Annotated in this window: 96 protein-coding genes, 4 tRNA genes, 1 pseudogene and 1 other annotated feature; of the genes and pseudogenes, 95 read left to right on the top strand and 6 right to left on the bottom strand. The window is 32.7% G+C overall.

The window, feature by feature from the left end; all coding sequences use genetic code 11:
* From PEPCATONIAE_RS04200 to PEPCATONIAE_RS04275, 17 genes are all read left to right on the top strand, one after another.
* On the top strand, positions 1-240 hold a 240-nt coding region (locus PEPCATONIAE_RS04200; RefSeq protein WP_138159711.1), incomplete at its 5' end, for a phosphoenolpyruvate hydrolase family protein.
* Between the two features lie 41 nt (positions 241-281).
* A complete protein-coding gene (locus PEPCATONIAE_RS08695) occupies positions 282-353 on the top strand; it encodes a hypothetical protein (RefSeq protein ID WP_282957733.1) in 72 nt (23 codons plus the stop codon).
* Between the two features lie 14 nt (positions 354-367).
* Positions 368-766, top strand: coding sequence for a recombinase family protein (locus PEPCATONIAE_RS04205; RefSeq protein ID WP_282957730.1), 399 nt, complete (start codon positions 368-370; stop codon positions 764-766).
* A gap of 521 nt (positions 767-1,287) precedes the next feature.
* Positions 1,288-7,344, top strand: a complete 6,057-nt coding sequence (locus PEPCATONIAE_RS04210; protein WP_138159712.1) for a Rib/alpha-like domain-containing protein — start codon at positions 1,288-1,290, stop codon at positions 7,342-7,344.
* A 443-nt stretch (positions 7,345-7,787) separates the two neighbouring features.
* Positions 7,788-9,803, top strand: a complete 2,016-nt coding sequence (locus PEPCATONIAE_RS04215; protein ID WP_138159713.1) for a hypothetical protein — start codon at positions 7,788-7,790, stop codon at positions 9,801-9,803.
* A 100-nt stretch (positions 9,804-9,903) separates the two neighbouring features.
* The gene (locus PEPCATONIAE_RS04220; protein WP_138159714.1) at positions 9,904-12,528 is read left to right on the top strand and encodes an S-layer homology domain-containing protein; all 2,625 of its coding nucleotides are present in this window, start codon (positions 9,904-9,906) and stop codon (positions 12,526-12,528) included.
* 173 nt (positions 12,529-12,701) lie between these two features.
* A complete protein-coding gene (locus tag PEPCATONIAE_RS04225) occupies positions 12,702-13,250 on the top strand; it encodes an LOG family protein (protein WP_138159715.1) in 549 nt (182 codons plus the stop codon).
* A gap of 256 nt (positions 13,251-13,506) precedes the next feature.
* On the top strand, positions 13,507-14,226 hold the full coding sequence (locus PEPCATONIAE_RS04230) for a DUF5058 family protein (protein WP_138159716.1): 720 nt from the start codon (positions 13,507-13,509) through the stop codon (positions 14,224-14,226).
* Between the two features lie 10 nt (positions 14,227-14,236).
* The gene (locus PEPCATONIAE_RS04235; RefSeq protein ID WP_138159717.1) at positions 14,237-14,947 is read left to right on the top strand and encodes a hypothetical protein; all 711 of its coding nucleotides are present in this window, start codon (positions 14,237-14,239) and stop codon (positions 14,945-14,947) included.
* 4 nt (positions 14,948-14,951) lie between these two features.
* Positions 14,952-15,875, top strand: coding sequence for a glutaminase A (glsA, locus tag PEPCATONIAE_RS04240; protein WP_138159718.1), 924 nt, complete (start codon positions 14,952-14,954; stop codon positions 15,873-15,875).
* Positions 15,876-15,889: 14 nt separating this feature from the next.
* Positions 15,890-17,326 carry an amidohydrolase gene (locus PEPCATONIAE_RS04245; RefSeq protein WP_138159719.1) on the top strand — a complete coding sequence of 479 codons (1,437 nt, stop codon included), beginning with the start codon at positions 15,890-15,892 and terminating at the stop codon, positions 17,324-17,326.
* 204 nt (positions 17,327-17,530) lie between these two features.
* Positions 17,531-18,262: a helix-turn-helix domain-containing protein gene (locus PEPCATONIAE_RS04250; RefSeq protein WP_138159720.1), complete on the top strand. Its 732-nt coding sequence runs from the start codon at positions 17,531-17,533 to the stop codon at positions 18,260-18,262.
* Between the two features lie 206 nt (positions 18,263-18,468).
* Entirely contained in the window at positions 18,469-18,702 is a 234-nt protein-coding gene (locus PEPCATONIAE_RS04255) for a DUF445 domain-containing protein (protein WP_138159721.1), read from the top strand.
* Positions 18,703-18,798: 96 nt separating this feature from the next.
* Positions 18,799-18,957 (top strand): hypothetical protein, encoded by a 159-nt coding sequence (locus PEPCATONIAE_RS04260; protein ID WP_180339348.1) that lies wholly within the window; start codon positions 18,799-18,801, stop codon positions 18,955-18,957.
* A gap of 32 nt (positions 18,958-18,989) precedes the next feature.
* The gene (locus PEPCATONIAE_RS08770; protein ID WP_428842296.1) at positions 18,990-19,064 is read left to right on the top strand and encodes a hypothetical protein; all 75 of its coding nucleotides are present in this window, start codon (positions 18,990-18,992) and stop codon (positions 19,062-19,064) included.
* Between the two features lie 209 nt (positions 19,065-19,273).
* Positions 19,274-20,110: an exodeoxyribonuclease III gene (locus PEPCATONIAE_RS04270; protein ID WP_138159722.1), complete on the top strand. Its 837-nt coding sequence runs from the start codon at positions 19,274-19,276 to the stop codon at positions 20,108-20,110.
* 189 nt (positions 20,111-20,299) lie between these two features.
* Positions 20,300-20,386, top strand: a tRNA-Leu gene (locus PEPCATONIAE_RS04275).
* 174 nt (positions 20,387-20,560) lie between these two features.
* On the opposite strand, the gene coaE is transcribed toward PEPCATONIAE_RS04275, so the two are convergent.
* The 3 genes from coaE to PEPCATONIAE_RS04290 form a co-directional block, all read right to left on the bottom strand.
* On the bottom strand, positions 20,561-21,166 hold the full coding sequence (coaE, locus tag PEPCATONIAE_RS04280; RefSeq protein ID WP_138159723.1) for a dephospho-CoA kinase: 606 nt from the start codon (positions 21,164-21,166) through the stop codon (positions 20,561-20,563).
* Positions 21,153-23,813 (bottom strand): DNA polymerase I, encoded by a 2,661-nt coding sequence (polA, locus tag PEPCATONIAE_RS04285; RefSeq protein WP_428842297.1) that lies wholly within the window; start codon positions 23,811-23,813, stop codon positions 21,153-21,155. The genes coaE and polA overlap by 14 nt, the downstream gene beginning before the upstream one ends.
* 233 nt (positions 23,814-24,046) lie before the next feature.
* Positions 24,047-24,133 (bottom strand) — tRNA-Leu (locus tag PEPCATONIAE_RS04290).
* Between the two features lie 331 nt (positions 24,134-24,464).
* Here PEPCATONIAE_RS04290 and rsxC point away from each other — a divergent pair.
* The 45 genes and pseudogenes from rsxC to gatB all read left to right on the top strand — a co-directional run bounded on the left by rsxC (position 24,465) and on the right by gatB (position 63,341).
* Positions 24,465-25,802, top strand: coding sequence for an electron transport complex subunit RsxC (gene rsxC / locus PEPCATONIAE_RS04295; protein ID WP_138159725.1), 1,338 nt, complete (start codon positions 24,465-24,467; stop codon positions 25,800-25,802).
* Positions 25,803-25,814: 12 nt separating this feature from the next.
* Entirely contained in the window at positions 25,815-26,801 is a 987-nt protein-coding gene (locus tag PEPCATONIAE_RS04300) for an RnfABCDGE type electron transport complex subunit D (protein ID WP_138159726.1), read from the top strand.
* Positions 26,798-27,385: an RnfABCDGE type electron transport complex subunit G gene (locus PEPCATONIAE_RS04305; RefSeq protein ID WP_138159727.1), complete on the top strand. Its 588-nt coding sequence runs from the start codon at positions 26,798-26,800 to the stop codon at positions 27,383-27,385. The genes PEPCATONIAE_RS04300 and PEPCATONIAE_RS04305 overlap by 4 nt, the downstream gene beginning before the upstream one ends.
* Positions 27,386-27,394: 9 nt before the next feature.
* Complete coding sequence (rsxE, locus tag PEPCATONIAE_RS04310) at positions 27,395-27,991, top strand: electron transport complex subunit RsxE (RefSeq protein ID WP_138159728.1); 597 nt, start codon at positions 27,395-27,397, stop codon at positions 27,989-27,991.
* Between the two features lie 5 nt (positions 27,992-27,996).
* Positions 27,997-28,572: an electron transport complex subunit RsxA gene (gene rsxA / locus PEPCATONIAE_RS04315; protein ID WP_138159729.1), complete on the top strand. Its 576-nt coding sequence runs from the start codon at positions 27,997-27,999 to the stop codon at positions 28,570-28,572.
* Positions 28,573-28,581: 9 nt separating this feature from the next.
* Positions 28,582-29,499, top strand: a complete 918-nt coding sequence (locus PEPCATONIAE_RS04320) for an RnfABCDGE type electron transport complex subunit B (protein WP_138159730.1) — start codon at positions 28,582-28,584, stop codon at positions 29,497-29,499.
* A gap of 112 nt (positions 29,500-29,611) precedes the next feature.
* On the top strand, positions 29,612-29,983 hold the full coding sequence (locus PEPCATONIAE_RS04325) for a NusG domain II-containing protein (RefSeq protein ID WP_138159731.1): 372 nt from the start codon (positions 29,612-29,614) through the stop codon (positions 29,981-29,983).
* Positions 29,980-30,489, top strand: coding sequence for a Gx transporter family protein (locus PEPCATONIAE_RS04330; RefSeq protein WP_138159732.1), 510 nt, complete (start codon positions 29,980-29,982; stop codon positions 30,487-30,489). Before PEPCATONIAE_RS04325 ends, PEPCATONIAE_RS04330 begins: the two co-directional genes overlap by 4 nt.
* Entirely contained in the window at positions 30,486-31,073 is a 588-nt protein-coding gene (locus PEPCATONIAE_RS04335; RefSeq protein ID WP_138159733.1) for a Maf family protein, read from the top strand. The genes PEPCATONIAE_RS04330 and PEPCATONIAE_RS04335 overlap by 4 nt, the downstream gene beginning before the upstream one ends.
* Complete coding sequence (gene radC / locus PEPCATONIAE_RS04340; protein ID WP_138159734.1) at positions 31,060-31,782, top strand: RadC family protein; 723 nt, start codon at positions 31,060-31,062, stop codon at positions 31,780-31,782. Before PEPCATONIAE_RS04335 ends, radC begins: the two co-directional genes overlap by 14 nt.
* Positions 31,779-32,852: a ribonuclease E/G gene (locus PEPCATONIAE_RS04345; RefSeq protein ID WP_138159735.1), complete on the top strand. Its 1,074-nt coding sequence runs from the start codon at positions 31,779-31,781 to the stop codon at positions 32,850-32,852. The genes radC and PEPCATONIAE_RS04345 overlap by 4 nt, the downstream gene beginning before the upstream one ends.
* 8 nt (positions 32,853-32,860) lie before the next feature.
* Positions 32,861-34,000 (top strand): hypothetical protein, encoded by a 1,140-nt coding sequence (locus PEPCATONIAE_RS04350; RefSeq protein ID WP_138159736.1) that lies wholly within the window; start codon positions 32,861-32,863, stop codon positions 33,998-34,000.
* Entirely contained in the window at positions 33,997-34,416 is a 420-nt protein-coding gene (locus tag PEPCATONIAE_RS04355; RefSeq protein ID WP_138159737.1) for a pilus assembly FimT family protein, read from the top strand. The genes PEPCATONIAE_RS04350 and PEPCATONIAE_RS04355 overlap by 4 nt, the downstream gene beginning before the upstream one ends.
* Positions 34,409-34,771 carry a type II secretion system protein gene (locus PEPCATONIAE_RS04360; RefSeq protein WP_138159738.1) on the top strand — a complete coding sequence of 121 codons (363 nt, stop codon included), beginning with the start codon at positions 34,409-34,411 and terminating at the stop codon, positions 34,769-34,771. Before PEPCATONIAE_RS04355 ends, PEPCATONIAE_RS04360 begins: the two co-directional genes overlap by 8 nt.
* Positions 34,731-35,282, top strand: coding sequence for a PilW family protein (locus PEPCATONIAE_RS04365; RefSeq protein ID WP_138159739.1), 552 nt, complete (start codon positions 34,731-34,733; stop codon positions 35,280-35,282). Before PEPCATONIAE_RS04360 ends, PEPCATONIAE_RS04365 begins: the two co-directional genes overlap by 41 nt.
* Positions 35,279-36,244, top strand: a complete 966-nt coding sequence (locus PEPCATONIAE_RS04370; RefSeq protein ID WP_138159740.1) for a hypothetical protein — start codon at positions 35,279-35,281, stop codon at positions 36,242-36,244. Before PEPCATONIAE_RS04365 ends, PEPCATONIAE_RS04370 begins: the two co-directional genes overlap by 4 nt.
* A gap of 61 nt (positions 36,245-36,305) precedes the next feature.
* A complete protein-coding gene (efp, locus tag PEPCATONIAE_RS04375) occupies positions 36,306-36,863 on the top strand; it encodes an elongation factor P (RefSeq protein WP_138159741.1) in 558 nt (185 codons plus the stop codon).
* A gap of 12 nt (positions 36,864-36,875) precedes the next feature.
* Positions 36,876-37,220: a CD1247 N-terminal domain-containing protein gene (locus tag PEPCATONIAE_RS04380; RefSeq protein ID WP_138159742.1), complete on the top strand. Its 345-nt coding sequence runs from the start codon at positions 36,876-36,878 to the stop codon at positions 37,218-37,220.
* A gap of 119 nt (positions 37,221-37,339) precedes the next feature.
* Positions 37,340-37,720, top strand: a complete 381-nt coding sequence (locus tag PEPCATONIAE_RS04385) for an Asp23/Gls24 family envelope stress response protein (RefSeq protein ID WP_138159743.1) — start codon at positions 37,340-37,342, stop codon at positions 37,718-37,720.
* A gap of 1 nt (position 37,721) precedes the next feature.
* Positions 37,722-38,120 carry a transcription antitermination factor NusB gene (gene nusB, locus PEPCATONIAE_RS04390; RefSeq protein ID WP_138159744.1) on the top strand — a complete coding sequence of 133 codons (399 nt, stop codon included), beginning with the start codon at positions 37,722-37,724 and terminating at the stop codon, positions 38,118-38,120.
* A gap of 41 nt (positions 38,121-38,161) precedes the next feature.
* Entirely contained in the window at positions 38,162-39,613 is a 1,452-nt protein-coding gene (gene xseA / locus PEPCATONIAE_RS04395) for an exodeoxyribonuclease VII large subunit (protein WP_138159745.1), read from the top strand.
* Positions 39,606-39,839 (top strand): exodeoxyribonuclease VII small subunit, encoded by a 234-nt coding sequence (gene xseB / locus PEPCATONIAE_RS04400; protein WP_138159746.1) that lies wholly within the window; start codon positions 39,606-39,608, stop codon positions 39,837-39,839. The genes xseA and xseB overlap by 8 nt, the downstream gene beginning before the upstream one ends.
* Positions 39,829-40,698, top strand: a complete 870-nt coding sequence (locus tag PEPCATONIAE_RS04405; RefSeq protein ID WP_138159747.1) for a polyprenyl synthetase family protein — start codon at positions 39,829-39,831, stop codon at positions 40,696-40,698. The genes xseB and PEPCATONIAE_RS04405 overlap by 11 nt, the downstream gene beginning before the upstream one ends.
* On the top strand, positions 40,698-41,480 hold the full coding sequence (locus PEPCATONIAE_RS04410; protein ID WP_138159748.1) for a TlyA family RNA methyltransferase: 783 nt from the start codon (positions 40,698-40,700) through the stop codon (positions 41,478-41,480). The genes PEPCATONIAE_RS04405 and PEPCATONIAE_RS04410 overlap by 1 nt, the downstream gene beginning before the upstream one ends.
* An 11-nt stretch (positions 41,481-41,491) precedes the next feature.
* A complete protein-coding gene (gene recN / locus PEPCATONIAE_RS04415; protein ID WP_138159749.1) occupies positions 41,492-43,162 on the top strand; it encodes a DNA repair protein RecN in 1,671 nt (556 codons plus the stop codon).
* 1 nt (position 43,163) lies between these two features.
* Positions 43,164-43,691 (top strand): annotated as a pseudogene (locus tag PEPCATONIAE_RS04420) (NUDIX hydrolase); the annotation flags it as partial.
* Between the two features lie 64 nt (positions 43,692-43,755).
* The gene (locus tag PEPCATONIAE_RS04425) at positions 43,756-44,502 is read left to right on the top strand and encodes a purine-nucleoside phosphorylase (protein ID WP_428842298.1); all 747 of its coding nucleotides are present in this window, start codon (positions 43,756-43,758) and stop codon (positions 44,500-44,502) included.
* Positions 44,502-45,815, top strand: a complete 1,314-nt coding sequence (locus tag PEPCATONIAE_RS04430; RefSeq protein WP_138159752.1) for a thymidine phosphorylase — start codon at positions 44,502-44,504, stop codon at positions 45,813-45,815. The genes PEPCATONIAE_RS04425 and PEPCATONIAE_RS04430 overlap by 1 nt, the downstream gene beginning before the upstream one ends.
* A gap of 4 nt (positions 45,816-45,819) precedes the next feature.
* Positions 45,820-46,434 (top strand): site-2 protease family protein, encoded by a 615-nt coding sequence (locus tag PEPCATONIAE_RS04435; protein ID WP_138159800.1) that lies wholly within the window; start codon positions 45,820-45,822, stop codon positions 46,432-46,434.
* Positions 46,419-47,135: a segregation and condensation protein A gene (locus tag PEPCATONIAE_RS04440; RefSeq protein WP_138159753.1), complete on the top strand. Its 717-nt coding sequence runs from the start codon at positions 46,419-46,421 to the stop codon at positions 47,133-47,135. The genes PEPCATONIAE_RS04435 and PEPCATONIAE_RS04440 overlap by 16 nt, the downstream gene beginning before the upstream one ends.
* Positions 47,135-47,683, top strand: coding sequence for an SMC-Scp complex subunit ScpB (scpB, locus tag PEPCATONIAE_RS04445; protein ID WP_138159754.1), 549 nt, complete (start codon positions 47,135-47,137; stop codon positions 47,681-47,683). The genes PEPCATONIAE_RS04440 and scpB overlap by 1 nt, the downstream gene beginning before the upstream one ends.
* Positions 47,680-48,387: a pseudouridine synthase gene (locus PEPCATONIAE_RS04450; RefSeq protein WP_138159755.1), complete on the top strand. Its 708-nt coding sequence runs from the start codon at positions 47,680-47,682 to the stop codon at positions 48,385-48,387. The genes scpB and PEPCATONIAE_RS04450 overlap by 4 nt, the downstream gene beginning before the upstream one ends.
* Entirely contained in the window at positions 48,384-48,944 is a 561-nt protein-coding gene (gene mnmM / locus PEPCATONIAE_RS04455; protein WP_138159756.1) for a tRNA 5-(aminomethyl)-2-thiouridylate-methyltransferase MnmM, read from the top strand. Before PEPCATONIAE_RS04450 ends, mnmM begins: the two co-directional genes overlap by 4 nt.
* Positions 48,944-50,143: a BaiN/RdsA family NAD(P)/FAD-dependent oxidoreductase gene (locus tag PEPCATONIAE_RS04460; protein ID WP_138159757.1), complete on the top strand. Its 1,200-nt coding sequence runs from the start codon at positions 48,944-48,946 to the stop codon at positions 50,141-50,143. The genes mnmM and PEPCATONIAE_RS04460 overlap by 1 nt, the downstream gene beginning before the upstream one ends.
* A 119-nt stretch (positions 50,144-50,262) precedes the next feature.
* On the top strand, positions 50,263-50,919 hold the full coding sequence (cmk, locus tag PEPCATONIAE_RS04465) for a (d)CMP kinase (protein WP_138159758.1): 657 nt from the start codon (positions 50,263-50,265) through the stop codon (positions 50,917-50,919).
* A complete protein-coding gene (locus PEPCATONIAE_RS04470; protein ID WP_138159759.1) occupies positions 50,909-51,499 on the top strand; it encodes a lysophospholipid acyltransferase family protein in 591 nt (196 codons plus the stop codon). Before cmk ends, PEPCATONIAE_RS04470 begins: the two co-directional genes overlap by 11 nt.
* Complete coding sequence (locus PEPCATONIAE_RS04475; protein ID WP_138159760.1) at positions 51,465-53,543, top strand: bifunctional 4-hydroxy-3-methylbut-2-enyl diphosphate reductase/30S ribosomal protein S1; 2,079 nt, start codon at positions 51,465-51,467, stop codon at positions 53,541-53,543. The genes PEPCATONIAE_RS04470 and PEPCATONIAE_RS04475 overlap by 35 nt, the downstream gene beginning before the upstream one ends.
* Before the next feature lie 62 nt (positions 53,544-53,605).
* The gene (gene ybaK / locus PEPCATONIAE_RS04480; RefSeq protein WP_138159761.1) at positions 53,606-54,076 is read left to right on the top strand and encodes a Cys-tRNA(Pro) deacylase; all 471 of its coding nucleotides are present in this window, start codon (positions 53,606-53,608) and stop codon (positions 54,074-54,076) included.
* Between the two features lie 72 nt (positions 54,077-54,148).
* Positions 54,149-55,288, top strand: coding sequence for an S-layer homology domain-containing protein (locus PEPCATONIAE_RS04485; RefSeq protein ID WP_138159762.1), 1,140 nt, complete (start codon positions 54,149-54,151; stop codon positions 55,286-55,288).
* A 32-nt stretch (positions 55,289-55,320) separates the two neighbouring features.
* A complete protein-coding gene (locus PEPCATONIAE_RS04490; protein WP_138159763.1) occupies positions 55,321-56,031 on the top strand; it encodes a tRNA threonylcarbamoyladenosine dehydratase in 711 nt (236 codons plus the stop codon).
* Positions 56,021-58,213, top strand: coding sequence for an ATP-dependent helicase (locus tag PEPCATONIAE_RS04495; protein ID WP_138159764.1), 2,193 nt, complete (start codon positions 56,021-56,023; stop codon positions 58,211-58,213). Before PEPCATONIAE_RS04490 ends, PEPCATONIAE_RS04495 begins: the two co-directional genes overlap by 11 nt.
* 1 nt (position 58,214) lies before the next feature.
* Positions 58,215-60,194 carry an NAD-dependent DNA ligase LigA gene (ligA, locus tag PEPCATONIAE_RS04500; protein ID WP_138159765.1) on the top strand — a complete coding sequence of 660 codons (1,980 nt, stop codon included), beginning with the start codon at positions 58,215-58,217 and terminating at the stop codon, positions 60,192-60,194.
* A gap of 1 nt (position 60,195) precedes the next feature.
* Entirely contained in the window at positions 60,196-60,474 is a 279-nt protein-coding gene (gene gatC / locus PEPCATONIAE_RS04505; RefSeq protein ID WP_138159766.1) for an Asp-tRNA(Asn)/Glu-tRNA(Gln) amidotransferase subunit GatC, read from the top strand.
* Positions 60,475-60,484: 10 nt separating this feature from the next.
* Positions 60,485-61,933: an Asp-tRNA(Asn)/Glu-tRNA(Gln) amidotransferase subunit GatA gene (gatA, locus tag PEPCATONIAE_RS04510; protein WP_138159767.1), complete on the top strand. Its 1,449-nt coding sequence runs from the start codon at positions 60,485-60,487 to the stop codon at positions 61,931-61,933.
* Positions 61,923-63,341 carry an Asp-tRNA(Asn)/Glu-tRNA(Gln) amidotransferase subunit GatB gene (gatB, locus tag PEPCATONIAE_RS04515; RefSeq protein ID WP_138159768.1) on the top strand — a complete coding sequence of 473 codons (1,419 nt, stop codon included), beginning with the start codon at positions 61,923-61,925 and terminating at the stop codon, positions 63,339-63,341. The genes gatA and gatB overlap by 11 nt, the downstream gene beginning before the upstream one ends.
* A 97-nt stretch (positions 63,342-63,438) precedes the next feature.
* Here the strand turns inward: gatB and PEPCATONIAE_RS04520 are convergent, their stop codons facing one another.
* Positions 63,439-64,071 (bottom strand): DUF1847 domain-containing protein, encoded by a 633-nt coding sequence (locus tag PEPCATONIAE_RS04520; RefSeq protein ID WP_138159769.1) that lies wholly within the window; start codon positions 64,069-64,071, stop codon positions 63,439-63,441.
* A 133-nt stretch (positions 64,072-64,204) separates the two neighbouring features.
* Positions 64,205-64,272, top strand: a sequence feature (ribosomal protein L21 leader region).
* A gap of 12 nt (positions 64,273-64,284) precedes the next feature.
* On the opposite strand from PEPCATONIAE_RS04520, the gene rplU reads away from it, so the two are divergent.
* The 15 genes from rplU to PEPCATONIAE_RS04595 all read left to right on the top strand — a co-directional run bounded on the left by rplU (position 64,285) and on the right by PEPCATONIAE_RS04595 (position 72,711).
* Positions 64,285-64,590, top strand: coding sequence for a 50S ribosomal protein L21 (rplU, locus tag PEPCATONIAE_RS04525; RefSeq protein ID WP_138159770.1), 306 nt, complete (start codon positions 64,285-64,287; stop codon positions 64,588-64,590).
* A complete protein-coding gene (locus PEPCATONIAE_RS04530; protein WP_138159771.1) occupies positions 64,590-64,928 on the top strand; it encodes a ribosomal-processing cysteine protease Prp in 339 nt (112 codons plus the stop codon). The genes rplU and PEPCATONIAE_RS04530 overlap by 1 nt, the downstream gene beginning before the upstream one ends.
* Complete coding sequence (gene rpmA, locus PEPCATONIAE_RS04535) at positions 64,915-65,205, top strand: 50S ribosomal protein L27 (RefSeq protein ID WP_138159772.1); 291 nt, start codon at positions 64,915-64,917, stop codon at positions 65,203-65,205. Before PEPCATONIAE_RS04530 ends, rpmA begins: the two co-directional genes overlap by 14 nt.
* Positions 65,206-65,255: 50 nt before the next feature.
* A complete protein-coding gene (gene obgE, locus PEPCATONIAE_RS04540; protein WP_138159773.1) occupies positions 65,256-66,521 on the top strand; it encodes a GTPase ObgE in 1,266 nt (421 codons plus the stop codon).
* A gap of 7 nt (positions 66,522-66,528) precedes the next feature.
* Complete coding sequence (gene yhbY, locus PEPCATONIAE_RS04545) at positions 66,529-66,813, top strand: ribosome assembly RNA-binding protein YhbY (RefSeq protein ID WP_138159774.1); 285 nt, start codon at positions 66,529-66,531, stop codon at positions 66,811-66,813.
* A complete protein-coding gene (gene nadD / locus PEPCATONIAE_RS04550) occupies positions 66,810-67,424 on the top strand; it encodes a nicotinate-nucleotide adenylyltransferase (RefSeq protein ID WP_138159775.1) in 615 nt (204 codons plus the stop codon). The genes yhbY and nadD overlap by 4 nt, the downstream gene beginning before the upstream one ends.
* Positions 67,411-67,995 carry a bis(5'-nucleosyl)-tetraphosphatase (symmetrical) YqeK gene (yqeK, locus tag PEPCATONIAE_RS04555; protein ID WP_246060435.1) on the top strand — a complete coding sequence of 195 codons (585 nt, stop codon included), beginning with the start codon at positions 67,411-67,413 and terminating at the stop codon, positions 67,993-67,995. Before nadD ends, yqeK begins: the two co-directional genes overlap by 14 nt.
* Positions 67,968-68,855, top strand: a complete 888-nt coding sequence (locus PEPCATONIAE_RS04560) for an LCP family protein (protein ID WP_138159776.1) — start codon at positions 67,968-67,970, stop codon at positions 68,853-68,855. Before yqeK ends, PEPCATONIAE_RS04560 begins: the two co-directional genes overlap by 28 nt.
* A gap of 9 nt (positions 68,856-68,864) precedes the next feature.
* Positions 68,865-69,209, top strand: coding sequence for a ribosome silencing factor (rsfS, locus tag PEPCATONIAE_RS04565; RefSeq protein ID WP_138159777.1), 345 nt, complete (start codon positions 68,865-68,867; stop codon positions 69,207-69,209).
* A 3-nt stretch (positions 69,210-69,212) separates the two neighbouring features.
* Positions 69,213-69,593 carry a Rid family detoxifying hydrolase gene (locus PEPCATONIAE_RS04570; RefSeq protein WP_180339349.1) on the top strand — a complete coding sequence of 127 codons (381 nt, stop codon included), beginning with the start codon at positions 69,213-69,215 and terminating at the stop codon, positions 69,591-69,593.
* A gap of 677 nt (positions 69,594-70,270) precedes the next feature.
* Positions 70,271-70,357 (top strand) — tRNA-Leu (locus PEPCATONIAE_RS04575).
* Positions 70,358-70,571: 214 nt separating this feature from the next.
* A complete protein-coding gene (locus PEPCATONIAE_RS04580; protein ID WP_246060436.1) occupies positions 70,572-71,948 on the top strand; it encodes a minor capsid protein in 1,377 nt (458 codons plus the stop codon).
* Positions 71,932-72,117 carry a hypothetical protein gene (locus tag PEPCATONIAE_RS04585; RefSeq protein ID WP_218975511.1) on the top strand — a complete coding sequence of 62 codons (186 nt, stop codon included), beginning with the start codon at positions 71,932-71,934 and terminating at the stop codon, positions 72,115-72,117. The genes PEPCATONIAE_RS04580 and PEPCATONIAE_RS04585 overlap by 17 nt, the downstream gene beginning before the upstream one ends.
* Positions 72,118-72,167: 50 nt before the next feature.
* Positions 72,168-72,542: a hypothetical protein gene (locus PEPCATONIAE_RS04590; protein ID WP_138159779.1), complete on the top strand. Its 375-nt coding sequence runs from the start codon at positions 72,168-72,170 to the stop codon at positions 72,540-72,542.
* A 13-nt stretch (positions 72,543-72,555) separates the two neighbouring features.
* Positions 72,556-72,711, top strand: coding sequence for a hypothetical protein (locus PEPCATONIAE_RS04595; protein ID WP_180339350.1), 156 nt, complete (start codon positions 72,556-72,558; stop codon positions 72,709-72,711).
* Between the two features lie 483 nt (positions 72,712-73,194).
* Here the strand turns inward: PEPCATONIAE_RS04595 and PEPCATONIAE_RS04600 are convergent.
* Positions 73,195-73,268 (bottom strand) — tRNA-Cys (locus PEPCATONIAE_RS04600).
* Between the two features lie 125 nt (positions 73,269-73,393).
* On the opposite strand from PEPCATONIAE_RS04600, the gene PEPCATONIAE_RS04605 reads away from it, so the two are divergent.
* The 16 genes from PEPCATONIAE_RS04605 to PEPCATONIAE_RS04680 all read left to right on the top strand — a co-directional run bounded on the left by PEPCATONIAE_RS04605 (position 73,394) and on the right by PEPCATONIAE_RS04680 (position 94,672).
* Complete coding sequence (locus PEPCATONIAE_RS04605; RefSeq protein WP_138159780.1) at positions 73,394-74,635, top strand: AraC family transcriptional regulator; 1,242 nt, start codon at positions 73,394-73,396, stop codon at positions 74,633-74,635.
* A gap of 114 nt (positions 74,636-74,749) precedes the next feature.
* Complete coding sequence (gene arcA / locus PEPCATONIAE_RS04610; protein WP_138159781.1) at positions 74,750-75,970, top strand: arginine deiminase; 1,221 nt, start codon at positions 74,750-74,752, stop codon at positions 75,968-75,970.
* A 22-nt stretch (positions 75,971-75,992) separates the two neighbouring features.
* Positions 75,993-76,985, top strand: a complete 993-nt coding sequence (gene argF, locus PEPCATONIAE_RS04615; RefSeq protein ID WP_138159782.1) for an ornithine carbamoyltransferase — start codon at positions 75,993-75,995, stop codon at positions 76,983-76,985.
* Between the two features lie 13 nt (positions 76,986-76,998).
* On the top strand, positions 76,999-77,937 hold the full coding sequence (arcC, locus tag PEPCATONIAE_RS04620) for a carbamate kinase (protein WP_138159783.1): 939 nt from the start codon (positions 76,999-77,001) through the stop codon (positions 77,935-77,937).
* Positions 77,938-77,951: 14 nt separating this feature from the next.
* Entirely contained in the window at positions 77,952-79,394 is a 1,443-nt protein-coding gene (locus PEPCATONIAE_RS04625) for a YfcC family protein (RefSeq protein WP_138159784.1), read from the top strand.
* Positions 79,395-79,527: 133 nt separating this feature from the next.
* A complete protein-coding gene (gene pheS, locus PEPCATONIAE_RS04630; protein WP_138159785.1) occupies positions 79,528-80,550 on the top strand; it encodes a phenylalanine--tRNA ligase subunit alpha in 1,023 nt (340 codons plus the stop codon).
* A gap of 13 nt (positions 80,551-80,563) precedes the next feature.
* A complete protein-coding gene (pheT, locus tag PEPCATONIAE_RS04635) occupies positions 80,564-82,945 on the top strand; it encodes a phenylalanine--tRNA ligase subunit beta (RefSeq protein WP_138159786.1) in 2,382 nt (793 codons plus the stop codon).
* An 11-nt stretch (positions 82,946-82,956) separates the two neighbouring features.
* On the top strand, positions 82,957-83,502 hold the full coding sequence (zapA, locus tag PEPCATONIAE_RS04640; RefSeq protein WP_138159787.1) for a cell division protein ZapA: 546 nt from the start codon (positions 82,957-82,959) through the stop codon (positions 83,500-83,502).
* Positions 83,492-85,849 carry a U32 family peptidase gene (locus PEPCATONIAE_RS04645; RefSeq protein WP_138159788.1) on the top strand — a complete coding sequence of 786 codons (2,358 nt, stop codon included), beginning with the start codon at positions 83,492-83,494 and terminating at the stop codon, positions 85,847-85,849. The genes zapA and PEPCATONIAE_RS04645 overlap by 11 nt, the downstream gene beginning before the upstream one ends.
* Positions 85,846-88,221, top strand: coding sequence for an endonuclease MutS2 (locus PEPCATONIAE_RS04650; protein ID WP_138159789.1), 2,376 nt, complete (start codon positions 85,846-85,848; stop codon positions 88,219-88,221). The genes PEPCATONIAE_RS04645 and PEPCATONIAE_RS04650 overlap by 4 nt, the downstream gene beginning before the upstream one ends.
* A 41-nt stretch (positions 88,222-88,262) precedes the next feature.
* Positions 88,263-89,984, top strand: a complete 1,722-nt coding sequence (gene argS, locus PEPCATONIAE_RS04655) for an arginine--tRNA ligase (protein WP_138159790.1) — start codon at positions 88,263-88,265, stop codon at positions 89,982-89,984.
* A gap of 96 nt (positions 89,985-90,080) precedes the next feature.
* Positions 90,081-91,247 carry an ABC transporter substrate-binding protein gene (locus PEPCATONIAE_RS04660; RefSeq protein ID WP_138159791.1) on the top strand — a complete coding sequence of 389 codons (1,167 nt, stop codon included), beginning with the start codon at positions 90,081-90,083 and terminating at the stop codon, positions 91,245-91,247.
* Between the two features lie 62 nt (positions 91,248-91,309).
* Positions 91,310-92,197, top strand: coding sequence for a branched-chain amino acid ABC transporter permease (locus PEPCATONIAE_RS04665; RefSeq protein ID WP_138159792.1), 888 nt, complete (start codon positions 91,310-91,312; stop codon positions 92,195-92,197).
* 8 nt (positions 92,198-92,205) lie between these two features.
* Positions 92,206-93,198 carry a branched-chain amino acid ABC transporter permease gene (locus tag PEPCATONIAE_RS04670; RefSeq protein WP_138159793.1) on the top strand — a complete coding sequence of 331 codons (993 nt, stop codon included), beginning with the start codon at positions 92,206-92,208 and terminating at the stop codon, positions 93,196-93,198.
* Positions 93,195-93,968 carry an ABC transporter ATP-binding protein gene (locus tag PEPCATONIAE_RS04675; protein ID WP_138159794.1) on the top strand — a complete coding sequence of 258 codons (774 nt, stop codon included), beginning with the start codon at positions 93,195-93,197 and terminating at the stop codon, positions 93,966-93,968. The genes PEPCATONIAE_RS04670 and PEPCATONIAE_RS04675 overlap by 4 nt, the downstream gene beginning before the upstream one ends.
* Positions 93,968-94,672 carry an ABC transporter ATP-binding protein gene (locus PEPCATONIAE_RS04680; RefSeq protein ID WP_138159795.1) on the top strand — a complete coding sequence of 235 codons (705 nt, stop codon included), beginning with the start codon at positions 93,968-93,970 and terminating at the stop codon, positions 94,670-94,672. Before PEPCATONIAE_RS04675 ends, PEPCATONIAE_RS04680 begins: the two co-directional genes overlap by 1 nt.
* Before the next feature lie 144 nt (positions 94,673-94,816).
* On the opposite strand, the gene PEPCATONIAE_RS04685 is transcribed toward PEPCATONIAE_RS04680, so the two are convergent.
* Positions 94,817-96,976, bottom strand: a complete 2,160-nt coding sequence (locus PEPCATONIAE_RS04685; protein WP_138159796.1) for a stalk domain-containing protein — start codon at positions 96,974-96,976, stop codon at positions 94,817-94,819.
* Between the two features lie 87 nt (positions 96,977-97,063).
* On the opposite strand from PEPCATONIAE_RS04685, the gene PEPCATONIAE_RS04690 reads away from it, so the two are divergent.
* Entirely contained in the window at positions 97,064-97,807 is a 744-nt protein-coding gene (locus PEPCATONIAE_RS04690; protein WP_138159797.1) for a hypothetical protein, read from the top strand.
* Positions 97,804-98,898, top strand: a complete 1,095-nt coding sequence (locus PEPCATONIAE_RS04695) for a tetratricopeptide repeat protein (RefSeq protein WP_138159798.1) — start codon at positions 97,804-97,806, stop codon at positions 98,896-98,898. The genes PEPCATONIAE_RS04690 and PEPCATONIAE_RS04695 overlap by 4 nt, the downstream gene beginning before the upstream one ends.
* Positions 98,899-99,192: the final 294 nt, after the last annotated feature.

Below are 99,192 nucleotides of genomic sequence, written 5' to 3' on the forward strand. Positions count from 1 at the left end.
GTTACATTAGATGATTGTTGCGTAAAAATCCGTGAAATTATTGCAGCAGGTAGAGAAGTAAATCCAGACATATTAGTAATTTGTCATGGTGGTCCAATTGCAGATCCAGAAGATGCAGAATATGTAATTAAAAATGTTCCAGAAATTGATGGATTCTTTGGAGCATCATCAATTGAAAGACTTGCGTCAGAAAGAGGAATGACAGCTCAAGCTTCAGCATTTAAAGCAATTGAAAAATAAAAAAAGCATATGTATATACTAGGGTGTCAACTTCAACGCAAGTGGATGGTTACTCTTTAGAAGCACAAGAAAAGCGTATCAAGCAGTATGCAAAAGCTTATGATATAGAATAAATATCTATAAAGACGTGGGAAAATCAGGAACATCGATTATAGGTAGAAATGAATTCATAGCTATTCTTAATGATATAGCAACTGAAAAAGATAAGGTTGATTATGTAATGGTTTTTAAGTTATATCGACTTGGAAGAAATGCAGCGGATGTGTTGCAGTCATTACAAGTCATGGAAAATCATAATGCTAATCCAGTTTGCGTTGATGACAGCCTAGATAGCTATAAGGATTCAGGAAAACTTGTTATAACAGTTCTTTCAGCAGTAGCAAAAATGAAGAGAGAAAATATACTTTCTCAAACAATGGAGGGAAGAAAACAAAAGGCAAGACAAGGAAAAACAATTCTTCCAAACAAGTCTATCCACCTGGACAAGGCTCCCGACCAAGGAATTGTAGTGCCGCATCAAGAATAACCTAACCTCAGAGTAAAATCTGAGGTTTCTTTTTGTCAAAATGTCTTTGTGTAAAAGATAATAGCAGATCATAATCTTACACCTATTCCATGAGAAAGGATTTTTTAAATGTTCTTTGGATTTGTAATTATAGTATGCTAAAAAGAAACATACTTCTGTTTCCGTAGCTATAAAAAATTAGATTTGAAATAAATTAGAATTTGAACTTGAGAATGACGAAATTGCAGAGATAAGAGAAGAAGATGAGGATATTGTTAAGTATTGTGAAGACAACTTAGGCTATTTTATATCCCCTTCTGATTGTCTGGAAACTTGATTGTAAAAGAAAAGTGGAAAAAACATAGACAATGTAAAGCTTAGGTAATAAAAAATAAAGTTTTCCTAAAAAAATGAAAAAAGTTTATGAAAAGCCAAAACCGTATATACTTTGCAGGGGTATCGCAGTAGAATATAGTTAGAGTGACAGACTTGTAAGCAAGACTGCTACAAAACAAATTTAGACAAGAAAGAGAGGAGAGAATATGAAAAGGTTTACTAAAAGGTCTTGGCATAGGTTTCTTAGCCTAGTGTTAGCAATGGCGATGATGTTAACCATTCTACCGGCTAGAATCTTTGCAAAGGAAGAACTAGAGATAGCACCTCCTAAAGTGCCTATAGCCGTAGGAGATCCAGCAACACCAAAAGACACACCAACAAACCCGGGCGCGAACAACGCTGTCCACGGCTTTGTTGGAGTATTAGTTGGAGGGGACGTTAATGCTGATCTGGCAGCAGAAGCAGGTCAACGATTTAAACCCATTGAAGGGGTTAGAGTCTACTTCCAATGGTATGAAGAAACAGGAAATAGGACTTCACCAGTCTATTCCGCACTTTCAGGAGCAGATGGCCAGTTCCATATAGGAATAGCACCCTATGTCGGTGAAGACGGAAAATTAGTAGTGTTCGATGCCGATACAACAGCATCGGCAGGATATGAATCATATAAGATGTGGGTCGATGAATCTACGATTCCGGCTGGATACCAACTCCAATACTCCACCGGTGAAAATGTTGAATTTACAGATAGAAGAGTTGCAGGTGGGGGCTATAACCTTATACCGAACACCCTCGTGAACTATAGAGTTCTTCTATTGGAAAAACAAGACGAAGCCAAGATGCACAAAACCGCGACACCGACAGGTCCACAAATTTATAATATTGGCGATGTCGGACAAGGTGCCGTAAGAGGTAAGGTATCTTGGGACTATGAATCCGCAGGCGGTGTTCAATGGGGTATTGTATCCACACCGACATCCCCGGCAGAAGGTGTAACAGTTACTGCATCCTACCTATCTGACTATGCTTTGAAAAAAATTTACAGTCCCGAAACTGCAACTATGCTTGGGCTTAGAAGCTATAAGGATATCCGTGGTTCAGGATGGACCTTCAAACTTGAAACTCAACTCCAAGACTGGATTGCAACACAAGTAAAAGCTGAAAAGGATAAATGGATTGCAGAAACAGTAAGTGCTGTAACAAATAATGAAGGCGACTACAAGATCCAATTCAAAGGAACTTGGGGGCCAGAAAGAAATGACTACTCTGTAGTTGAAGGCGAAAGAGTAGCCGGAAGATTTTATGCGAAAGACGCTCATAGATGGACTGCAGAAGAAGTAAATCGTCTTGGTACCGTTGCAGATAAGGCTACAGACGGCTCATTCTTAACAGGTGCTGCTAATCATAACGAAAAGCACATCAACACTGACTGGCTCTTTATCTCAACCAAGGACACGGACGGTCTGGTATTAAGAACACCTTGGAACTATAACTGGTACACAGGATCTAACAATGCCTGGGGTATCCACGGTGGCTGGGCTCAATCAGCCTTTGGTGTATCTACCGTTCAACCGGCCAACTCTACAAGAGCGGACTTCAACTTGGCACCGGCAGAAATCAAGTTTAACATTACAAACTTTGACACTCAAGAAAACACTGCCACACCAGGAGATGTAGCGAAGACAGACACAGCCGGACTTCCTCATAAGTTTGCCTCCGATTCCTACAAAATCATCTGGTACGACAAGGATGGAAACAAAATCCAAGAAAGTAAGGCAGCAAAACCTGACGGAACAGGCAAATTGCCGGAATCAACTTTTGATACAAGTAAAGTAAAAGAAACTTCAACTTTTGTAGCGAAACTTTATAGAGTTGACTCAAAGGGAAATCCGGTCCAAGCATTAGCTCAAGATGCTTTTACCGTTAAGATAAACGACAAGATTGGTTCACTTTATGAAAAAGTTGAATTTGATAACGAAGCAACAAAAGATGCAAAATATAAAGCAACAGGTCTTCCAAATGGACTTGTTATTGATCCGGATACAGGAAAAGTATCAGGAATACCGACTGAAGCTGGCAAATTCCCGATAACAGTAACAACTTCCTTAGACGATGAAGCGGGAGCCATCGCCCTAGATAAGGCGGATGAATACATCATTACCGATTCACCATTAAAAGATGGCGCTGTTGATGCTAATTATGATGCAACAATTACACCGATGCCTATTGATGGCTATGCCTTTGAAAACGTAAAGGCGAAGTTCATTGATACAAAAGCTATCGACGGCTTAACCATAAACGGTGATAAGATTACCGGTAAACCAACTGTTAAGGTTGATGCAACACAAGAAGATCCAAACGTAGAAGTAACTTATGATGTCTATAAACTAAGACAAGATGGAACAAAATTCTTGGTTAAAGAAGGACATGTCGACAGGGTGCCTCTTTCAATTAAAGACGGAGAAGCAACAAAATACGAACCTGAATACAAAGAAGCAGAAGGAACAGTAGGAACTCCGGCAACAGTTGCAGCTCCGACCTTTAAAGATAAAAATGGACAAGCAGCAACACCAACAGGAGTAACCTATGAATTAGGTAAAGACGCTCCTAAAGGTGCAGTAGTTAATGCAGACGGTAGTGTAACTTACACACCAACAAAAGAAGATGCAGGAGCAACTGTTACCATTCCGGTAGTAGTAAAATACTCCGACGGAACAAGTGATGATGTAGATGCTACAGTCAAGGTAGCCGATGAACAAAATAAATCCTATGAACCGGAATACACACAAGTAGAAGGAAAAGTTGGCGAAGATGTAACAATTGCAGCTCCAAAATTTAAAGATGGAAATGGAGCAGAAACTACAAAACCTGACGGTGTTAAATTCAAACTAGGTACTAATGCACCTGAAGGCGCAAGCGTAGATGAAAATACTGGTGTAGTAACTTATAAACCAACCGCAGACAAGGCCGGATCAACAGTACAAATCCCTGTTGTTGTAACCTACAAAGATGGATCAACTGACCAAGTAAACGCTCCTATCAAGGTAGGATATGGACAAAATTCAGATTACACACCTGATTATAAGCCAGTTACAGCCCAAGTTGGTCACGAAGTAACAGTAGAAACGCCAAAATATCTGGATAAAGATGGTAAAGACGCTAATCCACAACCAACAGGAATGGCTTATGCATTAGGAGAAGGAGTTAAAGACGGTGTTACTATTGATAAGAATACAGGTGAAATCAAATACACTGCAGTAGACGCTGATAAGAATACTGTAATTGATGTACCGGTAGTAGTAACCTATAAAGATGGTACAGTAGATAATACAACTGCAAAAATCGACGTTCCATCAGATGCTAACTTCTATAACCCACAAGCTGAACCATTAACAACTGAACAAGGAAAAGTTCCAAAGGCAGAAGATGGTGTTAAGTTTACTTACACCCCTCCAACTGATACAAAATACGAATGGGAAGCACAACCAAAGGTAAATGAAGCCGGAGAAACAAGTGGAACAGTTAAGATCACTTATCCAGATGGAACTACAGATACAGTAGAAGTACCGGTAAAAGTAACAGCAAACGCAGAAACAAAAACAATGGTTGACGACTCCGGTAAAAAACCAGTTGATCCCAATGGTGAAAAACAAGGTACCGGTATCGTCGTTACAAACAAAGACGAAGGTACAACCGTTACGGCAAAAGATAAGAATGGTAAGACTGTACCGGCAGAAATCAATCCTGAAACCGGTGAAATAGAAGTAACACCGGGACCAGATGTTGCCAGCCCAATCATTGTTACCGTAACAGATAGTGACCTTGATGGCGGAAAGAAAGATATCGAAGTACCCGTAAGATTAAAGAGCGCAACACCGGTTATCACAGCACCAAAAGCCGGAGATGACACAATCTCAGGTACAGGTGTAGCCGGAGCAAAAATCACCCTAGTAGTAAAAGGTGTAGACGAAGATACACCAATCGCAAAAGATGTAGTAGTAGGACAGGACGGAAAATGGACTGCAGATGTTGCATCCGGCGTAAATTTGGTAGAAAACGATAGAATCGTTGCTACACAAACTGAAGACGGAAAATCTGTATCAGACCCAGCAAGTGTAAGAGTAAAAGCAGCAGATACTACAGCACCAAGAATCAGCAGAATCAGTGATCAAACAGTAGTAGAAGGCAAAGCAATTAAAGACATCACAGTAACAACTGATGATCCAAAAGCTAAGATAACAGTAGAAAGCCTACCAAAGGGTGTAACTTATGATGAAGGATCAGGAAAGATTTCAGGAACACCAACAGTAGACAATTGGGGTAAAACTGAAGAAACTAAAGACTTCTCCGTAACTGTTAATGCAATAGATGAAGCTGGTAATAAATCAAGAGAAACATTTACAATTACAGTTCAAAGAGATACAGATAAAGACGGTATCCCTGATATCTATGACAAAGATGATGATGGTGATGGCGTACCAGACGATGTAGAAAAAGAAAATGGAACAGATCCAAAAGATCCTAATTCAAAACCAGACGAAAAAGATACTACAGCACCAAAAATCACTAGAATCGGCAACCAAACAGTAGTAGAAAAACAACCGATCAAAGAAGTTGAAGTTAAAACAGATGATCCAGAAGCTGAAATAACAGTCGATGGACTTCCAAACGGAGTAACATTTGATAAGGATTCTAAGAAGATTACTGGTAGCCCAGACATTACAGACTGGAACGATACTGACAAAGATAATCCGGAAGAAGTAAGAGACGTTACAGTAACAGTCAAAGCAAAAGACCAAGCTGGTAATGAATCCGAAGAAACATTTATAATCACAGTTCAAAGAGATACAGACGGTGATGGAACACCGGATATCTACGACAAAGATGATGATGGTGATGGCGTACCAGATGTAGATGAAAAGAAAGCCGGCACAGATCCAAAAGATAAGGATTCAAAACCAACAGACAAGCCAACCATTACAAACGGCAAAGCTGAAAACGACCCGGCAAAAACAACAACAACAGTAAGCGGTAAAACAAAACCAAATACTGAAGTAACAATTAAAACACCAGACGGAAAAGAAACTAAAGTAACATCTGATGCAAATGGAGACTTCACAGCAGAAGTACCAAAGCAAGACAACGGTGCGAAAATCACAGTAACACCAGAAGGTGGAGAACCATCAGAATTAACTGTTACAGACAAATTTGGAGAGGATGGTAAAACAACAGTTGACAACTCAAGGCCAACACCAGTAGACCCAACAGATAAAGAACAAGGCACTGGTATTATCATTAAAAACCCAGATGAAGATACAAAAGTTACTGCAAAAGATGAAGATGGAAACGACATTCCAGTTGTTATCAATCCACAAACTGGAGAAATTGAAGTTATTCCGGGAACAAATGTTAATGGACCGATTACAGTAACCGTAGAAGATCCAGATATTCCAGGTGGTAAGACCGATATTATCGTACCTGTAAATGGTCACGAAAATGGAGGAGACGACAACGATAATGAAGAACCAGTAAATCCATGGCCATATGATAGACCAGACGTTCCAGGAATTGTTTGGGGAGGATACTGGTATTTAGGAAACTCTAGTACAACAGAAGAAGTTAAACCAATTGTCACTGGACGTCATATAGCCTTTATTTATGGCTATCCAGACAAGTCTGTCAAACCAGAGGGTATGATTACCAGGTCTGAAGCAGCTGCTATGATTGCTAGGGTTGCTGGTATAGATTGCACAGATATGTCCAAGCCAAACTTTAAGGATACTCCAAGCGACTGGTACAATGGAGTCATTAATGCCATGGTAAAGAGAAACTTAATGTTTGCCGGTAAGGATGGAAACTTCCGCCCTAACGATCCAATCACTAGGGGAGAATTTGCAAGAGCTCTTCTTTATATTGACAAAAAGTCCGACAAGATTGCACCTTTTGCTGACGTTAAGGGACACATCTATGAAGATGCCATTAACCAAGCTTATGGAAATGGCAGGATTGATGGATATCCAGATGGAAGCTTTAAACCCGATGCATTTATCCAAAGATCTGAAGCAGCCAAGATTTTAAATCGCTTTGATGGACGTAAAGTCGATGCTAATGGATTAAGTGAATTTACTTATAGGTTAAACCAATTCACCGACCTACCAAAGAGTCATTGGGCATATTATGAAATTATCGAAGCGGCTAACAACCACGAATACTATCGTATCTATAAAGATAAGATTGATGAAATGTGGTCTAAGCTCTTCTAAAAAGTTTGTAAAATAAAAGAGAACCAAGTCTTAGAGCTTGGTTCTCTTTTTACATATGAAGATTGAGTTTTGAAAAGGCACTGTAGTGGCAGCTTGTCTAGCCCACGAGAAAGTAAGGTTGATTTTCAGAAATCGACGCTATTTCGTATCTAAGGTCAAAGACAAGGAGGTAAGACAATTTAAAAGTAAGATATGCTAGACAAGATTCTAAGAAAGTTTTTGCTGGAGGATACCTTTAGCTTAAGGGATTATAAGGTATATGATAAAGACGGGATTTGATAAAGTATTATAAGTAATATTAGAGCCTCAATAGGGGATCTTTTTCTTTAGACAAGGCCGGATGAATTTATAAATAGAGCTGCAATTAAAAAGAGTAGGGATGTAGCATATATTTTTATGATAATATGATACTATAAAATGATTAAAAATTTGGGAGAGGGAATATGAATGTAAAAAAGCCAATTATAAATATGAGTTTTAATGAAATGATGTATTTATTAACTCTTGAAGGTTATGGGGATAAGTATGTAAAGTTTTTTGAAAAAGCGGCAAGTGGATCACCTGATTTAATTAAAACATGCGAAAGGTTAGCTTATATTTTAGAATTTGTTAAACAAGAGGGTAATTCCTTTGATTTATTAAAGGATATGGTTTATAATAATGAATTTTTTCGGGTTACTACTTATTTAAACTATCACAATGAGTATCTTTCACAAATTGGATTAGGAGATATTGTAATTTACTTTTATATTAAAGGCTTTGAAGACCTTAAAAATAAATATAATCCAATTAGTAAAGATGAATTTAACAAGCAGTTGGGCACAGTTATTGAAGCATTAAGAACTTATCATTTTATTGAGTTAAATGAATTATTAAGAAGAATAAAATATTTTGACAATAAATCATATGAAAAAGATTGGGTTCAATTAGATAATGATGATATTCTAACGAGGGCTGAAATCTATGATGTAAGTAGAATTTATTCTAAAGATGTTATAGAGGCACTAATACTGGTGCATTCTACTGAGAGATATATACAAGATAATACAGAGTTTATTTTAGTAAAAAATTATTTTGCCACAGAAGAATATGAAAGGATCATTAATCTCATAGGAAGACGTGTAAATCCTATGATTGATCCATACTATTTAATCCACGCTCATGCAATGCTGGGTCATGTAAAAGAAGTCGAGAAGCTGTTAGAAGATATGCCTGCATTTAACGAATATAATATTTCTTATACTCTATTAATGCTTGGAAATCATTTGGAGCTTGATAAAGTAGATAATTACGTAAAGGGACTAAAAGATGTAGAAAAAATATATCATAAATTTGAAGACAAGATTCATTGTTATAAAGACCAAGTATATCCAACTAGAGAAAAGAATGAATTCTATTTATTGATGTTTGAATATTTAACATCTTGGCTTTTAGAATTTGATGATATTTCTATAATTAGTAATATATCTAACTCTTATGATGAAGAATTTTATAATTATCTTATGGATAAAAGAAATATATTTCAATTTGCACCGCCAGAAATAAAAAAGGAACTGGATGGCTTTTTTAATTCTCATATGGATAATAATGATAGAAAAAATTTATACATTAAAGCCTGTGAAGAGATGGAAGATTTTTTTATAGAGGATCAAATTAAATTTTTTAAATATTTTTGCAAGCTAAATATCAGCGAGGTAATTTATGAAAAAATCTATAACATAGTTTTTGAGAACTTTAAAAGCATGGATCCTTTAGTGCAAGAGGAGATGAAGACTCTTATTCTTATGGTTTACTTAGACGCAATAGGAAAGAATAAGGAGTTTGAAGAAAAATTCTACAATCTTTTTGATTTTCTAAATATTAAACATGAGGATATTGAAAAGGATAAGACTAGAAAAATAGTCAAGGATGGACTTAGCAATAATGGTAAAAAGGAATATGAGGCAGCTTGTATCCTATATGATATGGCGATTAAAAGTAATTATAAAAATAACGATGCCGGAATGATAGCTATGTCATACTATAGAATTTTAGAAAATGAATCAAATGAAAGGATAGTTAAACCTTTATTAAATTCTTTAGGTGAGCAAGGCTTAGATGAGCTTCTTAATTTACCTCACGAAAAAAAATGGCATGTATTAACAACAAAGTTTAAGGATATTGTCTTAAACAATGATTCCGGCCTTATGTTTGGTAATTTAAGATATCTGTTTAGGATTTTAAAAGATGATTCAAAACTATCAAATGAATTAGAAAAGAATATAAAGCTGCTGCTAACACCCTATGGAATTAGTGAATATGAGAATAAAAGATTTGATGAATGGTATTCTCGAGAAAAGGTGGAAAAGTTTAGAAATCCTCCGGCACATAATAAGTATGTTCACTTTCATATGGCAGAGGAAGCTAAACAATATGTGGAAACTGAATTAGCAAGAATGAAAAAAATGTTTTTGTATTGATAAATCCATTATGACAAATTAGTCTAATACAAAAATAATTATTACTGCGTATGATTTAATAATATCCAAGGGTATTTTTATATTTAAAAAATAGGAGGAATTGAAAATAAAAAGGAAGTTGTGTTTACTTCTTGTTTTGCTAATGTTTATCAACTTAATGCCTTTTAGTGTAGAGGCGACAGGCGAAGATAAAGATGATTTTATTATGGTACCTTTAAGAGAAAGTGGAGAGAGCCAGGTTAATTATCCCTTAACTATTAAAATTTACGATGGACTGGATGAAGATAACAATCCTAAATATAAGGTTAAAACCTTTGATAGTGAAGATGAAGTTTTAGGATACAATTTAAATGGATCAAGGTCTAACTGGGCCTACAAGACCTATAGGACGGTATTTTTCGGTTGGACTACAGCAGGTCCTGACTTAGGAGGAAATATAATTATTCCCGGGACAATAGATTTTTATAGGGATAATGAACCCATATCCTCTGTTAAAAATCTAAGTGAAAACACTATTCTATATCCTATTGACCTTGGAGAAGCCGGAATTTTGGCTCTAGCCGGTTTACTTAAAACTAATGCAGGTAGCTTTAATATAAGCAGATATGATAACCCTGAGGATGTTTTGCCTGATTCGACAATAAAACACAAAAATAATGCAACTACATGGGAAAATACGCCCAATATCGAAAGAAGGGTTACAGCTTACTATGAAGAGGGTAGGGAAAAATATGCAGTAACTTCAAGTGCGGACTTTACTTATTCAGACCTTAGAGTGCCGGCAGCCGCTATAGAAAATCCATTGGGAACAGTTAAATCTGCTAAGGGAATAACTGATTTTTCAGGAGGAGATTCAAATTCACCAAAATCCTATTCTTACGAAGATCTATTAGTGGACTTAGATGAAAATGTAGATGTTAATACTGTTCAAAATAATTGGACCTTTTCAAGCTCCACCTTTATGGTAGCTGCAATTTTAGATGAAAATTATAATGTTTTACCTGCAAGTATTACTCAGCCTAATCATACAAATTTAATAAGTACTTTTTCTTTTAATCTTCCTGAAAATGCTAAGAAATTTATAATAAGAACAGTACCTAGAAATGACATTGGCAATGGAAAATATGATAACGAAGGGTTACCTTCAAATAATATTTTAACTGCTAAAGGATCAGATTTGCAGAGTCCTATGATTTTAAAGACAAATAATTCTCAAAATATAACAGTATCAAAAGAACTTGCTTTAAAACTTGCTAAAGACTCAAATTCGGATTTAAAAGAATTGAATTTTTTCGGTAAAATCGCAGGTAATCTTGCCTTTAATAAATCTCAATATCCACATCCGTTTAATTTATTTGTTCCGAACAATTCTGAAATTAAATTAACTGAAGCATCAAACCATCTTTATATAGATTTTGCAATTCCTCTTGCAAGATTTGATAAAAATACCAAGGATCTTGGAGATTTTGAAGAGCAAAATTTAGGCTACAGTATCTTTGCCCTAAATGGGTCTTTTAAAAATGATGAGTTTAATTTAGACTCGGAACCTAATCTTGATTCTGAAAATCCTGGAGATGCTTTTTATAAGGGATTCGATCTAGGTAAAAAGTATAATATCAACGGAAAAGAATTAGTTTTTAAGGGCTGGAACACAAAAGCTGACGGTAGTGGAGAATTTGTAACAGAGGACAGTCAAGTAACAGCTTCAATGTTAAACCAAAATGGCAACAGTGAAGTCAAAGAAGACATGACCTTATATGCTATATGGGAAAACTCATCTATAAAACTTGAATTTAATGAAAACCATCCAAAGGGTCAAATTAAAAAATATGATTTAAAAGAAGGGGAAGAAGTAGAAAAATATTTTTATAATCCTTCAAGAGAAGGTTATGAATTTATAGGTTGGAATTTAAAATCAGATGGAAGTGGCGATTATTTAATTGGCAATGAAAAAATTTATAATAATACTACTGTCTACGCTATATGGAAAGAAGTTACTTTTGCAGGTTTAACAAATCACCATACACATGGCGAAAACTATTACAGTATTCCTAAGGAGTATGAAATTCACAAGGCCTATATAGAAGGCTATCCTGATTTAACTGTAAAAGCTGAAGGTAATATTACAAGGGCGGAGGCTGCTGCAATGGTTTTAAGATTAGAAAATTCGGACTTTGTAAAGGATTATGGAGTAAAGTTTGATGATGTTGAAGGCAATGCTTGGTATCTTCCTTATGTAAACGAAGCGGTAAAATCTGATATGCTTGTAGCTAATGAAAATAAGCTAAGACCAGATTCACCAATTACGAGAGCGGAATTTGCCAGAATGCTTGCTCCGGTTGATCCAAAAAATGAGGCCATTGCAAAGTTTTCAGATATTAAAGACCATATATACGAAAAAGCGATAAATCAAGCTTATGGCAATATGAGGATAGAAGGTTATAAAGATGGAAGCTTTAGACCTGATTCACCAATTACAAGAGCAGAAATAGTAACTATTTTAAATAGAAAATATAACAGACTTGTAGATGAGAGGGGACTAGTTGAAAGCTATAAGTATCAAGTAGTGAACTTTGTAGACTTGGATAAAAATGATTGGTTCTATTATGAAATACTTGAAGCTTCTAACAGCCATGAATATTTTAGAAGAGGCGATAAGGATTACTTTGGTAGAAATTTTGAAGAATGGACAAAAATTATTGAATCCAAGATAAATAAAAGATAAAAATAAAGATGTATTATAAAAACTCCTGGTTATTTGCTGCCGGGAGTTTTTATAATACAGAGGAGATAAAAGTTAATTAATAAGAGAATTTATAAATGTTATAATTATACGAGAATATTATAGGTTTAATTAAAGTATCTTATCTTTTAAATCATTGGGAAGGAAGTAAGTATATGAACATTACAGTTTATTTAGGTTCAAGAGAAGGCAACGATCCGAATTTTGTCAAGGGTGTTGAGGAGCTTGGCAGCTGGATAGGTTTAAATGGACATACTTTAGTCTATGGAGGATCTAAAACAGGCTTAATGGGAAAGCTTGCCCAAAGTGTTTTAAGGTCAAATGGAAAAGTAATTGGAGTTGAAACACAAAATTTTGTGAATAAGGATTTTCAGTATCATGGTCTTACAAAGCTTATTGTAACAAAAGATATAAAGGAAAGAAGATCTAAAATGATAGAATCAGGACAAGCTTTTATTGCCTTTCCCGGGGGTACGGGAACTTTGGAAGAAATTAGTGAAGTAATGTCTAAGGTTTCCTTAAAAGAGCTAAGAGCTCCATGTATTATTTATAATTTAGATGGATATTATAATAGTCTTAAAGCCTTGCTTGACCATATGGTTGATAAGGGTCTGTCATCAAAGGATAATCAGGAGGGTATTTACTTTGTATCAAGTCTTTATGAAATAGAAAAAATATTAAAAAATTTAAAGAACTATGATTAAGAAAATTAAATAAATTTTAAAACATGAAAAAAGAGAGTTTATACTCTCTTTTTATAAAACATAAAATTATAAGCAGGCTAAAGTTTTTATAAAATTTTATTTTAAAATTATATTGCTTTAACAGAAAGACAATTCTTTTATAAAACTATAATAAAATGTTAAAGTAATGAATATATGGTGTATAATCTATATTGTAATTGTAAAGTAATTATTTACAAAAAGGAATTATATTCTAAAAAGATAAAGGAGTACTTATATGGGTGTAGAGGAATTTTTAAACAGCAAGTTGTTATACATACTTGTATTTATAGGCTTAGGTATTATATTTGCCATGTGTATATTTTTCTTTATGAGGGCAAGATCAAGAGCAAAGGAAATGGGAATTGGGAATGAGGAAATAAAGTCTGTTATAAGAAGCTCAATTATATTTTCAATTGTTCCATCTATTTCTATTATTATAGGACTTATAACCTTAGTTCCTATTTTAGGAGTTCCTTGGCCCTTTTTCAGATTGTCCGTTGTAGGATCTCTTCCCTACGAGCTTATGGCTGCAGACTTAGCTGTAAAGGGAGCTAATTATGCTTCTCTTTCAGATTTTTTGGAAAATGGAAGCCCGGAGGCTGCCGGTGCAATTTTATTTGTTATGAGTATAGCAATAATGGGTGGAATGGTTTTTAATATCGTTGCCTTGAAAAAAATGCATACAGGAGTTGTGAAGGCTGGAAGTAAAGATACTCCTGCAGTAGATCTTGCCTTGTCTGTTCTTGTAATAGGCATGATGAGCGTTTTCGTACCGGCTCAGTTTGTCCAATCTGATATTCATAAATTAACATTACTGGTAAGTGCTATAGTGACTCTTGTTTTATCGAAAATCGCCCTTAAATATAAAATCGGGTGGTTAAACGATTTCGTAATGAGTTTTGCTCTTGTTATAGGAATGATAAGCGCAGTAGTATTTACTAATATTTTAAAATAGGAGGTTAACTATGAAATTAAGTACTTATATGGAAAACACCTACAAATACGGAATAATAGCCACTCTAATAGCCATGGCCATAATGTTGGGGATTCCATTGGCAGTTTGTTTGTACTTCGGTTCAATGCCAAGCTTTTCTTTAGTATCATCTGTTGCAGGAACCTTACTAGCTCTTTATGTTCCTACAGTTATTGCTGAGCAACTAAGTATGATACCTGTTGCGGGAACGACCTGTTATCTTAACTCTATACTTGGTAACGTTATGAATATTAAGTTCCCTTGTTATTTAAGTGCCTTAGATACTGCACAAGCTACTCCGGGAACTGAAAAAGCTGATGTAATAGGTATGATAGCAGTTACAGTTTCAGGTATGGTTACTATGATTATACTTGCTATTGGTGTTTTACTTTTAAAACCTCTTGGACCTGTATTGGAAAACGAAGCTGTTATTACAGGTACTAAATATATTTTGCCCGCCTTATATGGAAGTATGGGTATAACTGCATTTATGGGAACTAAAGCAGGCTCTTATACTGTAAAGAGAAAGCCTCTTGTAGCAATAATTGATTTAATTTTGGTTTTCGGATTTATATTTTTTGTAATGAGTCTTGAAAAAAAAGAAGGCTATGCAATGCTTGTAATGCTTGTTGTTTCAGTCTTAGTAGCTCTTGGACTTTATAAGGCCGGAATAATTAAAATGGAAAAGACAAAAAAGGAATAAGATTATGGATATAAATAAAATTTTAAAGGAAGCTTACGAATATGCTAAACCCTACACAAAAGAGGGAAAGTTGGTGGACTATTTACCTGAGCTCGCTAAGGCGGATATAAACAATTTAGGTGCAGTAGTTATAGATGGAGATGCTAATCTTTATAAAATAGGTGCTTACAATGAAAAGTTCAGCATAATGAGTATTGTAAAGGTGGTTCTTTATTTAATAGTTCTGGAAAATTATAAGGCTGATGAAATAAAAAATTATCTTTTAATGAAAAATACCTATAATCCTTATAACTCTCTTTTAGATTTGGAAAACGGAGAGGGGAAGAAGCCTGTTAACCCCTTTGTAAATGCAGGGGCAATTGTAACAAGTTATTTAATAAATAAAAAATTTGCAGATAAATCCATAGACGTTATTCTCGAAAAAACAAGACAGATAATGAATGATGATAGTATAGATTATTCTCGTGAGATAGTTGATACATCTATGGATAAAGCTGATACTAATTTTGCTCTTGCATACACTTTAAAAAAGAATAAGATTATATCACAAGATACAGATGTATATAATTTGTTAAAGCTTTATTGTATGGCCTGTGCAATTATAATTGATGCGGAAGATCTTGCGGTTTTTTCTTCAGTTTTAGCAAGAGATGGAAAAAATTTAAAGGGCGATCAGGTTATAGAAAGAGACCATGCAAGAATTCTAAGAACCCTAATGGCAACCTGCGGGACATATGATTATTCTATGGAGTTTGCCTTGGAAATAGGTCTTGCTGCAAAAAGTGGCGTGGGAGGAGGAATCCTTGCTGCTAATAGACAAATAGGTATAGGAATTTATAGCCCGGGACTTGATATCCGCGGCAATTCTTTGGCATCTATTGAGTTTTTAAAGTACTTTTCAAAAAAATTGGATTTAAGTATTTATTAATAAGGAGGCATTAATTGAAAAAACTTAATAATAAAGATTTAATCAGCCTTGCTGAAGATATTTGGGACTATGCGGAGTTAAAATTCGAGGAAGAAAAGTCTTCCAAGGCACAAATGGCATTTTTAAAGGATTATGGTTTTGCAATAGAGGATAATTTGGCAGGTATACCTACAGCCTTTAAGGCAGAGTATGAATATGGAAGTGAGGGTCCTTGTTTAGCCATACTTGGAGAATTTGATGCCTTGTCAGGTTTATCGCAAGTTGAAGATTTAACTGAAAGAAAGGAAAAAGCAAAGGGCGCCTGCGGTCATGGCTGTGGTCATCATCTTTTAGGGAGTGGATCAATAGGTGCTGCAATTAATATAAGAAATTATATAGAGGAAAATAAAATTAAGGCTAAGGTTATTTACTTTGGTTGCCCGGCAGAAGAGGGAGGTTCAGCTAAGGCTTTTATGGCAAGAGCCGGAGCTTTTAACGAAGCGGATCTGGCTATAAGCTGGCATCCTTTTAACGGAACAGGAGTATTAACCGGATCAATGCAGGCAAACAAACAAGTTTATGTAAGATTTTACGGTCAAGGGGCCCATGCTGCTTCCAATCCTCAGCTTGGTAGAAGTGCACTTGATGCCTTGGAGCTTGTAAATGTAGGAGTAAACTTTTTAAGAGAGCATATAGAAGATACAGATAGAATACACTACGCAATAACAGATTCAGGAGGAAGCTCCCCCAATGTAGTTCAGCCCTATGCGGAAGGCTTATATTTAATGAGGTCCTTAGATGTAAAGGGCGTTGAAAAGCTTTATGAAAGATTTAAAAAAATTGTTGAAGGGGCAGGTCTAATGACTGAAACAAGGCCTGAAATAGTTTTTGATAAGGCTTGCTCCAATATAGTTCCTAACAGAACCATAGAAGAAATTTTATATCAGGCGCTTTTAGAAGAGGGTCCGGTTAAATATACAGATGAAGATTTAGACTATGCGAAAAAATTTAGAGATATTCTACCTGAAGAGAATCTAAATGCGGAAATGTCTTTAAAGTTTGGAAACCCTATGGACAAACAAAAAGAGTTAAACTATTTAAGGGAGCACCTTCTTTACGACAAGATACTTGATTACTATCATAAAGAAACAGCTATAATGGGCTCATCAGATGTTGGAGATGTGTCAAATGTTATACCAACATCTCAAATAATAGTTGCATGCTTTGCCATAGGTACTGCAGTTCACTCTTGGCAGGAGGTTGCTCAGGGCAAATCATCCTATGCTATAAAGGGAATGCTTAAGGCCGTAGATGTGTTGACTAATGCAGGTAAAAAAATCCTTGACAATCCTGAGCTTATTAAAAAAGCTAAAGAAGAACTGATTAATAGAAGAGGAAAAGAATTTATTTCACCAATTCCTGAAGGCCAACTTCCTTTACAGGTTCAAAAAATGAAAGGTAAAAATAAGTAAAATCTATTTAAATAATGAAAAACATCCCCTGATTAATTATCTTAGGGGATTTTTTATGAAATTTAATAATAGATAAACTTCACAAGGTATGATTTTATTCTACTTAATGAGGTAAACTATAGGTTGAATATAATTTAAACTGCAGGTTTCTTGTAGTTGATTTAAATATTTAATAATATTCCTTTAAAGAAAGGAGAATTTTATATGGACCAAATTGACAAGAAAGATTTTGGAGATTTTATTGCAAGGAAGAGAAAAGAAAAAAATATGACTCAAAAAGACATTTCAGATAAGCTTTTCGTTTCAGTGCAGGCTGTAAGCAAATGGGAAAGAGGCTTGTCATTTCCAGATATAAGTCTACTTATTCCCCTATCAAGGATATTAAATGTAAAGGTTTCAGATCTCTTAAGAGCGGAAGAGGATACAGAAGAAGCTAACGACAAGGTGGAGGATTTAATACAAAAAGTTTTGATAATGGAAGGAAAAGACCCGGAAGAAAAAAGAAAAGAAAGGACAAAGAAAATAACTATATTTTTAATTTCCTTAGGTCTAATTGCAATAGAGTATTATGTTTTTTATAAATATTTAGACTTGGGACCTGAGAATTTTCTTACTGAAATAATATTGGGATTGGCCTTTAGTATAAGCTCCTGGTTATTTTTAGATGAAGTTTTGCCTTCTTATTATGATGAAAATAAAATATCCTTTGTAAGTAACGGCTTTTTCAGAATAAACCTTGTAGGAGTTTACTTTAACAATAATAATTGGAAGGCAATTTTATCTTACCTTAGGTACTGGTCTTTAGCCTCAATGTTCTTTGCACCTTTTTTTAAACTTCTTATAGGATCAGATCTAAGAGGTGGAATGGTATCACTAGTTATTTTCTTAATGAGTATATTTTTGCCGGTCTATATACTAGCTAAAAAATATGAGTAGATAGAATCTTATTGACTATTAACAAAAGTTAATATATTTCTATAACTTTTATATCATCTTATTTGTCTTTAAACTTATATATTTTTTAAAACTTTAAAAAGTTTAGGTCTACTTTATCTAAAAGAAGGATGAAATTTCAAAGGCTTTTTGATAAAATAGGTACGTTGTTTAATTTTTACTACAAAGCTTATTAGAAAAGGTAGATTATGAATATATTTAGATTATTATTTATTGCCCTTATAAGTGGACTTATAGGCTATATTACAAACGTCCTTGCTATTAGGAGGCTTTTTAGGCCCTATAAGAAAGTAAAAATCGGTCCTATATATTTTCAAGGGTTAATCGCCAAAAGAAAAGAAGATATTGCAAAAAGTGTTGCCGATACAGTTACAAGAGATCTTGTAGATAGGGAGGACCTTATAGGTCAGCTTATAAAGTAAGAAGACGAGGAATATTTTACGGAGTATATTTCAAATAGAGTTTCATCTACTGTAATTTAAAAGACGACATTTTTACCGACTCCCATTCAAGAACAATTGGTAAGAAAACTAAATGAAAAGGTTCAAAAAGAGTCTCCTAAGCTATTTAAGGATTTTAAAGATACAGCGGAAAAACAAATAAGAGAAAAGGTGGATCTTGCAGCCCTTATTGAAGAAAAGATTAACAGTTTAAAGGCCCTGATCTTGAAAACTTAGTTATTCAGGTTGCATCAAGGGAGCTTAAGGCTATAGAATGGCTAGGTCTTATTTTAGGCTTTATTATAGGCCTTATTCAAGGTTTAGTGAGCCTATATATCTTGTAATATAATACCAATAATTAAGCACAGGAAATCCTAAAGCTTGTGGAACCCATGGATTTCTTGTGCTTTTTTAACTTAATCAAAAAACTGCAATTATAAATGTATATTAAGAAAAATAGGATAAAATTTACTTGCATAATTAATAAATTTCATTTTATTCAAATAACCTGTATAATTAAAATAGATTAAAGAAAACAATAGGAGTGATATAGATGAAGTTTATTTCGTGGAACATTGACTCTTTAAATGCGGCACTTACGGGAGATTCGCCTCGTGCTCTTATGTCAAGAGATGTTCTTAATACTATAAATGATTATGATGCGGATGTTATTGCCATACAGGAGACTAAGCTTCCGGCTAAGGGACCGAGTAAAAAACACTCTGAGATACTATTTGATATATTTAAAGGATACAAATATGAATGGGTATCTTCTAAAGAGCCTGCACGTAAAGGATATTCAGGTAACATGGTTTTGTATAAAGAAAAATTTGAACCGGTTGTAAGCTATCCTGAAATTAACGCACCGTCTACAATGGATTATGAAGGAAGAATTATAACCTTAGAATTTGACAAGTTCTTTCTAACTCAGGTCTATACACCTAATGCGGGTTCAAAGCTTGAGAGGCTTCCTGACAGACAGGAATGGGATATAAAGTATACTGATTATTTAAAGGATCTTGATAAAATAAAACCTATTATTGCAACAGGGGACTTTAATGTGGCCCATAAGGAAATAGATTTAGCTCACCCTGCAAATAATAGGTTTTCAGCAGGCTTTACTGATGAAGAACGTGCAGGCTTTAGCGAACTTTTAAAAAGCGGTTTTACAGACACCTTCAGATATATTCATGGAGATGTTGAAGGGGTTTATAGTTGGTGGGCGCAAAGGGCAAAAACCAGCAAGATAAATAATTCAGGCTGGAGAATTGATTATTTTCTTGTAAGTGATAGAATTGCCAAAGCAGTTTTAAAATCTGAAATGGTGGATTCAGGACCTAGACAGGATCATGCGCCTATTTATATGGAGCTTGATTTAGATTTAATTTAAAAGTTGAGAAGCTTATAATTTCTTGAATGTATTAAAAATAAAGCCGGAGACTAATGCAGCCTTCGGTTTTTATTTAAACTGAAATTAGATAATTAAAATTTAGAAAGTAAATTTACTTCAAGTGCAAAAACTTGATAAATTTATAGAAGTTTTAAATGACCTTGTGTTATAATACCAGGAGATTGATAAGCGGAAGTGCTGGAATCGGCAGACAGGCATGTTTGAGGGGCATGTGCAAGAAATTGCGTGAGAGTTCAAGTCTCTTCTTCCGCACCATTAATTTATACACGGCCTAAATAAAAATATTAGGCTGTGTTTTTTATAGGTGGTTTGGTAGAGGTCTATTTAAACTTTTCTAATAAAAAAGATTCACATAAGACTGTGAACCCTTTAATTTAAAATAATAAAGTTTTTAATTTTCGCTTATATAGGAGTCGACGTGTATAGTTTTTATTTATTTAAGTTTTTTAGAAACTCTTCAACTTGATTTTCAAGGTTTTGCAAATCTGACTCGTTGTTTATAATTTTATCTGCATATTTCTTTTTTTCATCTATTGAAAGCTGAGACTTAATTTTTATTAGAGCCTCTTCTTCTTTTATCTTATCCCTTTTCATAAGCCTTTTGATTTGAGTGTCCGGGGAGGAGTAAACTAACCAAATCTCGTCATAGCTAAACTCATACTGATCCAAGGTATCTATTAGCTCTATTAAAAGGGGCATATCTACAAAAATTATTTTTTCTTGGGATTTATTAATTAAATAATTAAGCTTTTCAAAAATCCTTTTGTGGGTTATGGAGTTAAGAATGTTAAGTCTATCCTTGCTTTTAAAGACATACTTAGATAAAAGAGATCTTTTAAATTCACCTTTTTTAGAAAAGCTGGTATTAAAGGCGGATTCTATTTCTCTTATTATTTCCTTATCATTAAGAAGATCATGACCGATTTTATCAAGATCAATAACTTCATAGCCCTTGTTTCTGATTAAATTTGCTACAGTTGATTTGCCTGTAGATATGCTTCCTGTAAGGGCGATTATTTTTTTATTTTGTTTCATATAGACTCTTTCCCACTTCCAAGTCAACCTTTAAATCCACATCCATATTAACAGTGGATTCCATAATTTTAATCATTAATTTTTTTACTTCTTCCTTTTCATCTTCCCTTGCATCTACTACAAGCTCATCGTGAATTTGGAGTATGAGTTTTGATTTCATCTTTTTATTTTTAAGCTCTTGATAAATTTTAACCATGGCTATTTTTATAATATCTGCAGCTGACCCTTGTATAGGGGTGTTAATAGCTATTCTTTCTCCAAAAGAACGAATATTATAATTTTTAGCATTAAGTTCAGGTATATATCTTCGCCTGTTTAAAATAGTTTTAGCATAGCCCTTTTCCTTTGCAAGCTCCACTGCTTCAGTCATAAAATTTTTAATCCCTTTGTAGTGGTTAAGGTAGTTATCAATATATTCTCCTGCAACTTTTTTTGGAATGTTAAGGTTTTGTGATAATCCGTAGTCTGAAATTCCATAAACTATTCCGAAGTTAACGGCCTTGGCACGAGAACGTAAAAGGGGAGTAACCTCATCAAAATCCACATGAAAAACTTGAGAGGCTGTTCTTCTGTGAATGTCTTCACCGTTTTTAAAGGCTTCAATCATATCCTTATCCTTAGAAATAGAGGCAAGCACCCTTAATTCAATTTGTGAGTAGTCTGCATCAACTAATTCACAACCTTCAGAGGACATTAAAGCCTTTCTTATAAGTCTGCCTTCTTCGGTCTTAATTGGTATATTTTGAAGGTTGGGCTCAGTTGAAGATATTCTACCTGTAGATGTAACTGTTTGATTAAAGTGAGAGTGAATTCTGCCTGTCTTAGGATTTATTAAGTCCTTAAGTCCTTCAATATAAGTAGATTTAAGTTTTGCAAGCTTTCTATATTCAAGAACGTAGCTTGCAATTTCAGATCTTCCTTGGAGCTTCTCAAGAACATCTGCACTAGTTGAGTAGCCGGTTTTAGTTTTTTTAATTACAGGGAGGTTCATTTTCTCAAATAGAATTTCTCCAAGCTTCTTTGGGGAATTAATATTAAATTCTTCTCCGGATTCCTTATAAATTTTTTCTTCAAGGTCTTTTATATTTTTATCAAGATCTGCACCGATTTCATTGAGAATTGATTCTTCAGTTCGTATTCCGGTAAGTTCCATTGAGCTTAGGACTTCTACAAGGGGTAGCTCAACCTCATAGTAAAGATTGTCCATTTCCTGTTCTTTAATCTTTTCAAGCTGTTTGTCCATAAGCTTATAGACGGTATTAAGATAAAAGGAGAAGTATTTTGCAAGTTCACTGTAGTCAATATCAGAAAACTTTTTTTTCTTTGCGCCTTTACCAAGAAGATCCTCCTCGCTTTTATAACTAAAGGAGAAATATTGATTGGAAAGATTATCTATTTGGTAATCCGACTGGGTTGAGTTTAAAATATATTCGGCAATTATACTGTCATGACTATAATTTTTAATATTTATATCGTAGTAGCTTAAAATTATAAGATCTTCTTTCAGGTCGTGTCCGATTTTTTCAATGTTGTCAGATTCAAAAACATTTTTAAATTTAAGAAGGTCCTTTATGTTTTTAAGGCTAATTAAGCAAGGATCCTTTCCCTTAACCTTTAAGGCAAGGTAAATGGGAGTAACTCCCTCATAGATTTTACCGTCTGTTATAAATTTAAAAGCGAAGGATTTAGCCTCTTCAATTTCTTTAAGAACATTATCTATAGATATATCTCTATACTTTAAATTCTCTTCTGAGGTTTCCTCGATTATTTCCCTTCTGTATTCTTCAGGCAATCTTTTAAGCAGGGTGTTAAATTCAAAATCCCTATACATTTTAGAAAGATTCACATAGTCATATTCCTTTAGCTTAAAATCCTCTAAGCTTTTATCAATAGGAACATTTCTTATTATTGTACCGAGTTTTTTACTCATAAAGGCTTGGGCTTTATTGTCTTCAAGGTTTTCCTTAAGCTTTTTCCCTGACACTTCATCTATGTTATTATAAAGATTCTCCATAGTTTTAAATTCATGTAAAAGCTTTAAGGCGGTTTTTTCACCTACACCAGGCACTCCCGGAATATTATCTGAAGAGTCACCCATAAGGCCTTTAAGGTCAATTAGTTGGTCAGGACTAAGGTCATAATCTTCTCTTATACTATCTTCAGTAATAATATCCATGTCGGTAATACCTTTTTTAGTAAAAAGGACCTGAGTGTTTTTGTCCACCAGTTGAAAATAATCTCTGTCTCCAGTTAGAAGAATTGCATCCAAGTTTTCCTCTACTGCAATTTTTGCAAGACTTCCGGCTATATCGTCAGCCTCATATATGGGAGATTCCAAAAAATTTATATTCATTACCTTAAGAATTTCGCGGACTATTGGAAACTGTTGTTCAAGTTCGGTTGGTGTCTTTTGTCTCGTGCCCTTGTAGTCCTTATATATGTCTGATCTGAAGGTTTTGCCCTTCATATCAAAGCAGGTTACTATGTAGTCAGGTTTAATTTTATCAATGGCATTCTCAAGCATGGATATAAATCCGTAAATAGCATTTGTATATAAGCCCTTTTTAGTTTTTAAAAGAGGAAGGGCATAAAAAGCTCTGAAAAATAATGAAGATCCGTCTATAATTAATATTTTTTCCTTCAAGATTATCACTCCTTGTAAAACTATTATACTATAAGTTAAAAATATTTCCCTAGAGCTATACTTCTACTTATAAAATTTTTACTTACAAAGCGTTAAGATATTGGGAGTTTAATAATCTATATGTAAGTAAAAAACTAATTTTATATTGGAGCATAAAATAAAAAAGAACTTATTAATATTAATAAGCTCTTTTTTTCATCTTTAACTAAATTTAAAAAGGTGTGTAAAAATGATCTTGGTGCCAAAGGCGGGACTTGAACCCGCACGATGTTGCCATCGCCAGATTTTGAGTCTGGTACGTCTGCCAATTCCGTCACTTTGGCAAAGTGTTCTTATATAATTTAACATTTACTTTATAATAAATCAATAATTTTTTATTAATAATTAAGAGATAAGCTTAAGTTAAGAGATTTAATCTTAATAAATAGACTTGTATTTCCAAGATTGCGTCTAATATATGACTAAAAATTTTAAAAAAGAATAATAAAATATGAGTTTTTTTGTTTATTTTGAATGGTTTTATGATAAAGTGTTAAGTGTTAGCATGATGTGAATATTGATAGCCAAATCATATACATTAAAATAATTTAGTGGTAGAATTATTTAAGTGTTATTTGTAACATCATGTAATTGATAAATTAAAGAGGTGTGTTTATGAGTACAAATAATCTTACTTTTAAGGTTGGCGGAGTTCATATGGACGAACATAAAGAACTGACTGAAAAGTTGCCCATAGAGATTATGCCTGAACCGAAAACAGCATACATACCCGTGAGTCAACACATAGGAGCTCCAGCTACTCCAATAGTTGCTAAAGGGGACAAGGTAAAGATTGGGCAAATGATTGCCAATTCAGAGGCCTTTATTTCGTGTTCGGTACATTCATCTATATCGGGTACAGTTACTTCTATAGAGAAAATGTACACTGCCGATGGAAGATATTGCGATTGCATCGTAATAGAAAATGACGGTTTATGTGAAAAGACCGAGAGTGATCCTTTACTGAATTATGAGGATCTTCCTATTGATGATGTAGTAAAATTTATTAAGAACAAAGGGATAGTGGGCATGGGAGGAGCAGGATTCCCCTTACATGCAAAGCTGAAAAGCACAAATCTAGTTCTTGATGAGTGTATTATTAACGGGGCGGAATGTGAGCCTTATTTAACCTGTGACCATAGAATTATGTTGGAGCAGACTGATAAAATTTTGGAAGGATTAAATATCTTTTCAAAGTTCTATAACAAGGATGTTTCCTATATGGCTATAGAGGAAAATAAACCGGATGCTATAAAGCTAATGGAAGAAAGAATTGGACAAACTAACGCTTGGAAGCATTTGAAAGTAGTAAGCTGTATTACTAAGTATCCTCAAGGGGATTCAAAAAGACTTTCAGAGGCTGTTGTAAACAGAATAGTACCACAAAATAAGGTTACAAATGATGTAGGAGTTTTTCTTACGAATGTAGGTACCACTCTTGCTTTTTATGAAGCAATGGTTGAAGGAAAACCTTCTTACGAAAGAGTTATTACAGTTAGTGGTAAAGGAATAAAGCATCCTAAAAATATTTTGGTAAAAATAGGAACACCGGTAAAAGATATAATTGAATTTTGCGGTGGAGTTACAGAAGATTACAAGGATATTGTTTGTGGCGGACCTATGACAGGTAAATCAGTCTTTGATTTAAAATCTCCTGTTACTAAAACCACATCAGGTTTACTTGCCTTAACTGAAAATGAAATCAATCACGGGGAAGAAAGTCCTTGTATAAGATGCTCAAGATGCGTTGATCACTGTCCGGCAAACATAAGACCTACTGAAATTAATGCCGCAATTTTAAAGAATGACGTTGATTATTGTAGTCAGCTTCATGCTGATCAATGTATGGAATGTGGTATATGCTCTTTTGTTTGCCCGGCAAAGAGAAATCTATCAGCATCAATAAAGCTTGCAAAACGTGAAATAAGATTAAAATCAATGGCTAAGAAGTAAGGAGTAATGAATATGGAAAAAAATACTAATACTGAGCAAAAAAATATGATGCCCAGAGATGAGTTCTTTGTATCATTAGCTCCCCACATCAGGACTGATGACACTGTAAGTAAGATTATGCTTGATGTAATTATAGCAATGGTTCCTGCTTTACTTGGTTCGGTATACTTTTTCGGACTTAATGCAATTAAACTGTTGGCTGTTTGCGTAATTTTTTGCCTTGGATCAGAATATGCTTTTCAAAAGCTTACTAAGAGAGAGGTTAGAATTAATGACTTGTCAGCAGTGGTAACAGGAATACTTTTAGCTTTTAACTTACCGGCTACCATGCCACTTTGGATGGCGGCTTTCGGTTCAATTTTTGCCATGGTAATAATAAAAGGTTGTTTTGGAGGAATAGGATCAAACTTTATGAATCCCGCTCTTGGAGCAAGACTTGTTTTAATGGGTTCATGGGGAAAAGAAATGACAAATTATGTAGCTCCTACTGGTTTTGGACCTGTAGATGCACTAAGTGGTCCAACACCTCTTTCTCTTATAAAGGCAGGAAATTTTGCTGATCTTCCTGAATTAAAGGATATGATTATAGGAAATATTCCGGGAGTTATTGGAGAAACTTCAGCTATACTTATTTTAATAGGAGCCATTTATTTAATTTATAGAAAGGTAATAAGACCTGATGTGCCTGTAATATATATATTAACTACAGCTGTCTTTCTAGCTATTTTGGGAATACCTGTAAATATTCTACCTTATGAATTATTTGGAGGAGGTCTTTTCCTAGGAGCTGTATTTATGGCTACAGATTATTCATCAACACCTATTAACCGCAAGGGTAAAATTATATTTGCTTTAGGATGCGGTATTATAACTGCAATTATAAGAACTAAAGGATCAATGGCAGAGGGTGTATCTTATGCAATATGCTTAATGAATGTTGTTACACCTCTTATTGATAGACTTACTAAAACTGAAGCATACGGGGAGGCGACAAAATGAAAGAACCTTTAAAATTCGGAATTATTTTATTTGCATTTTGTGCCATATCAGCGGGAATACTTGCTTTGGTAAACAGCTTCACAGCACCTGTTATTGCCGAGGCTGAATATAAAGCAACTATGGAATCTTATCAAGCAATTTTTGGAGAAGCTGCTGATAATTTTGAAGAATATGACGAAGCTAAGCTTAATAAGCTTAAGGAAGCCTATCCAACTATTAATGAAGTATTTTTGGCAAAAAAGGGAGATGACCTTGTAGGTTACGGTATTAAGTATACCGCCAAGGGATTTGGAGGCTCCATGACCAATGCAATAGGAATTAGAATTGCAGATGATAAAATTGCAGGATTTAGAAATATAGTCAACCAGGAAACTAAAAACTTCGGTAGCGTTATAGTGGAAGAGGATTATTATTCTTCTTTCCCTGAAAAGTCAGCTACAGGAGAACTTAATATTTCTAAGGAGCCTGCAGGAGAAAATGAAATTAAATGGATTAGTGGTGCTACAGTAACATCAAAAGGTGTGCTTCAGGGAACAGATGTGGTAATTGAAGCTTACAACAATATGCTAAAAGAAGGAAAGTAGGGTGATATTATGAAAACAAAATCAGTATTTTTAAATGCTTTAACTAAAAACAATCCGGTTTTCATGCAACTTATAGGACTGTGTTCTGTTCTTGCTATTACTAATGCAGTTTCAAGTTCAATAGCCATGGGTATTGCTGTAACTTTCGTTCTTATAATGAGCAACTCAGTAGTTTCACTACTTAGAAAAATTATACCTGATAAAATCAGAATACCTTGCTTTATAGTAGTAATTGCATCCTTTGTAACTTTGGTTCAAATGTTACTTCAAGCTTATTCTCAACCTATTTACAATGCTCTTGGTATATTCCTACCTCTTATAGTTGTAAACTGTTGTATTTTAGGAGAAGCGGAAGGATTTGCTTACAAGAACTCTTTATTGCCTTCAATACTTGACGGACTTGGAACAGGAATGGGATATATGATGGCAGTAATGAGCATGGGTATTATTAGAGAGTTTTTCGGATATGGAACTTTACTAGGAAAACAAATTTTACCTGAATCATTTCCTGGAATAGGAATTTTAGGAATGCCTGCAGGTGCATTTATACTTTTAGGATTTCTAATTGCAGGATTTAGAAAAATTTTAAACGGGAAGGGTGAATGATTTTTATGGGAAAAATATTTACTATATTAATATCTACAATTTTAGTTAACAATTATGTATTTGCTCAGTTTTTGGGAATCTGTCCCTTCTTAGGTGTTTCATCAAAGGTGGAAACATCTACAGGTATGGGAGTTGCCGTAACCTTTGTAGTAGTTTTATCATCAGCTATTACCTGGTGCATTCAATATGGAATACTTGACAAATTAGGACTTGGATATTTACAAACAATAGTTTTTATACTTGTAATAGCATCACTTGTTCAATTTGTTGAAATAGTTATTAAAAAAATGTCCCCTTCACTATATACAGCTATGGGAGTTTATCTTCCTCTTATAACTACAAACTGTGTTGTGCTTGGGGTAGCTGTACTTAATATTCAAGAAAATTACAATCTTATAGAAACTATTTTCAGTGGATTTGGAGCTTCAGTTGGATTTTCAATGGCACTGATTCTTATGGCGTCATTAAGAGAGAGACTTGACTATGCAGAAGTTCCTGAAGCTTTAAAGGGAGTGCCTATAGCACTAATAAGTGCAGGTCTTATGGCACTTGCCTTCTCAGGTTTCAAAGGTTTAATATAGGAGGCTGTTATGGAACTAAATCAAATTATATATCCGGCATTAATCCTTGCTGTAATAGGAGGAGCTTTTGGAGCACTTCTTTCATTTGCATCAAAGGTTTTTGAAGTTAAGGTTGATGAAAGGGTAGTAAAGGTTAGGCAAGCTCTTCCGGGAGCCAATTGCGGCGCATGTGGTTACCCTGGATGCGATGGACTTGCAGCTGCAATTGCAAGTGGCAAAGCTCCTGTTAATTCCTGCTCCATAGGGGGAAAGGTTGTTGCAGATAATATAGCAAATTTGCTTGGAGTAAATGCAGCAGACGTAGTAAGACAAACAGCCTGTGTTTTGTGTCAGGGAACTTGTGAAAAGGCAAAGAACAAGTACGTATATGAAGGTCTTCAAGATTGCAGACTTATCTCCGATTTTCAAAGAGGATCAAAAGCTTGTGGAGCGGGCTGTGTAGGAGGCGGATCCTGTGTAAGTGTTTGCGAATACGATGCAATTCATATAAAGGACGGTATAGCTGTAGTCGATAAAGAAAAATGCGTGTCATGTAAAAAGTGTATAAGTATTTGTCCGAAGTCAATAATCTCTCTAGTGCCTTATGATTCAAAAACAGTAGTAAAATGTTCATCTAAGGACTTAGGCAAAGAGGTTAGGGTAAACTGTTCAATAGGATGTATATCTTGTGGTCTTTGCGAAAAGAATTGTCCTAAGGATGCTATTCATGTAAGTGAAAATTTGGCTTCAATAGATTATGACAAGTGTATTAATTGCGGTATTTGTGTATCTAAATGTCCAACAGGTGCTATATACTGCGAATACCCTGAAAAGGTTGAAAAAATAAAAGAAAGGGCAAAAGCTCTCGCAGAAAAGAAAAAGCAGGAGAAACTTGCAGAGCTTAAAGCCAAGGAAGCTGAACTTGTAAATAATAAAAATTCAGACTGATTCTAAAGGACTTCTTCATTTAATTGAAGAGGTCCTTATTTTAATGTTAGATCTTGATACTAATCGCCTTTAATAAAGTAGACTTTCTGATATAATTTACTTGAGGGATGTTATGAAAAAGGGAGATTACATAGTTATTATAATTATACTTATAGCTTCTTTTGCCATGATTATTAAAAATGAAAGGGTCTTAACCCAAGATAATAAAGCTTTGCTAATAAACATTGACGGGAAAGAAGAAAAAAAGTATTCAATTGAAGAAAATATAGGTAGAGAAATAGAAATTAACAATGAATATGGTAAAAATATAATTAAAATTACAAAAGATGGTGCTCTTATGACTTATTCCGACTGCAAGGATCAGGTTTGTGTTCATGCAAGGGAAATAAAAAACAAGGGCGATTCCATAATATGTTTACCTCACAGACTTGAAATAACTATTGATTCAAATAAGGATAAAGAAATAGATGCGGTGGTAAAATGAATACAAAAAAAATGACTTTCTTATCTTTACTTGTGGCGGGAGGTCTCGCTTTAGGCTTACTTGAGTTATATATTCCAATGCCTTTTTCAATACCTGGAGCAAAAGCAGGACTTTCAAATGCAGTTGTGCTTATTACTATAATTTTCTTCGGATACACTGAAGGTCTTACGGTAGCTCTATTAAAAACAGTGCTTTTGATGCTTTTAACCGGATCTGTTTCTTCTTTTATGTTTTCCTTTGCCGGAGCTATTCTTAGTAGCCTTGCAATGATATTAAGCCATAAATATTTAAATAAATATTTATCAACTATAGGAATAAGTATTATAGGCTCCACATTTCACAATATAGGTCAAGTAACGGTTGCGGCAATTGTATTAAACAGTACAAATATATTTTCTTATTTACCTTTTTTGATGATATTTGGAATTATAACAGGTTATTTTGTCGGACTTGTAGCAAATATGGCATTGGAAAATTTAAAAAAAACTTTTAAGGAGCAATTATGATACTTGCATCTAAATCAGAAAGAAGATTTGAAATTTTATCTAAGTATACAGATTTTAAAGTAATAACTAAAGATGTAGAAGAAAACAATAAGGACTATTTAAATGCCAGACAACTTGCCATGGGACTATCTTTTGAAAAGGGTATAGCAGTTGCAAAGGAACATGAAAGTGAGCTTGTTTTGTCGGCGGATACTGTAGTGGAAATAGACGGAGAAATTTTTGGAAAGCCTACTAATGAAGCTGATGCCTATAGAATGATAAATAGACTTTCAGCTTCTGGTCATAGGGTAATAACAGCTTATTCAATATTTAGGCTAGATGATAATATAAAGTATACAAATTATGAAGAATCTTCAGTTTATTTCAAAGATTTATCAGAAGATGACATTAAAGCTTATATAGATACGAAGGAATACATTGGAAAAGCCGGTGCTTATGCTATACAGGGCTATGGATCTCTACTTGTAGAAAGAATAGAAGGGGATTTTTATAATATTGTAGGTCTGCCTATTTCTAAAATAGCAAGCGACTTACAAAGGCTTTTAAATATTTCCTTATTAAGGTGTAGTCATGGAAGCAGATAAAAAAGATGAAATTAAAAAATTTACTATAAGAGAAATGGCAGCAGAAGACAGGCCACAAGAGAGACTTTTAGCAAAAGGGCCGGAGTCTTTAACTAATGCGGAGCTTATAGCCTTAATAATAAGGACGGGGACTAAAACAAAAACCTCTGTAGAATTGGCACAAGAGATTTTAAACGGATTTCCTGAATATTCAAGTCTAGGTATCTCAGCTCTTAAAAAGAAATCAATTAATGATTTTATGAAAATTAAGGGAGTAGGTATAGGCAAGGCTTCCATGCTTATTGCCTCAATAACCTTAGCATCAAGGATGGCTTCTGAAAGTATGTTTAATAAAAAGAGAATTCTTTCTCCAAAAGATATTTTAGATATTGTAATGGAGGATATGAAAAATCTTTCTACTGAGGAGTTTAGAATAGTAATTTTAAATACAAAAAAAGAAATTATTACTATAAGGACTATATCTTCAGGGACTCTAGATACAACTATAGTCCACCCAAGGGAAGTTTTTAAAGCGGCAATAGACTTTAGAGCACATACTATACTTCTTTTGCACAATCATCCTTCAGGAGATTCTTCGCCGTCTAATCAAGACATATCATTAACAGATAGACTTGTGAAGGCGGGAAATATATTGGGTATAGAGGTAGTTGATCATATTATTATAGGAAATGGAAACTATTACAGCTTTAAGGAACAAGGAATTATATGAATCGTATTTATATTGATAAAACTCTAGACCTAGCCTTGCACTATAAAGATAGAATAATAGGGATTAAGGATCTTGAAGAATCTGAGCTTAAATCTATTTATAGAGCAAGAGTAGAAAAAATAATTAAGAATCAAAATATAGGATTTCTTAAAACACCAAGAGGAACAGGAATTATTAAACTGTATAAAGAAGAATTAATAAATGAGGGAGACAATCTTTTAGTTCAAGTAAAAAAATTACCTGAAGGGGATAAGTACCCTATTCTTTCAAGAGAGATTTCCTTAGAAGGCAAATATTTAATTTACTTTCCACGAGAAAGTTTCGTAAAGCTTTCTTCTAAAATTATAGGAAAAGATAAAAAATGGATTTATGATCTTGTTAAAGAAAAGGACATGAAGGGACTTCTTATAAGATCTTCTTTAACTTATGAGAGAAAAGAAGAATTCCTTAAAGAATATGAAAATTTAAAAAAATTAGGAGAAAATATTTTACTTGAGGAAAATCTACTTCCGGTACCTAAACTTATTTATGATTTTAATGAATTAGATGGCTTTTTTAATAATAGGGATTTTGAAGATATAATCACAAATAATAAAGATATATACAAAAAATACAAAAATACATATAAGATAAGCTTAGATGAAGGGTTTAGAATAATTTATGAAGATAAACTCATTAGAGACTACAAGAATCTTTTTGAAAAAAAAGTGGACCTTTTATGCGGAGGCAATATTCTAATAGAAAAGACAGAGGCTTTAACTGCCATAGATGTAAATTCTGCAAACTTCAGTCAAGGCTTAAACAAGGAAGAATTTATATACAAGGTAAATGAGTCTGCAGCCATAGAAATTGCAAGGCAGGTAATCCTTAGAAATATATCGGGAATAATTTTAATAGATTTTATAAATATGAATAATAAGCAGTATAGAGACAATATTCTAAAAATTTTAGAAAGAGAGCTTAATAAAGATTACTCAAAGAGTAAAATACATGGCTATACTAAGCTTGGATTAGTTGAGATTTCAAGAAAAAATTTCGGAAAGGAACTTATAAATAAAATCGGCGAGTAGGTGATAAGATGACCTTTTCAGATAAAATTAAAAGTTTAAACTTGTCAAAAAGAGAAAAATATTTATTGATAATTTTATTTTTTATAATATTTGAGCTTATAATTTATAGCCTTTTTATTTCTAACAAATATGTAAGTTTACAAGACTCTGCAATGTTAGTAGACGAAACAAAAAATAACGTAAAAATGAAAGAGGAAGTATATAAAAAAGCCCTTGAGCTGCAAAAAGAAAACGAAAGTTTGCTTAGAAATGGCAAATTAGAGCTTTCTAATTTAAATAATAAGGAAGATATAGAGAGCTTTAAAGGAAATACAATTAAAATTAATAAAATTGAAGATTTTGAAAATAGAAGGTCCTTGGAATTTACAATAGAAAAGAAAAATATAAAAGACATTAAAAGATTGTCTGATTATTTGGTTTTTGAAAATCTAAATATTGTCAAAGAATCTCAGAACGAATATAAGTGCTATGCTGAGATAAATAAAGGTTCAAAAAATTCAAAAGCTATTTTGCCTACAATAGTTGAAAGCGAGCCTATAGATAAGGATATAGATTTAAAAAAAGCATATTTTAGTGAAAGAATAAATGAATCCCTTAAGGAAGATGACAATAAGCTTAAGATAAATAATGAAAAAAATTCAAGTAATGAGAATTTGGTCACAGAGACACCTTCTAAAGATGAGAAAGTTAAAAATAGGATCTTTGCAAGCGGATCTCTTTTAGATAAAACCGATAAAGATGTACCTGTAGGGGAATTGATACCTGATTATAACACCAAAGAATTTGACACTGCAAATTTTAAGCTTTATTCAGATGAGAAAAATCTTATTTTTCTTAAAAATGACGACAATGAAATGACTATTAATTATGTAATTTCACCTGAAAGTCAGAATAAGGAAATTTTAATTTTGTTTGATAACAGCGTAAATGTAAAAGATTTAAAATTAAAAATTGAAAGCTTTAAGGACCAGTTAGGAGAAATGGGTTATTACAATGGTTATAAAGTACCCTTTGATGAAGGCTTGACAAGGGGAGTAAATGAAATTGATGCAGGGAATATAGAAAATCTAAAGGGAATTTATTTTAAGCCGGCTCCGGGAAATGACACAGGGGAGTTTAAGATATATGATATTGAGGGAAAACTTTGAAGAAAAAAGGATTTACTTTAATTGAGCTGGTAGTATCAATTGCCATATTGGCAAGTTTAATGACTATAGGTTTATACAATCACAAGACATCTGGAGAATATCGTGCAAAAAAAGATTTGGAAAAAATAGTAAGAGACATTAAATATACGAGAAATCTTGCCATGTCTAAAAGAAAAAGAGCAAGGTTTTTCCTTTCTCAGGACTATTATGAAATATCTTGTGGTGATTATGAAGAAAGATTTGACTATTCAAAGGATTTAATTCTTAAATCCAATGGTCTTATAAATTTGGAATTTACCAAAAACGGTATTTCATCAAAGGATACATCTCAAACTATTTATTTTAAAATTTCTAATAAGCTTTATGAAATTACTGTTGAACCTGTAACTGGAAAGGTTAATTTAAAAAATGGTTAGAAGTAAAAAGAAAGGTTTTATCCTTCTTGATGTTTTATTATCAATAAGTCTAATTTTTATAGTTGCCAGTCTTCTTATACCTGCCATTACAAATTTGCTTCTTGCAAGAAACAAATTAAAGCAAAGGTCTGAACTGTATCAGGTATCAAAAAATCAAATTGAGTTAATAACATCAGCTGCCTATATGGGTTCTGATAAATATGAAATAATTATACCTGAAAAATACAAGTATAGAATTGAAAAAGAAGACTTGGGAGATAATTTAGTAAGATATTTTCTTTACATAGAAGACGAAGATAAGGGTGAAATAAAGTTTGAAAAAATTTTACAAAAAAAGAGGCTTTACTCTAATTGAACTTGTTGTATCAACCGCTCTTATTTTAACGGTATTTACAATACTTTCGACAATTTTTCTAAATACTTTAAAAACTTCTAAACTCGTCAGCACAAGCGATGAAATGTATAATGACAGCTATTTTGCTCTAAATTATATTTATGGAGAAATAAGCTCGGCAGATTATATTATTGCAAATAAAAATTCTGAATCTTTAGGTTTTACTTTAGTAAATCTTATGGGAGTTGATAAGAGTGAAAAAAGAAAGAGTAAAAACTCAAAGTATAAATATATATACTATGTTACTAAGGGTAATACCTTAAAAAGATATGCTCTAAATACAAACAGTAAAATCACATCCGGGGAATTTTATGGAAAATTCGGAGTTAATAATATTATATCCGGAGTTGACAAAGTGAGCTGTAAATTTGAAAGAGATAAGATAATTATGGAATTTGATTTTAATAGAGATAATGTTAAAGATCAAAAGACCCTTATAATTGCAAATAGAACCTTTGAGGAATTCAAGTGAAAAGAAACGGATTTACATACATAGTTACCATAGTTGTAATAAGTATTATAGTTACACTTATTTCGTTTTTGCTGGAAAGCTTTAAAAACAACTTGATTATAAGTTCAAACGAAGAAAATAATATACAGTCTCAGCTATATGCTGAGTCTTTAATAAACATAGCCTTGTCAGAGGATTCTTTTAAGGATAAAGTAAAGACCGTTTACTTTGAAGACAGACACGAAATAGATTATAAGCCTGAAGATTTAATAGAGGATATAAGCAATGAGTATATTAAACTAAGTTTAGACAACAGTCTTACCAAAAAAGGCTTTCTAATGGAAGCATCCTTAGACTATAAGGATATAGAATCCAAATGCTTTGCATCAGGCACTATAGTAAATAAAATCTATTTAAAAGGAGCGGGGGTTTTAAACTCATCTACAACAAATGAAGAAGATTTACTTGAAAGCAAAGAAGCTTTTGAAAATATAAACTATAAAGATTTTACTTATGTTGAATACATATATCTTGATGAAGGAGATTATTTTTTAGAAAAAGATGGACTTTATTTTAATATTTATAAAGAAGAAGAAACAGTCAAAGAAAATGGGGATATAGGAATTGTAAAAACTTCTCTTAAAAAATATCCACACAATAAAAGCATTTACTTAAAACAGGATAGAGGAAGTCTTTGTATAGTTGATAATATAGACTTAAGAGGAATAGTAGATGTAAATAAAATATATTTAAATAACAACCTTGGCCTTAAGGGAATTATGATTTTAAGAAACAATATAGAATATTTAGATAACCCTGCCAGGATTTCAGTAGAAGGAATAACTATTAATTTTGAAAGAGCTTCTGAAAACAATCTTATATCTAATTATGATTTTGATAATATAGACATGTATGGTAAAATAATTGAAAATTTTATTAAACCTGAACTTTACAACATTAAGAGGGATTTAAAATCCAATTAAAACTTGATAGCTTAGACCTATATTGATATAATACTTTTAGAGAAAATTTAGGAGGTAAATTATGATTACAGCAGGTGATTTTAGAAAAGGCTTAACATTTATAATGGATAATGAAGTTTATGAAGTACTTGATTTTCAACATGTTAAACCGGGAAAGGGAGCAGCCTTTGTAAGAGCAAAAATAAGATCTGTTTTAACCGGAGCAACTAAAGACACTACATTTAATCCGTCAGAAAAATTTGAAAAAGCGGTAATTGAAACTAAAGAAATGCAGTACCTATATAATGACGGCAGTCTTTATTATTTTATGGATAATGAGACATATGAGCAAATACCTTTAGAAAAAGCAATTGTTGAAGATGCTTTAAACTTCATGCGTGAAAATGATGTAGCACAAATTAACTTCCATATGGGAAAGCCCTTTAGAGTTTCGCCTGCAAATTTTGTAGAATTGGAAGTAACTCATACAGAACCAGGAGTAAAGGGAGATACATCATCAGGTGGATCAAAGCCCGCTACTGTAGAAACAGGATTTACACTAAATGTTCCGCTTTTTATTAACACAGGAGACATTATTAGAATTGACACCAGAAGTGGTGAGTATATGTCAAGAGCATAGGAGGAAATTTTTATGGAAAACATTATTAATAGAATATCTTATCTTCAAGGATTAGCAGAAGGATATGAAATCGATTCTGAAACAAAAGAAGGTAGACTTTTACTTGAATTAATTGATGTAATATCAGAAATGGCAGAAGAAGTAAAGGCACAAGAAGAGGAACTTCAAGATTATTTGGATTTACTTGATGAAGATTTGTCAGATCTTGAAGATTATGTATATGACGATGAAGACGACTATGATGATTATGACGACTATGAAGACTTTGATTATGATGATGATTTTTATGATGACGAATTAGACGTACAAGGAGATTGTGCTTGTACAGATGAGTCTTGTTCTTGTCAAGAAGACTAATTATTAATACGTTGATCCACCGGATGACCGGTGGATTTTTTATATCTTCAAAAAATTGAATAACATTGTAGCATTTGTTATAATATGAGGCAAAGACATGATTATAGTGGAGGTGTACAATGACTGATAACTATTTAATAGAAACAAGTGGAGAAGGCGAAGTAAAAATAACTGAAGATGTAATCTCCGCAATATCAACAGTAGCTGCGGAATCTGTTGATGGCGTTGTAAATATACAGTCTGATTTAAAGTCAAGTGTAACTGAAATGTTTGGAGTAAAAAATACTTCCAAGGGAGTTAAAGTTGACATAGGCGAAAAGGAAGCTATAGTAGAAATATTTATAACTATTCTTTATGGAAAAAACATAGTTGAAGTATGTAAAAATGTTCAGGATAAAGTTAAAGAGGCAGTTGAAAACATGACGGATCTTGAGGTTGTGGAAGTAAATGTTCACGTGTCAGGTATAGCCTTGCCGGACAAAGAGAAAGCAAGGGCATAATATGAGTAGAAAAAAGTCTCGTATTGGACAAATGCAAGTTCTTTTTCAAATGGATATTAATGATGATTTTTCCATAGAGGGTCTTGAGACTTTTTTAGAGAACTTTGATTTTAGCAAGACTGAAATAGATTATATAGAAAAAACGGTACCTGTTATTTTAGAACACATTGAAGATATTGATAATAAAATAATTGAAAATCTTCACACTTGGAGTTTTAACAGGCTGGCAAAAGTAGACAGGAGTATACTGAGAATTGCAGTTTACGAATTATTATATAGAGACGATATACCATCTGAGGTATCTATAAATGAAGCGGTTGAAATATCAAAGGAATTTGGATCGGATGAGTCTCCTAAATTTATAAACGGAATCTTGGGGAGTATTTACAGAAATTTATAGCGAGAGCCTAAGGCTCTCCCTTCTTGTTTAATGGTGATACTATGGCAGCAATAAAGGTGAGCGAACTTAATAGATATATAAAAAAATATATAGCCATGGACTACCTCTTAAGTGATATTTTGGTATTGGGAGAAATTTCAAACATAAATAGGCATTCAAATGGTAACATCTACCTTTCTTTAAAGGATGACAAGGCTAAAATAAACGGTATTATTTACTCCAATGATGCAAGAAATTTAAAGATGGATCTAAAGAACGGAGATAATGTTGAAGCTAGAGGGTCAGTTTCTATCTATGAAAGAGATGGAGCTTTAAATATATACATAAGAGAAGTAAATGTTTTAGGAATTGGGAACTTATATGAGAAGTTTATTTATCTAAGAGATAGACTTAATGAAGAAGGACTTTTCTCCAAAGATCACAAGAAGAATACACCATATTTTCCGAGAAGGGTTGGAGTTATTACTTCACCTACAGGTGCAGCCATTAGAGACTTTATAAATGTATTAAAAAGAAGAAATCCTACAGTTGATATAATTTTATATCCTGCTAACGTTCAAGGGGATAAATCTGTAGATGACCTTATAAAGGCTTTAGATTATTTAGAAAATAAGGTTGATGTAATAGTCTTGACAAGAGGGGGAGGATCCTTGGAGGAACTTTTTTCATTTAACGATGAAGATCTTGCAAGGAAAGTTTATAGTATAGATACTCCTGTAATATCGGCTGTAGGTCACGAAATTGATTTTGTAATAACTGATTTTGTAAGTGATTTAAGAGCCCCAACACCATCGGCAGCCGCAGAATTAGTATCTATGAGCAGAGAAGATCTTAATAATTCACTTTTTCTGTTAAAGAATTCCATGGACAATAAGATTATAAATAAATTAAATGAATCCTCAAGTGATTTAAATGATAAAGCTAAATATTTAAAACTTGATCTTAAAAATTTTTTAAGCTCAAATAGAAAAAATATAGATTATTTAAATAGAATTTTAAGGTATAAAAAACCGGATATTAAAAGAAAAGAAGTTTTGCTTTATAATTTAAGCAAAAGCCTTAACCAAAGCTTTAAAAACAAGCTAACGAGTGAAAAAAATATTTTAAAAGCTTTGGAGCTTAGGTTAAAATCTCCCGAACTCCTAATAAGAAAAGAAAATTTGAAAATTGAAATTTTAAATGATAAATTAAAGTCTAAAAATCTTTCAATTGTAGTTGATAAAAAAAGAGAATATTTAAATTTACTCAGAAATAAGTTAGTTTTTGTGATTTTAGAAAGACTTAGAAAGTCAGGAGAAAATTTGGCTAACTTAAAAGCAAATATTGAATTTTTTAACCCGTCAAAGGAAGTTAGTATAAGAGATAAAAACGGCAGGCTTTTAATAAGTGCATCAAGGCTTAGCCTTAAAGATAAAATCAGTATAGACTTTTCAGATGGAAGTGTAGATGCTTTGGTAGAAAATATAAAGTTAAGAGGTGGAGCCCATGAGTGAGAGTTATGAAAGCGCCTATTTAAAACTTGAAAAAATAATAGAGGCTTTGGAATCTGAAGATATTACTTTAGAAGAATCAATTAAAAAATATGAGGAGGGTTTAAAACTTTATAAATACTGCTCCAACATTTTAAATGAATATGAAGGAAAGGTGAAGATTCTTACTGGGGAAGGAGATGCCCTTAAGGAGGAGGATTTTCATATAGGTGAATCAGATGAAGAATAATGAAGATTTAATAGAGTTAATCGATAACAGTATATTTAAGAATTTTTCAGTAATTGATGACTATCAAAAAGTAGTTTATGAATCTATGATTTATTCCCTTTCCTCAGGCGGTAAAAGAGTAAGGCCTATTTTATGTTTACTAACTTACGCTGCAATAAAAGATGAGGATTGGGATGGAGATTATGAAAAAGTACTTCCCTATGCAGTAGCTATGGAGTTGATTCACACCTATTCTCTTATACATGACGACCTGCCCGCTATGGATAATGATGATTTAAGAAGAGGTAAGCCTACTAATCACAAGGTATATTCAGAAGCCATAGCAATACTTGCAGGTGACGGATTGCTTAATATGTCTGCTGAGATACTTTCAAAAAATCTGGAACAGTATCTAGATGAGCCTGAAGATTTAAAAAGAGCCGTAAAGGCTATGAAATATATATTTAACGCTTCAGGAACTCACGGCATGATAGGTGGACAGGTAATAGATCTTAACTGTGGGGAAGACACAGAAATTGACATTTTTGAAAATATGTATAAGTTAAAAACCGCCGCTTTAATTAGAACATCTATAGTATCGGGAGCAATAATGGCAGGGGCTGTTGATGAAGAAATAGCCTCATTAGAAGAATTCTCCAACTGTATAGGGATAGCCTATCAAATAAAAGATGACCTTATTGATGAGGACCTGGATGATAATAAAAATAAAAGCACCATAAGTAACCACAAGACCAAGGAAGAACTTGAAGAGAGAATTAACAATCTTACACTAAGGGCAAAGGAAGAGCTTAAAAATCTGAAACACAATACTGACAGCTTAGAGAAGTATGTTGATATGTTGGTAGCAAGGAGAAGTTGATGACTAAAATAAGAGCGGACCTTTTATTATCTGAGAGCTATCCTGAAATATCAAGAGAAAAGGCAAAAAGGCTTATTATGGGAGGAGAAGTTTTTTTAGGGAGCCTAAGAATTGATAAGCCTGGACAGCTTTTAGATGATAAGGATAAACTGACAGTTAAGCCCAATTCTTTGAAATATGTAAGTAGAGGAGGGTTTAAGCTTGAAAAAGCTATAGACCTTTATAAAATAGATTTAAAAAATAAAATCTGCGTAGATATAGGGGCATCAACAGGAGGTTTTACTCATTGTATGCTTATAAATGGAGCAAAAAAAGTTTATGCAATAGATGTGGGCTATAATCAATTAAGCTATCAGCTCCAAGTGGATGATAGAGTTATATCTATGGAAAAAACAAACATAAGAAATTTTGATGTAAAAACAATTAGCGACTCTATTGATTTTGTTTCCATAGATGTAAGCTTTATATCTCTTGAGCTTGTTTTACCTAAGGCCTTTGAGCTGGTAAGAGACGGAGGTAAAATAGTAGCTCTTATTAAGCCCCAATTCGAAGCAGGAAGAGAGAAGGTTGGCAAAAAAGGTATAGTAAAGGATAAATCTGTACATAAAGAAGTAATAGAAAAGATAGTCCGTTTGTCCAAGAGTCTAGGCTTAAGAATACTTGGGATAACATATTCTCCAATTAAAGGAACAAAGGGCAATGTTGAATTTTTAATTTATTTAGAAAAATCAGAAAAAGAAGATGCCCCTTACTCAACAGATGATTTACTGGAATTTAATTAATAGGTGATTTTATGCTTTTGGAATTAACAATTAAAAACTTTGCTATAATTGAAGACTTACAGGTTGAGTTCAGTTCAGGATTAAATGTTTTAACAGGAGAAACCGGATCAGGTAAATCTATAATAATAGATGCTCTTTCGATGGTTTTAGGTGATAGAGCAAGTAAAGATATAATAAAAAAAGGAAAAGATTTTGCCTATATAGAAGCTATATTTACAAATTATAGTGAGAGGCTAAGTTCTATATTTAAAGAAAATAATATAGAAATGGGTGATCTTATAGTTATTTCAAGAGATATAAGACAAGATAGACCATCTATTACAAAGGTAAACGGCAGGACTGTTCCAGCTTCTATATTAGTAAAAATAACTGATAAGCTTATAGATATTTTTGCACAAAACGAAAATACTTCATTAATGAGCCAATCAAATCAAAGAGATCTTATAGATTCTTTCGGATCAGCTGAGCATAAAAATAACCTTAGTTTATTAGAAATAAAGGTAAAAGGGCTAAATAGATTAATTGAAGAATTTCAAGAAAAGAGTAAATCAACCTTAGATAAAGATAGAGAGATAGATCTTTTGAAATACCAAATTGAAGAAATTGAAGATGCGAACTTAACAGATAAAGATGACAGCGATTTGGAAGAAAGGTATAGATTTTTAAATAACATATCAGGAATTTCAAACAATATACAAGAGTCAGTTACACTTTTAAAAAGCAGCTACGAAAACATATCAATAGAAGATATGATGGATAAGCTGATATCATTAATAACAGAAATTTTGGATACAAGCAAGGACCTGGAGCCTTATTACAATGAGCTGGAAGATATAAGGTATAGGTTAAAAGAAGTTTCTCATAGCTTGGAATCCTACCTGAACTCAATAGACTATAGTGAAGAAGATCTTGTAAATTTAGAAAGCAGAATAAACCTTGTAAACAATTTAAAAAAGAAATACGGAAATAGCGTTAATGATATATATAAGTACCTTGATAAGACGAAGTCCAGATATGAATTTTTAAATAATTATGAAAAAGAAATGAAAAGCCTGGAAGATGAAATTTCAAAGGAAAAAAATGAGTGCTTAAAACTCGCAAAAAAAATGTCTGAGGAAAGAAAATCCATATCTAAAAAATTTGAAGAAAAAATTCAAAAGGAATTAATTGAATTAAATATAAAAAACGCGGAGTTTAAAGTTGAATTTAGAGAAAAGCCTTTGTCACAAGATGGTATAGACGATATGGAATTTATGATTGTAACAAATATAGGAGAAGACTTTAAACCCCTTTCAAAAATTGCATCAGGCGGAGAAATGAGTAGGGTAATGCTCGCTTTTAAAAGTATTTTAGCTGAAAAAGATGAAATACAAACTCTTGTATTCGATGAAATAGACAGTGGAATAAGTGGAATCACTGCACAAATTGTAGGGAACAAGATAAAAAAGATTTCAAATTGTAGACAAGTAATTGCCATTTCTCACCTTCCTCAAATTGTTTCTGTAGCTGACTCCCATTATGTTATTGAAAAATTTCAAGATGAAAACAAAGTAATATCAAACATAAGAAAATTAAGTAGAAATGATAGAATCAAAGAACTTGCAAGATTAATAGGAGGAATTAATATAACTCAAACCGCACTAAAAGCGGCGGAGGAAATGCTTACAAAAGAAGGAGAATAATATGGATAATTTAGAAAGGACCATGAAAACCGACAAAATATATGAGGGTAAAATTTTAAGCCTAAAGGTTGAAACTGTGGAGCTTCCTAATAAAAAGTATTCAAAGAGAGAGCTTATAGAGCATGATCCGGCAGTTGCTATATTGGCGGTAAATAATCAGGGAGAAATAATACTTGTAGATCAATATAGAAAAGCTGTAGATAAGGTGCTTTGCGAAGTTCCTGCAGGCTTAATTGAATATGGAGAAAGCCCTAAAGAAGCTGCTTTAAGGGAGCTTGAAGAGGAAACAGGTTTTAAAGCCGGTAAAATTGAATATGTAACTGAATTTTATACATCTCCAGGATTTTGCAATGAAAAAATTTATATATTTTTTGCAAAAGATCTTGAAAAGACCGAAAAGAATCTTGATGATGATGAATTTATAGAAAGCAAAACGGTAGCTTTCGACAAAGCTGTGGAAATGGTTATGCGTGGAGAAATAATGGATGCAAAGACGATAAGTGCTGTATTGTTATATAAAGAAATGGTGACAGGAAATGCAAACAGATGATGCAATAAAATATATTAGGGAAAGGACAAATTTTATTCCGAAAATTGGAGTAATTTTAGGATCTGGTTTAGGAGATTTTGCTGATCTTATAGAAAATCCCATAAGCTTTGATTACAAAAACATACCAGGATTCGTTTCATCAAGTGTGGTGGGTCATGACTCAAAACTTATAATGGGAAAGCTTGAAGGAAAAAGTATTGTTGTTATGAAAGGAAGAGTCCACTACTATGAAGGTCTGGGGATGGATAAGGTAATATTTCCTATAAAAGTTTTATCTGAACTTGGCGTTGAGAAACTTATAGTTACCAACGCAAGTGGAGCTGTAAACAAAAGCTTTAAACCCAAGGACATAATGATAATAAAAGATCATATAAATATTACAGGAATAAATCCTCTAATAGGACCAAATGATGAAAAGGGTCCAAGATTTCCAGATATGACCTACACATATTCAAGAAATCTTATAAAAAAGGCGAAAGAGGCTGCAAAAAATATTAACCTTGACGTTAAAGAGGGAGTTTATATGTGGTTTAGTGGACCTAGTTATGAAACACCTGCAGAAGTTAGAGCAGCAGGTATACTTGGAGCCGACAGTGTAGGAATGAGCACAGTACCTGAAGTTATTATTGCAAAACATAGAAATATGGAAGTACTGGGATTGTCATGTACCAGCAATATGGCAGCAGGAGTTTTAGATCAACCACTAAATCATGAAGATGTAATAAATAGCTCCAAGGAAACAAGTGAAATTTTTAAGAAATATGTAAGAAATATCATTAAGGTGATTTAATGAATATATATAATATTTTAAATAAGAAGAAAAATGCGGAAGAATTAACAAGAGATGAGATTTTTTATTTTGTAGATAAATTTACCGACGATACTATAAAAGATTATCAGGCATCGGCTTTATTAATGGCTATTTGTATAAATGACTTAACTTTTGAAGAAACATATAATCTTACAGATGCTATGCTTCATTCAGGAGATATTGTAGATTTAAAGGGAATAAATGGAGTCAAAGTAGATAAGCATTCAACAGGAGGAGTAGGTGATACTACTACTCTTGTTGTGGGGCCTTTATTAGCAAGTGTTGGTATTAATTTTGCTAAGCTAAGTGGCAGAGGACTTGGACATACAGGTGGGACTTTAGATAAATTAGAATCCATTAAAGGATTTAACGTAGGCCTATCAATAGATGAATTTATAAGAGATATTAACGACATAGGCATATCAATTAACGGACAAACTGCAAATATAACTCCGGCTGATAAAAAAATCTATGCTTTAAGGGATGCAAGTGCAACTGTGGATAATATAGGATTAATTGCAAGCTCTATTATGAGTAAAAAACTTGCTGTAGATAGTGATGTTTTGTTACTTGATGTAAAGGTTGGTTCGGGATCTTTTATGAAAACTGAAGAAAACGCCGAAAAGCTTGCAAACACTATGGTTAAAATTGGAGAAAAATTTGGAAGAAAGACTGCGGCACTTATTACCAATATGGATGAACCCTTAGGGTTTGCAGTAGGTAATTCCCTTGAGGTAATAGAAGCTATAAATACTCTTAAAGGCGAGGGACCTAAAGATCTGACCGAAATCAGTATAAAAATAGGAGCAAAGCTTGCTTTTTTATCTGGCAAATATAGTAGCGAAGACCTTGCAAGAAAAGAACTTATAGAAAATATTACAAATGGCAAGGCACTTTTAAAATTTAAAGAAATGGTTTCCCGTCAAGGCGGGGACGCTTCTTTTGTAGATGATAACTCAAAATTTAAAATATCCTCTATAAGAAAAGAAATACTAAGTAAATCCAATGGATATGTAGAAAGAATAGACGCTTTAGCAATAGGTGAAGCCGCAAAAGAATTAGGAGCAGGTAGAGAAACCAAGGAAGATGAAATAGATATGGGCTCCGGAGTAATTTTAAATAAAAAGGTAGAAGATATGGTAAAGGAAGGAGAACCTCTTGCTACAATTTATACTGAAAATAAAGAATCTATAGATGATGCCATGTCTTTAATTTATGAAGCGTATAAAATTGGAGAAAAAAAGCCTGATAATTATAAGCTTATTTTAAAGGAAGTTGATAGTTTTGTTTAGAAATATGGATGTTTTATCCTTGGTATATACTGCTATAGCACTTTTATCAGCTATTATTCCCCATGAGGTAGCTCATGGTTATGCAGCCTACCTTTTAGGGGATGATACTGCAAAAAACGATGGCAGGCTATCCTTTAATCCCATTAACCATATAGATCCTGTGGGTTTATTGTCAATGATACTTTTAAGGTTCGGTTGGGCCAAGGCCGTTCCAATTAATTCAAATAAATTTAAGAATAGAAGAAAGGGAACTCTTATAGTTTCCCTGGCAGGTGTTACAGTAAATTTTATTATCGGATTTATAGCTGCAATAATTATGGTACCTGTATATATGAAAAATATGTCTGTAACAAATCTTATACAGGAAATTATGTGGTATAACGTAATGCTTGGAGTATTTAATTTAATACCGATTCCTCCTCTTGACGGATCAAAAGCTCTTGCTAGCATTTTGCCTATGGACTTGGAAATGTTTTTTTATAAATATGAAAAAGCTTTCTATCTACTATTAATAGCACTTTTGTTTTCGGGATCCATAAGTAAATTTATGGGACCCATAATAATTAATATAATAAATATATTTATAGATGTAGGAATATCCCTATGGAATATAATATAAGTATAAAGCAATATGAAGGGCCTATGGATTTGTTGCTGGACTTAATAAAGAAAAATGAAATAGATATTTATGACATACCCATTCATATAATTACAAGTCAGTTTCTTGAATATATAAATATGTCTAAAGAACTTAACATGGAGTTGACCTCAGATTTTATAGTTATGGCTTCAACGCTTGTAGAGATAAAATCTAAAATGCTTCTTCCTAAATTTACATTTGATGAAGATATTGAAGAGGAAGAGGAGGACCCCAGAAAGGAACTTGTTGATAAAATACTTGAGTATGAAAAGTTTAGAGAGATTTCCAAAGAATTAAAGGAAGCTGCGGAATATGAAAACAAAACTTTTTATAAACTTCAAGAAGATTTCTCCAATATAGACAGTTTAGATTTTTTAAAAAATTTAAGCAAGGAGTCTTTGTCTCAAGCCTTTAATAATATATTAAAAAGAGCTGTCGATAAAAACGAGGTTTCTAATATATCTATAGATTCTTACTCTATTGAAAAAGCAACGAAGGATATAAAGAATAAGCTTGAAAGATATAAAGAGTTCAGTTTTTTAAGTCTTATAAGCGATTATCCAATTGTAGAAGAAATAATAGTTTATTTTTTATCCTTACTTGAACTTGTAAGATTAGGTGAAGCCTATGCTCTACAGGATAATAATTTTTCAGATATTAAGATAGTTAGGAGATTGTAATGCTATCAGATAAAAAAATAATGTCTATTATAGAAGGGATTCTTTTTGCTTGGTCTGAACCTGTAAGTCCCGAGGATTTATCTTTTGCTATGGATTTACCCATTGAAAAAATAAAGGATACTTTAGATTTTATGGTTGAAAGTTACAAGGATGAGAATAGAGGCTTAAGGCTTATAAGAGTTCAAGGCAGCTATCAGTTAAATACAAAGCCTGAAAATTATGATTATATAAGCAAATTTGTAAGTAATAAGAATAAAAAAAGTCTATCAAACGCTTCCCTTGAAACTTTAGCCATTATAGCCTACAAGCAACCTGTTACTAAAGTGGAAGTTGAAAGCATAAGAGGAGTTAAGTGTGATTCTACAATAAGAGGTTTAGTTGATATGGGCCTTATAAGAGTTGCAGGCCAGCTGGATAAAATAGGAAAACCGAATATATATGAAACTACCGATGAATTTCTAAAGAAAGTAGGCATACCTGATATAAATCAGTTACCTAAAATAGAAAAGGATATGCAAATAAGCATGGATTTTATGGAGGAAGAATGAGATTACAGAAATATATGGCTCATTCAGGAGCAGCATCAAGAAGAAAGTCTGAAGAATTTATTTCAGAAGGCAGAGTAAAAGTAAATAATAAAGTAATTACTGAGCCTGGATATAAAGTCGATCCTGATAAAGATAGAGTTTATCTTGATGGAAGAAGACTTAAAATAATAAAAAAACACACCTACATAGCTCTTAACAAGCCTATGGGTGTAGTATCTACAGCTAGTGATGAGAAGGGAAGAAAAACTGTTGTAGACATGATAGAAACAGATGAAAGGTTATATCCTATAGGAAGACTTGACATAGATACTACAGGCCTTATACTGCTTACAGACGACGGAGAAATAACTAACAAGCTGACTCATCCAAGGCATGAAATAAAGAAAACCTATATAGCAACAGTAGAAGGGACTCCTGATAAAAGGGCTTTAGACTCTTTAAGAAAGGGCATAAAGGTTGGTAATGAAAAATTTAAAGGAGCAGATGTTAAAATTCTTAAAAGTTTTGAAAATGATTCAATAATCAGGACTACAATTTCAGAAGGCAAGAACCATCAGGTGAAGTTAATGTATGAAAAAATAAATCATCCAGTTAAAAAGCTTAAAAGGATATCTATAGGAGAAATCGAATTAGGAGATTTGGAAATAGGAAATTATAGATATTTAAACGAAGATGAAATAAAGTATTTGAAATCGATAAAATGAAAACTGTAAAATTTAATTATAGGCAAGTAATAGATGAAGTCCTTAACAATATGAATCTTAAAGATTCAATCTGCATGGATGCAACCTGCGGAAATGGTAAGGACTCTTTAAATATTATAAAAAGAATAGAAGAAGGATTTTTATATTGCGTAGATATTCAAGATTCCGCACTGAAAGAAACTGACAGACTTTTAAAAAGAGAGGGCTTTCATAACTATAAGCTTATAAAAGAATCCCATGACAAGGTATTTGATAAATTCAATTGCAAGTTTAAATTAGTTATCTATAACTTGGGATATTTACCGGGATCAGATAAAACTATAGTTACAAGACCGGATACAACTATAAGATCCATTGATATAGCTAAAGATTATCTTTTAAGTGATGGAGTTATAATAATTGTTTCATATTTAGGTCATGAAGGTTCCCTTGAGGAGAGAAGAGAACTTGATAATTATTTAAAGAATCTTGATCAAAAAAGTTTTTTAGTTGAAAAAAGAGAGTTTTATAATCAGGTTAATAATCCTCCTATAGTTTATTTAGTTGGAGTGAGATAATGAAAAAGTTGGCGGTAATAGGAGCGGGGCCTGCAGGTATGATGGCAGCATATTGCGGCTCAAAAAATAATGAGGTAACACTTTTTGAACAAAATGAAAAGCTTGGGAAAAAACTTTATATAACAGGCAAAGGTAGATGTAATATTACTAACAATAGAGATATATCAGAGTTTTTTGAAGAAATCTCAAGAAATGGAAAGTTTTTATATTCAGCTTTTTATAGCTTCACTAACAAGGACATGATTAAACTGTTAAATGACATGGGACTTGATACAGTTGTAGAAAGAGGGGGAAGAGTTTTTCCAAAGACCGATAAATCCTCAGATGTTATTAAAGTTTATGAAAGGCTTTTAAAAAGCTCAGGAGTTGCTATAAAGCTTGGTTATAAAATAAATCGGTTGGAGAAAAAGAAAGACAAGTTTATTTTAAATGATAACCTGGAATTTGATGCAGTAATTATATCAACGGGAGGTTTTTCTTACAGGTCTACAGGCTCAACAGGTTGGGGTTATAAATTTGCTGAAAGCTTCGGGCTTAAGGTTGAAGATTTAAAGCCTGCCCTTGTGCCTATAGAGCTGGATGATGATTTTTTAAAGGATTTACAAGGACTTACTTTAAAAAATATAGATTTTATAGCCAAGGTGAATAAAAAGATGACCTATAAAGAATTTGGAGAGCTTTTGTTTACTCATTTTGGCATAAGCGGTCCCACAGTCCTTAGAATGTCCAATCGTATAAATAGGAGTAAAAATGTTCGACTTTTTATAGATTTAAAGCCTGCACTTGATTACAAGGAATTAGATGAAAGGGTCTTGAGGGATTTTGAATCTTATATTAATAAAAATATTTCAAATGCTTTGGTAGATTTGTTACCTAAAAAACTTATTGGAGTAATTATAAACTTAGCAGGTATAAGGCCTGATATTTCGGTTAATAAAATTTCAAAGGAAGAAAGACAAAAGCTTGTATATACTATAAAAAATATGCCGCTTAATTTTAAATCTTTAATGGATATTAACGCTGCCATAGTTACAAGTGGAGGAGTAAGTGTAAGGGAGATAAATCCTTCAACTATGGAGTCCAAAAAAGTAAAGGGCTTATATTTTTGTGGAGAAGTTTTAGATGTTGAGGGATTTACCGGAGGATATAATCTTCAAATAGCAAATTCCACAGGATACTTGGCAGGAAGCTCGGTATAAAAGATAAATAGCTTGTATTAAATGGCTTATTACCATATAATAATCAGTTAGAAGGCAATGGACCTTTATAAGAATAATAAGAATCACTGTGCTAACAGTGATTTTTTAATGGAGGATTTATGTATTCAATAGCGATAGACGGGCCTGCCGGTAGTGGTAAAAGTACTTTGGCAAGGGCACTGGCAGATAAGCTTAATATATCATATATAGATACAGGAGCAATGTATAGGGCTTTGGCTTATAAAGCTTTTAAAAATAATTTAGATTTGTGTGATTTCAGTAATCTTGAAAATTTTTTAAAAGGAACTCACATAGACTATAAAGATGGTAAGATTTATCTTGATAAAGAGGATGTATCAGATAAAATAAGATCTCAAGGCATATCAAAAAAAGCATCAGTCTTATCAAAAAATCAAAAAGTTAGAGATTACTTAGTTAACATACAAAGAGAAATTTCAAAAAGAAGGTCCGTAGTTATGGAAGGACGAGATATAGGTACAGTTGTGCTTCCTAACGCCGATTTAAAAATATTTCTTACAGCTTCAATAGATATTAGGACTAGAAGAAGATATGACCAGCTAAAGGAAAAAGACAAAAGCGTAGACTTTGAAAAGCTTAAAAGAGATATAATGTCAAGAGATGAAAATGATATAAAAAGGAAAAACTCTCCTTTAAAAAAAGCTGAAGATGCTTTTGAATTTGATAATAGTAATATGAATCTTGAAGAAAGCATAAATTATATTTTAGACTTGTTAAGAGGTAAAAATGTTATATAAAATATTTAGATTTATTGGTTTAATTTTTATTAAGCTGCTTTTTAGAGTGGAGCTTGTAGGAAAAGAAAATTTTCCTAAAGAGGGACCAATAATAGTAGCTCCAAACCATAAAAGTAATTTTGATCCTATTTTTGTATCATGTTTAATAAAAACTCAAATACATTGGATGGCAAAAAAAGAACTTTATAGATCAAAGATTTTAGGATACATCGTAGATTTAATGGGGGCGTTTCCTGTAGACAGACAGGCAACTGATATTAAGGCAATAAAAAAAGCTATGGGAATATTGAAAGAGAAAAAGGTTCTTGGGATTTTCCCCGAAGGCACAAGAGTAAAAAACCAAGATTTTTCCAATCCAAAGTCAGGAGTTGCATTAATAGGACATAGAACGAAATCAAAAATAGTTCCCATTTATATAGATGGAAATTATAAATTATTTAGAAAAATGAGACTTGTAATAAGGAAGCCTATAGATTTATCTCAAACGCCTAAACTTAATCAGAAAGATTATGATGATCTGGCTCTTAAGATATTAAAGTCCATATATGGGGTTGATGAAGATAGAAGTATTGGTAGCTGAAAATGCCGGATTTTGTGGAGGAGTCAAAAGGGCTGTTATTTTAGCAAATAAAAATGCCGGTAAGGGTGTCTATAGTTTAGGCCCTTTAGTTCACAACAAAAGAGTTGTGGAAGATATAGAAAAGCTTGGAGTAGAAGTAGTTGATGAGTATCAAATACTCAACAATTCAAAAGTAATAATAAGATCTCATGGAGTTCATAAAAAGATAATAGATTATTTAAAGGATCAGGGTAATGAAATAATAGATTGTGTATGCCCTAAGGTTAAATTAATTTATAAAATTGTATCTGAAAAATATAAAGAAGGGTATAATGTAATCATATTTGGAGATCCCAATCATCCTGAGATAATATCAATTAATTCCTATGCCAATGATAAGGGTATAATTATTTCTTCGGAAGAAGATATTAACAAGGTGCCTTTTGGAAAGGCAATTCTTGTATCTCAAACGACAAATAATGAAGAAAAGTATGAAAATATAATAAATCTTTTAAAAAGCATTTTAAAAGATGAAATTATAGTTTATAATACTATATGTAGCGCCACTAGAAAGAGACAAGAGTCTGCAAGGGAATTATCAAAAAAAGTAGACGCAATGATAGTTCTTGGAGATAAGAAAAGTTCAAACTCAAATAAGCTTGCAGAAGTGGCAAAAGAAAATTGTGAAAATGTATATTTTATAGAGTCAATAAATGACCTTAAATATAATAAATTAAAAAAATTTAATAAAATAGGTATTACCGCAGGGGCGTCCACACCTGAGTCGGTAATCAAGGAGGCTGTTAGTAGTATGGAAAATTTTGACAACAATGAGATGATGGAAGCTATCGAGAGCTCTTTTAAGAAAATTAGAAGAGGCGAAGTAGTTGAAGGAGAAGTTTTATTTGTAAATGAGAGTGAAGTTATGGTTAACATCGGTTATAGATCAGATGGCATAATTTCAAAAGAGGAGATTTCAAAAGATCCCGACGTAAAACCGGAAGATGTTTTTAAACCTGGCGACAAAATCCAAGTCTATGTAATGAAAATAGATGATGGTGACGGAAATGTTGTACTTTCTGCAAAAAGAGTTGAAAGCATGAAGGTTTGGGACGAAGTCGAAGAAATGTTTAAAGAAGGTAAGAAGGTAGAAGTAAAAGTTAAGTCAGTTGTAAAAGGTGGACTTATTGCAGATCTTGAAGGCCTAAAGGCATTTATTCCCGCATCTCATGTATCAGTTAGATTCCAAAAAGACTTGTCAAAATATGTTTCTGAAACCATGCTTTGTGAAATCATTGATTTTGATAAAGCAAAAAGAAGAATTGTTCTTTCAAGAAAGAATGTAGAATCAGAAGAATTGGAAGAAAAAAGATCCGCTGTTTATAATTCACTTGCAGTTGGAGATGTAATAGAAGGTACAGTTCAAAGACTTACCAATTTTGGAGCATTTGTAGATGTTGGCGGAGTCGATGGATTAATTCATATATCAGAACTTTCATGGAATAGAGTTAAACATCCATCAGATGTAGTTGCACCTGGACAAAAGGTAAAAGTTCAAGTTTTAAATGTAGATGAAGAAAAGAATAGAATAGCTTTAGGTTTAAAACAAACATCTAAAAAACCATGGGACATTTTTGTTGAAAATGTAAAAGTTGGAGATGTAATAGAAGGCAAAGTAGTAAATCTTCTTGATTTTGGTGCATTTGTAAGACTTGAATCAGGAGTTGACGGATTACTTCACGTTTCACAAATTTCAAGAGAACATGTTGAAAAACCTTCAGACAAGCTTGAAATAGGTCAAGAGATAACTGTAAAGGTTACAGACATCAACGAAGAAGAAAAGAAAATTTCTCTATCAATGAAAGCTCTACTTGAACCTGAGGTTGAAGAAGAAGTAGAGGAAGAAGTTCAAAGTCAAAGCTATGAAGAAGAACCAGTGGAAGAAGTACAAGAAAAAGTTGAAGAAAAACAAATTGAAGAAGTAAAAGAAGATGACACTTCTTCATCAGATAACTTTAACACCACTCTTGGAGATCTTCTTGGCGGTTTAAAACTTGAAGACTAATTAAAAGATTTAAGGGGAATGATTTGTTCATTCCCTTTTTTTATTAGTATTAGGAGAAGTTTATGAAAAAAACAAATGCTGTAAGAATTTTAGATAGCAAAAAAATTAAATATGACTTAGTGGAATATAGTACAGATGGAGGAATATCCGGAATCGATGTAGCAAGAAAAACCGGAGAGGATCCTCTTAGAGTATATAAAACCTTAGTAACTGAGTCTAAGGAAAAAAATTACTATGTATTTGTAATACCAGTTGAGAAAGAATTAGATTTAAAAAAAGCGGCTAGGGTTGTTGGAAGCAAAAAAATAGATATGATTGCCCAAAGAGATTTACTTCCTTTAACAGGTTATATCCATGGAGGTTGCTCCCCAATAGGAATGAAAAAACTTTTTCCAACCTTTATAGATGAGAGTGCCAAAGATCTTAGCTATATATTTGTCAGTGGAGGCAAGGTAGGTATACAGGTAAAGATTAATCCCTTATCTCTTGCTGATTTAATAGAAGCTAAGTTATCAGACTTAACTAATAAATAAGAGGGTTGACCCCTCTTTTTTATTTTAAAAGAAGACTCTTATGTTATAATATACTAGGAGGAAGGACAAATAATGAAAAAATTTTTACTAATGGCAATTTTTATATTTACTCTTATAAATACTAAGACTTATGCAAAATCTTATAAAGATTTAACCCATGATGGAGATTATAGTTGGGCCTATAGTGCTGTAGAATACTTATCAGATAAGGGAATCTTCGAAGGATATCCTGATGGAAATTTTAAGCCTTATAGGGCTGTAAGTTTTCTTGAAATTATGCAGGTAATTAAAAATATAAACAATCCTACGTCCAACGAAGTCGAGTTGGCAAGAAATACTTATGAAACTCTTGCAAAATCAGCAGGGGTACCTGATTGGGCTATTGATGCCTTATGCTACAACTTGTTTATTAATACAATTACACCATCTACTTTAGATGCGGCGAATAAAAGAGGTTTTTTAAAAGATACGGATCCTGTTTATCCTGATAGAAATTCTGTTACCGTTTATTTTGCAAGAGCATTTAAAATAAGTGAGGATACCGATTTTTCACAACTAAAACATACTGATCTTGATGCCATACCTTATATGACCAAGTCTTATTTGGTAAATCTTGTTAAATCGGGAATCTATTCCGATACAGGCAGCGATGGCTACTTTAATGGTAATAAATACATAAGAAGGTCTGAAGTTGCGGTAATTGCTGATAGATATTTAAAATCATCCTTGCCTTTAGATGCAAATAGTGGTCCTATACTTACAAAGACTTTTGTGGAAGGATTTGTTGAATCTGTAAGCCTTAATGGAAAAGATTCGATTATGAAAATAAATGGAGTAGATTATAAATTTGACAGTAACGATATTTATGTAATGGAACTTAATACAAATGAATATTTTGATTTTAAGAAAATAGAAGGTTATAAAGTAAAAGCGTCTCTTAAAGACGGAATAATAAAGAATATCAGCTTTATCGATGAAAAAGGGGATATATTAAAGGAAAGCCAGGTTACTTTTAAGGCTGAACTTTTAATTTTAAGAAGTGAAAGCGGCAATATGGATCTTAGAATTTTAGAGTCTGATAGTAGCTTTTTAACTCCTGGTTCCATTATTACTATAAATAATCCAGGAGATTATAAAGTAGGCGATATTTTAAATATTTATGCCAATTTAATAGATAGAGAACTTAGGGATATAAAAATTGAAAAATTATAGTGAAGGTAAGACCTTCACTTTTTTGGTGATATATGAATAGATATACAAGAAGTGAAATGCTTATAGGAAAAGAAAATATAGAAAAGCTAAATTCCAAGAAGATTTTAGTATTCGGCCTTGGAGGGGTAGGAGGGTCTTTGTGTGAGGCCATTTTACGTTCAGGTGTAAGACAATTAACTATAGTTGATTGTGACATAGTGGATATTACAAATCTTAACAGACAGTTAATTGCGACAAATAAAACCATAGGAAGAAAAAAAGTAGATGCTATGGAAGAAAGACTTATGGAAATAGATCCGCAAGCCCGTATAGAAAAAGTTTTTAAAAGGCTTAGTCCAGATAGACTTTCAGACTTTAGTATAGATGACTACGATTTTATAGCAGACGCTATAGATGATGTTAAAGCTAAATTAGCTTTGGCTGAATTTTGTTTCAAAAATGATTATAGGCTTATTTCAGCTATGGGTGCGGGAAATAGAATGGACCCTACAAAGCTAAGAATAGGCGATATATATGACACTTCCATGGACCCCTTAGCCAGGGTTATAAGAAGGGAGCTTAAGAAAAGAGGAGTAAAGAATCTTACAGTAGTTTATTCCCTTGAGGAGCCTATTAAGTTAAAATTCAGAGCAAATAAAGAATCTACTCCGGGATCTATGGCCTTTGTGCCGCCTGTAAGTGGAATGATTATGGCATCATATATAGTAAAAGAACTAATAAAGCAGGAGAAAAATGAATTATAAAGATTTAAACGACCAGCAGTCCTTGGCCTTGTATCAAACTGAAGGACCTTTATTAATCCTTGCAGGTGCAGGATCAGGAAAAACTAAAGTCGTAACTAATAAAATAGCTTACCTTATTGAAGAAAAGAAAGTATTCCCTTCTGAAATACTTGCCATTACCTTTACCAATAAGGCTGCAAAAGAAATGAAGGACAGGGTGGAATTACTTTTACAGGAAAATATAAGCTCCATGTGGATAGGCACCTTTCACTCAATTTGTCTTAGAATTCTTACAATGGAAGTGAAGAAAACTGACTATAGACCGAATTTTTCAATTTACGACAGATCTGATCAATTAACTTTAATTAAAGATTGTTTAAAGGAGCTTGACCTTAATAAGGACCTATATAAGTTCAGATCGGTATTAGAAAAAATTTCAGAAGCAAAAAATGATTTTATGGATCCGGAAACCTTTATAAGTATTAATGAGACGGATTTTTATCTTAAAAATATTGGAGAGATATATAAGTTATATGAAAAAAAATTAGGAGAAAACAACGCTCTTGATTTTGATGATTTGATTTTAAAAACTATAAAGCTTCTTGATAATAATATACAAGTTAGAGATTATTACAGGGATAAATTTAAATATATTTTTGTAGATGAGTATCAGGACACAAATAAGGCTCAGTATAAACTTATAAAGCTGTTCTGTAGATCAAAGCCAAATATTACCGCAGTTGGTGATAATGACCAATCCATTTATAAGTGGAGAGGGGCTGATATATCAAATATATTAAATTTTGAAAAAGATTTTAAAGAAGCAAAGGTAATTCTTCTTGAACAAAACTATAGATCCGGCTCAAAGATACTTAAGGCAGCAAATGAACTTATAAAAAACAACACCAATAGGAAGGACAAAAAACTATGGACTGCAAAAGAGAATTGTGAGGATGTAATTTATAAATCCTTTGACCATTCAACTGAAGAGGAATATGGAGTTGTAAATAAAATACAACAGCTTAATTATAAGGGATATAACTATGAAGATATGGCTATACTTTATAGAACAAATGCTCAATCAAGAGGTTTTGAAGAAGCCCTTGTAAGAGAAACTGTACCATATAAAATAGTTGGAGGACTCAGGTTTTATGACAGAAAGGAAATAAAGGATATAATAAGTTACCTTACCTTAGTGCAAAACAGCGATGATAATATTTCTTTAAGAAGGATAATAAATGAACCTAAAAGGGGAATAGGGCAGGGAAGCTTGGAGAAGCTTACCTCCAAAGCTGAAGAACTTAATTTATCTATTTTTAATTTAATAAATAATAAAGAAATTCTTGAGAGTTTAAAGCTTAGACCTGAAAAAAATATAAAAAGCTTTGTTAAATTAATAAATAAACTAAAAGATGAAAGTAAAAACAAACCTATAGATGAGTTAATTAATGATTTAATAACTGAGTCAGGCTATTTAGATGAGCTTGAAAGGGAAAATACAATTGAATCAAGGACAAGGATCGAAAATATAAAAGAGCTTGTTTCAACTGCAGTAGACTATGAAAAAAGAGAGCCCTTAGGAACCTTAGATGACTTTCTATCGAATATAAGTCTTTTATCAAACATAGATGAAAGCTTTGGAGACAGAGCCGTAAAGCTTATGACAGTTCATGCAGCAAAGGGCTTGGAATTTAAAGTAGTATTTTTAGTCGGAATGGAAGAAAATCTTTTTCCTATATCGCGATCTCTTGAAAATGATGAGGATATAGAAGAGGAAAGAAGACTTTGTTATGTGGCTATTACTAGAGCTGAAGAGCTTTTATTTATATCCTCCGCTAAGAATAGAACACTTTATGGAAAAACTAACCCAACCTTAGAATCCAGGTTTATTTTGGAAATGGGAGATACAATAAAAAAATTAGAGGAAAAGCCTAAATATTCAAACAGAGTGAATAACAGACTCGTTGAAATCAAAGACTTTACAGATTATAATTACAGAAAAACCAAAGAAATTAAAAAAACTGATACAAGGGAAACTCAAGATGTAAAAGTAGGAGATAAGGTATTCCATAAACTATGGAAACAGGGAATGGTAGTTTCAAAAATTCCCAAGGGGGAAGATTTTGAAATAGTAGTAGCCTTTGATAACAAAGGACTTAAAAGATTGATGCTTTCAATGGCTCCTATAAAAGTGGTGAAATAATATGGAAAAAGAATTATTAATAGAGATGAAAGATCTTATTGAAAAAATAAATGAATACAATTACCACTACTATACCTTAGACGACCCCATAGTAACTGATAAGGAGTATGACAAAATATACTATAGGCTAAGGGACCTGGAAGAAGAGAGTGGTATAGTTCTTGAAAGCTCTCCTACTAAGAGAGTTGGAGGAGATATACTTGACAAGTTTGTAAAGCATACCCACCTTTCAAGACTTTACTCCATGGACAAGGCTCAAAATTACAACGAGCTTAGGCTTTGGAATGAAAGAAATTTAAAATTTATAGAAAACTCTAAAATGACTTTACCTGAAATTGAATATGTGTCGGAGCTTAAGTTTGACGGTTTAACTATTTGCCTTACCTACAATGAAGGTAAGCTAATCAATGCTGCTACAAGGGGAAACGGAGTAATAGGAGAAGAAATCTTACCTCAAGTAATGACTATATATTCTATTCCATTAGAAATAGAATATAAGGGTCTAATTGAAGTTCAAGGGGAAGGTCTTATGCCTCTAAGCGCTCTTGAAACCTATAATAAAACTCATGAGGATCAATTAAAAAATGCGAGAAATGCTGCGGCGGGTGCTTTGAGAAACCTAGACCCCAAGGTAACTAAAGAAAGAAATCTAACAGCATATTTTTACAATGTAAATTATATTGAAAATCCTTATTTTAAAAGCGATTTGGAAATGAAAGAATTTCTTAGAAGAAACAAATTTAAAGTTAGCGATATGATTTATAAAGGGAAAAACCTTGAAGAAGTAATTGAATCTATAGAAAAAATTGGAGAGATGAGAAATTCTTTAGATATTTTAATAGACGGTGTTACAATAAAAATAAATGATTTATCTACAAGAGAAGCATTAGGATATACAAATAAGTTTCCAAGGTGGGCTATAGCCTATAAATTTGAAGCTGAAGAGGCAAGGACGAAGCTTTTAAAGGTTAATTGGAACGTAGGTAGATCATCTAAGGTTACTCCTACAGCTCTTCTTGAGCCGGTAGATATAGGAGGAGTTACAGTTCAAAGAGCAACACTAAACAACTATGACGATATTTTAAGAAAAAAAGTAAGAATAGGTTCAAAGGTATTGATAAGAAGGTCCAATGATGTAATTCCTGAAATACTGGGAGTTATACCAAGCGATGAACCTACATTAAAAATAGAAAAGCCGACTCATTGTCCAGCTTGCGGAACAGAGCTTTTTCAAGACGGAGTCCATATATTTTGTCCCAACACCTTATCTTGTAAACCTCAATTAATATCAAGACTTACCCACTTTGCTTCAAGAGATGCCATGAATATAGAGGGCCTTAGCGAAAAAACTGTAGAGCTTCTTATGAAAGAACTTGATGTAAAAGAAATTCCTCAAATTTATCAACTTGAATCAAAAGATCTTAAAGGTCTTGAAGGCTTTAAAGAAAAAAGAACTGATAATTTAATAAATGCTATAGAAAAAAGTAAAAATGTGGCGCTTGAGAACTTTATTTATGCTTTAGGAATTCCAAATGTGGGAATTAAAACCTCGAAGGATTTGGCTGATAAGTTTAAGTCCCTTGATAATTTAAGAAAAGCCGATTATGATGATTTAGTAAATATAAAAGATATAGGAGAAGTTACTGCCCGTGAGCTTGTGACATATTTTCATGAAGATCATATTACAAGTTCTATAGATAAGTTACTTAAACTTGGAGTTAAACCTTACTATGAAGAAAAAAGAGGGGAAAATTCTTATTTTAGCGGAAAGAAAATAGTCTTAACAGGAGCTTTGACTATAGCAAGAGCAGATTTAAAAAAGAAACTTGAAAGCCTTGGGGCAAATATTACAGGGTCAGTTTCTAAAAATACAGATCTTGTAATAGCAGGTGAGTCTCCTGGATCAAAGTATGATAAGGCAGTTGAGCTTAATATAGAAATTATTGATGAAAATAAATTAAATGAACTGTTAGGAGGATAAAATGGAATCTAAAGATATTTTGCACATTGCCCAGATAGCCATGATTGATTTTAATGAAGAAGAGCTGGCAGGATTTGAAAAAGATTTTATAGAGACAATGGAATTAATTGAGAATATTAAAGATATAAAAACTGATGATGAAATGACTTTCCAGGTAAATAATACTACTAATAATTTAAGACCTGATGAAATCAAAGAAAGCCTAAGTCAGGAAGATGCCGTTGCTAATGCTAAAGAGGAAAAGTATGGCTACTTTAATATTATTAAATTTGTAGATTAGAGGTGTAAAGTTGGATTTAACAAAGTTAAAAGCAAGAGAACTTATATCAGGATATGAGAATAGAGATTTTTCAGTTGAAGAGGTAACAAGAGCCTATCTTGAAAAAATAAAGGAAGATGACAAGGACCTTAATGCCTATATTACTGTATGTGAGGATCAGGCTATAGAAACTGCTAAGAGAGTTGATAAAAAATTTCAGGATAGAGAAGAGATGGGAATCCTAAGGGGAGTTCCTATAAGTTTAAAAGATAATATTGCAGTGAAAAACGTTAGAATGACTTGTGCTTCAAAGATGCTTGAAAATTTTATACCCTACTATGAATCTACAGTTTCTGAAAAAATAAAGAAAAATGACGGTATTATACTAGGAAAAGTGAACATGGATGAGTTTGCCATGGGAGCATCAACAAAAACATCTTACTTTGGACCATCAAAAAATCCTCTTAATAAGGATTTAATCCCGGGAGGATCTTCAGGAGGATCAGCTGCAGCTTTAGCAGGGGAAGAATGCGCTTTGTCAGTAGGCAGTGATACTGGAGGCTCAATAAGGCAACCGGCAAGCTTTTGCGGTTTAGTAGGCATTAAACCCACCTACGGAAGCATATCAAGATTTGGAGTATCAACTATGGCAAACACTTTTGATCAAGTGGGATCTTTCGGTAAAGATGTGGAAGATGCAGCTTTACTTTTAAAGGCTCTTGAAGGTAGAAGTGAGAAAGATGCCACATCTGTAGGCAATCCTTCACTACATGAACCATATAATGAAGGTGATTCGATTACTTATTTAAAAGGTCTAAAAATTGCTATACCTAAGCTTTATATGGACATGGAGCTTAATGAAAGAGTAAAGTCTGACTATAACAAGGCAATAGAAATTTTTGAAAAAAACGGAGCAGAAATTGAAATAGTTGATATGGATTCTTTAAAGTATGTGGTGGAAACCTATCATATAATAACCAACGGAGAAATAGCTCCTAATATGGAGAGATTCGATGGTTTAAGATACGCTCATAGGGCAAAAGAATACAGTAATTATGAAGAAATGTTTAGTAAATCAAGAGCAGAAGGCTTTGGAGAAGAAGTAAAAAGAAGGATTATGATAGGTACTCATATACTTAGTTTAGAATTTGCCAAGGATTATTACTATAAGGCACTTAAAGTAAGAAATATGATTAAAAGAGATATGGAAAATGTCCTTAAAAATAATCAACTTATACTTTGCCCAACATCTCCGATTCTTCCTTACAGAATAGAAGAAAATATAAGTCCTGTGGAAATGTATAAGGCGGATCTGTTTACCATACCTGCAAATATGGCAGGATGTCCTTCAATGAGTATACCTATGCCTAAGATTGACGGCTTATCAGTAGGTATAGAATTAACGGCAAATAGATTTAAGGATGATGAAATGATTAAAGCCGCTCTAGGTTTTGAAAGGAGCATAAATAATGGCATATAAAACTATAGTAGGACTTGAAATACACGTAGAACTGTCAACTAAAACTAAAGCCTTTTGCTCCTGTAAAAATGAGTTTGGAGGAGAACCTAATACAAGAGTATGCCCTGTTTGTTTAGGACTTCCGGGAGGGCTTCCTGTTTTAAATGAAGAAGTTGTAAACTACACTTTAATGGCAGCTTTGGCTCTTAACTGTCAAATACAAAAGTTGTCGAAATTTGACAGAAAAAATTATTTCTATCCGGACCTTACAAAGGGTTATCAAATAACTCAAGATGATATGCCTATATGCACTGAGGGATATATAGAAATAGATGGAGACTTGGGAGCAAAAAGAGTAGGAATTTATAAAATTCAAATAGAAGAAGACACAGCTAAGTCTCTTCATACTGAAAATAATGAAACTCTAATGGATTATAATAGATGCGGAGTACCGCTAATAGAAATAGTTTCAAAACCAGATATGAGCTCAGGAAGAGAGGCTAGACTTTTTCTTGAAAATTTAAAAAGTACATTAACATATTTGGGAATATCAGACTGCAAAATGGAGGAAGGATCTCTAAGATGTGACGTAAACGTAAATGTAGTAGATGAAGAAAGTGGAAAGAAAACTGCAGTTACTGAAGTTAAAAACCTTAATTCCTTTAGAGGAGTTGAAAAGGCAATTGACTACGAAGTTAAGAGACATATTGAGCTTCTTGAAACAGGAGAAAAAGAAATAAGAACCACTAGACGTTGGGATGATGTAAATAACGAAACAGTTCTTATGAGAGTAAAGTATACGGTGGCAGACTATAGATTTGCACCTGAAGGAGACCTACCTCAACTACTTGTTGAAGATTCAAGAATAGAAGAAGTTAAAAAAAGAATGCCTGAGCTGCCCTTAGATAAGGAAAAAAGATTTATAGAAGAATATAATTTGCCTGAATATGATGCAAAAGTTCTTACATCATCTAAAGAGTTGTCCGTTTTTTATGAAGATGCGGCTAAAAACTTTAATGATTACAATTTAATCTCTAATTGGATAATGACAGAGCTCCTAAGAAGAGTGGAGGATGTAGAAAAATTTGAACTTCCTTTTAAATCCGACGACTTTATAGATCTGCTAAAAGCAGTAAAATCAGGAGAAATAAATAATAATGTAGGCAAAAAGGTTCTAAGAGAAATGTTCGAAACGTCTAAGAAGCCAAGAGACATTATAGAAGAAAAGGGACTGGCACAAATTTCAGATTCCTCAAAAATAGAGGAAATAGTAAAAGAAATTTTAGAAAAGAATCCTCAATCAATAGAAGACTATAGAGCCGGTAAGGATAGAGCTTTAGGCTTTTTAGTAGGACAGGTAATGAAAGCTTCAAGAGGAAAGGCAAATCCTCAAATGGTAAATAAATTAATACTTGAAAAACTTAAATAGAGGATTAGGCCACGACTATTACTAGTAATTGTTATTGCTGTTAAAACTAGTTAAATAAAAAAGGATATTAGTTAATTAGCTAATATCCTTATTTTAATTACTTATCAAGATCAAGTCTTCCGGCAAAGTATCCGTCAGCTCCATATAAAGCAACACAAGGATTGTTACCGGTAACCCTATCTTTAACTACAATTGTAGTGCAAAGGGCATCTGAAAACTTATAGAATAAGGAGTCATGTCCTACACAAAGCCCCATTACTATATTAAATTCAGTGCCGGCCTTGTTAAGTAGTTTTGCTTGAGCAACAGGATTGCACATTGGTTCATATTCCCCCGGAGATATTTTATTTTCTTCAAGAAGTCCTGCATAAGTTTTATCAACACCGCCGGTTTTACACATAGCTGAAGTGAGCTCTATTCCATTATCCTTAAAGATCTTAGTTAAAATTTTCGCTTCTTTAATAAAGCCTCCGCAAAAAGCAAGACCCACTTTTTTAAACTTCATTCTGTCAATTAAGACCATAGTTTCTTTGACTCTTGGCCAAATAGCATACCCATCTCTTTCTATTAGGGTACTGGTTTTATAAAATTTGTTATATTTTTCAGACCTTACTACCTCAAGAGCTTCCTTATAAACTTCATCATCAACCATGGGACAGAAAGTAGGAAGTGTATCATCATTTCCTGACTCACAAACATGTATTCCGCAAACTGAACATTTAGGATCCATAAAATCACCTCTTTAAAAAATTATAACACATATTTTAAAATAAATTGCAGAGCTTATTTATAAATAAAAAGTTAACAAATCGCAGGTATATTTATAGTGAAACCTTGCATTTGTACGATCTATATGCTATTATAATTAACTGTAACCGCTCAGAGTAAGGTTCAAAAATTATTACCTACAATGGCGAGTCTTATTATATAAGGAGGTGCTACAATGTACGCAGTTATTGAAACAGGTGGAAAACAGTATACTGTAAAGTCAGGAGATAAGGTTAAAGTTGAAAAACTTGATGTAAAAGAAGGCGATAAGGTTACCTTTGATAAGGTTCTTTTAGTTGGTGGAGACACTATTAAAGTTGGAAAGCCATATCTTGAAGACTCAAAGGTTGAAGCTAAGGTTTTAGCCCAAGCCAAGGCTAAAAAAGTTATAGTATACAAGTATAAATCAAAAAAGAACGAAAGAAAGAAAAAGGGACATAGACAACCTTATACTTTAGTAGAAATAGAAAACATAATCTGATGATTACTGTAGAAGTTTTTACAAAAAATAATCTTTATATAGGTTTAAAAAGTAAGGGACATGCATATTTTTCAGATAAGGAAGATATAGTATGTGCAGGGGTTTCAACTCTTACGCAAACTCTCTACTTCTATATCAAATCTTTAGGTATATCAGATAAGGATATGTGTGTTAAACAAAATAAAGGTTATCTATACCTTAGACTATTTAAACATATAGAAAAACAATCTGTTCAGTCCGGTTTCTCTTATATGATTACAGGACTGAAACTTTTAGAGGCGGATTACTCTAAATATATTAAATTAAAAATAACGGAGGTGCGAGATGATAAAGTTTGATTTACAACTTTTTTCTTCCAAGAAGGGAGCAGGTTCTTCAAAGAACGGTCGTGACTCTAATGCAAAAAGACTTGGAGTTAAAAGAAGTGACGGTCAATTTGTTTTGGCAGGAAACATAATTGTAAGACAAAGAGGCACTAAAATACATCCTGGCGAAAACGTAATGAAGGGAAAAGACGATACTCTATTTGCAGTAAGCGATGGAGTTGTTAAATTCGAAAGAAAAGGCAGAGGAAACAGAAAAATCGTCAGCGTTTATACAGAGGAATTAGCATAAAGTCGTAGGTACCTACGGCTTTATTTTTTCATTAGAAACGATGTGAGATTATGTTTATAGATACTGCAAAAATTAAAATAAAAGCAGGCAATGGTGGAGATGGAGCTGTTGCCTGGAGAAGAGAAAAATTTGAACCTGCCGGTGGACCTGCAGGTGGAGATGGAGGAGACGGAGGAAGTGTAATAATAAGAACTGATTCCGGACTCCATACACTTATGGATTTTAGGTACAAAAGAGAATATAAGGCTGAAAACGGCGAAAACGGCCTGAGTAAAAATAAATTTGGCAAAAAAGGTAAGGATATAATCCTTAAAGTTCCCGTAGGAACCTTAGTAAAGGATAGCAAAAGTGGAGGGGTTATATTCGACCTTAAGGAACCGAATCTAGAGGTTATACTGGCAAAGGGTGGACGAGGAGGAAAAGGAAATTCTAGGTTCACAACCTCAACAAGACAAGCTCCGGCATTTGCTGAAGCAGGAAGCAGGGGAGAAAGTAAGGAAGTTACCCTTGAGCTTAAACTTCTTGCTGATGTAGGACTAATAGGATTTCCAAATGTTGGAAAATCTACACTTTTATCAGTAGTTTCTGCGGCCAAACCAAAAATAGCAAATTATCATTTTACAACCCTTCAGCCCAATTTAGGAGTAGTGTCTCTGGGAGATGAAATGTCTTTTGTTATAGCTGATATTCCTGGCCTTATAGAAGGAGCAAGTGAAGGACTTGGACTTGGAGATGAGTTTTTAAAACACGTTGAAAGGACGAAGGTCTTAATTCACGTTGTTGATATATCAGGGAGTGAAGGCAGGGATCCTATAAAAGATTTTTATAAGATAAATGAGGAACTTAAAAATTACAATGAAAAATTATCTAAGAAGCCTCAAATAATCTTTGCTAATAAAATGGACATACCAGGATCTTTAGAAAATCTTAAAAAATTTGAGGATGAATTTAAAGATAAATACAAGATTTTCTCAGGATCTGCAGCAACTACTGAAAACTTAAGGGAGCTTATGCTCTATACCTTCAATGAGGTTCAAAAATATGAAGATAGCTATGAAACCTTTGACAATCCTTATGTAGAAGATGAGGAAAAAGAGGAAGGTATAAAGGTTTATAAAGAAGGCGGAAAGTTTAGAGTCGATGGACCTTATATTGAAAAGCTTGTTAGATCTACAAACTTTGAAAATTATGATTCCCTTAAATATTTCCAAGAAAACCTAAGAAAGAATAATGTTGTGGATAAACTAAAAGAGTTAGGTATAGGGGAAGGCGAAAGCGTCTTTATACTTGACTATGAATTTGAATTTTTTGAATAGAGGTAGCATGAAAGGTAAAGAAAGAGCTTATTTAAAATCTCTTGCCAATAATATTGATCCTCTTATTCAGGTTGGTAAAAATGGTGTAACTGAAGCCTTTTTAATTCAACTTGATAAGCTGCTGGAAGATCATGAATTGGTTAAAATAAGAGTTTTAAAAAATTCCCCTGTAATGGCAAGAGAAATTGTTGAAGAGATTTTGGATAAAACAGGAGCTGAATTTGTTCAACAAATAGGAAATAAACTTACTATATACAGAGAATCACAGGAAAAAAAGAAAATAGAATTATGAAAAAATATGGAATAATGGGAGGAACTTTTGATCCAATTCACTATGGACACTTAATGATATCAGAATATATAAGAGATGAAATGAATTTGGATGAAATAATTTTTGTTCCAACAGGAAGCCCTCCCCATAAAAAAGATATATTAGATGCAAGTATAAGATATGAAATGACAAAGATAGGAATACTTGAAAATAAATATTTTACGGTTTCCGATATAGAAACTAAGAAAGAAGATACAAGTTATTCTGTAGATACCATAAAAGAATTTGAATCTATTTTAGATGGAGATTTATACTTTATAGTTGGGTCTGACACTCTTTTTCAATTAAAGACTTGGAAAAGGTTCGATGAATTAGCTAAAAGGGTTGAGTTTATAGTAGCTGTAAGGCCTGAATATATGTCAACTAAAATATTGGATTTGGAGCTTAGCTATCTAAGGGAAAAGTATGAAAGCAAAATACATCTTATAGAAACTCCTCTTTATGAAATATCATCTACAGATTTAAGAGAAAGGTTATCTTCAGGTAAAAGTGTAAAATATCTTATACCGGATAAATTAATTAAATATATTGAAGAAAAGGGACTTTATAAAGAAACTTATGGAAGAAAATAAAGAAGAAATATTAAATTTGGTAGGTAAGACTCGATATGAACATATATTAAGAGTAAAAGATATGGCACTGGACCTTGCCAAACATTATAATATAAGTGTTGAGAAAGCTGAAAAAGCAGCTTATTATCACGACTGTGCCAAATCAAGAGACTATGATAAGTTAAAAGAACTATCAAAGCAGTACGGCCTCAAATTAACTTATGATATGCAAAAGGCCCCTAAAATCATCCATGCTTTTTTAGGAGCTCTAATAGCTGAAAAAAAATATGGAGTTAATGACCCGGAAATTTTAGATGCTATAAGATATCACACAACAGGAAGGGAAAATATGTCCTTGCTGGAAAAAATTATATTTGTAAGTGATTACTTGGAGCCTGCAAGAAAATTTGAGGGTATAGATGAAATAAGAAAACTTGCTTATAAAGATATAGATATGGCTTTATACAAATGTTTAGACAGGACAATTGTATATTTAATTGAAAAAGAAGAATATCTGGTAAGTGAAACCGTATCAGCAAGAAATTATATAATGGAGAAACTTAAATGGCAAAATTCTTTAAGGCATTTATAATAACTTTACTTTTAATTGTAATATTATTTGTTGGAAGCATAGGCTATTTCTTAATTAAAAATCACGTAGAAAATCCTAAAGATTTTTTAAAAGAATTTTCTGAATCTGAAAACAGATTAACATTTTTACTTTTAGGAGTAGATAGCCTTGATGCCAAATCAGCCGAAAATACAAGATCAGATACTATAATGATAGTAAACATGGATTTTCAGACCGGAGACACCAATATTATATCTGTTCCAAGAGATACTTATGCAGAGATTAAGGGCTACAAAAAGCAAAAGATTAACCACTCCTATAACTATGGAGGATCGGAACTTACTTTACAAACTGTAAATAATCTTTTAGGAACCGATATAAAATACTACATGACTATAGACTATAGGTTTGTTAAAGATGTAGTTAATACTATTGGTGGAGTAGAGGTAGATGTACCTGTTGATATGTACTATAAAGATGAATGGGCGGATCCTCCTCTTGAAATAGACTTAAAGGCAGGCTTACAAACACTAAATGGTGATAAGGCTATACAGTTTTTAAGATTTAGAAAATACAGTGAAGCCGACCTTGCTAGAGTAAGTGCTCAGCAACAATTTGTATCCGCCTTTTTACAAAAATTAAAAGAACCTTCAAGTTTGTTGAAAGCTCCTTTAATGATGAATAGTTATGACAAATATACAATCAGCAACATACCTTTTTCTATGATAGTTAAGGCGGGTATTAATGTTAGAAAAGTGTCTTCTGATAAGATAAGCGTTACAACACTTCCGGGAGTAGCCAAGTACAAGAATAAAATATCCTACTTCTTTTTAAACGAAGAGGAAGCAGATACTCTATTAAAAGGCTTAAACCTAAAGTAAGGAGGATAAATGGAGAATAAAAAACTGAAAATTATTACCAATTCATGTGAAAATAAAAAAGGGGTAGACATAAAGGTACTTGAAATAGGATCCTTCAGTTCAATTGCGGACTACTTTGTAATAGTTAGCGGCAATTCTTCAAGTCAAGTAAGTGCACTTGCAGATGAAATAGAAGAAAAAATGTTTCAAGCAGGATACAATATTGAAAACTCCGAAGGTAAAAATTCACTCAGGTGGATAGTTTTGGACTATGGAGATGTTATAGTTCATGTGTTTCACAAGGATGAGAGAGAATATTACAATTTAGAAAGATTATGGGAAAATGAATCAAACTTTAAAGACCAGGAGGAATAAAAAATGAAATTGGAATTTACTTATACTAAAAAAGCACCTGAAGCAGTGGGACCTTATTCACAAGGTGCAGTTGCCGGAGGTTTAATATTTACATCAGGTCAACTTTCATTTATACCTGAAACCGGAGAACTTATTTTAGATGATATAAAAAAGGCAACTTTACAGAGCTTGAATAATGTAAAAAGCATTGTTGAAAGTGCAGGTTCTTCAGTTGATAAAATAGTAAAGGTTAATATTTTTTTAAAGGATATAAATGATTTTACAGAGGTAAATGAAGTTTATGCAGATTTCTTTGGAGACCATAAACCTGCAAGAAGCTGTGTTGAGGTTGCAAAGCTACCAAAAGATGGAATAATAGAAATTGAAGCTATTGCAATTAAATAGTAAAAAATGAACCTCGACTTATATGCAGCTAAAAAACCGGACGCGATAATATTTACTTTTAAGGAATGGATGTCAACCTATACAAAGTAGGTGGCATCCATTTTGTTTTCTTTTGATTATATTCATCTATTGCTTTTTAGAACTCTTCAAATGCTTTAGAGTCTTTTTCATATCAATCAATACATTTATCTTTTTTGACACTAAATATTAATATTATTTTTTCTAATTTTATAGCAATAATTGTCTTCACAAATGAGATCTCAAAACTACAGAAAGAATATTAGTTATACTGTCAGCAGTATGCAGTCTATTTATGTAGATGCTGGCAGAAACTCTAAATCTATAGATATAGCAAACTAATAGATACAAAACAATTTAGATATAGTAAGAGAATGAATTGTAATATTTTTTATTAAAGTCTTGATATATCATATAATAAAGAATACAATTTTATCAAGATATGGAATTTTAATAAAAAAAGAATTTAAATTATAAAAAAAATCCTTTTATGAATTCTTTTTTATATCATATAACCCAGCCTTTTTATATGATATTTACACTATAATTTAGTAAATATTATTAAAACTCCAAAATTAGATACTCCTAAAAATATTTAATATATATAACCTACATACCTCAGAGATTTTATAAAGTGTCTAGTTATATTTAATTTTTTGGCTAGAGTGGCGGAATTGGCAGACGCACCAGAATCAGAATCTGGCGGTTTAACTACTGTGTGGGTTCGAGTCCCACCCCTAGCACCATAAAAATTTATAGTTATGAACAATATTGTCAATAAGAAAATTGTAAAAATAGATAAAGTAGCTAAAAGAATTAAGAAAGCTATATGAGCAAGAGATAAACAATATAGAGGAAAAGATATACACCCACCTGCTTAAATTAAAAGATGAAGCCGGTGGTATTTCTTTATTTGAAGCTAAGAAGCTTTTAAATGATAAAGAGCTTAAGCTATTTAAAATGAGCCTTAATGACTTTATAGAAAAATCAAAGGGAAGCCTTGATCCGGATATAGAAAAAGAACTTAACATAATATCCCGTAGAGTCAGAATATCAAGACTACAGGCTATGGAAACAGAATTAAAAAAGACCATTGCAGACCTTATGTCAAAAGAAGAAAAAGACCTCTTTAATCATCTGGAGGGAACCTATAAAAGCAGATACTATAAAGAACTATACGAGCTCCAAAGAATAACAGGATATGACAGTGTTAGGGAAATATCAGAAGAGGACTTAAAAATAATTTTAAATAATCCCTGGACTGCAGACGGAAGAGAATTTTCTAAAAGAATATGGGATAGAGGAGATAAGCTTGTAAACTCCTTAAAAGACAATTTAATGAGAGATATAGGAAGAGGAGCAAGTCCTGATGAAAGTATTAAAAACATAGAAAAACAATTTAATGCATCAAAAGCCGCCGCATCAAGACTTGTCTATACAGAGACCGCCGCCATATCATCAAAAGCAACTCAAGACTCCTATGAGAAATTAGGAGTTAAGCAATATCAGATACTAGCAACACTGGATTTGAAGACAAGCGACATCTGCAGAAGCATGGACTCTAAGATCTTCGACTATAAAGACTATAGAATAGGTATCACCGCTCCACCTTTTCATCCTAATTGTAGAAGCGACACAGTACCATACTTTGGAGATGAATTTGAAAAAGAGATTGACCAAGATATAGGAAGAATGGCAAGGGATCCTAATACAGGAAAAAGTGGGAAAGTTGAGGATTTATCATATAAAGAGTGGTATAATAAATATGTAAAGGATAATCCTAAAGCGGTCTTCAAAGAAAAAGCTTGGAAAAATAGAAATACTGATAAAGACCAGTTTATTAAGTACAAAGACGTTCTCGGGAAAGACTTAAAAAATAATTTCGAAGCTTTTCAAGAGACTAAGTACAAAGATAAGGATAAATACAGACTACTAAGAGTTGACTATAAGCGTAGAAAAAAACTCATAGATAACCCAGAATTGCTTCTACCAAATGCAGACAAGGCAACTATAGATAATAGGAAATTTACTAAGTATTTGTTCGGCGGGGAAAATGAAGATGGATTAAATAAAGGTCGCCTAATCGAAAAGAAGCTAGGTTATAATATAGACAATTATTTAGAGTTTAAAAATGAAATTTTAAAGCGAGCAGTTATTTATCCAAGCCACATTAATGGTAAAACTCATAAGGGTATAAGGTATGAACAAAAAATATTTATGTATGATAAAAATAAGAACCCTGTTAATTTAATTGTGGGTTGGTATGTAGAAGGCACGAATACAAAAATGACTACTATATTTATAAAAGAGGTGTCAAGAGATGAGTTTGAAGATTAAGGAATTTGATAGAGTTTTGTTAAAGGATGGGCGAGAAGCCGATATTATGGAAGTTTTATCTGATGAAGACTTCATAGGAGATGTTGGATCAGGTCCAAGTGATTGGGAAACTATTGATATAAAAATGAATGATATTGTAAAGGTATTAAGTAGTTCAGTAAAACGTTAAATTAAGCACACTAGCAGAAATGTTAGGGGTGCTTTTTTATTGGAGGAAATATGAAAAAGACTTTAATTAAAAGTTTAAGTGCAGATGAGGGAAAATTATATATAGTTAGGGATGGAAACAGGGACTTTGAAATTATAAACAATATTGAAATCAATCTCTATGAAGAAAAAGAATATATAAATAGACTGGGATCAAAAAATACAACTGTAATCACTAACAACATCTCACTTGTACTTACAGAGCCATTAGATAATATAGCAAAGGTAGATGATTGCTTTTCCCTTGAGGTGGATTTAAAGAGAAATGACGGCATATATGAAAGAGTCTATTTTAATAACCTGATACCCTTAAATATATATCCTAATGAGAGATGGGAGTTTGAAGTAGATTACAAATCTATAAACTGGGGAAAATTTATGGGGTAAATATGGAGGAGATATGAAAAAAGCATTATTAGGCTATATTATATTTTTAATTATTTTTCCCATAACAGTTAAATTTATAGCTTTTTTAATAAGTTTAATTTATGAAGTATATCCACAGTGGAAGATTAATAGAGAAATTAAGAAAATAATTAGGAAAAATAAACAATAAAAAATAATATGAATTTAAGACGACTGCAAAAGGTCGTCTTTTATATTGTCCCGAAATGACGTAAAACTTGGTCGGACGAGTCTAAGAGAAAGACGTAAAAAATCGTAGTTAAGGAGGACGAAATGAAGAGAGAATTTTTAGAAGGTTTAGGACTGGAAAAAGAAGTTATAGACAAGATTATGGATGAAAATGGCAAGGATGATGTTGGAGATGAAGCTATGAATAAGCATCCTATCGCTTAAAAACAATTAAATAAAATATATTACATTTAAGGTGATTAAATTAAAAAAAGCTTATATAAATATTAAGAGATTAAAAAATTAATCTTTCGAAATATTTTGTTTAAGCCTTATTTAAAACTTATCGATGGACTGTTATACATAATTGTTTTGGATAAAATTGTACAAGTTTTTTAGATACTTATAACTTGTTAAAAGGAGCAATAAAAAAGAACTCTTAACATATATTAAGAGTTCCTTTATATGGAGGCGACAACCGGATTTGAACCGGTGATAAAGGTGTTGCAGACCTGTGCCTTACCACTTGGCTATGTCGCCGTATTCCTTGTTAAGGATAGCATAAAATCTTTATTAAATCAAGTCAATTTTACATCAAATATACAAATAAAATCAGTCTCCAACTTGCCGGGTATTTATGATAAAATTTAGCTAGGAGGGTATCTATGGATAAAACTTTTGAATTACAAACACACTACTGTTCAAGTTTTGATAAAAAAAAGATTTGCTCCTATGATATAGAGCAAATTAAAAAGCCTACTAGTTCAATAATGCACAAGGAGTCCCGTTTTTTATTTTTTACTAAAGGGGAAGGGATTATTAGAATTAATGGATTGGATTATGAAATAGTTCCTAATAGTTGTATAGGAATTATACCTTGGGAAGTTACTAATATGATAGAGGTAAAATCCCCTATGCAGTTTATAAAAATAGTTTATGATTTTAATTTTATAAATCAAAATCTAAAAAGCATTTATAGAACAAGTGGTGAAAGCATTGATATTTTCGGTGAAATTTCCAACTCTCCCATAGTATATTTTGATAAGGCTTCAGCTGAAAAAGTTATGTCTATAACTGAAGAAATACGGTCTGAAGTTGGAATGGAATCAGCTTTGGAAATTAAAAAAGAAAAAGCTCTAGTAAATGCTTTTTTAATTAATAAGATAACAGAATTATTAATTCTATATATAAGAGCGAATAAAAAGACTGAGAGCAACTCTGAAAACATTAAAATTGATAAAAAAATTAATATCTTTAGATATTTATACTCCCATTTAAGCGAAAAACACACTTTAAAATCCGTGGCATCACTATTTTATATGTCTGAGTCTTCTTTGTCGAAATACTGTAAAAAGGCCACAGGCTACAGTTTTCATGATTTACTTGACGAAATGAGGCTAGTAAAGGCTATGAATCTTTTAACAAATTCTGAATTTCCTTTAAGTTTAATTGCAGAACTTACTGGATTTAATGACTCATCTCATTTGTCCAAGTTTTTTACTAAAAAGCTTGGCACAACACCTAATCAATACAGAAAATCTAATAAAAATGTCGTAAATATGTTTAATTTTGAGGAGGAAGAACAAGCTTACAATATTGTAGAATATATAAGTGATTCTTTTACTGAAGATATAAATGAAAATCTTGTTGCTGAGAAGTTTAGTATATCAGTATCTGAACTCAACAGGAAGCTTATTTATCTTGTAGAAAGAAACTTTGACGATTTTTTAAATTTTTTGAGAATTAATTATGCTTGTGAACTTTTAAATACTACTGACTATTTAGTAATTGATGTAGCTCTTGCCTCTGGATATAACAATTCTAAAACTTTTTATAATAATTTTGTGAAACTAAAGTCCATGTCTCCTTCTAAATTTAGAAGAAGTGTTGAAATTCAAAATGAATAGTAAAAGGAACACGTTTTACAATTCTTAAACAAATATTTTTCTTACATAAATTTTTATTAGGAGTACTATAATATTAGTAGTTATTGTTTGTAAGTATATGAAAGGAGAAACAATATGCCTATTAATGTAACAAGTGAAATTAAACCTTTGAAGAAGGTTTTGCTTCACAGACCCGGAAGGGAATTACTAAACTTAACTCCCGATACTTTAGAGGAGCTTTTATTTGATGATATTCCTTTTTTGGAAGATGCGCAAAAAGAACATGACAACTTCGCGAAAGTTTTGAGAGAAAACGGAGTTGAGGTAGTATATCTTGAGGATTTAATGGCAGAAACATTAGATCAAAATCCGGATTTAAGACCGCAATTTATTAAACAATTTATCGAAGAAGGCGGAATCAGCACATCAAAGTATAAGAGAGTACTTTTTGATTTCTTTGATGCAATTAAGGACAACAAGGAACTTGTTTTAAAAACCATGGAAGGTGTAAACCTTAAAGAACTTAATGTAGATAAAGCAAATTCTCTAGTTGACCTTGTAAGTGAAACATCCGTTATGGTTTTAGCACCTATGCCTAATCTTTATTTCACACGGGATCCCTTTGCTTCAGTAGGTAATGGAGTAGTTTTAAATAAAATGTACTCAAAGACCAGAAACAGAGAAACTATTTATGCAGACTACATTTTTAAATATCATAAAGACTATAAAGGACAAGTCGAATTTCTTTATGATAGGAAAAACCCTGATCATATTGAAGGCGGCGATGTTCTTAATCTAAATGATAAGGTACTTGCAGTTGGTATATCTCAAAGAACTGAAGCTGACGCTATAAGCCGGCTTGCAAAGAATATCTTCTACAAGTCAGGTTCTAAAATAAGGACTATACTTGCTTTTGATATTCCTGAATCTCGTGCTTTTATGCATTTGGATACAGTTTTTACTCAAATTGACTATGACAAATTCACAGTGCATCCTGCAATATTAGGTACCCTTAGAGTATTTGAAATAACTCCGTCTGATGACGAGGATGAAGTTAATATTAAGGAAATGGAAGATACTTTGGAACACATACTTGAAAAGTACCTTGAAAGAGATATTGAACTTATTCTTTGCGGTGGCGGAGATGAAATTGTAGCAGCAAGGGAACAATGGAACGATGGCTCCAATACTCTTTGCGTTAAGCCGGGAACAATAGTTGTATATAAGAGGAATACAGTTACAAATAAAATTCTTAAGGAAAAAGGACTAAATGTAATTGAAATTCACGGTGCCGAACTTGTTAGAGGTAGAGGCGGCCCGAGATGTATGAGTATGCCTTTAGCAAGAGAAGACTAATCAAATTTAGGAGGAAAAAAATATGCCGGTAAATTTACAAGGTAGGAGCTTTTTAAAACTGTTAGATTTCACAAGTGATGAAATTAGATATCTTTTAGATCTTTCAAAAGAATTTAAAAAATTAAAGTTAACTAGGACACCTCATAGATATTTAGAGGGTAAAAACATAGCCATTGTATTTGAAAAAACTTCAACAAGAACTCGTTGTTCATTTGAGGTTGGGGCTTTTGATTTAGGTATGAATGTAACTTATATAGGTCCCGGAAGCTCACAAATGGGTGCAAAAGAATCAATTGAAGATACTGTAAGAGTGCTTGGAAGATTTTATGATGGTATTGAATACAGAGGCTTTTCTCAAGATATAGTTGAAGAAATGGGAGCAAAGGCAGGAGTTCCTGTATGGAATGGCTTAACAGACGATTTTCATCCAACTCAAATGCTTGCTGATGTAATGACTATTGAAGAAAACTTTGGAAAGCTTAAAGGTTTGAATCTTACCTTTATGGGAGATGCAAGAAATAACGTAGGAAATTCACTTATGGTAGTTTCTGCAAAACTTGGTATTAATTTCACAGCTTGCGGGCCTAAGGAATTAATGCCTAAAGAAGAGCTTGTTGAAACTTGCAGAAAAATAGCAGCGGAAAACGGTTCTACAATAACTCTTACAGATGATCCTAAAAAAGGTTGCAAGGGTGCTCATGCAATTTATACTGACATTTGGGTATCTATGGGAGAACCTGATAATGTTTGGACTGAAAGAATAAAGCTTCTTGAAAAATATAGAGTTACTAAAGATATAATGAAAATGGCTGACGAAAAAGCTATATTCTTACATTGCCTACCTTCTTTCCATGATACAAACACTACAATCGGACAAGATATCGCTAAAAAGTTCGGTGTAACTGAAATGGAAGTTGCGGATGATGTTTTCGAATCTCCTCAATCAAAGGTATTTGATGAAGCTGAAAACAGAATGCATACTATAAAAGCTGTAATGTATGCAACATTAAAATAATAAGAGGTAGCCTATGACAAAAAGAATTGTTATAGCTCTTGGGGGAAATGCACTTGGCAAGACCCCCAAAGAGCAACTTGAATTGGTAAAGGAAACCTCAAAACCTATAGTAGAGCTTATAAAGGAAGGCTATGAAGTTATGATCGGTCATGGTAATGGACCGCAAGTAGGGATGATAAATCTTGCAATGGAATATTCATCTCAAGGAGATGCTAATACTCCTTATATGCCTTTTCCTGAATGTGGTGCTATGAGCCAAGGTTATATAGGCTATCAATTACAACAGGCTATAGGTAATGAACTAAAAAAACAAAATCTTAACAAAACTTGTGTTACCATAGTAACCCAAGTTCTAGTTAATAAAGATGATGACGGATTTAAAAACCCCACAAAGCCTATAGGCTCTTTCTACAGCAAGGAAGAATCTGAAAAAATTTCAAAAGAAACAGGACAAACCTTCGTAGAAGATGCAGGAAGAGGCTATAGAAGGGTTATTGCTTCACCAAAACCTATAGAAATTGTTGAAGCAGATGTAATTAAATCCGTTGTTGAAAAAGGAAATATAGTAATTACTGTAGGAGGAGGCGGTATCCCGGTAATAAAAACTGATGAGGGACTTAAAGGGGTAGCGGCTGTAATTGATAAAGATGCCTCAAGTGCTAAGCTTGCTCTTGACCTTGAAGCGGATATCTTATTGATTTTAACAGCAGTGGAAAACGTTGCTATTAACTTTAACAAACCGAATCAAAAAAATTTATCTTCACTAAACTTAGAAGAAATCGATAGATATATTAATGAAGGTCAGTTTGCAAAAGGATCAATGCTTCCAAAGATTGAAGCTTGCAAAAAATTTGTTAAGGAAGGAAAAGAAGGTTCGGTTGCAATAATAACTTCTTTGCAAAAAGCAAAGGAAGCTATATTAGGAGAAGCAGGAACCATTATTAGTAAATAAAAGAGGTGTAATCAATGAAAAAGAAGAAAAAATCATTATCAGCATTTAGTATTCTTTTTATTATATTAATCGTAATCTTTGTAATTTCATTATTTTTAAACGGGATGACATTTGATCCGGTTCTTCCTAAAGGCGCTGAAGAACCTGTATCAGAAGTAGCAAAAGCAAGTTTTTCAGACTTGATTATGTCACCTTATTACGGATTTGTAGACGCTGTTGATATTTCAATATTCGTATTGGTACTTGGAGGATTTTTGGGAATAGTAGCCGATACAGGAGCCCTTGAAGCCGGAATACATAGACTTGTAAAAAACAGTAAGGGCAAAGAATTAATGCTTATTACCATACTTATGCTTTTATTCTCCCTTGGAGGAACTGTATATGGAATGGCAGAAGAAACAGTAGCTTTTTATGGAGTTATAACTACGGCAATGATAGCTGCCGGTTTTGACTCAGTAGTAGCAGTAGCGACAATTTGTCTTGGCGCAGGAGCTGGTGTACTTGGATCAACAGTTAACCCCTTTGCAATAGGAGTTGCAGTAGACGCACTTAAGGGAATAGATATTACTGCAAATCAAGCTATTATACTTCCTCTTGGACTTATACTTTGGTTATCAACTGTAGCGATTTGTATATTTTTCGTAAGACAATACGCTAAGAAAGTTCAAGCAGATAAGGGTTCAACTATTTTATCATTGCAAGAAGTTGAAGATATGGAAGGCTTTAGAATAGGAGAAGAAGGACTTAAAGAATTTACAAGTAAACATAAAGCTATTTTATATATATTTGCATTTACCTTTATCGTTATGATAGGTTCACTTATTCCTTGGGTAGATCTTGGGGTTAATGTTTTTGCAGGAAGAACAAGTTTCTTAACAGGAGCTGACTACGGTGATTGGTACTTTGGCGAAATAGCTATGTGGTTCTTATTAATGGGAATTATTATAGCAATAGTTGCAGGTATGAGTGAAAAAGAAATAGTTGATAGTTTTGTAAAAGGATCATCAGACATACTTTCAGTAGTTCTTATTATAGTAGTGTCAAGAGCAGTATCCGTGTTAATGCAATCAACTCATATAGACGCTCTTATACTTGACAGAGCATCAAAGGCTCTTCAAGGAACAAGTGCTGTAATATTTGTAATAGGCTCATATATACTATATTTGTTCCTATCATTCCTAATTCCATCAACATCAGGATTGGCATTTGTATCAATTCCTGTAATGGGCGGTTTAGCACACGCCATAGGACTAAGCCCTGAAGTAATGATTATGATATTCTCAGCGGGCTGTGGACTTATTAACCTAATAACTCCTACATCAGGGGTTGTAATGGGTGGTTTGCAAATGGCTAAGGTAAACTATTCAACCTGGGTTAAATTTGTAACTAAGATTATGGTTGTTATAGCAATAGCTAATGTTGTTATTTTATCGGTAGCTATGCTTATGTTTTCATAAGTTTATTATATAAGGCAAGACTCTTAACAGGGTCTTGCCTTTTTTATTTAGCTTACCAAAAAGCACAAACATTGATAATATGACACTTGAATGCTATAATATCACTGATGAATGCACAACAATGGAGGAAATGATGAAAGCTAAAATTTTAGATATTAAAAAAAGAGCAGGGGAAGATTTATTAAAAGCTGATTCACTAAAGGCAATTGATGATATAAGAGTCGGCTATTTGGGAAAAAAGGGAGAGCTCACACTAGTCCTAAGAGAAATGGGTAAACTCTCTAAGGAAGAAAGGCCCGTAATGGGATCCCTTGCCAACGAAGTAAGGCAGGAAATAGAAGAAGAAATTAAAAGAAGAACGGAAAAACTTAAAGAAGAAGAGCTTAATAAAAAACTCTACGAGGAAAGAATAGATATAACTTTAAACAAAAATACAGACATTATAGGTCATAAACATCCTTTAGTTGTTACAATTGAAGAATTGGAAGACTTATTTATAAACATGGGCTTTATGGTTTATGACGGACCTGAAATAGAGTCTGTGGAAAATAACTTTGACCTTTTAAATGCACCTAAGAATCACCCATCAAGAGATTTAAGCGATACTTTTTATATAGATGAGAAAACCTTACTGAGAACCCAAACATCTCCAGTTCAGATTAGAGCTATGAAAGAGCATGGAGCTCCAATTAGAATGGTATGCTCAGGAAGAGTTTTCAGATACGACGAGGTAGATGCAACACATTCACCAATGTTTCATCAACTTGAAGGTCTCGTTGTAGATAAAAATATTTCCATGGCTAACTTATTTGAATATTTAAATTACTTTGTAAAATCATTTTTCGGAGAAAATATAAAAACAAGATTCAGACCTCATTATTTTCCTTTTACAGAACCAAGTGCTGAAGTTGATGTAACTTGTACTGTTTGCGGAGGTTCAGGATGCAGCGCTTGTAATCATACAGGCTGGAGTATGGAGCTTTTAGGATGTGGCATGGTGCATCCAAATGTTCTTAGAAATTGCGGGATAGATCCGGAAATTTATTCAGGCTTTGCCTTTGGAATGGGCATAGACAGAATCGCTATGGTTAAATACAAGTTAAATGACATAAGACTGTTATTTGATAATGATAACAGATTTTTAAATCAATTTTAGTCGGAGGTTAAATATGTTATTACCTATAAAATGGTTAAGAGATTACGTTGACATAGATGAAAATACAAAAACAATAGCTGATAAGGTTACAGATACAGGCTCTCACGTTGAATCAATAGAAGACAGGTCAGAAGGTCTTGAGGGCGTAGTAGTTGCAAAAATTACAAAAATAGAAAGGCATCCTGATGCTGACAAGCTTGTAATCTGTACTATGGATACTGGATCTGAAAACCTTACAGTAGTTACAGGTGCACCTAATGTATTTGAAGGAGCAATAGTGCCTCTTGCAAAGGTAGGCGCAAAGCTTGCCGGAGGAGTAAAAATAGAAAAAAGTAAACTTAGAGGGATTGAGTCTGACGGAATGCTATGCTCTCTTGAAGAACTAGGTTATGATAACAGTGTAATAAGCAAGGAATATAGAAATGGTATATATATTTTTCCTGAAGGCACTGAAATAGGACAAGATGCTTTAGACGCACTTGATCTTAACAAGGAAGTTATAGAATTTGAAATTACTCCGAATAGACCTGATTGTCTAAGTATAATAGGAATGGCTAGAGAAGCTGCCGCAACTTTCAATACTAAACTTAAAGAACCTGAAATAAAAATTGAAAATGAAGTAGATAATATTTCAGATTATTTTAAATCTGTTGAAATAGAAACTGATAACTGTTCAAGATTTTATTCAAGAGTCATAAAAGATGTAAAAATTAAAGAATCACCTTTATGGTTACAAAATTATTTAATGTCTGCAGGAGTTAGACCTGTAAACAATATAGTAGATATTACAAATTTTGTAATGCTTGAATGCGGTCAGCCACTACACGCTTATGATTTGGAATATATTAAGACTAAAAAAATCGTTGTAAGAATGGCTAAAAATGAAGAAGAGTTTACAACTCTTGATAATGAAAAAAGAATACTTTTTGATAGCGATATAGTTATTACAGACGGAGAAAAAACAATAGGACTTGCCGGCATAATGGGTGGACTTGATTCGGAAGTTATGGATACCACAGTCAATGTTTTACTTGAGGGGGCAAATTTCAATTCTGAATGCATAAGAAAAACTTCAAAAAGATTGGGCCTTAGATCTGAAGCATCGATGAGATTTGAAAAAGGTCTTGATCCAAATACTGCTAAAATAGCAGTGGATAGAGCTGCTCAATTAATCGAACTTATATCTGCAGGAACTATTATATCCGGAAACCTTGACGACTACAAAAAAAGACTTGAAGCAAAGAAAATCAACTTAAGAGCTGATAAGGTTAATAGATTAATAGGTTTTGAAATTACAAAGGATGAAATGGCTAAGCTTTTAAATAGACTTGAAATAGAAACGGAAATTGTAGATGAGGGAATTATTTGTACAGTTCCGACCTTTAGACCGGATATAAATATAGAAGAGGACTTAATAGAAGAAATAGCAAGGATATACGGTTACCATAATATAGAACCTAAGCCCCTTGAAGGCAAACTTAGCGTAGGGGGAAGATCTAAGCTTAGAAATCTTGAAGATAGAATAAAAACAGTTCTTTTAGCTATGGGTTATAATGAGCTAATTACATTTTCGTTTGTAGGAAAGTCTGTTTTTGAAAAACTTAATATTAAATCTGATGATAACCTTAGAAATGCTGTGGAAATAATTAATCCCTTAGGGGAAGAATTTAGCATAATGAGAACAACTTTAGTACCAAACCTTCTTGAAATCCTTGCCAATAATGAGCATAGAGGTAATGAAAATGTTGGAGGCTTTGAATTTGGAAATACTTTTTACCCTGTTGAAGGACAATTGCCCGGAGAGGAAAAGAAACTTTCCTTCGGATTTTATGATTTAGGTGACTTTTACTTTTTGAAAGAAACACTTTCAAAGATATTTTGGAAAGTGGGAGTTAAGGACCTTGAATTTAAAAGAGCAAATGTTACTTACTTACATCCGGGAAGATCCGCCGAGGTATTTTATAAGGGAGAATCTTTTGGAGTTTTTGGGGAAGTTCATCCCGAGGTTTTAGAAAACTTCAGTATGAAGAAAAAAGCCTATGTTGGAGAAATACTTTTTGAAAAACTTTTGAAGCTTGCAATTCCTAATTATCTTTATAAAGAACTGCCTAAGTACCCCGCTGTAAAGAGAGATTTGGCATTTTTAATGGATCTAGATGTTGAAGCTTATTCAATAGAAGAAATAGTAAAAGAAAACGCCCAAGGCATTTTAGAAGATTTTAATGTTTTTGATATATATACAGGTAAGGGAATTGAAGAGGGTAAAAAATCACTTGCCTTTTCAATGACTTTCAGAGCTGATGACAGAACCCTTAAAGATAACGAAATAACTGCAATAGTTAATAATGTAATAGAGGGAGTAGCAACTAAATTAGGAGGAAAATTAAGAGAATAACAGGAGGAATTATGAGTAAGTCCGGAACGAAGGTCACAATAAGTGATATGAATTTTTTTGTAGTCGGTAATAATGACAGCCAATACATTAAGGACTTGGCAGATAATCTTGATTTTAGAATAAAGGAAACTCAAGGATCCAATTACAAATTAAACCAGGTTCAGACACTGGTATTAACAGCTCTTAATATTTTAGACGAAAAAGAAACAATGGCAAACCAAGAAAAATCCATTAAGGAAGCTGAGAAAGACACAAATCAGTATAGGAAGAATATTCAAGAACTGGAAGAATCAAAAGCTGAAATAGTAAATTTAAAAAATAAGCTTTTAAATCAGAACAAGGGTATTAACGATTTAAAAAAGCAAAAAGACAATCTAGAAAAAGACAATAATGATTATAGAAACAGAATTCAATTGCAAGATCAAAGCATTAAAGAATTGGAAACAAAGGTTGAGAGCTTAAAAAAGGAAAAGGAAGTTTTAGAAGAACAGATTTACAATTCCCAAAAGAGAATTATAGATTTAAATAGAGAATTAGAGAGTTTAAATGAGAAATAAGGCAGAAATATTAGCTCCGGCAGGCAGCTTCGAATCTCTTGAAGCTGCCATTAAAGCCGGAGCAAATAGTGTTTATTTAGGAGGAAAACAGTTTTCTGCAAGGTCAGGAGCAAATAACTTTACCGATGAGGAATTAATTAAGGCTGTTGAGTATGCTCATTTAAGAGAAGTAAAAGTATTTGTAGTCGTAAACATACTTATAGATAATTCTGAAATGATGGACGCCTTGGACTTTTGTGATTTTCTTTATGAAATAGGGGTAGATGCAATAATCACACAGGATTTGGGCCTGTCTTCGTTATTGGTAAAAAGATACCCGGATATGGAAATACATGCAAGCACTCAAATGGCTGTTAATAATTTTTACGGAGCCTTGACATTTGAAAATATGGGATTTAAAAGACTTGTAATTGCTAGAGAAACTGAGTTAAGTGAAATTTCAGCAATTAAAGAAAAAACAAGTATGGATCTTGAAGCATTTATTCATGGAGCTTTATGTGTCTGCTTTTCAGGTGAGTGTTTAATGTCGTCTATGATAGGTGCGAGGTCAGGTAACAGAGGAAACTGTGCTCAACCCTGTAGAAAATTTTATAAAATCTTAGATCTTAATTTTAAAGATTTAGGCAAAAAAGGATATTTAATATCACCTAAAGATTTAAATACCTTAGACAGAGTATCGGACTTGGTAGATTTAGGGGTGGATTCTTTAAAAATAGAAGGTAGACTAAAAAAACCTGAATATGTATACCAAATAACAAAGTCTTACAGAAGGGCTCTTGAAGACAAACTGACTAATAAAGATCTAAAGGACACAAGACAAATATTTAATAGGGATTTTACTCAAGGACTTTCCTTTGGAGATTTCGGAAGAAATTTTGTTTCAGGTAAAAGACCTGACAACAGAGGGATTTTAATAGGAGAGGTAATTGAGCCAGTAAAAGGCGGGTTTTATGTTTCCATAAATGAGCCTATATATTCAGGAGACGGTCTAGAGTTTTATGATGAAAGGGGAAGTGAAGGCTTTAAAGCTGACTTCTCAACAGATCCAAAGGAAAGATTTTTCATAAAATCAGCAAGGCCTATAAGGAAGGGTCAAAAAATTTTTAAAACTTTTTCTAAAAAGCTTGAAGATGAAATTCATGATGATTTAAATAGAAGGCAGTCCTATAGAAGTATAAATATGTATTGTAAAATAAGACTTGGGCAAAAAGCTCTTTTAAGAGTAAGCTCACAAGGACTTGAGGTTGAAGCTCAATCGGAAGTTGTAGCGCAAAGGGCAATAAATAAAAGTCTAGATTATAATCTTTTATACAAGTCCCTTTCAAAACTTGGAGACAGTATTTATAAACTTGACAATTTTCAAGCTGATATAGACGATGAAGTATTTTTAACTATGGCTACCTTAAACAAGTTAAGAAGGGATGCTATAGATAAATTAAATAATAAAATTATTAAAAGAGACAGAAAAGACAAAGTTAACTTAATATATAGATTTACGGAAGATGTTCATTATGAAGCTAAAGAACCGGAGCTTAAAGTTGAAGTAAACAATTTCGATAATTTAAGAAAGCTTGAAGGGGAAAATTGTAAAATATATTACCCTATAGACTGTATAGATAATGAGGTTGTCTCATATTTACTTAAAAGTGGTATTAAAGTATCAGCAGTTTTTAAAAAATATCAAAATTCCAAATCTCTTGAACAATCTATAGAGTTATTAAATAAAAATAGAGAAATTGTTGATGAAATTATAATAAATAATTTGTCTCAAATTTCAGCTTTAGAAAATATCAAAATTCCTAAGGTTGCAGATATTGGTCTTAATATATTCAACAGTAAAGGCGTGGAATTTCTTATAAAAAAAGGTTTTAAGAGAGTTATACTTTCTCCTGAACTTAATGAAAGTCAAATCAAAGATATAGCAAAAGATTACGGGGATTTTTTAGAGCTTGTTTCACATGGGCTTTTACCTGTTATGACAATGGTACATTGCCCCATGTCTACAGAGCTTAATTGTAAAAACTCATTAAATTGCTATAAATGCAAATTCAGCAAAGGGTTTTATCTGGAGGATTCTTTTAAAGAAAGATTTCTAGTTGAGAGAAGAGATGGTATAAGTGAGATATTTAACTCTCATCCTTTAATGTTCTCTAAAAAAGTATTAGACTTAAAGAAAATGGGAGTAAGAAGCTTCAAACTTAATTTAAGAAATAACATTAAAGAAACTATTAAGCTTTATGAAAATATTTTAGATGGGAAAAATCCAGATGACACTTACATTAAAAAATGTCTAACTGAGAATTACGGATTGGTAACTTATGGGCATTTAAACAGGGGGGTCATATGACTGAACTGATAGAAAAATCAAAGAGGGTCCTTGAATTTAATAAAATAATAAGTATGCTTAAGGACAATATAGTATCTGATTTGGCAAAAGACTTGGCTGATAAGGAAGATATATCAAAAGATATAAGAGAAATAAATTTACGGCTTGACGAAACTACAGAAGCTGTAAATTTAATAATTAAAAAATCCAATCCACCACTTTTCGGTATAATGGATATTAAACCATATATGAAGAGGTTAGAAATGGGGGGTAGTTTGGGGCCTGAAGAACTTCTTAACATATCAGATTTTTTAAGAGTATCAAGGTACTTAAAATCTTATTTTTCTATAGATCCAAAGGATCCAAGTTATAAGCTGTTACCCTATAAGGCGGAAAATTTATCTTCATATAAAAACATAGAAGATAGTATCAACGATGCTATAATATCCCCTGAGGAAATTTCAGATAATGCTTCCCCGAGACTCTATTCAATTAGACAGCAAATAGGTCGAAAAAAAGATGCTATACGGGATAAGCTTAACTATATAATTTCAAGTGAAGAAACTAAAAAATATATACAAGACAGTCTTGTAACCATTAGAGAGGGCAGATACGTAGTCCCTGTAAAACTTGAAAGCAAATCAAAACTAAAAGGCTTGATTCATGACAGAAGCTCCAGTGGCCAAACAGTATATATTGAACCTATGGCAGTAGTTAATCTTAATAACGAACTTAAAAATCTTTACTCAGATGAGCTTGAAGAGATAAACAGAATTTTAAGAGAACTGTCGCAAATGGTTGCTGAAGAATCCTATGCAATTGCAGCTAATCAAAATATATTAGCTGAGCTTGACTTTATATTTGCAAAGGCTAAACTTTCTCTAGAACTTAACTGTAACAGACCCCTTGTTAATGAAAAGCGTTATATAAATTTAAAAAAAGCAAGGCATCCTTTACTCAAGGCGGAAAATATAGTGCCTATAGATATCCATATAGGAGATGATTTTACTTCTTTAATAATTACGGGGCCAAACACCGGTGGTAAAACTGTAAGTATAAAAACTTTAGGACTTTTGGTCTTAATGACTCAATACGGCCTTCATATTCCTGCTTTGGAAAATAGCGAAATAGGAATTTTCGACAAAGTTCTTGCCGATATAGGTGATGAACAAAGTATTGAGCAGTCTTTGTCTACTTTTTCATCACATATGTTAAATATAGTTGAGATTTTAAAATACGCAGATTCAAAAAGCCTTGTTATATTTGATGAGCTAGGTGCGGGAACCGATCCTACAGAAGGCGCAGCTTTAGCTAATGCAATTATGGATTATATGAGAGTAAATAATATAATTTCTTTAGCTACAACCCATTACAATCAGCTTAAAATTTACGCATTAACAACAGAAAATGTTGCAAATGCTTCCATGGAGTTTAATGTTGATACATTATCTCCAACTTATAAACTCCTAATAGGAGTTCCGGGAAAATCAAATGCTTTTGAAATATCAAAGAGACTTGGACTTTCTGAAGAAATAATTTCAAAGGCGAGAGAATTAATTAGTAAGGAAAATATAGAGTTTGAGGAAGTTTTAAAATCAATAGAAGAAGAAAGAACCTTAATAGAAGAAAATAAACTTATAAGCGAGAGGGAAAGAAAAAACTTTGAAGAAAAAAGTAAAAAGCTTGAAGATGAAATAGCAAAGACTAAAGCTAAACGTGAGAAAATATTAGAGTCATCAAGAGAAGAAGCAAAGCAAATGCTTTTAAATGCAAGAGAGAACATTAAGCTTATAATGGATGAAATAAAGTCTTTAAAAACGGAACTTAATTCGGATCAGGCTAGAAGACTTCAGGATGTAAATGATATACTTAGGGATAATATTTCAGATGCTTTAAAACCTAGTGAAAAGATTGTAATAAAAAAAGCTTCGGACCCAATTATGGATCTAAAAATAGGTGATTCTGTCCGGTCACCTTCCCTAAATGCCGAAGGAACCATCATTGATATTGATAAAAACGGCAAAGATGTACTTGTTCAAATAGGTATGATAAAAATGAAGTTGCCTAAAAATTCATTAGAAAGATCAACTAGGGATGAAGATAAAGAAAAAGAAAAGTCAAAAAGAATAATGAACAGCAAGTCCAAATATATAAAAACCGAGGTAGATATAAGAGGCAAAACCTTCGACGAAGCAAAACCGATTATAGAAAAATATTTAGATGATGCTTATTTGGCAGGTCTAAAGCAGGTTCGCCTTATTCACGGCAAAGGTACAGGAGCCCTTAGGGAAAAGGTAAAAGCATATTTGAAGAAAAATCCCAATATAAAGTCCGCAAAAGACGCAGCTTATAATGAAGGTGGCAGTGGAGTTAGTATAGTAGAATTTAAATAAATATTATATAATGTATTACAATAATTTAAAAAGGAGTAGTCATGGTAAATTTTAAGGATGAAATTGTAAAAATTTTAGATGAAAAACTAAATGAAGAAAGTCAAGTTGTAAGTATTGAAGAAATAGCAAATTCAATAGAGGTTCCTCCTAACTATGAAATGGGAGACTTCGCATTTCCTGTATTTTTTCTAGCAAAGATATATAGAAAGAATCCTGCAGTAATTGCAAAGGAAATAGCAGAATCAATTAAAAGTGAATATTTTGAAAAAATCGAATCAAAATCAGCTTATATTAACTTTTTTATAAACAAAAACAAACTTTCAGAAACTATTTTAAATGAAATAAAAGAAAGAAAAGAAGATTATGGAAAGCCGGGCATAGGTGCAGGGAAAAATGTTGTCGTAGAGTATTCATCACCTAATATTGCAAAGCCTTTTCATATAGGTCATATAAGATCAACTGTAATAGGAGATTCCATTAAAAGAATTTACGACTTTTTGGGATACAATACAATATCCTATAACCACTTGGGAGATTACGGAACTCAGTTCGGTATGTTAATAGTTGCCATTAAAAGGTGGGGAGATAGAGAAGTTATTGAAAAGGATCCTATTGCTGAGCTTCTGAAATTATATGTAAAAATCAATAAAGAGGTTGAAATTGATCCTGAACTTAGAGATGAATGTAGAGCATGGTTTGCTAAACTTGAAAACAAGGATGAGGAAGCTCTTGAATTATGGCAATGGATTAGGGATGTATCCTTAATGGAATTTAATAAAGTTTACAAAATGCTTGACATTAATTACGACACCTTTAAAGGAGAGTCTTTCTATTCAGAATATATGCCGGCAGAAGTTGACAAGCTTGAAAAATCCGGAGCTTTAGTTGAATCAGACGGTGCAAAGATTGTAGATTTATCTAAATATAATCTTCCACCTTCATTAATTATAAAGTCCGATGGATCAACTATTTATATTACAAGAGATATAGCCGCAGCTCACTATAGACATAGAGAACATCAACCTTATAAAAATATATACGTAGTAGGGTCACAACAATCTTTACACTTCCAACAATTAAAAGCAGTTCTTAAAGAAATGGGATATGACTGGAGTGATGAGGTAGTACACGTGGCTTTTGGTATGGTTTCTTTGGAAGATGGAACTTTATCAACAAGAAAGGGAAGAGTTGTATATCTTGAAGATGTTCTTAACAAGGCAACAGACAAGGTAAGAGAAATTCTTACACAAAGGGAAATAGATAGGGGAGAAAAAATAGAAAATAAGGACGAACTTGCTGCACAGGTAGGTATAGGAGCAGTAAAGTTTCAAGAATTATTTAATCAAAGGATTAAAGACTATGTATTTTCTTGGGATAAGACTTTATCATTTGAAGGAGAAACAGGGCCCTACGTTCAATATGTTCATGCAAGAATTTGTTCACTTTTGGAGAAGGGCAATTTTGATATAAATGGAAAGATAGATCCATCACTACTAAATTCTGAGGAAGAATATAATATTCTTAGGACTCTATATAATTTTACTAACGTTGTGATAGATGCACATGAAAAGTATGAGCCTTACTTTGTAACAAGATATACTGTAGAGCTTGCAAGAGCATTTAATAAATATTACAATCAAACTCAAATTATAGTAGATGATGAAGTTCTTAAGAATACGAGATTAATGCTTTGCTATGCTGTTAAAACCGTTATTAAAGAGGGATTGCAGTTATTAGGAATAGCGGCTCCTGAGAAAATGTAAAAATTTTACTTATTTCCAATATTTTTAATTTATTGGTTTACATGAATAAAATTTGTGGTATAATATTGGAAATATTTTCAATTAGGAGGGATAAAGATGAGAAAAATATTAATAACGATTATGTCTTTAGTATTTGTTTTAACCGCTTGTGGCGGAAATAATACTGCAAATACTTCTAATGGAGGTTCTGAACCCCAAGATTCGGATGTAATTAAACTTGGAGGAATTATTCCTAAAACCGGTGCAGTTGCAGTTTATGGTAACACTACTGAAAACGGAATAAAACTTGCAATTGAAGAGATCAATGCAAATGGTGGAATTAACGGAAAACAGATTGAATATTCATCAGAGGATGATAAAGGAGATCCTACAGAAGCAGTCACTATTTATAACAAGCTTGTTGAAGGTGGAGCTCAAGCAATTATAGGACCTATTACATCAAAACCTGCTCAAGCCGTTGCAGATAACAGCGATACCGATGGAATACCAATGATTACTCCTACAGGAACTATGAGTTCAATAACTGAAGGAAAGGATAATGTATTCAGAACTTGTTTCACTGACCCTCTACAAGGAGCTATACTTGCAAATTTTGCAGCAGACAGCTTACAAGCTAAAAAAGTCGCAATTATGAGAAATACATCAGATGACTATTCAAACGGAGTAGCTGACGCTTTTAAGGAACAAGCTGAAAAGAAAGGTATGGAAGTAGTTGCAGATGAAGGCTATGGTCAAACAGACGTAGACTTCAGAGTACAACTTACAAATATACAAAAAGCTTCTCCTGATGTAATTTTAATTCCTGAATATTATGAAAAAGATGTATTAATGGCTAAACAAATTAAAGATTTAGGTATAGATGCTAAAATAATAGGACCTGACGGATGGGATGGAGTACTTGCTACAGTTGATCCGGGTTCCGAAAGCATACTTGAAGGAGTATATTTTACTAATCACTATGCAGTAGATGATGAATCTGAAAAGGTTAAAAACTTTGTTAACGCATATAAAGAAAAGTACAATGAAACACCTTCAGCATTTGCTGCTTTAGGTTATGATACCATTTACTTATATAAAGCTGCCTTTGAAAAAGCGGAATCTACTGATTATGAAGCGGTTATAGAAGCTTTGAAAAATATTGACGTAGATGGAGTTACAGGTAATATTAAGTTTGGTGAAAACAATAATCCCGTTAAACCTGCAACTATTATAAAGATAGATCAAGGAGAGTATGTATTTGATTCAATAGTATCACCTGAATAAGAGTTAATTGCGGCAATATAAAATTTGCCGCTTTTAAATTATTGAAAGGAGCAAAATCAGTAATGGGATTTATCCTACAGATAATTAACGGTTTACAAATCGGATCTATTTACGCTCTTGTTGCTTTGGGTTATACCATGGTTTACGGTATAGCTTTACTTATAAATTTTGCACATGGAGAAATAATTATGGTCGGAGCTTATACCGTTGTTTTTACGATTCAATTATTTTTAATGGACTCGGGACTACCTTTTTATTTAGCAATTATACCGGCGGTTTTAGTGTGCACGCTTCTTGGAATATTAATAGAAAGACTTGCTTATAAACCTTTGAGAAATAGCCCCAGACTGTCTAATTTAATAACGGCAATAGGAATGAGCTTGTTGTTACAAAATTTAGTTATGAAAGTTTTAGGGGCAAGTGCAAGATCGGTTCCTCCAATTTTTCATTCTGAACCGATAAAAATCTTTGGCGGAGCTATTTCCGTTTCCACAATTATAACAATTGCAATTACTGCAGTTTTAACTTTGCTTTTACAGTTATTTATGAAGAAAACCAAATATGGAAAAGCAATGATTGCAACAAGTGAAGATTATGGGGCAGCATCATTAGTTGGAATAAATGTAGACAATACTCTCACTATGACCTTTGCAATAGGATCAGCTCTTGCAGGGGTTGCTGCAGCTCTTTATGTTGCTGCTTATCCTCAAGCCTACCCTTTAATGGGATCAATGCTTGGGATAAAAGCTTTTATTGCGGCAGTTGTAGGGGGAATAGGCTTGATACCTGGCGCTGTTCTAGGAGGGCTTATATTAGGACTTGTAGAAGCATTAACTAGAGCATATATATCAAGTAAGCTTGCCGATGCTATAGTTTTCGGCTTACTTATTGTAGTTTTAATCTTTAAACCTACTGGGTTATTAGGTAAGAATATTAAGGAAAAGGTGTAGGTGATATTATGACTAGACAAAAACGAGGAATGTATATTTTAACTATAATATTGCTGGCTCTTTTCTACTTGTTTATTTTTGCTTTAAAAAAAGCGGGACTTATAAATAAGTACACACTTTCAGTTTTAAGGCTTGTATGTATAAATATAATACTTGCCGTATCTTTAAATATTACTGTAGGTAACCTTGGCCAAATAACCTTGGGACATGCAGGATTCATGTCAATAGGTGCATATACAGCGGCTCTTTTTGCAAAAACCGGTCTTATACCGGGGATTCCGGGTTATTTAACAGGACTTTTACTGGGAGGAATTTTATCTTGTCTTATAGGTATAGCTATCGGTATACCTGCTCTTAGGCTTAAGGGAGATTACCTTGCAATAGTAACTCTTGCCTTTGGAGAAATAATAAGAGTTCTAATAGAATATTTTGATTTTACCGGGGGAGCACAAGGATTAAGCGGGATACCCAAAATGCAAAGCTTAGGTCTTATATATTTAATTACAGTTCTTTCTGTTGCCGCTATGTTTTCTGTTATGACATCAAGACATGGAAGAGCCGTGCTCGCTATAAGAGAAAACGAGATAGCTGCTGAAAGTACGGGAATTAACGTAACCTATTATAAAACCTTTGCTTTTGCTTTATCTGCATTTTTTGCAGGTATAGCCGGAGGCATTTATGCTCACAATATAGGAGTTATAGGAGCTAAGGTTTTTGACTACAACAGGTCCTTTGATATTCTTGTAATGGTTGTTTTAGGGGGAATGGGTTCTTTTACAGGAGCTGTTATGTCAGCAGTTACTCTTACAGTTATACCTGAACTTCTAAGACAGTTTTCAGATTACAGAATGATTTTATATTCAATAATTTTGATTTTAATGATGATTTTCAGACCTGAAGGAATTTTCGGTAGAAAAGAATTTTCTTTAACAGGATTTGTAAGATCAATTTTAAAAATAGAAGACGATACTGCTATAAATAAAAGAGGTGAAACATCTTGAGTGAAACAATTTTAACTTGTGAAAATGTTGGGATAAAATTCGGTGGACTTCAAGCTGTTTCAGATTTCAATTTAGAAATAAAAGAAAAGGAGCTTTTAGGTCTTATAGGTCCTAACGGCGCAGGAAAAACTACTGTATTTAATATGATTACAGGAGTTTATGCACCTACTACAGGGAATATTTATCTTAAAGATAAGAAGATTAACGGAATTAAACCCTACAAATTAGTTGACTACGGAATAGCCAGAACCTTTCAAAATATAAGGCTTTTCGGTTACTTATCAGTACTTGATAATGTTAAAATAGCCTGCAACAAGGATATGAAATACTCCATAATGCAAGGCATGTTTAGAATATCTAAGTTTTGGGAAGAAGAATTTGATATTAATACAAGAGCCATGGAAATATTAAGTATTTTCGGGCTTGACAAGTATAAGAGATTTTCAGCAAATGCTTTATCTTATGGGGATCAGAGAAAGCTTGAAATAGCAAGAGCTATGGCTACAGATCCGGATTTACTTCTTCTTGATGAACCGGCTGCTGGAATGAATCCTACAGAAACAGAAGAATTAATGGAAACCATAAGACTTATAAGAGATAAATTCGGAATTACAATTCTTCTAATAGAACATGATATGAAATTAGTTCTTGGAATTTGTGAAAGACTTATGGTGCTTAATTACGGAAAAGTTTTGGCTCAAGGCGATCCTATTGAAGTAATTAATAATGAACAGGTAATAAACGCCTACCTTGGAACCGGAGGTGCCTAATGCTTAGTGTTGAAAATTTAAATGTGTTTTATGGTAACATCCATGCTTTAAAGGGTGTAAGTTTAGATGTAAATGATGGGGAGGTCGTTTGCTTAATCGGCGCTAATGGCGCTGGAAAAACCACTACTCTACAAAGTATTTCTGGTCTTATACCTATAAAAGAAGGCAAGGTTACCTTTGAAAACCAAGATATTACAAAGGTTAAGCCTCATAATATAACAAGGCTGGGAATAGCCCAAGTACCGGAAGGGAGAAGGGTATTTACAGGTCTTTCAGTACTTGATAATTTAAAGCTTGGAGCTTTTATAGTTAAGGATAGAAGTTCTATTGATAGGGACATAGAAAGTATATATGAAAGGTTTCCGGTACTTGCGGAAAGAAAATCTCAACTTGCAGGCACCCTTTCAGGAGGAGAGCAGCAAATGCTTGCAATGGGCAGAGCTTTAATGAGTAGACCTAAGCTTATACTTTTAGATGAACCTTCTATGGGACTTTCTCCTCTATTTGTAGAAAAGATTTTTGATGTAATAAAAGGTTTGAAAAGGGATGGAGTAACTGTACTTTTGGTGGAACAAAATGCAAATATAGCCCTTTCAATCTCAGATAGAGCTTATGTAATTGAAACCGGAAGAATTGTCAAGTCCGGTGCCTCAAAGGATCTTGTTAATGATAAGTCAGTAAAGGAAGCTTATCTGGGAGCATAACTATATAAATATTTATCAGCTCTTTATAGGAGCTGATTTTTTATAAGTAAATATATCACTTAGTAATTAAGATAAAATTAAAAATTTAAAAAATCTATGAATTTGCCAATAAAAAAGAGTTGTCTTGTAAGACAACTCTTTTCTTTATTTACTATTATTTACAGAAGATTCATTAAGGGGAATTTCTTGTGGTGCTTCTGTAGCATTTAAATCAGTATTTACTTCTGATGAATTATTATTTGCCTTTATTAGGCTTATTTCTTGGTTTGTTTCCTCATAACCCACCTGTATTCCTATGGATTCAGCTACAAACCTTATAGGGATAAAGGTTCTATCATCCTTTATTATGGCTTTTGTATCCATTTTAATTTCTTCATTATTTACATATATAGTATCTGAACCTATAGGTATACGAATTTGTTTGTCCTGATAAATAATTTCCACAACTTTATTTTTCTCATCATAACTTACATCGCCTTTTAACCCTTCAACAATAAACCTTACAGGTACCAAGGTCCTGTCATCTTTAATAAAAGGTGCAGTATCCATTTCTTTCTTTTCGCCATTTATAAAGTAAGATTTCTTCCCTATATTCATTTTTAAAACCTGAGCACTAAGGTCATATAAATCTATGGTTTTTGAAATAGCTCCAAGACTTACTTTAAGCTTAGCTGTTGATGCGTTATTTAATGAATTTATACTTATATTTGAATTTTCGTCTATAGAATAGTTAAAGTTATCAATTTCATAATTAAGCACCTTAGGACTTATTATAACTTCGCTTTTATCCTTCAGAATAGCTGAAGTAGTTGGAAAAATTACTGAACCCTCCGATACTCTAAGATCATCTAGTTTAATTTTTAATTCTTTTATCTTGTCAAATCCACCTATAGTTACTTTTTTACTTGCAAAGATACCGGAATCAGTTACAAGATTAACATTAATTTCTCCTTCTTGTAGGGCTAGAAACAAATTGTCACTAAGTGTGCCTAGGTTACCATCAACAGAAATTGAATAAGCAATATTATCTATATTCATAGGCTTTAAAGATTCATTCCAGGCACTTTTTAATTTATACTCAGCACTTTGACCTAAGATTAAAGAATCGGGTCCACTTATTTTCACCCCCTGTAAAACATTCGAGTCAGGGGCTGTATTATATATTCCGATTCCACTTACAACTTTTCTTTCAGCTTGATTTTTTTCTGGATTAATAACTCTTGTTCTATCAAAATCTCCAAGCTCTTTAACTACCATTGCGGTAGATCCACCTCCATCAAGATTAAGAGCTTTATAAGCGCCTATAGAGACCATAAAATCTGATAGGTTTGGCAAAGAAAGACCTGCACTTCTTTTAGTTCTGCCTTCAGCACTTGCGATAAATAAAGTTTTTCCATCTTCGCTTATACCTGCGGCAGTCCTTGCTCTAACTCCTCCAAGGACGTTTATGTCTTTTGTATATTTTACACTAGCACCGTTGTCTACTAGTAGGGCATGCCCCCCAATTAAAAACTTAAAATCTTTTTTGGGACTAATTGAATAGCTTATAGATAATTGTGAACCAATAGGCACATTTGCCTTTATAAAATCATATGCCTTGCCGTCTGCTTGAAGGATAAATTTGCCGTCAGGTACCGGAAAATTGAAATTTTTACCTTCACTAATTTGTTCTACAATCCCGTCTTGAGATACAAGTATCTCACTATTTTTTTTGTCTCCTCTTGATTTTGAAGCCCAGAAATCATTATAAAGATTAAGTCTGTCTTGGTGAGAGTATTGGCCATCAGGTTCATACCAATAGTAAGATTTGTTTAAACTGTCAAGCTTAAAGCTTGCACCATTACTTGCTTTAACATTTCCACTAAAAGTTATTTCTTCAATAGAAGCTGTATTATCTGTAGTTATACCTAGAGAATAAAGACCATTATAGTAAACAGGAGATGTTTGTAGCTTACCTTCAACAATTGAAGGACCCTCAGGGGATCCCTGAAGCAAGGTATTAAAAAAATCTCCATTAACTAAAGCTGTTGCATCAGTTCTTTTTGCCATACTGCTTACTGTTGAACGTTGCGTATATTTGCCTTCTCCAGCCACTACCTCAACCTTAACTGAGGGATTATTTAAGTCAATTTTTAGTAGATTTACATAAGTATTATTATTATCATAGTTTACTATATGTTCTTCTCTTACAACCCCAGGGCTAATAGGCTCCTGTACATTAATAGTATCTGCATAGGTAGAAAGAGGAAATAAAGCTAAAGCTATAATTGTAATTATTAAAAGTTTTTTTATTCTATTAAACATTTTTACCTTCCTTTCCGTGTATAATATTAAGTATATAATTTATTGAATCTTTTCTCAATTCATTTATTATATAAGTAAGGAGGAATTATGGATTATTTAGAAGATTTAAAAATGGTTTACAAAAAGGCATGGATTGAAACTAAAAATAGAATAGTTAAAAATCCAATAGTTTTATTATTGCCCTTAGTATTCGGTTTTGGATTAAAATCCGTTGAAATCATATTTGCAAGTGTTTTTGGTACAGTTCCAATTATGGCTGGATTCGCCATGCCTATAATTTTTTCTTTAATACTTTCCGGTTACTGTGAATTATTATCTGATCTGAACTTCTATAACAGATTGTCCTTTAGAGGTATGAAAAACTCCTTTGTAAGAAATTTGGGTTCAATATATTCAACATATATAATAATTATTATAGCTTCATGGTTTGTAAGCTCAGGTCTTGTAAATTTTATAATAATATTGCTTTTTAATCCCTTGATAGAAAGTATTTATATAAAAGACAAATTCTATATAGAAGCCTATAGCTATAGCCTCGATTTTATGAGAACAAACCCCATACACTGGCTTTTGCCCTTCGGTATTTATGTTGGACTTTTAGTATTAATTTTTGGGGGAGACTATTCTTTTCTCTTTTCACAAAATGTAATGGAACTGGCTTTAGGCCCTATAAATAACATTTATGAACTTGCAAGCAGAGGAACCTATTACTTAAAAATCATAGGAGTAGAGCTTCTAACAGCTCTATATGTTGTTTTTAGAGGTGCACTTTTTAATATTCTTGCAGGAAGTACCATGAGAAAAAGAAAATATATGGGTGAATTTCAATGAATCTAGATAAAGAAATTAACTCAAGACTAAAAAATATAGTATTTATACAATTAAAAAAAGATATAAATTTAGAAAGTATAAAGTTGGATAAAGAAATCCCACTACCTCTTATTTTAAACAAGCTTATAGATGACATAAAAGAAGAGGATTTAAAAAATAAGTTAGAAATAAATAGAATAAATGAAGGAATAATATATCTTTTAGGAATAGACAAACAGTTTAAATACAAAGATCAATATATACAAATTGTAAAAGCGACAGTTAAAAATATAGATCTTTATATAGACTATCTTAGCACAAAAGCAGATGATCCAATAAACAGTTATATATACATAAATTCATACAACAACTTTATGGATGAAAATGAAGATTTTGAATTTAAAAAATATAACATTTTAGAAACCATATACAATAAAATTTATACAGATATTAGCGAAGATGAACAAAAAAGCTTTTTAAACATGATAATAAAAGGCTATGAATCTATTATAAAGACAGATCCCGACTATATCTTAGTAAATTACAGATTAGGATATATATTTAGGCTTATGAACAGATACCTGAAATCGAAACTATATTTTGAAAAATTCTTAAATCTTTCATCGGGAAAATATATAGAACTGGAAGATGAAGTAAGAGATAATCTAAAAGAACTTGAAGACTACGTAAATATAGAAGCTGCAAGTTCATATTTGACATATGGAAAATATGAATCAGCCTATAAAAGTTTAAAATCTATATCAAGTCTATATCCTTTAAAAGACCAAGTTCATTATTTAAAAAGTATTGCAGAAGAAAAATTGGGTCTACTTGAAAGTGCCTTGATAAGTATAGATAAAAGTTTAAGTATAAACAAGAATGAAGAGAACTATTACAACCAAAAAGCTCTATGTTATTTAGAGCTTAAAGAAAATAATAAAGCTATAGAAACCTACAAAGAAGGATTAGAAATACTAAAAGAAAGCTATTTATTAAATACAAACTTAGGAATTCTACTATACAATGAAGGGAATTTTGAATATAAAAAATATTTAGAAAAAAGCTACAAAATAAAAGCCGATGAAAATATCTTAAATATATTGAAAAAATAAAGTAAATGAAAAAAGATAAAAAATTTTTAAAGGTAAAACAATCTTGACTAAAGAAAAATATCATGATAATATTATCGAGTCAGTATAGCTGATTCTATTATATAAAAAGTAAAAAAATCCCTTGACAAAACAAAACGAGGCAATATATAATAGACAAGCTACCTCAAAAAAGGCAGCAAGAACCAAGATAATTAAATAGTGTAAGAAATCATAAGCAAAGAAGCTTAGCGGAAAAAGTCAGTAAAAAGAACTGAAGCTAAGGACAAATTACAATCGAGAGTTTGATCCTGGCTC

Origin of the sequence: Peptoniphilus catoniae (genome assembly GCF_901447155.2) — a bacterium.
GTDB lineage: Bacteria > Bacillota > Clostridia > Tissierellales > Peptoniphilaceae > Peptoniphilus_E > Peptoniphilus_E catoniae.

Coding starts and splice junctions, on each gene's coding strand:
- PEPCATONIAE_RS04210 (WP_138159712.1), top strand. CDS start 1,288: ATGAAAAGGTTTACTAAAAGGTCTTGGCATAGGTTTCTTAGCCTAGTG.
- PEPCATONIAE_RS04215 (WP_138159713.1), top strand. CDS start 7,788: ATGAATGTAAAAAAGCCAATTATAAATATGAGTTTTAATGAAATGATG.
- PEPCATONIAE_RS04225 (WP_138159715.1), top strand. CDS start 12,702: ATGAACATTACAGTTTATTTAGGTTCAAGAGAAGGCAACGATCCGAAT.
- PEPCATONIAE_RS04230 (WP_138159716.1), top strand. CDS start 13,507: ATGGGTGTAGAGGAATTTTTAAACAGCAAGTTGTTATACATACTTGTA.
- PEPCATONIAE_RS04235 (WP_138159717.1), top strand. CDS start 14,237: ATGAAATTAAGTACTTATATGGAAAACACCTACAAATACGGAATAATA.
- glsA (WP_138159718.1), top strand. CDS start 14,952: ATGGATATAAATAAAATTTTAAAGGAAGCTTACGAATATGCTAAACCC.
- PEPCATONIAE_RS04250 (WP_138159720.1), top strand. CDS start 17,531: ATGGACCAAATTGACAAGAAAGATTTTGGAGATTTTATTGCAAGGAAG.
- PEPCATONIAE_RS04255 (WP_138159721.1), top strand. CDS start 18,469: ATGAATATATTTAGATTATTATTTATTGCCCTTATAAGTGGACTTATA.
- PEPCATONIAE_RS04270 (WP_138159722.1), top strand. CDS start 19,274: ATGAAGTTTATTTCGTGGAACATTGACTCTTTAAATGCGGCACTTACG.
- coaE (WP_138159723.1), bottom strand. CDS start 21,166: ATGAAACAAAATAAAAAAATAATCGCCCTTACAGGAAGCATATCTACA.
- rsxC (WP_138159725.1), top strand. CDS start 24,465: ATGAGTACAAATAATCTTACTTTTAAGGTTGGCGGAGTTCATATGGAC.
- PEPCATONIAE_RS04300 (WP_138159726.1), top strand. CDS start 25,815: ATGGAAAAAAATACTAATACTGAGCAAAAAAATATGATGCCCAGAGAT.
- PEPCATONIAE_RS04305 (WP_138159727.1), top strand. CDS start 26,798: ATGAAAGAACCTTTAAAATTCGGAATTATTTTATTTGCATTTTGTGCC.
- rsxE (WP_138159728.1), top strand. CDS start 27,395: ATGAAAACAAAATCAGTATTTTTAAATGCTTTAACTAAAAACAATCCG.
- rsxA (WP_138159729.1), top strand. CDS start 27,997: ATGGGAAAAATATTTACTATATTAATATCTACAATTTTAGTTAACAAT.
- PEPCATONIAE_RS04320 (WP_138159730.1), top strand. CDS start 28,582: ATGGAACTAAATCAAATTATATATCCGGCATTAATCCTTGCTGTAATA.
- PEPCATONIAE_RS04325 (WP_138159731.1), top strand. CDS start 29,612: ATGAAAAAGGGAGATTACATAGTTATTATAATTATACTTATAGCTTCT.
- PEPCATONIAE_RS04330 (WP_138159732.1), top strand. CDS start 29,980: ATGAATACAAAAAAAATGACTTTCTTATCTTTACTTGTGGCGGGAGGT.
- PEPCATONIAE_RS04335 (WP_138159733.1), top strand. CDS start 30,486: ATGATACTTGCATCTAAATCAGAAAGAAGATTTGAAATTTTATCTAAG.
- radC (WP_138159734.1), top strand. CDS start 31,060: ATGGAAGCAGATAAAAAAGATGAAATTAAAAAATTTACTATAAGAGAA.
- PEPCATONIAE_RS04345 (WP_138159735.1), top strand. CDS start 31,779: ATGAATCGTATTTATATTGATAAAACTCTAGACCTAGCCTTGCACTAT.
- PEPCATONIAE_RS04350 (WP_138159736.1), top strand. CDS start 32,861: ATGACCTTTTCAGATAAAATTAAAAGTTTAAACTTGTCAAAAAGAGAA.
- PEPCATONIAE_RS04360 (WP_138159738.1), top strand. CDS start 34,409: ATGGTTAGAAGTAAAAAGAAAGGTTTTATCCTTCTTGATGTTTTATTA.
- efp (WP_138159741.1), top strand. CDS start 36,306: ATGATTACAGCAGGTGATTTTAGAAAAGGCTTAACATTTATAATGGAT.
- PEPCATONIAE_RS04380 (WP_138159742.1), top strand. CDS start 36,876: ATGGAAAACATTATTAATAGAATATCTTATCTTCAAGGATTAGCAGAA.
- PEPCATONIAE_RS04385 (WP_138159743.1), top strand. CDS start 37,340: ATGACTGATAACTATTTAATAGAAACAAGTGGAGAAGGCGAAGTAAAA.
- nusB (WP_138159744.1), top strand. CDS start 37,722: ATGAGTAGAAAAAAGTCTCGTATTGGACAAATGCAAGTTCTTTTTCAA.
- xseA (WP_138159745.1), top strand. CDS start 38,162: ATGGCAGCAATAAAGGTGAGCGAACTTAATAGATATATAAAAAAATAT.
- xseB (WP_138159746.1), top strand. CDS start 39,606: ATGAGTGAGAGTTATGAAAGCGCCTATTTAAAACTTGAAAAAATAATA.
- PEPCATONIAE_RS04405 (WP_138159747.1), top strand. CDS start 39,829: ATGAAGAATAATGAAGATTTAATAGAGTTAATCGATAACAGTATATTT.
- PEPCATONIAE_RS04410 (WP_138159748.1), top strand. CDS start 40,698: ATGACTAAAATAAGAGCGGACCTTTTATTATCTGAGAGCTATCCTGAA.
- recN (WP_138159749.1), top strand. CDS start 41,492: ATGCTTTTGGAATTAACAATTAAAAACTTTGCTATAATTGAAGACTTA.
- PEPCATONIAE_RS04430 (WP_138159752.1), top strand. CDS start 44,502: ATGAATATATATAATATTTTAAATAAGAAGAAAAATGCGGAAGAATTA.
- PEPCATONIAE_RS04435 (WP_138159800.1), top strand. CDS start 45,820: ATGGATGTTTTATCCTTGGTATATACTGCTATAGCACTTTTATCAGCT.
- PEPCATONIAE_RS04440 (WP_138159753.1), top strand. CDS start 46,419: ATGGAATATAATATAAGTATAAAGCAATATGAAGGGCCTATGGATTTG.
- scpB (WP_138159754.1), top strand. CDS start 47,135: ATGCTATCAGATAAAAAAATAATGTCTATTATAGAAGGGATTCTTTTT.
- PEPCATONIAE_RS04450 (WP_138159755.1), top strand. CDS start 47,680: ATGAGATTACAGAAATATATGGCTCATTCAGGAGCAGCATCAAGAAGA.
- mnmM (WP_138159756.1), top strand. CDS start 48,384: ATGAAAACTGTAAAATTTAATTATAGGCAAGTAATAGATGAAGTCCTT.
- PEPCATONIAE_RS04460 (WP_138159757.1), top strand. CDS start 48,944: ATGAAAAAGTTGGCGGTAATAGGAGCGGGGCCTGCAGGTATGATGGCA.
- cmk (WP_138159758.1), top strand. CDS start 50,263: ATGTATTCAATAGCGATAGACGGGCCTGCCGGTAGTGGTAAAAGTACT.
- PEPCATONIAE_RS04470 (WP_138159759.1), top strand. CDS start 50,909: ATGTTATATAAAATATTTAGATTTATTGGTTTAATTTTTATTAAGCTG.
- PEPCATONIAE_RS04475 (WP_138159760.1), top strand. CDS start 51,465: ATGGGGTTGATGAAGATAGAAGTATTGGTAGCTGAAAATGCCGGATTT.
- ybaK (WP_138159761.1), top strand. CDS start 53,606: ATGAAAAAAACAAATGCTGTAAGAATTTTAGATAGCAAAAAAATTAAA.
- PEPCATONIAE_RS04485 (WP_138159762.1), top strand. CDS start 54,149: ATGAAAAAATTTTTACTAATGGCAATTTTTATATTTACTCTTATAAAT.
- PEPCATONIAE_RS04490 (WP_138159763.1), top strand. CDS start 55,321: ATGAATAGATATACAAGAAGTGAAATGCTTATAGGAAAAGAAAATATA.
- PEPCATONIAE_RS04495 (WP_138159764.1), top strand. CDS start 56,021: ATGAATTATAAAGATTTAAACGACCAGCAGTCCTTGGCCTTGTATCAA.
- ligA (WP_138159765.1), top strand. CDS start 58,215: ATGGAAAAAGAATTATTAATAGAGATGAAAGATCTTATTGAAAAAATA.
- gatC (WP_138159766.1), top strand. CDS start 60,196: ATGGAATCTAAAGATATTTTGCACATTGCCCAGATAGCCATGATTGAT.
- gatB (WP_138159768.1), top strand. CDS start 61,923: ATGGCATATAAAACTATAGTAGGACTTGAAATACACGTAGAACTGTCA.
- PEPCATONIAE_RS04520 (WP_138159769.1), bottom strand. CDS start 64,071: ATGGATCCTAAATGTTCAGTTTGCGGAATACATGTTTGTGAGTCAGGA.
- rplU (WP_138159770.1), top strand. CDS start 64,285: ATGTACGCAGTTATTGAAACAGGTGGAAAACAGTATACTGTAAAGTCA.
- PEPCATONIAE_RS04530 (WP_138159771.1), top strand. CDS start 64,590: ATGATTACTGTAGAAGTTTTTACAAAAAATAATCTTTATATAGGTTTA.
- rpmA (WP_138159772.1), top strand. CDS start 64,915: ATGATAAAGTTTGATTTACAACTTTTTTCTTCCAAGAAGGGAGCAGGT.
- obgE (WP_138159773.1), top strand. CDS start 65,256: ATGTTTATAGATACTGCAAAAATTAAAATAAAAGCAGGCAATGGTGGA.
- yhbY (WP_138159774.1), top strand. CDS start 66,529: ATGAAAGGTAAAGAAAGAGCTTATTTAAAATCTCTTGCCAATAATATT.
- nadD (WP_138159775.1), top strand. CDS start 66,810: ATGAAAAAATATGGAATAATGGGAGGAACTTTTGATCCAATTCACTAT.
- yqeK (WP_246060435.1), top strand. CDS start 67,411: ATGGAAGAAAATAAAGAAGAAATATTAAATTTGGTAGGTAAGACTCGA.
- PEPCATONIAE_RS04560 (WP_138159776.1), top strand. CDS start 67,968: ATGGCAAAATTCTTTAAGGCATTTATAATAACTTTACTTTTAATTGTA.
- rsfS (WP_138159777.1), top strand. CDS start 68,865: ATGGAGAATAAAAAACTGAAAATTATTACCAATTCATGTGAAAATAAA.
- PEPCATONIAE_RS04570 (WP_180339349.1), top strand. CDS start 69,213: ATGAAATTGGAATTTACTTATACTAAAAAAGCACCTGAAGCAGTGGGA.
- PEPCATONIAE_RS04580 (WP_246060436.1), top strand. CDS start 70,572: ATGAGCCTTAATGACTTTATAGAAAAATCAAAGGGAAGCCTTGATCCG.
- PEPCATONIAE_RS04585 (WP_218975511.1), top strand. CDS start 71,932: ATGAGTTTGAAGATTAAGGAATTTGATAGAGTTTTGTTAAAGGATGGG.
- PEPCATONIAE_RS04590 (WP_138159779.1), top strand. CDS start 72,168: ATGAAAAAGACTTTAATTAAAAGTTTAAGTGCAGATGAGGGAAAATTA.
- PEPCATONIAE_RS04595 (WP_180339350.1), top strand. CDS start 72,556: ATGAAAAAAGCATTATTAGGCTATATTATATTTTTAATTATTTTTCCC.
- PEPCATONIAE_RS04605 (WP_138159780.1), top strand. CDS start 73,394: ATGGATAAAACTTTTGAATTACAAACACACTACTGTTCAAGTTTTGAT.
- arcA (WP_138159781.1), top strand. CDS start 74,750: ATGCCTATTAATGTAACAAGTGAAATTAAACCTTTGAAGAAGGTTTTG.
- argF (WP_138159782.1), top strand. CDS start 75,993: ATGCCGGTAAATTTACAAGGTAGGAGCTTTTTAAAACTGTTAGATTTC.
- arcC (WP_138159783.1), top strand. CDS start 76,999: ATGACAAAAAGAATTGTTATAGCTCTTGGGGGAAATGCACTTGGCAAG.
- PEPCATONIAE_RS04625 (WP_138159784.1), top strand. CDS start 77,952: ATGAAAAAGAAGAAAAAATCATTATCAGCATTTAGTATTCTTTTTATT.
- pheS (WP_138159785.1), top strand. CDS start 79,528: ATGAAAGCTAAAATTTTAGATATTAAAAAAAGAGCAGGGGAAGATTTA.
- pheT (WP_138159786.1), top strand. CDS start 80,564: ATGTTATTACCTATAAAATGGTTAAGAGATTACGTTGACATAGATGAA.
- zapA (WP_138159787.1), top strand. CDS start 82,957: ATGAGTAAGTCCGGAACGAAGGTCACAATAAGTGATATGAATTTTTTT.
- PEPCATONIAE_RS04645 (WP_138159788.1), top strand. CDS start 83,492: ATGAGAAATAAGGCAGAAATATTAGCTCCGGCAGGCAGCTTCGAATCT.
- PEPCATONIAE_RS04650 (WP_138159789.1), top strand. CDS start 85,846: ATGACTGAACTGATAGAAAAATCAAAGAGGGTCCTTGAATTTAATAAA.
- argS (WP_138159790.1), top strand. CDS start 88,263: ATGGTAAATTTTAAGGATGAAATTGTAAAAATTTTAGATGAAAAACTA.
- PEPCATONIAE_RS04660 (WP_138159791.1), top strand. CDS start 90,081: ATGAGAAAAATATTAATAACGATTATGTCTTTAGTATTTGTTTTAACC.
- PEPCATONIAE_RS04665 (WP_138159792.1), top strand. CDS start 91,310: ATGGGATTTATCCTACAGATAATTAACGGTTTACAAATCGGATCTATT.
- PEPCATONIAE_RS04670 (WP_138159793.1), top strand. CDS start 92,206: ATGACTAGACAAAAACGAGGAATGTATATTTTAACTATAATATTGCTG.
- PEPCATONIAE_RS04680 (WP_138159795.1), top strand. CDS start 93,968: ATGCTTAGTGTTGAAAATTTAAATGTGTTTTATGGTAACATCCATGCT.
- PEPCATONIAE_RS04685 (WP_138159796.1), bottom strand. CDS start 96,976: ATGTTTAATAGAATAAAAAAACTTTTAATAATTACAATTATAGCTTTA.
- PEPCATONIAE_RS04690 (WP_138159797.1), top strand. CDS start 97,064: ATGGATTATTTAGAAGATTTAAAAATGGTTTACAAAAAGGCATGGATT.
- PEPCATONIAE_RS04695 (WP_138159798.1), top strand. CDS start 97,804: ATGAATCTAGATAAAGAAATTAACTCAAGACTAAAAAATATAGTATTT.